Annotated in this window: 92 protein-coding genes and 15 pseudogenes (1 of these 107 cut by a window edge); 44 read left to right on the top strand and 63 right to left on the bottom strand. The window is 65.2% G+C overall.

Features of this window, described 5'->3' with window-relative positions:
* The 9 genes from M2437_RS01975 to M2437_RS01935 all read right to left on the bottom strand — a co-directional run.
* Positions 1-755, bottom strand: partial view of a transporter gene (locus M2437_RS01975; RefSeq protein WP_015950169.1) — the 5' portion only. 163 nt of this gene lie to the left of the window's left edge; 755 of the gene's 918 nt are visible here — the first part of the coding sequence; the start codon lies at positions 753-755; its stop codon lies off the left edge, out of view.
* Positions 756-1,129: 374 nt separating this feature from the next.
* The gene (locus tag M2437_RS01970; protein ID WP_012752298.1) at positions 1,130-1,987 is read right to left on the bottom strand and encodes a beta-keto acid cleavage family enzyme; all 858 of its coding nucleotides are present in this window, start codon (positions 1,985-1,987) and stop codon (positions 1,130-1,132) included.
* On the bottom strand, positions 1,987-3,342 hold the full coding sequence (locus M2437_RS01965; RefSeq protein WP_003600433.1) for a sigma-54-dependent transcriptional regulator: 1,356 nt from the start codon (positions 3,340-3,342) through the stop codon (positions 1,987-1,989). The genes M2437_RS01970 and M2437_RS01965 overlap by 1 nt, the downstream gene beginning before the upstream one ends.
* Positions 3,332-5,212 (bottom strand): sensor histidine kinase, encoded by a 1,881-nt coding sequence (locus M2437_RS01960; protein ID WP_012752299.1) that lies wholly within the window; start codon positions 5,210-5,212, stop codon positions 3,332-3,334. Before M2437_RS01960 ends, M2437_RS01965 begins: the two co-directional genes overlap by 11 nt.
* A gap of 384 nt (positions 5,213-5,596) precedes the next feature.
* Complete coding sequence (locus M2437_RS01955) at positions 5,597-6,478, bottom strand: ABC transporter ATP-binding protein (RefSeq protein ID WP_003602621.1); 882 nt, start codon at positions 6,476-6,478, stop codon at positions 5,597-5,599.
* 8 nt (positions 6,479-6,486) lie between these two features.
* The gene (locus M2437_RS01950) at positions 6,487-7,308 is read right to left on the bottom strand and encodes an ABC transporter permease (protein WP_003602620.1); all 822 of its coding nucleotides are present in this window, start codon (positions 7,306-7,308) and stop codon (positions 6,487-6,489) included.
* Between the two features lie 12 nt (positions 7,309-7,320).
* Complete coding sequence (locus M2437_RS01945; RefSeq protein ID WP_012752301.1) at positions 7,321-8,301, bottom strand: ABC transporter substrate-binding protein; 981 nt, start codon at positions 8,299-8,301, stop codon at positions 7,321-7,323.
* A gap of 263 nt (positions 8,302-8,564) precedes the next feature.
* Positions 8,565-9,293, bottom strand: a complete 729-nt coding sequence (gene minC, locus M2437_RS01940) for a septum site-determining protein MinC (RefSeq protein WP_003602615.1) — start codon at positions 9,291-9,293, stop codon at positions 8,565-8,567.
* 126 nt (positions 9,294-9,419) lie between these two features.
* Positions 9,420-10,688, bottom strand: a complete 1,269-nt coding sequence (locus M2437_RS01935) for a DUF2254 domain-containing protein (RefSeq protein ID WP_003602606.1) — start codon at positions 10,686-10,688, stop codon at positions 9,420-9,422.
* Positions 10,689-11,024: 336 nt separating this feature from the next.
* Here M2437_RS01935 and typA point away from each other — a divergent pair, with 336 nt between their 5' ends.
* Positions 11,025-12,851 carry a translational GTPase TypA gene (typA, locus tag M2437_RS01930; protein WP_003602604.1) on the top strand — a complete coding sequence of 609 codons (1,827 nt, stop codon included), beginning with the start codon at positions 11,025-11,027 and terminating at the stop codon, positions 12,849-12,851.
* A 142-nt stretch (positions 12,852-12,993) separates the two neighbouring features.
* Here the strand turns inward: typA and M2437_RS01925 are convergent, their stop codons facing one another.
* Positions 12,994-14,682 carry a methyl-accepting chemotaxis protein gene (locus tag M2437_RS01925; protein WP_012752302.1) on the bottom strand — a complete coding sequence of 563 codons (1,689 nt, stop codon included), beginning with the start codon at positions 14,680-14,682 and terminating at the stop codon, positions 12,994-12,996.
* Positions 14,683-15,101: 419 nt separating this feature from the next.
* On the opposite strand from M2437_RS01925, the gene minC (M2437_RS01920) reads away from it, so the two are divergent.
* Genes minC (M2437_RS01920) through minE form a run of 3 tightly spaced genes read left to right on the top strand, consistent with a single transcriptional unit; the run spans position 15,102 to position 16,852 of the window.
* Positions 15,102-15,740, top strand: a complete 639-nt coding sequence (gene minC, locus M2437_RS01920) for a septum site-determining protein MinC (protein ID WP_003602601.1) — start codon at positions 15,102-15,104, stop codon at positions 15,738-15,740.
* A 12-nt stretch (positions 15,741-15,752) separates the two neighbouring features.
* A complete protein-coding gene (gene minD / locus M2437_RS01915; protein WP_003602600.1) occupies positions 15,753-16,568 on the top strand; it encodes a septum site-determining protein MinD in 816 nt (271 codons plus the stop codon).
* The gene (gene minE / locus M2437_RS01910; RefSeq protein WP_003602598.1) at positions 16,565-16,852 is read left to right on the top strand and encodes a cell division topological specificity factor MinE; all 288 of its coding nucleotides are present in this window, start codon (positions 16,565-16,567) and stop codon (positions 16,850-16,852) included. Before minD ends, minE begins: the two co-directional genes overlap by 4 nt.
* Positions 16,853-17,124: 272 nt before the next feature.
* On the opposite strand, the gene M2437_RS01905 is transcribed toward minE, so the two are convergent.
* Positions 17,125-18,504: a cytochrome P450 gene (locus tag M2437_RS01905; RefSeq protein WP_003602597.1), complete on the bottom strand. Its 1,380-nt coding sequence runs from the start codon at positions 18,502-18,504 to the stop codon at positions 17,125-17,127.
* A gap of 256 nt (positions 18,505-18,760) precedes the next feature.
* On the opposite strand from M2437_RS01905, the gene M2437_RS01900 reads away from it, so the two are divergent.
* From M2437_RS01900 to M2437_RS01890, 3 genes are all read left to right on the top strand, one after another.
* Positions 18,761-19,654, top strand: coding sequence for an SMP-30/gluconolactonase/LRE family protein (locus tag M2437_RS01900; protein WP_012752304.1), 894 nt, complete (start codon positions 18,761-18,763; stop codon positions 19,652-19,654).
* Between the two features lie 157 nt (positions 19,655-19,811).
* Positions 19,812-21,662, top strand: coding sequence for a glycoside hydrolase family 15 protein (locus M2437_RS01895; RefSeq protein WP_012752305.1), 1,851 nt, complete (start codon positions 19,812-19,814; stop codon positions 21,660-21,662).
* Positions 21,663-21,670: 8 nt separating this feature from the next.
* Entirely contained in the window at positions 21,671-22,633 is a 963-nt protein-coding gene (locus tag M2437_RS01890; RefSeq protein WP_012752306.1) for a TIGR03885 family FMN-dependent LLM class oxidoreductase, read from the top strand.
* A gap of 163 nt (positions 22,634-22,796) precedes the next feature.
* Here M2437_RS01890 and M2437_RS01885 read toward each other — a convergent pair.
* Positions 22,797-23,223 (bottom strand): annotated as a pseudogene (locus M2437_RS01885) (IS3 family transposase); the annotation flags it as partial.
* Between the two features lie 465 nt (positions 23,224-23,688).
* Here M2437_RS01885 and M2437_RS01880 point away from each other — a divergent pair.
* Entirely contained in the window at positions 23,689-25,104 is a 1,416-nt protein-coding gene (locus M2437_RS01880) for a carbohydrate porin (RefSeq protein WP_003606044.1), read from the top strand.
* 86 nt (positions 25,105-25,190) lie between these two features.
* Here the strand turns inward: M2437_RS01880 and M2437_RS01875 are convergent, their stop codons facing one another.
* The 12 genes and pseudogenes from M2437_RS01875 to M2437_RS01820 form a co-directional block, all read right to left on the bottom strand.
* Positions 25,191-28,526: a helicase-related protein gene (locus M2437_RS01875; protein WP_253389218.1), complete on the bottom strand. Its 3,336-nt coding sequence runs from the start codon at positions 28,524-28,526 to the stop codon at positions 25,191-25,193.
* A gap of 278 nt (positions 28,527-28,804) precedes the next feature.
* Positions 28,805-30,043, bottom strand: coding sequence for an ammonium transporter (locus M2437_RS01870; protein ID WP_056501932.1), 1,239 nt, complete (start codon positions 30,041-30,043; stop codon positions 28,805-28,807).
* A gap of 93 nt (positions 30,044-30,136) precedes the next feature.
* Complete coding sequence (gene yut, locus M2437_RS01865; protein WP_012752308.1) at positions 30,137-31,165, bottom strand: urea transporter; 1,029 nt, start codon at positions 31,163-31,165, stop codon at positions 30,137-30,139.
* A gap of 15 nt (positions 31,166-31,180) precedes the next feature.
* Positions 31,181-32,116 carry an urease accessory protein UreD gene (locus tag M2437_RS01860; protein ID WP_012752309.1) on the bottom strand — a complete coding sequence of 312 codons (936 nt, stop codon included), beginning with the start codon at positions 32,114-32,116 and terminating at the stop codon, positions 31,181-31,183.
* Positions 32,117-32,120: 4 nt separating this feature from the next.
* Complete coding sequence (gene ureG, locus M2437_RS01855) at positions 32,121-32,768, bottom strand: urease accessory protein UreG (RefSeq protein ID WP_012252936.1); 648 nt, start codon at positions 32,766-32,768, stop codon at positions 32,121-32,123.
* Between the two features lie 20 nt (positions 32,769-32,788).
* Positions 32,789-33,469 carry an urease accessory protein UreF gene (locus M2437_RS01850; protein WP_012752310.1) on the bottom strand — a complete coding sequence of 227 codons (681 nt, stop codon included), beginning with the start codon at positions 33,467-33,469 and terminating at the stop codon, positions 32,789-32,791.
* Positions 33,470-33,510: 41 nt separating this feature from the next.
* On the bottom strand, positions 33,511-34,164 hold the full coding sequence (locus tag M2437_RS01845) for an urease accessory protein UreE (RefSeq protein WP_012752311.1): 654 nt from the start codon (positions 34,162-34,164) through the stop codon (positions 33,511-33,513).
* Positions 34,165-34,187: 23 nt separating this feature from the next.
* A complete protein-coding gene (crcB, locus tag M2437_RS01840; protein WP_012752312.1) occupies positions 34,188-34,571 on the bottom strand; it encodes a fluoride efflux transporter CrcB in 384 nt (127 codons plus the stop codon).
* 9 nt (positions 34,572-34,580) lie between these two features.
* Positions 34,581-34,965 (bottom strand): annotated as a pseudogene (locus tag M2437_RS01835) (fluoride efflux transporter FluC).
* Positions 34,966-35,026: 61 nt separating this feature from the next.
* On the bottom strand, positions 35,027-36,745 hold the full coding sequence (locus tag M2437_RS01830; protein WP_012752314.1) for an urease subunit alpha: 1,719 nt from the start codon (positions 36,743-36,745) through the stop codon (positions 35,027-35,029).
* Between the two features lie 36 nt (positions 36,746-36,781).
* Positions 36,782-37,192, bottom strand: coding sequence for an urease subunit beta (locus M2437_RS01825; protein WP_082222786.1), 411 nt, complete (start codon positions 37,190-37,192; stop codon positions 36,782-36,784).
* A gap of 24 nt (positions 37,193-37,216) precedes the next feature.
* Positions 37,217-37,519 carry an urease subunit gamma gene (locus tag M2437_RS01820; RefSeq protein ID WP_012752316.1) on the bottom strand — a complete coding sequence of 101 codons (303 nt, stop codon included), beginning with the start codon at positions 37,517-37,519 and terminating at the stop codon, positions 37,217-37,219.
* A 639-nt stretch (positions 37,520-38,158) separates the two neighbouring features.
* Between M2437_RS01820 and M2437_RS01815 the strand changes: the two genes are divergently transcribed.
* The 5 genes and pseudogenes from M2437_RS01815 to M2437_RS01795 all read left to right on the top strand — a co-directional run bounded on the left by M2437_RS01815 (position 38,159) and on the right by M2437_RS01795 (position 44,104).
* On the top strand, positions 38,159-40,273 hold the full coding sequence (locus M2437_RS01815; RefSeq protein WP_012752317.1) for a TonB-dependent receptor: 2,115 nt from the start codon (positions 38,159-38,161) through the stop codon (positions 40,271-40,273).
* Complete coding sequence (locus tag M2437_RS01810) at positions 40,270-41,001, top strand: DUF4198 domain-containing protein (RefSeq protein ID WP_012752318.1); 732 nt, start codon at positions 40,270-40,272, stop codon at positions 40,999-41,001. The genes M2437_RS01815 and M2437_RS01810 overlap by 4 nt, the downstream gene beginning before the upstream one ends.
* Before the next feature lie 829 nt (positions 41,002-41,830).
* Positions 41,831-42,184: a hypothetical protein gene (locus tag M2437_RS01805; protein ID WP_012752319.1), complete on the top strand. Its 354-nt coding sequence runs from the start codon at positions 41,831-41,833 to the stop codon at positions 42,182-42,184.
* Positions 42,185-42,228: 44 nt separating this feature from the next.
* Entirely contained in the window at positions 42,229-43,134 is a 906-nt protein-coding gene (locus M2437_RS01800) for an extracellular catalytic domain type 1 short-chain-length polyhydroxyalkanoate depolymerase (RefSeq protein WP_012752320.1), read from the top strand.
* A gap of 54 nt (positions 43,135-43,188) precedes the next feature.
* Positions 43,189-44,104 (top strand): annotated as a pseudogene (locus M2437_RS01795) (transglutaminase family protein).
* Positions 44,105-44,125: 21 nt separating this feature from the next.
* On the opposite strand, the gene M2437_RS01790 reads toward M2437_RS01795, so the two are convergent.
* Entirely contained in the window at positions 44,126-45,289 is a 1,164-nt protein-coding gene (locus M2437_RS01790) for a sensor histidine kinase (RefSeq protein WP_253389217.1), read from the bottom strand.
* A gap of 154 nt (positions 45,290-45,443) precedes the next feature.
* On the opposite strand from M2437_RS01790, the pseudogene M2437_RS01785 reads away from it, so the two are divergent.
* Positions 45,444-45,563 (top strand): annotated as a pseudogene (locus tag M2437_RS01785) (IS3 family transposase); the annotation flags it as partial.
* A 503-nt stretch (positions 45,564-46,066) separates the two neighbouring features.
* Here the strand turns inward: M2437_RS01785 and M2437_RS01780 are convergent.
* Positions 46,067-46,918, bottom strand: a pseudogene (locus M2437_RS01780) (IS3 family transposase); the annotation flags it as partial.
* Between the two features lie 468 nt (positions 46,919-47,386).
* Between M2437_RS01780 and M2437_RS01775 the strand changes: the two are divergent.
* Both M2437_RS01775 and M2437_RS01770 read left to right on the top strand, forming a co-directional pair.
* Positions 47,387-49,932, top strand: a pseudogene (locus tag M2437_RS01775) (HWE histidine kinase domain-containing protein).
* 385 nt (positions 49,933-50,317) lie between these two features.
* A complete protein-coding gene (locus M2437_RS01770; RefSeq protein ID WP_209688679.1) occupies positions 50,318-51,361 on the top strand; it encodes an IS110 family RNA-guided transposase in 1,044 nt (347 codons plus the stop codon).
* A 265-nt stretch (positions 51,362-51,626) separates the two neighbouring features.
* Here the strand turns inward: M2437_RS01770 and M2437_RS01765 are convergent.
* From M2437_RS01765 to M2437_RS01755, 3 genes and pseudogenes are all read right to left on the bottom strand, one after another.
* Positions 51,627-51,905: pseudogene (locus M2437_RS01765) on the bottom strand (transposase); the annotation flags it as partial.
* A 41-nt stretch (positions 51,906-51,946) separates the two neighbouring features.
* Positions 51,947-53,130, bottom strand: a protein-coding gene (locus M2437_RS01760; RefSeq protein WP_209688052.1) for an IS3-like element ISMex5 family transposase whose coding sequence is annotated in 2 segments (ribosomal slippage) — positions 51,947-52,866 and positions 52,866-53,130 — 1,185 coding nt in all. Because the reading frame shifts where the segments join, the coding sequence is not laid out codon by codon here.
* Between the two features lie 48 nt (positions 53,131-53,178).
* Positions 53,179-53,985 (bottom strand): Crp/Fnr family transcriptional regulator, encoded by an 807-nt coding sequence (locus M2437_RS01755; protein WP_253389216.1) that lies wholly within the window; start codon positions 53,983-53,985, stop codon positions 53,179-53,181.
* 113 nt (positions 53,986-54,098) lie between these two features.
* On the opposite strand from M2437_RS01755, the gene M2437_RS01750 reads away from it, so the two are divergent.
* On the top strand, positions 54,099-54,863 hold the full coding sequence (locus M2437_RS01750; RefSeq protein ID WP_209688676.1) for a Crp/Fnr family transcriptional regulator: 765 nt from the start codon (positions 54,099-54,101) through the stop codon (positions 54,861-54,863).
* 320 nt (positions 54,864-55,183) lie between these two features.
* Here the strand turns inward: M2437_RS01750 and M2437_RS01745 are convergent, their stop codons facing one another.
* Positions 55,184-56,365: a PAS domain-containing protein gene (locus M2437_RS01745; protein WP_253389215.1), complete on the bottom strand. Its 1,182-nt coding sequence runs from the start codon at positions 56,363-56,365 to the stop codon at positions 55,184-55,186.
* A 1,675-nt stretch (positions 56,366-58,040) separates the two neighbouring features.
* Between M2437_RS01745 and M2437_RS01740 the strand changes: the two genes are divergently transcribed.
* Positions 58,041-58,328 (top strand): hypothetical protein, encoded by a 288-nt coding sequence (locus M2437_RS01740; RefSeq protein ID WP_253389214.1) that lies wholly within the window; start codon positions 58,041-58,043, stop codon positions 58,326-58,328.
* A 955-nt stretch (positions 58,329-59,283) separates the two neighbouring features.
* On the top strand, positions 59,284-59,862 hold the full coding sequence (locus M2437_RS01735; protein WP_253389213.1) for an AAA family ATPase: 579 nt from the start codon (positions 59,284-59,286) through the stop codon (positions 59,860-59,862).
* Positions 59,863-60,125: 263 nt separating this feature from the next.
* Here the strand turns inward: M2437_RS01735 and M2437_RS01730 are convergent, their stop codons facing one another.
* Positions 60,126-61,139, bottom strand: coding sequence for an IS110-like element ISMdi14B family transposase (locus M2437_RS01730; RefSeq protein ID WP_101475451.1), 1,014 nt, complete (start codon positions 61,137-61,139; stop codon positions 60,126-60,128).
* A gap of 100 nt (positions 61,140-61,239) precedes the next feature.
* Between M2437_RS01730 and M2437_RS01725 the strand changes: the two genes are divergently transcribed.
* The 5 genes from M2437_RS01725 (at position 61,240) to M2437_RS01705 (ending at position 63,297) form a co-directional block, all read left to right on the top strand.
* A complete protein-coding gene (locus M2437_RS01725; RefSeq protein WP_209688732.1) occupies positions 61,240-61,467 on the top strand; it encodes a hypothetical protein in 228 nt (75 codons plus the stop codon).
* A 2-nt stretch (positions 61,468-61,469) separates the two neighbouring features.
* The gene (locus M2437_RS01720) at positions 61,470-61,679 is read left to right on the top strand and encodes a hypothetical protein (protein ID WP_209688673.1); all 210 of its coding nucleotides are present in this window, start codon (positions 61,470-61,472) and stop codon (positions 61,677-61,679) included.
* 4 nt (positions 61,680-61,683) lie between these two features.
* A complete protein-coding gene (locus M2437_RS01715; protein ID WP_082289888.1) occupies positions 61,684-61,875 on the top strand; it encodes a hypothetical protein in 192 nt (63 codons plus the stop codon).
* A gap of 106 nt (positions 61,876-61,981) precedes the next feature.
* Positions 61,982-62,389: a helix-turn-helix domain-containing protein gene (locus tag M2437_RS01710; protein ID WP_082289889.1), complete on the top strand. Its 408-nt coding sequence runs from the start codon at positions 61,982-61,984 to the stop codon at positions 62,387-62,389.
* A gap of 683 nt (positions 62,390-63,072) precedes the next feature.
* A complete protein-coding gene (locus tag M2437_RS01705; protein ID WP_128089884.1) occupies positions 63,073-63,297 on the top strand; it encodes a hypothetical protein in 225 nt (74 codons plus the stop codon).
* A gap of 19 nt (positions 63,298-63,316) precedes the next feature.
* Here the strand turns inward: M2437_RS01705 and M2437_RS01700 are convergent, their stop codons facing one another.
* The 8 genes and pseudogenes from M2437_RS01700 to M2437_RS01665 form a co-directional block, all read right to left on the bottom strand.
* Positions 63,317-63,574: a hypothetical protein gene (locus M2437_RS01700; RefSeq protein ID WP_253389211.1), complete on the bottom strand. Its 258-nt coding sequence runs from the start codon at positions 63,572-63,574 to the stop codon at positions 63,317-63,319.
* Entirely contained in the window at positions 63,574-64,038 is a 465-nt protein-coding gene (locus M2437_RS01695) for a Ros/MucR family transcriptional regulator (RefSeq protein ID WP_261926200.1), read from the bottom strand. Before M2437_RS01695 ends, M2437_RS01700 begins: the two co-directional genes overlap by 1 nt.
* Positions 64,039-64,148: 110 nt before the next feature.
* Positions 64,149-64,295 carry a hypothetical protein gene (locus tag M2437_RS01690; RefSeq protein ID WP_209688671.1) on the bottom strand — a complete coding sequence of 49 codons (147 nt, stop codon included), beginning with the start codon at positions 64,293-64,295 and terminating at the stop codon, positions 64,149-64,151.
* A gap of 1,216 nt (positions 64,296-65,511) precedes the next feature.
* The gene (locus M2437_RS01685; protein WP_253389210.1) at positions 65,512-65,886 is read right to left on the bottom strand and encodes a hypothetical protein; all 375 of its coding nucleotides are present in this window, start codon (positions 65,884-65,886) and stop codon (positions 65,512-65,514) included.
* Entirely contained in the window at positions 65,886-66,326 is a 441-nt protein-coding gene (locus M2437_RS01680) for a hypothetical protein (protein WP_499006401.1), read from the bottom strand. Before M2437_RS01680 ends, M2437_RS01685 begins: the two co-directional genes overlap by 1 nt.
* Before the next feature lie 96 nt (positions 66,327-66,422).
* The gene (locus tag M2437_RS01675; RefSeq protein WP_253389208.1) at positions 66,423-67,148 is read right to left on the bottom strand and encodes a hypothetical protein; all 726 of its coding nucleotides are present in this window, start codon (positions 67,146-67,148) and stop codon (positions 66,423-66,425) included.
* Positions 67,149-68,236: 1,088 nt separating this feature from the next.
* Complete coding sequence (locus tag M2437_RS01670; protein ID WP_253389680.1) at positions 68,237-70,372, bottom strand: ATP-binding protein; 2,136 nt, start codon at positions 70,370-70,372, stop codon at positions 68,237-68,239.
* A gap of 268 nt (positions 70,373-70,640) precedes the next feature.
* Positions 70,641-70,864, bottom strand: a pseudogene (locus M2437_RS01665) (ATP-binding protein); the annotation flags it as partial.
* A 185-nt stretch (positions 70,865-71,049) separates the two neighbouring features.
* On the opposite strand from M2437_RS01665, the gene M2437_RS01660 reads away from it, so the two are divergent.
* The 3 genes and pseudogenes from M2437_RS01660 to M2437_RS01650 form a co-directional block, all read left to right on the top strand.
* Positions 71,050-71,646, top strand: coding sequence for a TetR/AcrR family transcriptional regulator (locus M2437_RS01660; RefSeq protein ID WP_209688670.1), 597 nt, complete (start codon positions 71,050-71,052; stop codon positions 71,644-71,646).
* Positions 71,647-71,649: 3 nt separating this feature from the next.
* Positions 71,650-72,447 (top strand): annotated as a pseudogene (locus M2437_RS01655) (ABC transporter transmembrane domain-containing protein).
* A 119-nt stretch (positions 72,448-72,566) separates the two neighbouring features.
* Positions 72,567-72,755: pseudogene (locus M2437_RS01650) on the top strand (integrase core domain-containing protein); the annotation flags it as partial.
* Positions 72,756-72,874: 119 nt separating this feature from the next.
* On the opposite strand, the gene M2437_RS01645 reads toward M2437_RS01650, so the two are convergent.
* The 3 genes and pseudogenes from M2437_RS01645 to M2437_RS01635 all read right to left on the bottom strand — a co-directional run bounded on the left by M2437_RS01645 (position 72,875) and on the right by M2437_RS01635 (position 75,261).
* The gene (locus tag M2437_RS01645; RefSeq protein WP_209688669.1) at positions 72,875-73,987 is read right to left on the bottom strand and encodes a helix-turn-helix transcriptional regulator; all 1,113 of its coding nucleotides are present in this window, start codon (positions 73,985-73,987) and stop codon (positions 72,875-72,877) included.
* A 301-nt stretch (positions 73,988-74,288) separates the two neighbouring features.
* On the bottom strand, positions 74,289-74,537 hold the full coding sequence (locus M2437_RS01640) for a hypothetical protein (protein ID WP_082289903.1): 249 nt from the start codon (positions 74,535-74,537) through the stop codon (positions 74,289-74,291).
* Positions 74,538-74,831: 294 nt separating this feature from the next.
* Positions 74,832-75,261 (bottom strand): annotated as a pseudogene (locus tag M2437_RS01635) (hypothetical protein).
* Between the two features lie 445 nt (positions 75,262-75,706).
* Here M2437_RS01635 and M2437_RS01630 point away from each other — a divergent pair.
* Entirely contained in the window at positions 75,707-75,841 is a 135-nt protein-coding gene (locus tag M2437_RS01630) for a hypothetical protein (protein ID WP_277570185.1), read from the top strand.
* A gap of 415 nt (positions 75,842-76,256) precedes the next feature.
* Here the strand turns inward: M2437_RS01630 and M2437_RS01625 are convergent, their stop codons facing one another.
* Entirely contained in the window at positions 76,257-77,003 is a 747-nt protein-coding gene (locus tag M2437_RS01625; protein WP_253389207.1) for a Crp/Fnr family transcriptional regulator, read from the bottom strand.
* Positions 77,004-77,256: 253 nt separating this feature from the next.
* Between M2437_RS01625 and M2437_RS01620 the strand changes: the two genes are divergently transcribed.
* Positions 77,257-78,819, top strand: coding sequence for an ISL3-like element ISMex24 family transposase (locus tag M2437_RS01620; RefSeq protein WP_253389206.1), 1,563 nt, complete (start codon positions 77,257-77,259; stop codon positions 78,817-78,819).
* 376 nt (positions 78,820-79,195) lie between these two features.
* Here M2437_RS01620 and M2437_RS01615 read toward each other — a convergent pair whose 3' ends face one another.
* Positions 79,196-79,879, bottom strand: coding sequence for a thermonuclease family protein (locus M2437_RS01615; protein ID WP_209688666.1), 684 nt, complete (start codon positions 79,877-79,879; stop codon positions 79,196-79,198).
* A 331-nt stretch (positions 79,880-80,210) separates the two neighbouring features.
* On the opposite strand from M2437_RS01615, the gene M2437_RS01610 reads away from it, so the two are divergent.
* Complete coding sequence (locus M2437_RS01610; protein ID WP_209688665.1) at positions 80,211-80,486, top strand: DUF2312 domain-containing protein; 276 nt, start codon at positions 80,211-80,213, stop codon at positions 80,484-80,486.
* Positions 80,487-80,634: 148 nt separating this feature from the next.
* Positions 80,635-81,135, top strand: a complete 501-nt coding sequence (locus tag M2437_RS01605; RefSeq protein ID WP_082291596.1) for a Ros/MucR family transcriptional regulator — start codon at positions 80,635-80,637, stop codon at positions 81,133-81,135.
* Positions 81,136-81,650: 515 nt separating this feature from the next.
* Here M2437_RS01605 and M2437_RS01600 read toward each other — a convergent pair.
* Complete coding sequence (locus tag M2437_RS01600; protein WP_253389205.1) at positions 81,651-82,697, bottom strand: patatin-like phospholipase family protein; 1,047 nt, start codon at positions 82,695-82,697, stop codon at positions 81,651-81,653.
* A 688-nt stretch (positions 82,698-83,385) separates the two neighbouring features.
* On the opposite strand from M2437_RS01600, the pseudogene M2437_RS01595 reads away from it, so the two are divergent.
* Both M2437_RS01595 and M2437_RS01590 read left to right on the top strand, forming a co-directional pair.
* Positions 83,386-83,575, top strand: a pseudogene (locus M2437_RS01595) (integrase core domain-containing protein); the annotation flags it as partial.
* Between the two features lie 185 nt (positions 83,576-83,760).
* Positions 83,761-84,201, top strand: a pseudogene (locus M2437_RS01590) (IS110 family transposase); the annotation flags it as partial.
* On the opposite strand, the gene M2437_RS01585 reads toward M2437_RS01590, so the two are convergent.
* The gene (locus M2437_RS01585; RefSeq protein ID WP_253389204.1) at positions 84,156-85,640 is read right to left on the bottom strand and encodes a hypothetical protein; all 1,485 of its coding nucleotides are present in this window, start codon (positions 85,638-85,640) and stop codon (positions 84,156-84,158) included. The pseudogene M2437_RS01590 and the gene M2437_RS01585 overlap by 46 nt on opposite strands.
* Positions 85,641-85,727: 87 nt before the next feature.
* Between M2437_RS01585 and M2437_RS01580 the strand changes: the two genes are divergently transcribed.
* Positions 85,728-86,003: a hypothetical protein gene (locus M2437_RS01580; RefSeq protein WP_245265661.1), complete on the top strand. Its 276-nt coding sequence runs from the start codon at positions 85,728-85,730 to the stop codon at positions 86,001-86,003.
* A 264-nt stretch (positions 86,004-86,267) separates the two neighbouring features.
* Here M2437_RS01580 and M2437_RS01575 read toward each other — a convergent pair.
* Positions 86,268-86,453 (bottom strand): annotated as a pseudogene (locus tag M2437_RS01575) (integrase core domain-containing protein); the annotation flags it as partial.
* A 247-nt stretch (positions 86,454-86,700) separates the two neighbouring features.
* On the opposite strand from M2437_RS01575, the gene M2437_RS01570 reads away from it, so the two are divergent.
* Entirely contained in the window at positions 86,701-86,847 is a 147-nt protein-coding gene (locus tag M2437_RS01570; RefSeq protein WP_165618071.1) for a hypothetical protein, read from the top strand.
* 170 nt (positions 86,848-87,017) lie between these two features.
* Positions 87,018-87,233, top strand: a complete 216-nt coding sequence (locus M2437_RS01565; RefSeq protein WP_003605606.1) for a hypothetical protein — start codon at positions 87,018-87,020, stop codon at positions 87,231-87,233.
* A 48-nt stretch (positions 87,234-87,281) separates the two neighbouring features.
* Here the strand turns inward: M2437_RS01565 and M2437_RS01560 are convergent, their stop codons facing one another.
* Positions 87,282-87,794: a DUF3280 domain-containing protein gene (locus M2437_RS01560; RefSeq protein ID WP_003605604.1), complete on the bottom strand. Its 513-nt coding sequence runs from the start codon at positions 87,792-87,794 to the stop codon at positions 87,282-87,284.
* Positions 87,795-87,907: 113 nt separating this feature from the next.
* Positions 87,908-88,216, bottom strand: coding sequence for a hypothetical protein (locus tag M2437_RS01555; RefSeq protein WP_043708039.1), 309 nt, complete (start codon positions 88,214-88,216; stop codon positions 87,908-87,910).
* A gap of 645 nt (positions 88,217-88,861) precedes the next feature.
* Between M2437_RS01555 and M2437_RS01550 the strand changes: the two genes are divergently transcribed.
* A complete protein-coding gene (locus tag M2437_RS01550; protein ID WP_003605601.1) occupies positions 88,862-89,314 on the top strand; it encodes a cupredoxin domain-containing protein in 453 nt (150 codons plus the stop codon).
* Between the two features lie 283 nt (positions 89,315-89,597).
* On the opposite strand, the gene M2437_RS01545 is transcribed toward M2437_RS01550, so the two are convergent.
* Positions 89,598-89,804 (bottom strand): hypothetical protein, encoded by a 207-nt coding sequence (locus M2437_RS01545; RefSeq protein ID WP_245265676.1) that lies wholly within the window; start codon positions 89,802-89,804, stop codon positions 89,598-89,600.
* A gap of 146 nt (positions 89,805-89,950) precedes the next feature.
* Positions 89,951-90,199, bottom strand: a complete 249-nt coding sequence (locus M2437_RS01540; RefSeq protein WP_080577109.1) for a WGxxGxxG family protein — start codon at positions 90,197-90,199, stop codon at positions 89,951-89,953.
* 161 nt (positions 90,200-90,360) lie between these two features.
* On the opposite strand from M2437_RS01540, the gene M2437_RS01535 reads away from it, so the two are divergent.
* Together M2437_RS01535 and M2437_RS01530 are read left to right on the top strand one after the other, a co-directional pair.
* On the top strand, positions 90,361-90,597 hold the full coding sequence (locus tag M2437_RS01535) for a hypothetical protein (protein ID WP_003605599.1): 237 nt from the start codon (positions 90,361-90,363) through the stop codon (positions 90,595-90,597).
* A 290-nt stretch (positions 90,598-90,887) separates the two neighbouring features.
* The gene (locus M2437_RS01530; RefSeq protein WP_003605598.1) at positions 90,888-91,340 is read left to right on the top strand and encodes a helix-turn-helix domain-containing protein; all 453 of its coding nucleotides are present in this window, start codon (positions 90,888-90,890) and stop codon (positions 91,338-91,340) included.
* 384 nt (positions 91,341-91,724) lie between these two features.
* Here M2437_RS01530 and M2437_RS01525 read toward each other — a convergent pair whose 3' ends face one another.
* Positions 91,725-92,096: an ATP-binding protein gene (locus M2437_RS01525; RefSeq protein ID WP_003605597.1), complete on the bottom strand. Its 372-nt coding sequence runs from the start codon at positions 92,094-92,096 to the stop codon at positions 91,725-91,727.
* A 156-nt stretch (positions 92,097-92,252) separates the two neighbouring features.
* On the opposite strand from M2437_RS01525, the gene M2437_RS01520 reads away from it, so the two are divergent.
* Positions 92,253-93,290, top strand: coding sequence for a phospholipase D family protein (locus M2437_RS01520; RefSeq protein WP_499006393.1), 1,038 nt, complete (start codon positions 92,253-92,255; stop codon positions 93,288-93,290).
* Complete coding sequence (locus tag M2437_RS01515) at positions 93,287-93,628, top strand: hypothetical protein (protein WP_003605594.1); 342 nt, start codon at positions 93,287-93,289, stop codon at positions 93,626-93,628. The genes M2437_RS01520 and M2437_RS01515 overlap by 4 nt, the downstream gene beginning before the upstream one ends.
* A 424-nt stretch (positions 93,629-94,052) precedes the next feature.
* Here the strand turns inward: M2437_RS01515 and M2437_RS01510 are convergent.
* From M2437_RS01510 to M2437_RS01475, 8 genes and pseudogenes are all read right to left on the bottom strand, one after another.
* A protein-coding gene (locus tag M2437_RS01510) for an IS630-like element ISMex21 family transposase (protein ID WP_085985463.1) occupies positions 94,053-95,014 on the bottom strand; the annotation gives its coding sequence in 2 pieces (ribosomal slippage) (positions 94,053-94,666 and positions 94,666-95,014; 963 coding nt in all).
* A 190-nt stretch (positions 95,015-95,204) separates the two neighbouring features.
* Positions 95,205-95,337: pseudogene (locus M2437_RS01505) on the bottom strand (IS481 family transposase); the annotation flags it as partial.
* A 45-nt stretch (positions 95,338-95,382) separates the two neighbouring features.
* Positions 95,383-96,759 carry a polysaccharide biosynthesis/export family protein gene (locus M2437_RS01500; protein ID WP_209688028.1) on the bottom strand — a complete coding sequence of 459 codons (1,377 nt, stop codon included), beginning with the start codon at positions 96,757-96,759 and terminating at the stop codon, positions 95,383-95,385.
* 24 nt (positions 96,760-96,783) lie between these two features.
* Positions 96,784-97,791 carry a glycosyltransferase family 2 protein gene (locus tag M2437_RS01495; RefSeq protein WP_253389203.1) on the bottom strand — a complete coding sequence of 336 codons (1,008 nt, stop codon included), beginning with the start codon at positions 97,789-97,791 and terminating at the stop codon, positions 96,784-96,786.
* Positions 97,792-97,957: 166 nt separating this feature from the next.
* Positions 97,958-98,947, bottom strand: a complete 990-nt coding sequence (locus M2437_RS01490) for a polysaccharide pyruvyl transferase family protein (protein ID WP_209688029.1) — start codon at positions 98,945-98,947, stop codon at positions 97,958-97,960.
* A gap of 1 nt (position 98,948) precedes the next feature.
* A complete protein-coding gene (locus tag M2437_RS01485) occupies positions 98,949-100,919 on the bottom strand; it encodes a glycosyltransferase (RefSeq protein ID WP_253389202.1) in 1,971 nt (656 codons plus the stop codon).
* 33 nt (positions 100,920-100,952) lie between these two features.
* On the bottom strand, positions 100,953-103,241 hold the full coding sequence (locus M2437_RS01480) for an AAA family ATPase (protein ID WP_209688031.1): 2,289 nt from the start codon (positions 103,239-103,241) through the stop codon (positions 100,953-100,955).
* Between the two features lie 97 nt (positions 103,242-103,338).
* Positions 103,339-104,121, bottom strand: coding sequence for a ParB N-terminal domain-containing protein (locus M2437_RS01475; protein ID WP_209688032.1), 783 nt, complete (start codon positions 104,119-104,121; stop codon positions 103,339-103,341).
* 1,657 nt (positions 104,122-105,778) lie between these two features.
* Here M2437_RS01475 and M2437_RS01470 point away from each other — a divergent pair.
* Positions 105,779-106,495, top strand: a complete 717-nt coding sequence (locus M2437_RS01470; protein WP_209688033.1) for a sugar transferase — start codon at positions 105,779-105,781, stop codon at positions 106,493-106,495.
* Between the two features lie 96 nt (positions 106,496-106,591).
* On the opposite strand, the gene M2437_RS01465 is transcribed toward M2437_RS01470, so the two are convergent.
* Together M2437_RS01465 and M2437_RS01460 are read right to left on the bottom strand one after the other, a co-directional pair.
* Entirely contained in the window at positions 106,592-107,719 is a 1,128-nt protein-coding gene (locus M2437_RS01465) for a glycosyltransferase family 4 protein (protein ID WP_209688034.1), read from the bottom strand.
* Between the two features lie 115 nt (positions 107,720-107,834).
* Entirely contained in the window at positions 107,835-109,097 is a 1,263-nt protein-coding gene (locus M2437_RS01460) for an O-antigen ligase family protein (protein ID WP_209688035.1), read from the bottom strand.
* 1,090 nt (positions 109,098-110,187) lie between these two features.
* On the opposite strand from M2437_RS01460, the gene M2437_RS01455 reads away from it, so the two are divergent.
* Positions 110,188-110,379, top strand: a complete 192-nt coding sequence (locus M2437_RS01455) for a hypothetical protein (RefSeq protein ID WP_209688036.1) — start codon at positions 110,188-110,190, stop codon at positions 110,377-110,379.
* Positions 110,380-110,486: 107 nt separating this feature from the next.
* On the opposite strand, the gene M2437_RS01450 is transcribed toward M2437_RS01455, so the two are convergent.
* On the bottom strand, positions 110,487-113,405 hold the full coding sequence (locus M2437_RS01450; RefSeq protein ID WP_209688037.1) for a family 16 glycosylhydrolase: 2,919 nt from the start codon (positions 113,403-113,405) through the stop codon (positions 110,487-110,489).
* A gap of 425 nt (positions 113,406-113,830) precedes the next feature.
* Between M2437_RS01450 and M2437_RS01445 the strand changes: the two genes are divergently transcribed.
* Positions 113,831-115,243, top strand: coding sequence for an oligosaccharide flippase family protein (locus tag M2437_RS01445; RefSeq protein ID WP_253389201.1), 1,413 nt, complete (start codon positions 113,831-113,833; stop codon positions 115,241-115,243).
* Positions 115,244-115,343: the final 100 nt, after the last annotated feature.

The raw sequence follows: 115,343 nt of genomic DNA, 5'->3' as shown, positions 1-115,343 counted from the left end.
AAGGATTGGACCGTGAACTTGTCGAACGCGTAGGCGACGAGCGGGCCCATGGCGACCTGCCCGCCGGGCCGGTAGCCCCGCCGGTTCGTCGGCAGGTCGGTCGAGCCGAAGGCGACGGCGCCGAACGACCATTTGCCGAACCGCTTGGTCGCGGTCAGGTCGAGGTTGAGGTAGTCGGAATAGTGCACGTTGGTCGGCGAATTCTCTGCCAGCATCGTGCCGTAATGGAGGTTGGCCGTCACGTTCCAGCCATCGCCGACATAGCTGATCGCGAAGCGCTGCGCGATCGAGGCCGACCGGAGTGCCAGGAGCGTGTCGCTGGGCCAGAAGCCACCGAGGAAGTAGCTGACGCCGAGGTTGTCGTTGATCTTCCAGGCGATCTGGGCGGTCGTCAGCGGTTGATAGAGGCCTGCCTGCCACGGACCGCCTTGCGGGCTGGCCGCGTTGAACGGAAACGACTGAAGAAACCGCAACTGTCCGCCCAGCACCTTCCAGGGCGTCGCCCAGAGGAAGACGACGAGGTTGTTGTTGCCCTGGTTGTCCCGCGGCTGCGTGCTGCGCTCGGCGAAGCTCGTCGTGAGGGCCATCTGGACGCCCTCCGGAACCTGCCAGCCCGTCGGAAGGCCGACGGTGATGCCGGGCAAGGCGGCGGAGCGGGCCAGGGCCGAGGAAGACGCCCCAGCCAGGCATGCGCCCGCTACGCAAACAGACGTGACGACCTGTGCGGCGCGGCGCACTTTCTGTCCGAATTTCAAGTCGATTCCCCCGGAACTCGCGCCTGAACCGCCGTCCTCGACTCGGCACGCTTTGCTCGTTGAGCCACCTTCATGGAGGGCCGACCCAGGGGGGAGAAGCCGAGCTTCAGCTGATCAATTGATAAACATCGAGACTTGTTACAAGTTTAATTCAAAAACAACAGACTAAAAATATCTGCATGCCATCAAAAAAAGAGGGATTAAAAATCGTCTCCGCACAAATCCACATTTGAAGCCGGTTGGGAGCGCCACCGCCGAAGTAGATGCCGGCCCGGTATCAAGCACAGCCTCACGAACCGGGCCGCAAAATGTCGCCGATGCGAACCGGCCCGGCGTCAGCGCCGGATCGGGCCTCCGGAGAGGCCCGGTGCGGGTCAGGCCATCAGCGCCCGCGCGGTGTCGGCATCGGCCAGCGGGCGCCCGAGCAGGCGGGTACCCTCCGCAGCGCGGCGGATCTGGGCGGCATTGCTCTCGGCCGGGTGGCCGTCGGGCGCGAGCAGGCTGTTCTCGAAGCCGACGCGCACATGCCCGCCGAGGCCCGCCGCGACGAGGGCGCAGGCATTCTCTCGCGGGCCGAAGGCGCAGATCGACCAGAGCGGCACCCCCTTCCCCGAAGCGGCGAGGAAGGGCAGCAGGTCGGCAGGTCGCGAGACCTGTCCGGGCGTGTAGCGGCCCAGCACGAAGAGCGGGAAATCCCCGCCCTCGCCGAGCACGCCGCGGCTTTTGAGATCGGCGTAGCGGGCGACCTCGGCCGGTTCGTAGAGAATGATCTGGAGGAGGACGCGCTCGCGCCGCGCCCAGGTGAAGAACGCGGCCGCCGCCGTCTCGGCCCCGGCATCGGGCACGATCTCGCGCAAAGCCAGCGACACCGCCTCGGGGCGGGTCGCGCGCACCACCGCCATCTGCTCCGGGGCTTCGTAGCGCCCGGCAGCCTCCGAGGTGATCTGGACGACGAGGCGATCCCCGACCTCGGCGCGGATCGCGGCGGTGACCGCGCGATAGGCCTGCGCGTCGAGGAGGTGGCGGCCTTGCGCGTCGCGGACATGGACGTGGATCAGGGCGGCACCCGCTTCCGCGATCTCGGCAGCGGTGCGGGCGATCTCGCTTTCCGTGATCGGCAGGGCCGGATGGTCGGCCTTGCTGCGGGTGGCGCCGTTGGGGGCGTTGGCGAGGATGAGCGGCGGCCAGCCGGTGTCGTGCGTCATGGGCTCGTTCTCGTATTCGAAGGACATCAGTCGCCCGCGCTCAAGCCGAGACGCCGCATGCGGTCGGAGAGCGTCTTGCGCGGCAGGCCGAGCGTCCGCGCGGCCTCGGCGATGCGCTGGCCGGAGGCCTTGAGCGCGTCCTCGATCACGAGTCGCTCCACCCGATCGAGCAGGGCGTCGAGGCTCGGCGCCGCGCCGGGGCCGCCGGCGAGGTCCGGGCTGAGGAAGCCGAGGACGTAGCGCTCGGCGGCGTTCTTGAGTTCGCGCACGTTGCCCGGCCAGTCGGCGAGCATCAGCGAGCGGCGCAAGGACGGCGGCACCTCGATCACCGGGCGCTGGTACTTCACCGCCGCCTGGACGAGAAAGCGCTCGAACAGGAGCGGGATGTCCTCGCGACGCTCGCGCAAGGGGGGCAGGGTCAGCGTCACCACGTTGAGGCGGAAGAACAGGTCGCGGCGGAAGCGGCCCGCCTCTGAGAGCGCGTCGAGATCCTCCTTCGTGGCCGCCACCACCCGCAGATCCACCGGCACGCTGGTATTGGAGCCGAGCCGTTCCACGCGCCGCTCCTGCAGCACGCGCAGCAGCTTCACTTGGAGCGCCAGCGGCATGCTCTCGACCTCGTCGAGGAACAGCGTGCCGCCGCTCGCGTGCTCGACCTTGCCGATGCGGCGCTTGCCCGCCCCGGTGAAGGCGCCGGCCTCGTGGCCGAACATCTCGCTCTCGAACATGCTCTCGGGGATGGCGCCGCAATTGATCGCCACGAAGGGTTTCGCCGCGCGCGCGCCGCCCTCGTGCAGGGCGCGAGCGACCTGCTCCTTGCCCGCCCCGGTCTCGCCGAGCACCAGCACGTCGGCGGCGGCCGAACTGAGCGAGGCGATGTCGTCGCGCAGCCGCCGCAGGGCCGGCGACTGGCCGACGAGGCAACGCTCCACCGCACTGCCCGGCGCGTCGCCGCGATCGAGGGCATCGCGCAGGCGGCGATTCTCCATCACCAGCGCCCGCTTCTCCAGGGCGCGGCGGACCACCTCGACGAAGGCATCGTTGACGAACGGCTTCTCGATGAAGTGGTAGGCGCCCTCACGCATGGCGGCGACCGCCATGGCGATGTCGCCGTGGCCGGTGACGAGCACCACCGGCAATTCGGGGTCGCGGCGGCGGATGTCGGCGAGGAGTTCGAGCCCGTCGCGGCCCGGAAGACGCACGTCGCTCACGACGATGCCGGAAAAGCCGCGCCCGATGGCCGGCAGCGCCGCCTCGGCGCTGGAAAAAGCCTCGACCGCGATGCCGGCGAGCTGCAGCGCCTGCTCCATGGCGAGCCGAACCATCTCCTCGTCGTCGATCAGCACGACCCGCGCCGCGGCTGGCTCGGCCTCAGGAAACATGGCGCATCCTCTCCGGCGGGGGCATGTCCGCGGCCTCCTTGATTGCGTCCTGCTTGATCGCTTCCTTGGCCACCTCCATCACGAGGTCGAAGGCGAGACCGCCGCCGGGCATCGGCCGGGGCTGGAGGTTCGCCCCGAATTCGCGGGCGATGGCGAGCGAGATCGGCAGGCCGAGGCCGAGCCCCTCCCCTGCCGGCTTGGTGGTGAAGAACGGCTCGAAGAGGCGCGCCAGCGCCGCCGCGTCGAGGCCCGGCCCGTTATCCTCGACGCTCAGCACGACCTGCCCCTCCCCGGCCCAGGCGCGCACCGCGACCTCCGCACCGGGGCGCCCCTTCACGGCATCGAGGGCGTTGCCGACGAGGTTGACCAGCACCTGCGACAGGCGGATCGGCTCGAACACCACCCATCGCGCCGCTGGGTCGAGATCGGTCGTCACCCGTGCCCCCGCGTCGCGGATGCGGGAGGACAGGATGGCGAGGCTTTCCGAGACCGCCACGCCGACATCGACCGCGACCCGCTCCGTCCCCGAGCGTCGGGAGAAGCTGCGCAACTGTCCGGTGATCTTGCCGAGCCGGTCCACCAGGGAGACGATCCGGGTCAGGTTGGCGGCGGCCTCCGCCTCCCGGCCCTGGCGCAGGAAGGCGGAGGCGTTGTCGGCCAAGCCCCGCATGGCGGCGAGCGGCTGGTTGAGTTCGTGGGTGATGCCTGCCGCCATCTGGCCGAGGGTCGCCATCTTCGCCGCCTGGACCAGCTCCCCTTGCGCCTCGCGCAGGTCGCCCTCGGCGCGGGTCCGCTCCTCGATCTCACCCGCGAGCTTGAGGTTGGCCGCGCTGAGATCGGCGGTCCGGGCCGCGACCGCAGCCTCCAGCGCCCGCTGCGCCGCGCGGTTCTCGCGCACCCGCCGCAGGTGCTGGCGCCCGTAGAGGCCGATCAGGCCGAGCACGACCAGCGCCAGGATCGCGCCGACCCGGGCGCTGCGCCCGGCGATGGCCACCGGCGCGGCGTCGGCGAAGAGCAGCAGCGTCCAGCCATAGGCCGGCAGGCTGGCCTCCTCGAACAGCGCGGGGGTCTGCGGCGCGGCCTCCGACCGGCTGACCAGGGGCACGCCGCCGACGGTCTCCGTCCGGCCGAGATCGATCGGGGCATAATCGTCGCGCCCGTACTGGCGCGTCCGCTCCATGCCGGCGCGGGCGGCGGCGTCGAGCGGCTTCGTCGCCCGGAACTTGAGAGCCGGATCGGAGGCGAGGAAGACGATGCCGTTCTCGTCGGCCACCAGCACGCGGTCAGTGCCTTCGCGCCAGATCGTCTCCAGCGGGTCGAGGCTGACCTTGGTCGCGACCACGCCGCGCACCGTGCCGTCGATGACGACGGGGGCGCTGATGAAATAGCCGGGCACGCCGGTCAGCGTCCCGATCGCGTAGAAACGTCCGGTGCGCCCGCCGCGCGCTTCCGTGAAGTAGGGACGATAGGAGAAGTCCTGGCCGACATAGGTCTGGGGCGTATCCCAGTTCGAGGCGGCGATGGTCAGGCCGGACGGGATCAGCAGGTAGACGACACCCGCCCCCGCCTCGCGGCTCAGCCGTTGGAGATAGGCGTTGACGGTGGCGACCTGCGCCGGATCGTCGGGGGCGGCGAGCAACGATTGCACCCGCGGATCGAGGGCGGCGGCGGCCGGCAGAAACCCGAACCGCTCGATGGCGCCCTCCAGGCTCTGGGCGTAGATCTCCGCCCGCTGGCGCGCGTCACCCGCGAGGCTTTCCGCCACGCGGGCCTCCGTCACCTCCCCCGCCTTGAGCACGGCGAAGACGGCCGCGACCGCGAGGGCGGCGAGGATGAGGACACGCGCGGCAGTGGCGCGGGGGATGGGCATCACTCTCATGGTCCGGAGGAGGCTTTCGTCACCGCCATCGTATCCGGTGAGCGATCAGATGCGATGTCCGGTTGATCGGACGGGCGCCGCAGCTCCCCCCTCTCCCTGCTGTGCGGGGAGAGGCCCGCAGGCACCCTGCCGTGCCTGCGGGAAGCGGAGGCGAGAGCCGGAGCGGTGGTGAGGGGGCTTGTACGGAAGGGGCTCATCCGTCGAAGCCCCCTCACCCTCGCCTACCGGCTCGCTCAGCCGACGACAGGGTCGGCCGAGCCCTCTCCCCGCGCGGCGGGGAGAGGGGATCCGCGATCTCCGAAGTGATGATCCGGAAACGATATGAGAACCTAGCATGGGAGCGCCGCGGGCCGAAGAAAGCCGTGGCGGCGATCCTCAATCCGTCGTCAGCCCCTTCAACTCCACCTGCTCGAACCGGTGCTGCTCGGCGGTGACGAGGGCGGAGAGGTCGCGCTTCAGGGCGTTGAAGGCGGCCGAGGCGCTGTCGCGCGGGCGCGGCAGCTCGACCCGCAGGTCGCGCTTGATCGTGCCGGGACGGTAGGTCAGCACGACGATGCGGTCGGCGAGATAGATCGATTCTTCGATCGAGTGCGTGACGAACACGATGGTCTTGCCCGTCGCCGCCCAGATCCGCAGCAGCTCGTCTTGCAGCGAGCGGCGGGTCAAGGCGTCGAGTGCGCCGAACGGCTCGTCCATGAGCATCACCGGGCTGTCCAGCGCCAGCACGCGGGCGATCGCCACGCGCTGGCGCATGCCGCCGGACAGGTCCTTGGGGAAGCGGTCGCGGAACTCGGCGAGCTTGAGCATGTCGAGGAGTTCGGCCACCCGCGCCTGGATCGCGCCGCGGGACATGCCCTTGATCTCCAGACCGAAGGCGATGTTCTGCGCCACCGTCATCCAGGGGAACAGGGCGTATTCCTGGAACACCATGCCCCGGTCGGGACCGGGCGCGGCGACCGTGCGGCCCTCGACGTCGATGCCGCCGCGGGTCGGGTGCGAGAAGCCGGCGATGGCGTTGAGCAGCGTCGACTTCCCGCAGCCGGACGGACCGAGCAGGCAGACGAACTCACCGCGGTTGATGGTGAAATCGATGTCCTTGAGGGCGACGACCTCGCCGCCGGGGACGGGGAAGATCTTGTCCACGCCCGAGACCACGATGTGCGGCGAGGCCTGGGATGGGGCGGCGGAGGTCACCGGAGGTGCGACCGGGACGGCGTCCTGAGTGACGGATTCGATAGGATGCAGTTGCGCGGACATGGGAGACCTCACGATTCCAGGCCGCGATGCCAGCGGAGCAGGTGATTGTTCAGGCGGCTCACCGCCATGTCGATGACGAGGCCGAGCGCGCCGATGGTCAGCATTCCGGCGATGATCTTGTCGGACCAGAAATATTCGCGCGCCTCCAAGATGCGGAAGCCGAGGCCGTTATTGACCGCGATCATCTCGGCCACGATCACCACGATGAAGGCGGTGCCGATGCCGATCCGCGCCCCCGACAGGATGTAAGGGGTGGCGGCCGGCAGGATGACCCGCCGGAAGATCGTCATCCGGCTGGCGCCGAGGCTGCGGGCGGCGCGGATATAGATCCCGTCCACATGCCGCACGCCCGCGATGGTGTTCATCAGCACGGGGAAGAAGGCGCCGATGGCGATCAGGAACACGGCGGGCGCGTTGCCGAGGCCGAACCACAGGATCGAGAGCGGAATGTAGGCGATCGGCGGGATTGGCCGCAGCACCTGCATCAACGGATTGATGTGGCGGTAGATCAGGTCGCTGGAGCCCATGAACAGGCCGAGCGGCAGGGCAAGCCCTGCGCCGACGGCGAAGCCGACGACGACGCGGTAGAGCGAGGCCATCGCGTCGTGCAGCATCTCGCCGGAGAAGAGCCACGCAAACCACGACCCGTGCTCGGGATCATAGGCTTCGAGCGGCGCGAGATAGGCCCACCAACGCACCGCCACCGCGGCGGGCGAGGGCAGCACCATCGGGTTGACGAGCCCGGCCGTGCAGGCGAGCTGCCAGATCACGAGGATGGCGACGGGAACCGCCATCCCCTCGGCCAGGGGTTTGAGACGTAAGGCGTTCACGGGAAGCCCTCCTCAGTTCGTGCCGGCGGAGGCTTTGGCGGCCTCCAGCAGGTCGAGCTTCACCCAGTCGACCGCCTTGGCGGGCTTCGACATCTTGCCGATGCCGTGCTCGGCCATGACGTCGGTGGTCCGCTGGATGTGGTCGGCGCTCATCTCCAGGGTGTAGGGCGAGTTGGCGAGCGCCTCCTGGAACTCCGCCGCGGTGACCTGACCCTTGAACACGTCCTGCGTGACGAAGGTCTCGGCGGCCTTCGGATCGTCCATGAAGGTCTTTTGCGCCTTCACGAAGCACTCCATGAACTTGGCTGCGACCGGCTTCTTCTCGCCGTAGAACTTCTCCGTCATCACCAGCGTGCGGATCGGCGAGCCGACCGGAGTGTCGTAGGGCTTGATCACCTCGACGCCGAAGCCGCGGGCGATGGCCTGGGCCGATTGCGGCTCGGTCTGCATGATCGCATCGACCTGCTTCTGCAGCAGCGCCTGGTTGAGATCCGGATAGCCGAGATAGATCAGGTTGACGTCACGCGCCTTGAGGCCGTGCTTGGCCATCTCGGCGCCGAGCAGCACCTCCTGGATCGAGCCGCGGGTGACGCCGACCTTCTTCCCCTTGAGATCGGCCGCCGACTTGATGCCGGATTCCGGCGTCGCCAGCAGGCGGGCGCCGCCCTTGGCGAAGCCGCCAACGATGAAGACTTGTGCGCCGTTGCCGCGGGCCGAGATCGCGGCTTCCGAGGCGGTGGCGCCGACATCGAGTTCGCCGGCGAGCATCGCCTGCATGATGTCGGGCCCCTTGGCGAAGATCTTGAGATCGACGGTCAGGCCGCAGGTCTTGGCGATCTCCTTGACGTAGGAGACGCCGGCGAAGTGGGCGAGCTTGAGGTTGCCGACGCGCACCACTTCCTGGGCGGAGAGCGGAAGCGGGGCGAGCGATGCGGCGGTCGCGGCGGCGAGCATGGCAAGGCCGCGACGCGTGAGACGGAGGCGTTCGAGCAAGGGGCTTCTCCCGGATGGCCCGGCTCTGCGGCCGGTGCGAATGGTCCGGTCCTCTTTGCAGAGTGCATGCCAGCCATGCAGAAAGCGCTAACCTTCGTGTAATCCCTTGTTCGAAAAAGGCTTCCTTGGGATCTCCCCGATCACGACCGAACGACGGGCGGCGGATTTCCGCCACCTAGGCCGTCGAGGCGGCGGATGCCCGCCATCCGCACGCCTTTGTGATGGACGGCCGCAGCCGGCGGGCGCGTGCCGAAAACGGGGCGTCAGTCGAGCGGCACGAGGACGATGGCGTCGCCTTCCAGCCGCGCCTGGACCGACTGGCCCCAGCGGGCGCCGCCGAGATCGTCGGCGGTCTTGTAAAGACCGTCGATGGCGACGAGTTCCGGCTCGAACTTACGGGTGAGGATGCGGGCGCCCGGATCACCCACCGCCCCCGCGATCGCCCGGCCGCGCAGGGCGCCGTAGATGTGGATCGAGCCCCCCGCGATCACCTCCGCCCCCGAGGCGACCGAACCCATCACGGTCACGTCGCCGTCGAGATGCTGGATCACCTGCCCCGAGCGCACCGGCGCGTCGAGCACGAAGGAGCGTGTCCGGGTCGGAGCCGCGGACGCCACCAAAGCCGGGGCGGACGGGTGGTCCGCCGTAGGCGCCTCGGCGGCGCCGGGTTCGGGGGGGGCGATGTCCTCGACCGGCTTGCCCCCCACCAGCGGCGGCGGGAAGCCGGGCCCGAGCGAGGTCGGCCCGATCCCCTCGATGCCGAGGATGGTGATGGAGCGCTGGTTCAATTCCTCGCAGAGATGGGCGAGGTCCGAGCGCTCGAAGCGCAGCCCGGTCACGTCGAGGATGATCGCCCGCACCGAGAAGAAGGCGGGCGCGCGCCGCTTGAGCGCGTCGAGTTCGGCGAGCCACTGATCGATCGGCGGCACGGGGGCCAGCACCATCGCCAGGAAGGAGCGGCCGCGGAAGCGGATCGGGGGACGGTCGGTCACGGGCAACGTCGCAGCGTGTGGATCATGCCCGACAGCTTATGGCAGATCGCGCGCCGCGCCGCGCGGGGGTGCGGCGTCCTCAACAGCAAACGCCTCGACGGCGCCAGGCCGGGGCGAGCGCCGCCCTCAGGCCGGGCTCGCATCGGCGGCCTCGACGGCGCCGGCCGCCATGCGCAGCCGGATCTTGTCGGCCTCGAGCGTGAGCGCGAGCTCGGCGCGTTCCAGGGCCATGCGCGACTGATGCAGCGCGGCAGCCCGGGATGCCTCCCCACCGATGCGGCTCAGGGCCAGCAGCGCCTTCTGGATGCGCAGTTGGACCTCGATCAGCCCCGCGCCGTCGCGGGCCATCAGCATGAAGGCGTCCTCGAACATGTCGGCGGTGTCGAGCGGCGGGACATGGATGCGCGGATGTTTCGGCTGGCCCTCGTCCGGAGCGGTCGTGCCGCGCACCCAGAGGCTGACGAGGCGGGTCGAGCGGCCGATCACGTCGATCGCGGTGCCGGGATCATTGGTCGCGGGCGACAGGGCGCGCGAACCGATCTCGCTCATCACCGCGAGGCCGAAACGCGGGTCCTGGTCGAAGGCACGCTCGTTCCCGACCAAGAACGCCTCGCCGACGGTCCGGCGCAGCGTGTCCCGGTCCTCCCCGGCCTTCGGCCGGCCGATCCAGGCCACCGGCGTCTCCGGGTGGACGAACCGTCCGGGCGTCGCCGCGACGAAGATCTCGATGTCGTGCGCCTCGCCGATCTTGGACAGGGCCGCCATGTCGATGTGCTGAACGTAGCCGATCGCATCCACCGTCACCGCCGCGGCGCCCGCCGGAATCCGACGGTCGGAATCGCGCAGCGGCCTGCCCCCGAGATAGGGGTCGCGCAGCCGCGCTTCGATCGCGGTGCGCGCCGCCGTCTCGACCCGGTCGGTCGTCTCCCCCACGCGGCCGAGGCGCGTCAGATGATCGATCCAGCGCAGCAGCGCGACGACGATCAGAACGATCACCGCGATGGTGACGACGAAGAGGATGGTGCGCCCGCTCTCGCCGTAGGCCCCAGTCTTCGAGACGACGAGGCCGACGATGCCGAAGAGGAAGGACCCCAGAAAGGTCGAGAGGACGGTCTGAGTCACCCGGTCCTCGATGAGGAGCTTGGTCGCACGGGGCGTGACGTTGCTCGTGGCCGAGCCGTAGGACGACACCATGACGTTCAGCGAGAAGGTGGTGACGGACAGCATGCTGGAGGCGATGACGGTCAGGATGCTGTCGAGCGCATCGGTGCTGATCGCGCCCGGCACCGTCCAGGGCAGATAGCGCTCGGCCACCGCCGCCAGCAGCGCCGCCAGCACCCCCGCCGCGCCGATCAGCGTGGCGCGCACCCAGAGGCGCCGCACGACCTGCGCCATCAACCATCGCCAACGCGGCATCTTCGATCACCGTCCCGCAAGGCCTACCGGGGTGGAAACGCCGGCACGCCGTCATCCAGGCCGACCACGCCCACAGAGGTCCGACATCAAGGCACGATCGAACACGCGTCATGCCTCGGTCGGCCTTGCCACGGAGTGAAGGCATGGCTCCCGCGACCGCCCGGCGCCGCGCGCACTTGCCGGATCGGGCGACACCTTATATTGCGACGCGATACCGCCCGAATCCGTACCCTGGCGTCACGACCGTCGAAACACGGCCCGCGACACGGCGCTTTATGGCCGGGCTCCAAGTTTCCGAACGGCTCGAGATCTCCGATGAAGCTGCGCAACATCGCCATCATCGCCCACGTCGACCATGGCAAGACGACGCTGGTCGACAAGCTGCTTCAGCAGTCTGGCACCTTCCGCGAAAACCAGCGGGTCGAGGAGCGGGCGATGGACTCCAACGACCTCGAGAAGGAGCGTGGCATCACGATCCTGGCCAAGGCGACCTCGGTCGTCTGGCAGGATACCCGCGTCAACATCGTCGACACCCCCGGCCACGCCGATTTCGGCGGTGAGGTCGAGCGTATCCTCTCGATGGTCGACGGCGTGATCGTGCTGGTCGACGCCGCCGAGGGCCCGATGCCGCAGACCAAGTTCGTGGTCGGCAAGGCGCTCAAGATCGGCCTTCGCCCGATCGTGGCCATCAACAAGGTCGATCGTCCGGATGCGCGCATCAACGAGGTCGTGAACGAGGTGTTCGACCTGTTCGCGGCGCTCGACGCCACCGACGAGCAGCTCGACTTCCCGATCCTCTACGGTTCGGGCCGCAACGGCTGGATGGCCGATTCGCCGGACGCCTCGCCGGATGTCGGCCTCGCGCCGCTGTTCGATCTCGTGCTCAAGCACGTGCCGCAGGCCCGCGTCGAGGACGGTCCGTTCCGGATGCTCGGCACCCTGCTCGAAGCCAACCCCTTCCTCGGCCGCATCATCACCGGGCGCATCGCCTCGGGCACGGTGAAGCCGAACCAGTCGATCAAGGTGCTCTCGCGCGACGGCAAGGTCGTGGAGACCGGTCGCGTCTCGAAGATCCTGGCCTTCCGCGGCCTGGAGCGCGCGCCGATCGATATCGGCGAGGCGGGCGACATCGTCTCCATCGCCGGTCTGCTCAAGGGCACCGTGGCGGATACCTTCTGCGATCCGGCCGTCAACGAGCCGATCCAGGCCCAGCCGATCGACCCGCCGACCGTCACCATGTCCTTCATCGTCAACGATTCGCCGCTGGCCGGCACCGAGGGCGACAAGGTCACGAGCCGCATGATCCGCGACCGCCTGTTCAAGGAGGCCGAGGGCAACGTCACGCTCAAGATCGAGGAAGCCGCCGACAAGGACTCGTTCTACGTCTCCGGCCGCGGCGAGCTGCAACTCTCGATCCTGATCGAGACCATGCGCCGCGAGGGCTTTGAGATTGCCGTGTCGCGTCCGCGCGTCGTGTTGGAGAAGGACGAGGCCGGCGAGATCCTGGAGCCGGTCGAAGAGGTCGTGATCGACGTCGACGAGGAGTATTCGGGCGTCGTCGTGCAGAAGATGTCCGAGCGCAAGGCCGAGATGATCGAGATGCGGCCCTCGGGCGGCAACCGTCTCCGGCTCGTCTTTCACGCTCCGACCCGCGGCCTCATCGGCTACCAGGGCGAGCTGATGACCGACACCCGCGGCACCGCGATCATGAACCGCCTGTTCAAGGCCTACGAGGCCTACAAGGGCGAGATCGCCGGCCGCCGCAACGGCGTGCTGATCTCGAACGACAAGGGTGAGGCCGTGGCCTACGCCATGTGGAACCTCGAAGACCGCGGCCCGATGATGATCGAGCCCGGCGCCAAGGTCTATCAGGGCATGATCGTCGGCGAGCACAACCGCGAGAACGACCTCGAGGTGAACGTGCTCAAGGGCAAGAAGCTCACCAACATCCGCACCACCTCGAAGGACGAGGCCGTGCGCCTGACGCCGCCGATCCGGATGACGCTGGAGAAGTCGCTGGCCTGGATTCAGGACGACGAGCTGATGGAAGTCACGCCGAAGTCGATCCGCCTGCGCAAGATCCACCTCGACCCGAACGAGCGCAAGCGCTTCGAGCGCTCGAAGGAAGCGCTGACGGGCTAACAGCCCCGCTTCATCCTCCAAAACGAAAAGGCCCCGATGCGGCGAACGCATCGGGGCCTTTTTCATGCGGCGTCCCTCACGAACGGGGACCTTGGCACCCCATCACTCCGGTCAGCCGGGGCGATGGGGTTCCCGGCTCGCCTCAGGCGGCCCGCACCGTCTCGAGGAAGTGGCGGACCTGGCCGTCAAGCCGCTCGGATTGCTGCGACAGCTCGGAGGCGGACGTCAGGACTTTGTTCGCGGCCGCCCCGGTCTCCTCGGCCGCCACCGCGACGCTCGCGACGTTGCCCGTCACCGCACCGGTGCCGGCGGACGCCTCGGAGACGTTGCGCACGATCTCCTGGGTCGCCGCGCCCTGCTCCTCCACCGCCGCGGCGATTGAGCCGGCCAGCCCGTCGATCTCGCGGATGCGGGCCGCGATATCGCTGATGGCCGTGACCGCCTGCCCTGTGATGGACTGGACCTGCCCGATCTGCCCCGAAATCTCGTCGGTGGCGCGCGCAGTCTGGTTGGCGAGTTCCTTGACCTCGGCGGCAACCACGGCGAAGCCACGGCCCGCTTCGCCCGCGCGCGCCGCCTCGATGGTGGCGTTGAGCGCGAGCAGGTTGGTCTGGCCGGCGATGGTGGAGATCAGGCCCACCACGTCGCCGATCCGCGCGGCGGCGACGCTGAGATCCTGCACGAGCTGCGCGGTGCCCTCGGCCTCGACAACGGCCTTCTGCGCCAGCGTGGTCGAGCCGGTAACCTGCCGGGCGATCTCCTGCACCGAGGCGCCAAGCTCCTCGGCCGCCGCGGCGACCGTGCCGACATTGGTGGCGGCCTCTTCCGCGGCGGCAGCGGCGGCGTTCGATTGGTCGGCCGTCTGCGAGGCGGTGCCGGCCATGCTCCGCGCGGTCGCCTGCAACTCGATGGCGGCCGCGGAGACGGTGCCGACGATGCCGCTCACCGCGCGCTCGAAGTTGTCGGCCATGTCGCGCATCGCCGCCTTGCGCTGCGCCTCGGCACCGGCCCGCGCCAGGGCGGTTTCCTCCTCCAGGGCGCGGGTGCGGATCAGGTTGTCCTTGAACACCTGAACCGCGTTCGCCATCGCGCCAACCTCCTCACGGCGCTCACGGAAGGGAATCTCGACGCTCGCATCACCCTCCGCGAGGCGGCTCATCAGCCCGGTCATGCGGCGAATGGGGCGGGCGACGAAGCCGTTGAGCAGCAGGATGCCGAGGCCGGCGACGATCAGCAGCGCCGCGAGGCCCGCGCCGACGGCGAAGCGAGACGCCGTCGCGGCCTCCTCCGCGATCCGGGTGCGCGTTTCCAGCAGGGCCCGCTCGGTGTCGGCGATCGTGCCGGCGACCTTGCGCACCGTGTCCATGGCGCTCTTGCCGGCACCGGATGCCTCGATCCGGCGCGCCTGCTCCCGGGTCGCCTCGTCGCGCATCAGCGCGATCTCGCGCTCGGCGACATCGCGGCTCCACTGGCCCGCGGCCGTATCGAGGGCGTCGAGCCGGCGAAGCTGCTCGGCGTTGTCGGAGACGAGCCTGCGCAGACGCCCCAGCGCCTCGGCATAGTGCTGGGTTCCGGCGTGGAACGGTTCGAGGAAGGCGGGGTCGGCCGAGACGAGGTAGCCGCGCAGGCCCGTCTCCCGATCCACCATGCTGGCCGTCAGCCGGTCGAGATCCAGGAGGACTTGGTAGGTGTGGTCGCGCCAGCGGTTGGTTTCCTCGATCGTGCCGAGGCTACGCCAACTGACAAAGGTGGAGCCGCAAACGGCGAGGATGACGAGCGCGAAGACGACGACGAGCTTGGCGATAATGGAGAGGTTGGCGATGGCACGCATTGCGCTGATCCGCGGGGTCAAATGCGCTGCACGGGGGCGGCGCTTAAACAAATGATGGTCACGGCGCGCCTAAGGCCCCGTTAATCCGGGGTTGCACCAAAAATCGCGTGCCATCGTAGCGAAGCTGGGACCGTCGGCTTGATTCGCGCCGATCACAGGATCCGGCGATCCCACGGGCACAGGCCGGCTTAAGGATTGTTTCCACCCGGTATATTTCGGCCAAACCACTGGCCCGACGATGCTATTCCGGGCGGCGGGGGAGGACCGGAAAAATCCTGCCCGGCAATTCTTGCCCGGTGCGGGTAAAAATTAACTCCCCGGTAACCATCCCGGCGGTCAATGGGCGTGTCGGTAAGGAAACGTCAACGCCCGTGACCAGCCCCGCTCCCACCCGCCCCTCTCTGCCCCTGCGAGGCCGCGTGTTCCGCGCCGTCTCATTGGCGCCGGAAGCCCCCCTCGCCGAATGGCTCGTCCTCCTGGACGCAGCCCTGAAGCGATCGGCCAAGCTGTTCGACGACAGGGCCGTGATCCTCGACGTCGCCGGCCTCAAAGCCGCGCCGTCCGAGTTGGAGTCCCTGATCGCCGAGCTGTCGGCCCGGAAGCTCCGTATCCTCGGCATCGAGGGTGCGGAGGCCCCGCTGCCCTCGCTCTTGCCGCCGCGGCTCGTCGGCGGCCGCCCCGCCGGCGACGTCTTCGAGGCGCCGGCGTTCGAGGAAGAGAAGCCGGGCGTGTCGTCCCTCACCATCGAGGGCTCGGTGCGTTCGGGCCAAAGCATCGTCCACCGCGAGGGGGACGTGACCGTGATGGGCTCGGTGTCCTCGGGCGCCGAGATCCTCGCGGGCGGCTCCATCCACGTCTACGGCGCCCTGCGCGGGCGGGCCATCGCGGGCGCCGCCCGCAACCCTCGCGCACGCATCTACTGCCGCAAGTTCGAGCCCGAGCTTCTCGGCATCGACCGCCTCGTCCGCACGGCCGAGGACATGGGCACTCACCTGCGCGGTCAAGCGGTCCAGATCTGGTCCGACGGCGGCGCGATCAAAATTGCAGCCTTGGGTTAAGGGGAAACGAGAATGGCCAAGGTTCTTTGTGTCACGTCCGGTAAGGGCGGCGTCGGCAAGACGACCACGACGGCAGCGCTCGGTGCGGCGCTGGCGCAGGCCGGCGAGAAGGTCTGCGTGGTCGATTTCGACGTCGGCCTGCGCAACCTCGACCTGATCATGGGCGCCGAGCGCCGCGTGGTCTACGACCTGATCAACGTCACCAACGGCGACGCCAAGCTGCCGCAGGCGCTGATCCGCGACAAGCGCCTCGAGAACCTCTCCCTGCTGCCGGCCTCGCAGACCCGCGACAAGGACGCGCTCACCGACGAAGGCGTCGAGCGGGTGATGGGCGAGCTTCGCGAGAAGTTCGACTGGATCGTCTGCGACAGCCCCGCCGGCATCGAGCGCGGCGCCCAGCTCGCCATGCGCCACGCCGATGTGGCCGTGGTGGTGACGAACCCCGAGGTCTCCTCGGTGCGCGACTCGGACCGGATCATCGGCCTGCTCGACTCCAAGACCGTCCGCGCCGAGCGCGGCGACACGATCGAGAAGCACCTGATCCTGACCCGCTTCGACCCGGCCCGCGCCGACCGTGGCGACATGCTCAAGGTCGACGACGTGCTCGAGATCCTCTCGATCCCGCTGCTGGCCATCATCCCGGAGAGCCTCGAAGTGCTGCGCGCCTCGAATGTCGGCTGCCCGGTGACGCTCAACAACCCGCTCTGCGCGCCCTCGCGCGCCTACATCGATGCCGTGCGTCGCCTGAAGGGCGAGACCGTGCCGATGGCGATCCCTTCCGACCGTAAATCCCTGATCAACAAGCTGTTCACACGGAGGGCCGCATGAGTGTCCTGACCTTCCTCAAGCCGCGCGGCTCCGGTTCGGTCGCCCGCGAACGCCTTCAGCTCATCCTCGCGCACGAGCGCGTGGAGAACGGGCGGCCCGACCTGATCATCACGTTGCGCGAAGAGATCCTGAACGTGATCGCCAAGCACGTCACGGTCGAGCGCGACAAGGTGCAGATCAAGCTGGAGCGGGGCGAAGGCGTCTCGACGCTCGGCGTCGATATCGAATTCCCCGTCGATGCGGTCATCAAGCCGAAGGCGAAGGCCAAGCGCGCCATCGCCTGACCCGCCGGTCCTCCGGACGAACCACGACCTGCGGCCCCGAACGGGTGCCGCAGGTCTTTTTGTTGGCGGACGGACAGGCGCCCATTCGCGCAAGGACGCCTTGGACGAAGCGCTCGGCCTTGCCGTGCTACCCTGTTCCGGGACAGGCCGCTGACGCTGCGGGCGAACGTCGTCAACGTGACGGGCGACGACCGGGCGCGGCATCCTCGCTCAGGGGACGCCGCGGACGGTGCTGCTCTCCGCCTCGTTGGATTTTTAGAACGCGGGGGCGCTCACACCCGCCGCGTCAGCCGGAAGGCGGGGGCGTGGTCGGGCTGGGTCGTCACCACGGCCGCCGGCAGCACCGGGCGGGCATCGGCTCGCTCGATCCGGAAATGCCCGACGATCCGGCTCAACGCGAGCGTCGCCTCGGTGAGCGCGAAGGCCGCGCCGATGCAGACCCGCGGCCCCGCCCCGAAGGGCAGGTAAGCGAAGCGCGGCACCGGCGGCGCGCCGGGCAGGAAGCGGCTCGGATCGAAGGCGTCGGGGTCGTGCCACAGCTTGCGGTGCCGGTGCAGCAGCCAGGGCGAGATCGTCACGCTGTCGCCGGGCCGGACCGCCTCGCCGGCCAGTTCGTCCGGACCGAGCGCGCGGCGGGCCAGCACGAAGGCGGGGGGGTAGAGCCGCATTGTCTCCTCGATCACCGCGCGGGTGAACGGTTTGTCCGCGCTCGCCGATTCCGCCGCCACGGCTCCTTGCGTTTCCGGCGCGAGCGCGAGGAGGGTGCAGGCCCAGAGCAGGGTCACCGCCGTGGTCTCGTGCCCGGCCAGGATCATGGTGGCGACCTGATCGCGCAGCTCCTCGTGCGAGAAGCCCCGGCCGGTCTCGGGATCGCGGGCGGCCCGCAGCAGGTCGAGCAGGTCGCGCGCCTCGCCCCCGCCATGGCCTCCGACTTGGCGCCCACTTTGCCCCTCGTCGCGGTCGGCGATGACCTCATCGAGGAAGGTGACCCAATCGCGGCGGAAGCGGGCGCGGGCCCGGTCGAGCGGCGTGGCGAAGCGCAAGGGCACGACCAGATCGGTCAGGTGCGGGCGCCCGAGCCGCGCGGCGTAGGCTTCGAGGAAGCCGCGCAGGCGGTCGCCGTGGCGGGCCATGCCGACGGAGAACATGGTGCGCCCGGCGATCTCCAGGGCGAGCCGCTGGAGCGCGGCGAACAGATCGACCGGTCCCCGGGCCGCCGGGCCTTCGAGGGCCGCGACCGCCTCGTCGCTCGCCGACAGGATGTGGGGCACCAACGTCTCGACCGCCCGCGGGGTAAAGGCGGGCGCCAGCGCGCGCCGCTGGTGACGCCACGCCGTCCCCTCGCTGATGAGCAGCCCGTCGCCGAGCATCGGCCGCAGCATGCGGATGGTGATCGGGGTGCGGGCATAATTGGCGGCGTTGTCCACCAGCACGTGCCGCACCAGGTCCGGATCGCTGACGGTGAAGCGCGTGCGCCCGAGCAGCCGTCGGCGGCGCAGGGGCGCCTCGTAGGCGGAGGCCGGCCAGCACGCGATGCCGTTGACCCGCATCGCCGCGATGAAGCGCAGGGTCGGCAACTCCTTTTCCGGCGGCACCGGCACAGGCGGCACCAAGCGCGGCGCCGCGTGGCCGGGCGGAGCCTGCATGTCCATTGCGTCAGTCCTCTCGCGCCCGTGAGCGGGCGCTCGCGAAGCGTTCTAGGCGCTGAAACCCGCCGGGGCGAGTGCGACGGCGGAACGGCCCGGCGATGGGCTGCAAAGCCCCAGCGGAACGACGTGGGCGGATGAAAATTCCGCCCCAGACGTAGCACAGGCAAGCTCAGATCATGGGCTAAGTCTTCGCAAAACCCGCGGAACTTCTCTTTTCGACAGACGTCAACGGTCGTTGATTTCAGAGGAATGTCCTGATTTGGCCGCATCTCCGTCGATCCGCGTCCTCGATCCGTCCCGCTGCCATCTCGGCGAGGGGCCCAGCTACGATCCGGCGACCGACACGGCGTGGTGGGTCGATATCCTGGAGAACCGCCTGTTCGAATTGCCCCTGAGCGAGGGCGCCGGCCCGGCGAAGATGCACGCCCTGCCGTTCATGGCGAGCGACGTCGCCGCCATCGACGCCGACCGGCAACTCCTCTCGGCGGAGGACGGGCTCTACATCCGTACGATCCGCGACGGGCAACTGAGCCTGTTCTGCCCGCTGGAAGCGGAGGATGCCGGCACCCGCTCCAATGACGGCCGGGTCCATCCGAGCGGCGCGCTCTGGATCAGCACCATGGGCCGAGACGCCGAGACCGGACGCGGCGCGATCTACCACGTTGCCGGCACGCGGGTGACGCGGCTGTTCTCCGGCCTGTCGATCCCAAACGGGATCGCCTTCTCGCCGGACGGCGCGACCGGCTACTTCGTCGATACCGACGAGGGCATCCTGCGCCGCGTCGCGCTCGACCCCGCCACCGGCCTGCCCGCGAGCGCGCCTGAGACCCATTACGATCACAGCGACGGACAGGGCGGAATCGACGGCGCGGCGGTGGACGCCGAGGGGCTGATCTGGACCGCGCGCTTCGGCGGCGCCTGCCTCGATGCCTACAGCCCGGCGGGCGAGCGGGTGCGCACCGTGTCCGTCCCGGCGCGCCAGCCCACCTGCCCGACCTTCGCCGGCCGCGACCTCGACCGGCTCCTCCTGACCACGGCCTACGAGGGCATGGACGAGGCCGCCCGGGCGGAGGACCCCGAGCACGGGCGCACCCTGCTCGTGGATATCGGCGTTCGCGGCCTGCTGGAGCCGGCCTTCCGCCTCGGCGCCTGACCTCATCCTAGGGCCGTCTCCGACCTGATGACATCAGGCCGGTGCCTCTCGCTCTTTGTTTTGACGCGCATTCTTCCGACGAACCGGCCACCACGTCGTCGGAATGCGCTCGAGCCCCGAAACCGGGCGGCCGGCCTGCGGCGCCCCAGGAACGACCATGTCCGAGACGATGTCCGATCCGCAGACCCGCCCCTATCAGCCGATCGAGGCCTATGCGCTCCTCAGCAATTGCGAGGGCTGCGCGCTGGTGGCGCGCGACGGGGGCATCGACTGGGCCTGCCTCGAGCGCTTCGACGCCGACCCCTCCTTCTCGCGCCTGCTCGATAAGACGCGCGGCGGTCATTTCACGATCCGGCCGACCGAGCGCTTCGAGACCGTGCGGCAATACTTGAGCCGCAGCAACATCCTCGAGACCACCTTCACCACGCAGACCGGCTTCGTGACGCTCCACGACTTCATGGTCGGGCCGGAGGGCGGCGCGGGCCGGCCGCTTCTGGTGCGCCTCGTTACCGGCGTGTCGGGCTGCGTCTCGATGATCGCCGAGTACCGCCCGCTCGCAGGCTTCGCCGAGGACTTCGCGCCGCTCGCCGTCGAGGGCCACCGCGTCACAGCGCCGGGCTGCCCCGGCCTCGTCGCGGATGCTGACTTCGCCGCGGAGGGCGAGCTGGCCGCCGCGCGCTTCACCCTGGAGGGCGGGCAGGCCTGCGGCTTCGCGCTCTACCTCGACACGCCCCCCGAGACTTGCCCGGACGCCCGCATCCTGATGGAGGAGACGCGCCGCGCCTGGGTGCTGTGGACGGAGGACGCGGCCTATGTTGGGCCGCTGGCGGACGAACTGATGCGCTCGGCGCTGGTGCTGAAGGCCCTGACCTACGAGCCCACCGGCGCGATCATCGCCGCGGCCACCACCTCCCTGCCGGAGGAGATCGGCGGTATCCGCAACTGGGACTATCGCTTCTGCTGGATCCGCGACGCCTGCCTGTCCTTCTACGTGCTGAAGAAATTCGGGATGAGCCGCGAGGCCGAGTCCTTCTTCGGCTTCGTCACCGAGCTGTGCGAGCGGGAAGAGAGCCGCCTGAAGCCGCTCTACAGCATCTCGGGCGAGGCGGAGCTCGAGGAAATCAAGATCGATCACTTCGAGGGCTGGCGCGGCAGCACCCCGGTGCGCCACGGCAACGAGGCGGCCGAGCAGCATCAGGCCGATGCCTACGGCCAAGTGCTCGACCTGCTCTACCTCTACGAGCGCTTGGGCGGGACGATGCCGGAGGCGATGCGCAAGCACGGGGCGCGGCTCGCCGACGTCTCGGCAGCACATTGGCACGAGCCCGATGCCGGATTGTGGGAGCCGCGCAAGCCCGAGGAGCGCTACCTGCACGCGGCGATCATGAACTGGGTCGCCCTCGACCGGGCGATCCACTTGTTCGGCGAGCGTGAGGAATGGTGCCGCGAGCGCGACCGGATCGTCGCCTGCGTCAACGGCGAGGCGATCCACCGCGATGGATACTATCCGCAATATATCGGCGGCGACGACGTCGATGCCGCGCTTCTGATCGCGCCGATGGTCGGCTTCCCCGTAGACGAAGCGGCCTTCGCCCGCACCGTCGATGTGGTGATCGAGCGCCTCGGCCACGGCCCCCTCGTCTACCGCTACAAGAACGACGACGGGCTGCCCGGCCACGAGGGCACCTTCCTGCTCTGCGCCTTCTGGCTCGTGGACGCCCTGCTCTGGCTCGGACGGGACGAGGAGGCGCGCACCCGCTTCCAGGCTTTGCGCGCGCTGCAGAACGATGTCGGCCTCTACGCCGAGGAAATCGCGGAGGACGACACCTTCCTCGGGAACTTTCCGCAGGCTTTCAGCCATCTCGGCTTCATCCACAGCGCGCTGATGCTCGACCTCTACGAGCATGGCGGGCGCGAAGCGGTGCAGGGCACCTACGCCGACCGCTCCCTGCGTGAGACGGATTCGCGCCGGGCGCCCCGTATCGACGGGGCCGAGGCGGCAGAGTGAGAACCGGAATGACGCGTATCGGCTACCACGCCTCACACGAGCAGCACGCCCCCTCCGCCCTCCTGCGCCACGTGCGGGCAGCGGACGAAGCGGGGTTCGCCTGCGCCATGTCGTCGGAGCACTTCAAGCCGTGGAGCCGCGCGCAGGGGCATTCCGGCCATGCGTGGTCCTGGCTCGGGGCGGCCCTCGCGACGACGCGGCTTCCGTTCGGCATCATCACCGCGCCGGGCTACCGCCACCATCCGGCCGTGCTCGCGCAATCGGCCGCGACCCTGTCCGAAATGTTTCCCGAGCGCCTGTGGCTGGCGCTCGGCAGCGGCCAGCGCCTCAACGAGGACATCACCGGCCTGCCCTGGCCGGAGAAGGCCGAGCGCAACGCACGGCTCGCCGAATGCGCCGCGGTCATCCGGGCGCTGCTGGCCGGGCAGACCGTGACGCATCGCGGCCGCGTCACGGTGATCGACGCGCAGCTCTACTCGCGGCCCAAGACCCCGCCGCTCCTGATCGGCGGGGCCGCCACCGCGGCGACCGCCCGCGCCCTCGGCGCCTGGGCCGACGGCCTCGTCACCGTGGGGATCGAGCCGGACAAGCTGCGCCCGGTGGTCGAGGCCTTCCGCGAGGGCGGCGGTGTGGGCAAGCCGGTCTTCCTCCAGACCAAGGTCTGCTGGGACCCCGACCCGGCCCGTGCGCTCGCCGAGGCGCATGCGCAATGGTCGAGCAACGCCATCGAGGGCGAGGTGAACTGGGAGATGCGCCGCCCGGAAGATTTCGAGACCGCCGCCCGCTTCGTCCGCCCCGAGGACATGCATGCCTGCGTGCGGATCTCGGACGATCTCGGGCAGCATGCCGCCTGGCTCGGGGAACTGGCCGAGATGGGATTTGCCGAGATCATCGTCCATCAGGTCGGCACCCGTCAGGACGCCTTCATCGATGCCTTCGGCCGCCGCGTGCTGCCCCAGTTCGGCGCCTGACGCCGCCCGGGATCAGAACCGCGCGCGGGAAAAGCGCCCGCGGCCGCCGGCTCCGAACACGCTCTCGATCACAGCCCAGTTGGAGGGGCTGAGGCCGTGCTCGCTCCTTGAGCCGGCGCGGGTCCGCCCGTTCGAGCCGGTCCCTCTCGTCGGCACATTTCCGAAGCGCGAGTCTTGGCGTGCCGGTCATCGGCACGGAGCGCGGCCCCTCGTGACGCCAGATGCGCTGAACCCGGTCCTTGCCCCCGGCCAGCCGGCCGCGTCCAGCAACGCGTTGACACGGCGGTCGCCATCGCGCCCGTACTCGGACGCCAGGGCGACGATGGCTCGGGTTAGCCCATCCGCATCGGCCGGCCCGGTGGGCACGTAGCGCTGCGGACCCCGGTGCTGCCGCCGATCCGGCAGGCGTAATGGTCGTAAGAGGCCGTACTTCCCTCGGACACCATCGACCGCCTGCCTGCGTCGCTCGGGGGCTACCAGTGTCCCGAGGCGACGTCCGCCAGCACCTGCTTCTTCAGAGATAGAGCGGCTACTCGCCGACGAAGCCGAGCGTTCTGGCGTTCCAGACCTTTCATCGTCTGAGCTTGATCATCCCAGTCCAGAGCCAGCCGGTCAGGTCACCCCTGCGCCGCGTCCGTGGCCTCATTGCAAGCCCGATGCCGCAAAATCCAAAAAGACCAAATTGGGAGTTGACCGTGTGCGTTCGCGAGTGTCAGCCTAGTAGAGCAAGAGGGTTATGATCAAAAAATACGCAAAAGCGTGAGGTTTGATCATACTGCAACGGAATCAGACGAGTCGGGAGCCAATACCAATGGCAACCGATCATCCGATCAAATCCATAAACCGGTCATCGGCTGTGGAACGGCTTTTGCGGAGCGTTCGGCAGCCATGCGGATCCTGGGGCGGTACGGTTGTGCATTGCACAGCACGACAACTCCAAAGATCAGTGAAGTCTTGGTCACAAGAAGTCTTGGCCGCAACCGGCAATGCAAGGGGAATGTAAGATGCGACGCGGCGGACACGGAACGGAACGGGGATCGGCTCGGCCCGGACGAATGGCATGGGCGGCCGGCACGCTCCTCGGCGCCCTGGCCTTCGGCCTGCCCGTGAGCGTCTCCGCGCAGCAGCCCTCGCCGGTGGGCCAGTTCAACGATCAAACCCAGCCGCGCACCGATCCGCGCATCGCCGAGAAACCCAGCGATCCCGTCCGCGTCGGCCCGCTGGCGCCCTGGGCCACCCACATGGCCGAGCGCGGGCTCACCTTCGACATCAACATCTACAACTTCTACCAGGCCAACCCTTCGGCCGGCCTGCGCACCGGAGAGCAGTCGAACTCGACCTACTTCGTCCTCTCCATGACCGCCGACATGCAGCGCATCGCCAACATCAGTGGCGGTACCATCAAGTTCACGCAGACTTTCTTCGGTAACGTCCGCAACCTCAACATGGCCGCCGATATCGGCGACACCACGGTCGGCTATCAGCCGCCGTTCAACCCCAACAACAACCGCCTCTCGCTGCTCACCTACCAGCAGAAGCTCCTCGACGACCGCCTCGTCATCGAGGTCGGCCGCACCCACCCCGATCGCTACTACGGCCTGCCGCCGTGCAACTCGATCAATTCCTGCTTCCAGGACCTGTTCTACATCAACGCCGGCTTCACCTCGCCGCTCTACGCGGTCTGGGGCGCGAACGCCGCCTACCAGCTCTCGCCCACCAGCTACGTCCAGGCCGGCGCCTTCTCGGTGAACCCCGGCACCAACGCACTGTCGGGCTACGATTTCGGCTACGAGCGGCTCTCGGGCGCGCTGGTGATGACCGAGATCGGCACCAAGACCGACTACACCATGACCGCCTATCCCGGCCGCGCCTCGCTCACCGGCTTCTTCAACACGGCGGATCACGACGACAACTTCAAGACGGTGTTCGGCACCTCGAAGGGCCTGAACCCCGGCGCCCCGGTGCTGCAGAAGTCGGGCACGTCCGGCATCGTGCTCACCGGCACGCAGACGGTCTGGCGCGCCGACGGTGGCCTCGTCGCCAACCCGCACCCGACGGCGATCTCGCTCTACACCGGCACGGGCTACTCGTTCGACCCGACGGTGCCGATCCGCTTCAACTCGTTCGTCGGCGTACGCCTCGACGCGCCCGACCAGAGCCGGCCCAACGACAGCTACGGCCTGAAGATGAACTGGCAGCGCTTGTCGGAGAACTACACGCAGTTCCTCTCTGACGCGAACTTCATCTCGGGCGGCTCGGGCGCCCCGTATTCGCGCGACAAGTTCGTGTTCGAGGCCAATGCGCATTTCGACGTCGGCGCGGGCGTGATCATCGAGCCGGTGGTCCAGTACGTGGTCAACCCGAACTCGTTCTGGAACCCCTTCACCGCGCGGCGCGCCAAGGACGGCTTCTACGCCGGCGCCACCCTCGTCGTCCCGCTCGGCACCCTGCTCGGCCTCGCTCCGGGCTAGCCCTCGTCCCGAACACACGGCCTTCCCCCGCCCTGTGCCCTCCCGGTTTCGGCAACCGGGAGGGCTTCCATTCCTGCGATTACCGATCAGCCACGCCGGTCTCGGGCGTCCTGCAGACGGCGCAGGAAAACGGCGGCGCGTGCGCCGCGCTCGACCGCGTCGTCGCAGCCCCCGCGGATGACGATGCGCCGATCCCGAACCGTGATCTCGTCGGAGACCGGGATCACCGGTGCCTGCCGGTCCGGATGGAAATCGGCCGCGATCCCCTGCGGGCCGCCGCTGAGGCGGATGATGCCGAGAGCGAGGCAGCCGATCCGCAGGCGCGCCAGGGTGAACAGCGCGTCCACCGATTCCGGCAGGGGGCCGAAGCGGTCCTCGATCTCGTCGCGCAGCGCGTCGATCTCGGCCTCCGCGCGCAGGCGCAGGAGACGCGTGTAGAGGCTCAGGCGGATTTCGGGTTCGGGGATGTAGTCGGCGGGCACACGGCCGTTCAGGCCGATCCGCACTTCCGGGCTCCAATCCTCGGCCGCCTCGCCCTTGGCCGCGCGCAGCGCCAGTTGCAGCAGATGCTGGTAGAGACCGAGCCCCACGAGCTTGACGTGGCCGGACTGGTCGTCGCCGACGAGGTCGCCTGCCCCGCGCAGGTCGAGGTCACGGGCGGAGATGGCAAAGCCCGCCCCGAGCCGGTCGAGCGCCTCCAGCGTGCGCAGGCGCTTCTCTGTCGAGGGGCTGAGCGGCTTGTCGGGATGCCCGAACAGGTACACCACCCCGCGCCGCTGTCCGCGCCCGACGCGGCCGCGCAACTGGTGCAGTTGCGCGAGGCCGAACCGCTCCGCGTCCCAGACCAGCATGGTGTTGGCCCGCGGCACGTCGAGCCCGCTCTCGATGATGCTGGTGGCGAGCAGCACATCGCCGTTGCCGTCGGCGAAGCACACCATCGCGTCGTCCATCTCGGCGGGCTTCATCTCGCCATGCGCCGTCACCACGTCGAGCCCCGGCACGAGCGCGCGCAGGCGCTTGGCCATCGGGGCGATGTCCTCGATGCGCGGGCAGACCACGAAGCTCTGTCCGCCGCGGCGGTGCTCGCGCCGCAAAGCCGCGGCCAGCGTCGTCTCCTCGAAGGGGGCGATCACCGTGCGGATCGGCTGGCGCACCGCCGGGGGCGTGGCGATCACGCTGAGGCTCTGCAGGCCGACCATCGCCGCCTGGAGCGTGCGCGGGATCGGTGTCGCGCTTAGCGTGAGGATGTGGGCGTCGCCCGCCGCCTTGCGCAGGCTCGCCTTGGTCTTGGCCCCGAAGCGCTGCTCCTCGTCGATGATGGCAAGGCCGAGATCGTGGAACGACACGCCGCGCCCGGCGAGCGCCTGGGTGCCGACGACGAGGCGGACGCTGCCATCGGCCAAGCCTTGCTTCACCCGCTTTGCCTCGGCGGGGGAGACGAGGCGCGAGAGATGCGCCACCTCGATGCCGAACCGGGCAAACCGGCGCCGGAACGTCTCGACATGCTGGCGCACCAGCACCGTGGTCGGCGCCATGACGGCGACCTGCCGCCCGGCAAAGATCGCCGCCGCCGCGGCGCGCAGGGCCACCTCGGTCTTGCCGAAGCCGACATCGCCGCAGACGAGCCGGTCCATCGGCATCTCGCGGGCGAGGTCGGCCAGCGTCTCCTCTACCGCCCCGGCCTGATCGCCGGTCAGCGGATAGCCAAAACCGGCCGCGAAGCGCTCCATCTCGCGCTCGGGCGGCACGATCTGCGGGGCGTGGGCCTCCCGACGCTCCTGCGCGGCCTTCAGCATCGCCCGCGCCGCCTTGGCGAGCGTCGCCTCCGCCTCCAGGCGCCGCCGAGCCCAGGTGCCGCCGTCGAGCCGGTCGAGGGTCACGGCTTCGGCCTCCGAGCCGTAGCGCCAGATCCGGTCCGCTTGGCTCACGGGCACCATGAGGATGGCATCATCGGCAAAACGCAGGCGCAGGGCGTCTTCCTCGTCCTCTTCGCTAGCGCGGATCGCCTCCAGCCCCTCGAAGAGGCACAGGCCGTGATCGCGGTCGATCGCCACATCGCCGACCCGCAGCTCGACCTCGCCGATCGGCAGCACGGCGGCCCGTCGCCCCGCACCCGCCGCCAGAGGGCCGAACAGATCGGCCGCAGCGATCACCGTCGCCCCGGCCTGCGGCACGTGAAACCCCGCTTCGACCGGCATCTCGATCGCCAGCATCGCGCCGGGCTCCGCCGCCTCGACCTCGGCCCAGCCATCGATCAGGCGCACGGTTCGCTCGTCGGCCGCGGCGGCCGCCCGCACGAGGCGGCGCAGCGGCGCCTTGGGGCCGGCAAGCACGACGCGCTCGCCCGCTTTCAGCGCGGCGCGCAGGGCTTTGGCAAAGGCGGCCTCGGGGCGGCGCTCGCGGACGAAAACCGGTCCTGCGATCCGCTCCGCCTCGGCGCTCGTCGCCGCCGCAAGGCTGCGTGCCTCGGCCAATTTCGCCCATTCCTTGGGCGCGAGATAGAGATCCGGCGCGGGCGTCTGTTGGGATCGGTCGTCCTGCCGGCTGCCGGAAGCTGACATCGCCCCTTCCGCCTCGCGGCCCTCGGCGATCTGCTCGAAGAACGCGGCGGCCCGCTCCTCCACCCCGGCCTCGACGACGAGGCGCGCCTCGGGCACGTAATCGAGCATGGTCACGAGCGCGGGATAGAATCGGGCGAGCCGGTGCTCCTGCCCGGTGAAGGGCTCCAGGGCGAGACTCGAATTCGGGTCCAGGATGATTTCGGTGGCCGGGTCGATCACCAGCCGCTCGGTCTCGACGCGCGAGCGCTGCGACACCGGATCGTAGGAGCGGATCGCGGTGATGCGCGCCCCGTCATGCTCGACCCGACAGGGAAGCGGTGCGGCGGCCGGGAACACGTCGATGGTCCGTCCCCGGACCGCCACCTCGCCGGGCTCATCGACGCGATCGTCGAGGATGTAGCCGAGCCGTGCCAGTTGCGCCGTCAGTTGCTCCGCATCGAGCGGCTCGCCGACGCGCAGCTCGATATGGGCCGATTCCCACGTTTCCGGCGGGGGCACGCGCTGCAGCAGCGCCGGGGCGGTGGTCAGGACGATGTCCGGATGTGCGCGGTCGTCGGTCAGCCAGCGCAGCACGCCCGTGCGCGCGCCCATGACCCCGCGCGAGGGCGAAGCGCGGTCGAAGGGCAGGCAATCCCATTCGGGATAAACAGCCACCGTCCGCTCCGGCGCCAGCGCCCGCAGGACCGCGGCGATTTCATCGAGGCGGCGCCCGTCGCGGGCCACGTGGATCAACGGCCGCGCGGCTTGCGCGAAACCGAGCAGAGCCACCGCCAGGGCTCCCGTCGGAACGAGCGGGGCAACGCCCCCATCCGGGCTCGCATCCTGATCGTCTCGGGGCTTGGCGGTCCTGGATTGTGCCATTTTTATTCCGTCGAACGACTTCCGGGGTCGGCTCCCAGGAACGCCGCACGGCCTGCCCGCGGTTCCTGTTCTGCGTCACCATCCCCGGTTCCCACCGCACTTCCCTGGGGACCGCTGGGCCAGCCGGTGCGGGAGGGCCCGGCCGCAGGTTCGGCCGTCCCGTGGCTCGACACCGCTGCGCAGCTGGGCGACTCACAGGCCACGGCCAGCACCCGTCGCTCAGACACAGACGCCCCCGATGTTCGGTCCCGCGTTGGGGAGCGCTCGTCGCAGCGAGGCTACTTCGGGAGGGTGCGATCCATGTTCCACAGGTTGAAGGCGCGCTCGCCGAGCATCGTGTCGAGGCCTTCTTCCTGGATCTCTTCCGGCACCCGCAGCGTGCCGAAGCGATCCAGGCCCGTCAGGATCATGAAGGTGACGAAGGAAGCATAAGCACCGACGACGAGGACGGCGAGAAGCTGAACCCCGAACTGCTGCAGGCTCGCCGAGACTTGGTTGATATGCGAACTGGCCATGATGCCGATGAGCAGGGCACCGGTCAGGCCGCCGACGCCGTGGGCGCGCCAGACTTCCAGCGTGTCGTCGATCTTCAGCCATTTCTGGACGTACTTCGCAAAGTAGCAGGCCGTCGCGCCGATGGCGCCGATCGCCAGGGCGGCGATGGGCTCGACATAGCCGGAGGCCGGCGTGATCGTCGCGAGCCCCGCCACCGCGCCGACGAGCACGCCGGAGAAGGACGGGTGCTTGGTCTCGCGCCATTCCCAGAACATCCACACCAGCATGGCGATGGAACCGGCGAGCATGGTGTTGGTGAAGGCGTAGGCCGCCAGCGCATCCGCCGCATAGGCGCCGCCGGCATTGAAGCCGAACCAGCCGAACCACAGCAGACCGGCGCCGAGAGCGACCAGGGGCAGGCTGGCCGGCGCGGATTCGGATTCGCCCGCCGCCACCCTGCGTTTGCCGAGAAACTTCGCCGTCGCCAGCGCGGAAAATCCCGCGGAGGTGTGAATGACGATCCCGCCGGCGAAATCGACGACGCCCAGCTTGGCCAGGAAGCCGCCGCCCCAGACCCAGTGCGCGGCCGGCACATAGACGAGGATGGTCCAGGCCGTGATGAAGAACAGGTAGGCGCCGAACTGGAAGCGCCCGACGAAGGCGCCGGTCATCAGGGCCGGCGTGATGATGGCGAACATCATCTGGTAGGCAAAGACCATGATGAAGGGGATGTTCGGAGCGTAGACCGGATTTGGCTCGATGCCGACCTCGTACATGCCGAAGTAATACGCGAAATTACCGATCGTGCCGCCGATATCAGGCCCGAAGGCGAGGCTGAAACCTCCGAACACCCAGATCACGCCGACCACACCGATGCAGACGAAATTCTGGATCATGACGGACAGGACATCGCGCTGTCTGACGAGGCCGCCGTAGAAGAGGGCCAGAGCCGGCGTCATCATGAGGACCAGAGCGGTGCAGATGAGGATGAAGGCCGTGTCGCCGGCATTGATGCCTTGCATCGCGTGCTCCTAGATCTGTGCTTCTCGGAAGAGGGGCGTGTCGGCGCTTGCGATGCGCGGTATCGTCGTTCCGGATCAGGACGCTCCGGGGCGTCACCGTGCGGTTCCGGCTGCGTGGACCGGAACCTTGCCCGGCGCATTGCCTTGATCGTCGATCATGGGATCGGCGACGGGCCCGTGCGGATGGGGCGCCATCAGCTTCTTCGGCGCGATGAACAGGTACATCGTCAGCACGTAGGGGGCGGTGAAGGACGGGATGCCCGCCGGCGCGACCATGACGTCGAGGGCACCCTGGACGAAGACGGTCATCACGGTCGCGAGACCGGCATAGACGGCCACCCGCGGCGAGGGCGTCAGGAAGACGACGCCGACGGCCATCGCCGTCAGAACCGGGCTGAAGCCGTAGAGGCCCTGGCTCACGGCCTTGGGATCGGCACCCATCGCGATCGCGACGATCATGCTGATCAGCGATCCGGCGGCGGCGGCGATTCCGGCCGGGACCGAGGCGATCAGGATGCCGGCCAGGATGATGACGCCGCTGACGGCGCTACCCAGCAGGTAGACCTGCGCGATGTTGCGGAAAAAGATCGCGACGAGGTCCATCGGCGCCGGAATGCCGGTGAGGTTAGGCACGACATCGCCCGCGAGCTTGGGGGCATCGCCCGTCACGTGCAGGCCGCCGAAGGAATAGGCTGCGGCGACCATCAGCCAGCCCGTCAGCACGAAGGGGCCGGTCGAGCCGGGAATGCCCCATTTGCCGGTGAGCGTCGCGCTGAAGGCGGCGGTGAAGACCGTGCTCGCAGCCGCGCCGATCACGATCGAGGCCCAGAGTTGGGGCGAAGCTGCAATGAAGGTCGGAAGCGCGGCGCCGACGAGAACGCCGTTGAATCCGTAGAGACCGGAGGAGACGGAGGGGTCGTCGCATTCCAGAAGTCGTGCGGTCAGCGTTGCGACGAGGACGCCGATCGCCGCCCCGATCGTGGTGGCCCAATTGCCCGTCACCGACGAAGCGTAGGCCATCGCGGCGAAGAACAGCACGCCCGTCAGGGCATTCTCAATGAAGAAGACTTGGCTCGTCCCGCGCAGCGACTGGACGAGGAGGTTGCTGTTCGCTCGCGGCATGGATCCGGTCCTCGCTCAGCGCCAGTAGGGTTCGGCGGGAAGAGACCGGTCGCGCGCCTCCTCGCGCACGATGCGCCAGAACCGGCGAACCTCGTGACGCACGTCGTAGGTCTCCACGCCGACGGCGCGCAGCATCAGCCCGGCGGCGTTGGGCAGGCGGCTCACGCCGGACAGCGCCCGCGGCGCCTCGATCGGGAAATGGGGCTCGAACCGTTCCTTGATGCGCGCGGCCGTCTCGGGAGGGGTGACGCAGAGGATGTTGGCGAAGGCGTCGAAGCCGCGCATCGCCGCCGCGAAGGCGATCGTCGGATCGCCCTTCTCGATCAGGATCTTTTCCGCGAACAGCTTATGCCCGCCGGGTCGGCGCAGGTTCACATCCATCGACAGCAGGTCGAAGCCGAACCGCTCCTCGACATGATGATGCTTGCGGCCGGCGAGCACCATCTCGCCGTAGAGCAGGGTGGCGTCCGCTGCGACGACGAGGTCCGTGCGCGAGAGGAAGCGCGAGCCGCGATAGGGTATGGTGAAGTCCGGCAAGTACTCGAGGTAGCCGCCGGCCGCGACGGTCACGGTCTGGTGCTGCGAGGCGTAGTTCGCGTCCATGCAGTGAATGCGGTTGGCGCCTTGGGTCGAGACGTGCGCGCAGGCGCCCTCCCCTACCGCGATGTCGATCGTGTAGCGGTCGCCCTGCAGGATGCCGCCGCCGACCGAGATAATCGGGCAAACCGGCAGTTCCGGCATCGCCTCGTCCCAGTAGAGCGCCTGCTGCACCAGCAGCGGGGCGACCCGGTAGAGGTCGTGGAGCACGGAGCGCCCGTCGCGCAGCGAGAACCCGAGGCGCAAGCGGCCGACCTTGCCGGGCGCGCCCGCCCGCATCTGCGCCGGCTCGGTCTGGAAACCGCGCAGTTCGCGCGCCGCGTCGATGAGGCCGAGGGGCTCGTGCAGGGTCATGGTCTCACGCGCTCGCCGCGAGCGGAGGACGCGTCCTCACATCGAACAGCGCCATGTCGAGAATGAGCTGGAGGAGGTCGTCGACACCCTCGCCGGTCTTGCAGTTGGTGAAGAGGAACGGCTTCTTGCCGCGCATGAGCTTGGAGTCGCGCGCCATGACTTCGAGGCTCGCGCCGACATAGGGGGCGAGGTCCTTCTTGTTGATGACGAGGATGTCCGACTGGCAGACACCGGCGCCGTTCTTGCGCGGGATCTTGTCGCCGGCGGCGACATCGATCACGTAGATGTAGAAGTCCGCCAGCGCCGGGCTGAAGGTGAGCGTGAGGTTATCACCGCCGGATTCGATCAAGATCACGTCGCTGTCGGGATACTTGTCTTCGAGCTCCTCGACCGCGGCGATGTTCATCGACGGATCTTCGCGGACCGCCGTGTGCGGGCAGGCCCCGGTCTCGACGCCGACGATCTTCTCCTCGATCAGCACGCCGTGGAGGGTCCGGCGCACCTGCTTGGCATCCTCCGTCGTCACGACGTCATTGGTGATGATCAGCGGCTTGATCCCCAGCGCGATCAGGCGCGGCGTGATGGTCTCGATGACGGCCGTCTTGCCCGAGCCGACCGGGCCGCCGATGCCGATACGGGTGATCTTCTTCATCTCGATTTCCTTTGCCGCACTCAATTCATGAACAGGCGGACATGGACCGTGGTGTGATGAGCAACGAGCACGTCGAAGACCGGCGCGAAGGCGGCCATCTCGTTGAGGGCGAGATCGCGCACGGCGAGGTAGTCGTCCTCGGCGCGGCCCTGGGCGGCGAACAGGATGCGCTGGGTCTCGAAATGGTCGATCCGCATCAGCCGGAGCGCGGCGCTCAGGATCATTGAGGCCATGCCGTATTGGTGGACGACGAAGGCTTCCGTCTCGTCCGCGCCGAGATGTGCGAGGGTGATCGCCTGACCGATCGGCAGGCAGCCGGGGGTGGCGTCCGACCGGATATCCGCGAGCCAGCGCTCCAGCACCGGCGAGGGGCTGATCTTGAGCGCCAGCTCCGCGAGCTTCTTGCCCATCCGCGTCAGCATCAGCTGCTGCTCTTCCCCGACGCGGCGGCAGAGCAATTCCCGGTCGGCCGTGACGATGCCGGGATAATCCTCCGCCAGGGTGGCGCGATGGGCGTGCAGCAGCGCGACGCCATCCACCCGGGCGTTCTGGTGCAGGACGAGTTCGACGAAATGCAGCAGGCTGCTCGCGTCGGTGACGATCCCCGTCTGCAGCGCGGATTCGAGGCCGTTCGAGAAGGCGAAGGAGCCGATCGGCAGCGTCGAATCCGAGAATTGCAGCAGGCGCGTGAGATGAGCCATGCCGCGCGGTGCGAGACGGGCCCTCGGCTCACCGTGCCGCATCACGCCACCGGATCGTGGTGATGATGCGCGTGCGGATGGCCATGATCGTGCGCGTGATCATGCTGGACATGCTGGTCATGAGCCTGTGCAGCGTCGTGACCGTCATGATGGTGGTGTGGGGTGGCGTCGGCGCCGGCGAAGAGCAGCCGCACCTCCTTCGCGTCGAGCTTGGCCGCCACCTCCTCGCCCGGGGCGAAGCGGGTCTTCACATGGGCGAAGGCGTGCGTGCGCATGACCGAGGCCATCACCTTCTGATCGACCGAAAGCGGCACGTAGACCGTCGATCCCTTGATCACGGCGGGCCAGTGCTGGTTGCCGAGGCCGTGCCCGAGTTCGAAACTGGCGCGCAGAATCTCGTGCGGCGCGAGGCTCTCCAGCCCCTCCAACTCGATGACCAGCACCTCTTTGAGGGCGATCCGGGCGACGACGATGAGCCCCTGCGCCGCGTCGTAGTAGAGCACGTCGCCGTCGTACAGGTGCTCGGAGCGCGGCAGCGAGATCGCCAGCTCGATCCCGTTTTCGCTGGCCTTGCGCAGGCGGCTCTTGGGCGCCTCCCATTGCTCCAGCACCAGCGGATCGATGCGCGCCTGCCCCGCGCGCTCCTGCCAGACCGGATCGCCGAGATGACCGAGTTTGTGTTCGACGAGGATCATTCGTCTCTCCCAACGGAGCGCGCTCACGCGCGGCGCAGGCGTTTCCCGGATGCGATTCCGAGCCAGATCGCGGCGTAGCCGGCGATCAGGCTGGACAAACAGTAGAGGACGGCAAGACCGGCTTGGCCCGGTGACGCGGCTTCGGAAGTGATGCCGTAGACGAAGCTCGAAAACGTCGACAATCCGCCGGCGAAGCCCGTGCCGATCAGGAGCTGGTACTCGTCCGAGACTTGGTTCAGGCGGTGAAGTTCGAAGGCGGCGCCGAGGCAGAACGAGGCGACGACGTTGGCGGTAAAGATGTCGAGCGGAAAGGCGCCGCTGTGCTGAGGGATCAGCAGCATGAGAAATTCGCGGGTGAGAGCGCCGAACCCGCCACCGATGAAGACGAAGACGGCCCGCGCGCCCATGACGGCCCCCTATGCTCGCGCCAGGGCGACGCCCGCCGCCGCGGCGCAGAGGCCCCACGCCGACGGACGCGACGAGGTACAGGGCGGCGAGCCCCCGGCGATGCTCCATCGCCATCTGCGCCGTATCGAGCTGCATCGAGCTGAATGTCGTGTAGCCGCCGAGAAAGCCCGTCAGCACCAGGGATGAGACCACGTCACCGTGGCGTTGCTGCCAGCCGAGCGCGAGCGCCGCGGAGAGATAGGCGATCGCGAAGGCGCCGGTGACGTTGACGAGGAAGGTGCCGAACTTGAAGCGCGCGGGGATCGCGCGGTCGATGAAGCCGCCGAGCTGCCAGCGCAGCAGAGAACCGGCTCCGCCGCCCAGACACACCCACATGACGTCGATCGGTCTCATCAATGCCTGCACCGGGCTGTGAACCGGCGGCGGGAGGCGTCTCCCGCCGCGCGACGGGACGTCAGCTGAAGAAATGGAGCTGCGCGAGCGGAAGATGCGTGGCGGGCTCGATCGTGGCGTGCTTGCCGTCGACCATCACCGCAAAGGTTTCCGGGTTGACCTTGATGACCGGAAGCCGGTCGTTTCGAACCATCGACGCCTTGGTGATGGTGCGCGTGCCGTAGACGGGCACGACCTTGGACGTCAGCTCGTAACGATCCACGATCCCGTCCTCGTAGGCGGCATGAGACGTGAAGGTCACGCGTGTCTTGGCCACGGCCGGGCCGAGAGCGCCGAACATCGGACGATAGACGACCGGCTGCGGTGTCGGCAGCGAGGCGTTGGGGTCTCCCATGATCGCCCAGGAGATCATGCCGCCCTTGATGACCATCTTCGGCTTCGCGCCGAAGAAGGCCGGCTCCCAGAGGACGAGGTCCGCCATCTTGCCGACCTCGACCGATCCGATCACGTGCGAGACCCCCGCCACGATGGCGGGATTGATCGTCACCTTGGCGACGAAGCGCAGCACGCGCTGATTGTCGTTGCCGGAGGCATCCCCCGGATAGGCACCGAGCCGCGCCTTCATCAGATGGGCCGTCTGAATGGTGCGCGCCCAGTTCTCGCCGACGCGGCCCATGGCCTGGCTATCGCTCGACAGGATCGAGATCGCACCGAGATCGTGCAGGACGTTTTCCGCCGCGATGGTCTCGGCGCGGACGCGGCTTTCCGCGAAGGCGACGTCCGTCGGGATCTTCGGGCTGAGGTTGTGACAGACCATCACCATGTCGAACAATTCCGCCTGCGAATTGATGCCGTAGGGCATGGTCGGATTGGTCGAACTGGGGATGACGTTGGAGATGCCCGCCACCCGGATGATGTCCGGTGCGTGGCCGCCGCCCGCGCCCTCCGTGTGGTAGGTGTGGATCGTGCGCCCCTCGAACGCGGCGATGGTGCTCTCGACGAAACCCGCCTCGTTCAAGGTGTCCGTGTGGATGCAGACTTGGACGTCGTGATCGTCCGCGGCGGTCAGGGCCATGCGGATCGCCGCCGGGGTGCTGCCCCAATCTTCGTGAACCTTCAAACCCATCGCGCCGGCCCGGATCTGCTCCTCGATCGGGAGAAGCGCCGAGCAATTGCCCTTGCCATGCACGCCCGCATTGACCGGCCAGGCATCGAAGGAGCGGAGCATCATCTCGATGTTCCACGTGCCCGGCGTGATGGTCGTGCCGTTGGTGCCGTCGGACGGGCCGATGCCGCCGCCGAACAGCGTCGTCACACCGTTGCTGAGCGCGGCCTGGGCCTGCTGCGGCGAGATGAAGTGGACGTGGGCGTCGATGCCGCCCGCGGTCAGGATGAGGTGCTCGCCGGAAATGGCGTCCGTGCCCGGTCCGAGCGCGAGCCCCCGTGTCACCCCCGACATCGTCGAGGGATTGCCGGCCTTCCCGATTCCGACGATCAGGCCGTTCTTGATGCCGAGATCGGCCTTGATGACGCCCTGGACCGCGTCGAGGATCGTGACATTGGTGATGACGAGATCCGGTGCGCCCGCCGCACTGGTCAACTCGTTGTCGTAACCCATGCCATCCCGAAGCGTCTTGCCGCCGCCATAGACGGCCTCTTCGCCGTAAACCCGAAGGTCCTTCTCGATCTCGATGTAGAGGTCCGTATCGGCGAGCCTGATCTTGTCGCCTGTCGTCGGCCCGTAGAGATCCGAGTATTGCCGCCGCGAGATTTTGCTCATCCCAGCGCTCCAGATTCGGCTATCGAAGGGGGCAGGTTACGGCTTGTTCTTGAACCCGTAGCGGTTCACGCGATCCAGCGCGTCCGACAGCCGTGGGCGGTAATCGTCGTAGGTTTCGTCGCCGACCCAGCCGTCGACGAGGCTGTTGAAGCCGAGCACCCGCTGCTTGCCCTGATAGGGAACGAGCGAGACCTCCTTCTCGTCGCCGGGCTCGAAGCGCAGAGCGGTCGTGGCCGGGATGTTGAGACGCTTGCCGAAGGCTTGCTCGCGATCGAACTCGAGCGAGGCGTTCACCTCGAAGAAATGGTAGTGCGATCCGACTTGGATTGGGCGGTCACCCGTGTTTCGGACCTTGATCGCTGTGGTCGGATATCCGGCATTGATATCGATATCCCCTGACCCGAAAATGATTCCGCCGACGGGCGCCTTCTTCTGGGGAGGACTCATCGCGTCACCTTCTGACATCTCGATTTACTTGATAGGAGCATGCACCGTGATGAGGCGCGAGCCATCCGTGAACACCGCTTCGACCTGAACGTAGGGAATCATTTCCGCGACCCCGTCCATGACGTCGTCGCGCGTGATGGTTTTGCCTGCGAGTTCCATCACTTCTTCCACCGTCTTGCCGGCGCGGGCGCCGTCCAGGGCGGCGACGGAGATGAGGGAGACGGTTTCCGGATGGTTGAGCTTGAGCCCCTGGTCCCTGCGGCGCTGCGCGACCTGTGCGAGCATATAGATCAGCAGCTTGTCAGTTTCGCGTTGAGTAAAGTGCATGGGCAGCTTCCCGAGCGAATACAGCCTGCCTTAGCAGCCGATTTATTGGCAACCAGAACATATCTTGTTTTCAACCTATAGCAGCAACTTAACGAACGTGGCTAGCCCAGTTTGAATACGGGGTATTACTTATCCAAATGATCAGTTTCGCGCATAAGTTGTTGCAATAAAGGGAGATTCGCGCTGGGCTTGGCGGCCCCTCACACTTACGGCCTCGGCGCCGAACGGTTTCCCCATTTCGGAGCGGGAGGGGCGCCGAGTTGCGACGCAAGAGTTGCAAGGATCGCTCCGCCCCGCATTGGAATGCTCGATTTTAGGGCTGCTGCTCCGGCTGCGATGGCCTCCGGCCATCGTACGATGTGAAGCTCAGAAGCCACTGGCCTCGAAGACGTTTCGCGCCTGATGGACCGAAGACTTGGTGGCCGGCAGGACATGCCACGCCGTATCAGCACCGATGCTCTAAGGGAGGCAATTTTACCGAGACGGTTATCGTCAAAAGATGCTGCGACCGAGATTGCGGGGGCTGCTAAAGGCTGCAACATCTCGATGAGACGTACGAATACGAAAAATTCCTATCTTGTGCCTGCCCATAATTTGCAGTTTAGTAGCGCCCGGATCACTGAGTGCCTAGGTTGCACGATGTCGCCGCTTCTGACGCGCCTGCTCGCATCGGCCAGCGCACTCGGCGTGAGTACGCTTCCGAGCCATGCGCTCGATCCGACCGCAGTTGAGCTGGAGGAACTACAGGTCACCGCGCAGGGCGGTTCCGCAAATTCCGTTGCGGCGGTTGCGGGACCGGCCGCGAACCTGAAGACCCAGATCTCACCATCGGTCCTGGCCCTGCCGGGCAACAGCACGGTGATCGATGCCGCGGAGATCGCGCGCCTGCCGGTGCAAAGCTACGGCGACCTCTTCCGTCCCGTGGCAGGCTTCGATGTCTCGAATTACGGGCAGGGCGGGGTCGGATACGGCATCGCCCTGCGCGGCTTCAGCGATGCCGAGCACGGTCGCGACGTCGCCGTTTTCATCGACGGGGTGCCGATCAACGAGGTCTCCTCGATCCACACCCCGAACTACGTCGATCTCAATCCGCTGATCCCGGAGACCATCCGCTCCATCAGCATCGTGCGCGGCCCGTTCTCGGTCGAAGCGGGCGACGCCAATCTCGGCGGCTCGATCTTCATCGAGACCAAGCGGGCCGAGCCCTTCTCGACCGTCGGCGCATCGGGCGGCTCGTTCGGTACGTGGCGGGGGCTTGCCACCTTCAGCCAGATCGGCCCGGGGATCCAGCCCTTCCTCGCCTACGAGGGCTACGGCACCGGGGGCTATCGCGAGAACGGCGATCTCGGGCGCTACAACGCCTTCAACAAGGTCACCATCCCCCTCGATCTCGGCTCCAGCCTGTCGCTGCGGGTGCAGATGTACGGCACGGGGTTCGGGCAGCCGGGCTACCTGGAGCGCGACCGCGTGCGCGCCGGTCTCGTCTCACCGCGGGCCGCGACCAACATCACCGATGGCGGCGGCAAGACCCTGCAGACCTTCGTGGCCAACTACGTCAACGGGCTTCCAGACGACGAGCTGTCGACGCTTCTCTACGCCAGCCACGACGTGTTCAGCCGCTTCTCGGATTTCGGCGCCGGCCAGCGCGGACAGGTCGAGGAACGGGAGACCGTGGGTGGCCGCATCCGCAAGGTCTGGACGACGAGCCTGTTCGACGTGCTGCCGACCCAAGTCCTCGTCGGCGGCGATTGGCGGAGCGACGCGCTCGACGTGAACACCGGCCCCTCGGTCGCGCGCACGTTCACCGCACGCACCCTCGATCTCGATCTCTCGCAGCACAACCTCGCGGCCTACGCGCAGGTGCAGGTCAAGCCGGCGCCCTGGCTGAAGCTGACCGGCGGCGCCCGCTTCGACCAGTTCTTCTACGACGTGCGCAACAATCTCGACCCGGCCCTGTCGCCCAAGGTCAGCCCCAACGTGGTCTCCCCCAAGGGCGGGGCGGCGCTCACGCCCTTCGACTGGCTGGAGCTGTTCGCCAATTACGGCCAGGGCTTCCGCAGCCCTTCCGCTTCGAGCGAATTGACGAACAATCCCCGCCTCACTCCGCTGACCATCGAGAGTACGGAGGGCGGCGGCCGCCTCGTATTCGACCGGTTCAGTCTCCTCGGCACGGTGTTCTTCACCGACATCGCCAACGAGGTCTTCCAGCCCGCACCCGGCCTGCCCGTGCAGAACCTGGGCAAGTCCCGCCGCGACGGCTTCGAAATCGAGGCGAAGGTGCTGGCCTATCGTGAAGGCCTCGACCGCGTGGCGTTGTTCGCCAACTATTCGGGCGTCTCGGCCCGACTGCTCAACGGCGCGCCATCCATCTTCATCCCCAACGTGCCGGCGTATCTTGCCACCGTCGGCGCCGAATTCGACGTCGCCGCGCCGGCCGCCCTGTTGCCCGGCGGGCGCCTGACCGGTGCGGCCTACCTGTCCTACATCGGTGCCAAGCCGTTGACCGAGGACGGCGTATTGCATTCCTCGCCCTATCCGCGCGTCAGCGGCCGGATCGCCTACGTCCACCAGAGCGGCTGGACGACCTACGGGCAGGCCACCTGGTATCCCGGCGACCGCACGAGCGAGAGCATCTTCAACTTCGGCTCGTCGGTCTCTGCCTCGGCCGCCGAGATCGTCACCAGCCCGCAGCCGCGCCTGACGCTGCTGGCCGGCATCACCTCCAGCTTTGCAACAGGAGCACCTCTTCGATGAGACGAACCGTCATCCTCACCGCGCTGCTCGCCTTCACCGCACCGGCCGCCGCCCACGACCTCTGGCTCGACCCGGCCGGCAACGGCGTGCAGATCCTCTACGGGCATCCCCACGAGCCGGAACTGCCGAGTGCTGGCAAGCTGATGAGCCTGACCGCCTACGAGCCGTCCGGCGCGGTGGCCCTGAATGCCAAGCTGCAGACCGGCGCAATGCCCGCGCTCAAAGCCGCGCATCAGGGCGACGCGCTGTTCGCCGCGGCCTACGACAACGGCTACTGGGTGCGCTTGTCCGACGGCGGCTACCGCAACGCCAGCAAGCGGATGCTGCCGCAGGCCGACAAGAGCCTCTGGTCGGTGAAGTTCGCCAAGGCCGTATCCGGCCCGACGGCCCCGTGGGACAAGATCGTCGGCCAACCGCTGGAGATCGTCCCGCTGGAGGAGCCGGCCGCGGCTTCGGGCCAGATCCGGGTGCGGGTGCTGTTCGAGGGCCGTCCGCTCGACGGCGCCAGCGTGGTCGCCACCGACGGCGTGAACTTCAAGAGCGAGGCGGATCAGGCCCGCGCCACGACGGATGCGGACGGCGTGGCGGTCGTCTCGCTGCGCAGTGCCGGTCCCCAGGTGCTCGGCGTGGCGCACCGCGTGAGCCCCTCGCAGACGCCGGCGCTGGCCGATGCGGACAGCTACGGCGCGACGCTCGCCTTCACCGTGACCGACCCGAAGTCCAACTGAGCGCGAGGCTCCCTTGAGATCAGGCGGCATCGGCTCTCAAAGCCTTCGCCGCCTCGATCAAGGTCCACGACGCCGAACGGCATCGCTTGCTCGCCCAGACAGAGCGAGGCCTTACGTCTTCAAGACTGGTGAGGGCTCACAGGCCGCAACGAGAGGCGAGGCGCTTTACGGCGTCCGCCAAGAGAGCGGATGAACTCATGGCGTCGCAGCGCGGTGAGCGTTCATCGCCCTGAGGCACGGGGATGTGGCGGGTGCGTTCGGAGAGCACCGCCACGCGAGCGGAGTTCGCCTGAATTCAGGCGAACTCCGTCGATCCGCTGCGCTCCCGGATTGATGCTGCCGTGCTCGCATCACGGGGCGGTTCCAGGCGAGGACTTTCGGATCGGCTGCAAAGGAAGAAGCGGATGCAGGCCGAAGACTCGGCATGCCGTGCCGAGGACGAGACCGCGGCGACGCAGGTGCGCCGGGTCGACCGCGACGAACAACACGCAGGCTGGTGGGCTTCTCGCACGTGCGGTCGTTCCGGGCGGTCTGAGGGCGGCCGCGATACGCTCTCACGGCCTCCCAACGCGGAAGCTCTCGCCCAGCGATGCAGCGCGAAGCGGATGCCCGGCGGAGTGGGTCACGACCCGCACTCGGCCGTCCGCAGATAGTATGGCCGAACTCAAAAACGCGGGCCTGACCCGCGTTCCATGTTGCGGCGCAACATAAGGAGTTAAGGCTCGTTGTATGGAAGCTACCCTCGCATCGTTCGGTGAGGGACGGCACCGGGTTATTCGCTCGCTGGGCGAAGCTGCGGTGTTGCCACCTCTCTGAAAGCTCCTTCCAGATGCGCTTCGCAGCCACTCTCACGACCGTAGCCCTAGCCCTCGCGCCGCTTCCGGCACTGGCTTCCTCCTGCGCTCAGCAGATCGGAACCATCGAGCGCCGCCTCGACAGCGCGGGTGCCGTCGAAATCTCTGGTCTGCAGGCGGGGCATGCTCTCCAGGCCGGTTCACCCCGGGCCGTGCTGGCTGCGCGTTCCGATGCCCCGAGCGACCCTGAGATGATCCCGACCGCAAGCCGCGTGGCAGGGGCTCGGATCCTGATCATCCGCGCGAGCGACGAGGACCATCGGGGCGATCAGCGCGCCTGCGAGAACACCATGACCGAGGCCAAGGGCATGATCGGCGCCCTGCCGTAGTCAATCCCGTCGCCGTCGGCCGATCCCTTCTCGAAAGCACCGCGATGACACTCCTCGCAGACGCGTCGACGACGAGGTCGGGGCTGGCCATCGACCGGCCCCGCGCGCTCGCACGCCGGTTCGGCAACGCTGCCGGGAGCCGAGCTTACGACTTGCTCGTTCCGTCCGGGTATAAGGGAGCTCCCCTGCCGCTAGTGGTGATGCTGCATGGCAGCTCTCAATCGTCGCGCGACTTCGCCATTGGCACGGGGATGGATCGGCTGGCGGAGGAGCAGAGCTTCCTCGTTGCCTACCCCGACCAACCGAGGTCGGCCAATCTCGGCAAGAGCTGGAACTGGTTCAGGAATGAGGACCAGAAGCGCGACGAGGGCGAGCCGTCCATTCTCGCCGGCCTGACGCGCGAGATCATGGCCGCGTTCAATGTCGATCCCGCGAGGGTCTACGTCGCTGGCCTGTCCTCAGGTGGGGCTGCCGCGGCGGTCATGGCGCTGGCCTACCCGGACATCTATGCTGCCGTGGGCATACACTCTGGGTTGGCGGGTGGTTCGGCAGGCTCGATGTCCGTGGCCTTCTCCACGATGCGCCGAGGCGCCTTGCTCCGTCCGCATCAAGCAACGCATCCGCTACCGACTATCGTCTTCCACGGAGACCGCGACACGACCGTCTCACCGGTCAACGGCGATCAGGCCATCGCCCAGGCGCAGCCCGATGGAGACCTGAACATCACCACCGTCGATGGGCGTTCCGATGGCGGAATGGCGTACACGCGAACGATCCTGACTGAACCGGATGGCAAGTGGTCGTCGGAACAGTGGGTCCTGCACGGCGGTGGTCATGCCTGGGCCGGCGGCCACCCGTCCGGCTCTCACACTGATCCGACCGGTCCTGATGCCAGCCGCGAGATGCTGCGGTTCTTCATGACACACGCGAAGGACGACGGAGCGTACTGACACTGACTGCCCGTCCGGATGAAACAGCCCGAAGCGGTTCCTGAGGAGCGTCCCTTGGTTGATCTACGCATCCACCATCGGACGACCTACCGTTACAGGCAGCCTGTCGAACTTGGACCGCATCGGCTGATGTTGCGCCCGCGAGAGGCCCGGGACCTCAGGCTGCGTTCGAGCGACATCACGGTAACGCCGGATGCAGCCGTGCGCTGGGCCGACGACATCGCCGGGAACGCGGTCGCGACCGCCATCTTTGCAGCACCGTCCAGCACACTCGTCATCGATAGCGCAGCTCAGGTCGAGCTTTCCGCGGTTGCCTATCCAGTCTTCGACATCGCCGCCTCGGCCATCTCGTTTCCCTTCCGGTACTCTGACGACGAGTGGACGGACCTCGGAGCACTGACGGTTCGGCAATACCCCGATGGGGATCGCCTGCAGAACTGGGCGCAGGGGTTCGTTGCGGGCTACCCCACCGATACTCTATCGCTCCTCAAGGGACATCAATGCCGGAGTGAGTGTCGCGATCACCTACCGGGCTCGGGAGGACGAGGGCACACAGTCGCCGAGCCAAACCTTGTCATCAGGTCTGGGCTCATGCCGGGATCTGGCCACGCTCTTCGTTGAGGCGGTTCGTAGCCTCGGCTTCGGTGCAAGGGCTGTCTCGGGCTATCTGTACGACCCCACACGTCGCCTGCTTGGGTCGGCCGATGCCGGCTCCACTCATGCCTGGAGCGAGGTGTACCTACCCGGCGCAGGGTGGGTCACCTTCGACCCGACGAACGGCAGCTTGGGCGGGGCGAACCTGATCCTGGTCGCTGTGGCACGTGACATTCGCCAGGCCATGCCAGTGACGGGCAGCTTCATCGGGCCTGCTGATGCCCTCCTGGATATGTCCGTGGCCGTCGAAGTTTCGATTAGCGTGCCGCTGAACCCGCAAAAGGCAGGTCGCAAGCTCTATCTTCAGCGGGTTTGAGGCAGGCAATCTCTTCGATGCCTAGCTCGTCGCCTCGCGCGGCGGCAAATCCGGGAAGGAGATTGTCACGGTCACCCCGGCATCGTTGCGGATGTCGATGTCGCCCGCGATCTGCTGCACCAGCGAGCGCACCAGCCCGTAGCCGAGGGACCCCTCTCGCACGCCCGCCATGCCGACTCCGTTGTCCTGGATCACCAGTTCGATCCGACCGGGCTGCGTTCGGCGCACCTGTGCGCGGATCGTGCCGGAACGCGGAGACGGGAAGGCGTACTTGACCGCGTTGGTCACCAGCTCGGTCAGGGCCAAGCCCAGCGGGATAGCCCGATCAGCACTGACAAAGATCCCGTCCTCCGCCTGGGCCTCCAGCCGGATGCGATCATCGCCTTCGGTCAATGCCTCCAAGGCAGCACAGAGGTCGGCTACGTAGCTGCCGGCATTAACCTGCTGCACATAATCCGATCTGCTCAGCAGGTCGTGTGCTCGTGCCATGGCGTTGAGCCGCTCCTGGGTCTCGGCGAACAGCGCTTTGACAGCCGGATCGGACTGGCGGCGCCCCTGCAGGCTTAAGAGCGCTCCAGCGATCGACAGGCTGTTCTTGGCCCGGTGGTTGACCTCAATCAGCAACATCTCGCGCTCGGCCCCAAGCGCCTTCAGCCGCGCATTCGCCGCCTCTAATTCGCGGGTGCGGTCAGCCACGCGTTGCTCCAGCTCGGCGGCCAGCGCCTGCAGCTCTGTCTCGGCCTTAACGCGACGGGTGATATCGAGGTACGACAGGAAGTGGTTGGTGACTGTGCCCTGGCCGTCATCCAGCGCGGCGGCGAACAGCATCGCCCGAATCACGCTACCGTCCTTGCTGTACTGCAGGATCTCCAACGTTGCGTTGCGGCTCTCGCGGATTGCCGCCTCGTACTCTTGGACCGTCGCCGGACTAGTCTCCGGGCCGTTCATGAAGTGCGGATCCTGCCCGAGCAGCTCCTCCAGGCTGTAGCCTGACAGCTCCATAAACGCCTGATTGGCAAAGATGATCGGGTTGCCCGGCAGGGTGGCATCGGTGACGATCATCGGCATCCGGGTAAGCCGCACCGCATCGACAAAGATGCCCCCGTGCTGGCGGATCGCCTCGATATGCCGCTCAGCCAAGGTGCGTGCTGGGGTCCCAGATAGGTCGGGCTGAAATTCGTTCATAGCGGACCCTAGGTGATCCTGCGCGCAGAGGATACTTTTCCGACCTGCCCATGCAGGCGGCGTGCAGCCGCATTCTAGCGGGGTACGTTGACCTGATCGGCTTGCTTTGGACCGGGCTGATCGAGAGGATCAGCCAGGACCGGAGGAGTTGGGGATGAAGCGAGGTCAGAAGACGAGCGCGGAGCAGGTTGTGCTAAAGCTGTGGCAGATCGAAGTGCAGACAGCGCAGAGCAAGAGTTTGGCTTTGGTCTGCAAGGAGGCGGAGATCTCCGAGTAGAGCTATTATTGGAGAGGCGGCGCTGAGTTAATTGAGCGGACCATCTACCGACCGCCGCCCGTCTACATCATACCCGCCCTCCCGCAGACTCTTCCAATCACAATACTTGACTTGCCCGGCCCGGTCAGCCGGCGCTGGAATTTTTTTGCACTGTGTAGGCTTCAGCTCGCCAGCCTGAGACGCTTGGGCTACGATTTGAGACGCACGGTTGATCAAATGACGGCACAACTCCGCGCCGACGGCATCACGGTCTAGGTCTGCTACCCCGACACGTAAGTGGCGGACTTCATGAGCCTAGATCAAAGAAATCAAGTGCGGGTGCTGCGACGCCGTCACGAAGCCTGAATTGAGAGACGCTCATTCCACACAGCCGAGGTGATCCGGCGATCGAAGCGCGTGGAGAGTCGAGCGCAGATTGACATGGCCTGCCCCATCCGGTGGCCCAGGTTCGAAGTTAATGCATCGTCGGTATGGAGTTGACCCAGTTTGTGGTCCACGGCCTATGCAAGTTTTCGGGCCGTGACAGCTTGGTTGGCGAAGGCTCGGGGCGTCAAGCCACCCAGGGCCGTGTGGGGTCGATCTTCGTTGTAGTGGCACCTCCATTCCTCAATGCGCTCACGGGCATCCGCTAGCGACAGGAACCACGAGGCGTTCAGGCACTCGGCCTGCAGGCGGCCGTTGAACGACTCGATATAGGCGTTGTCGGTCGGCTTACCCGGTCGAGAGAAGTCGATCTCGACCCCATTCAGTTAGGCCCATTGGTCGAGCATGCGCCCAGCGAGCTCCGGCCCGTTATCGACCCGCTGACTCTTGGGCCGCCCCCGCAGCCGGCCCAAGGCGTCCAGGGCCTCAGTCACTTGGTACGCGCGGAAGTTGGCTCTCTGTGTGAGCGAGAGCGCCTCTGGCGTATGGCAGCCCACCACCGTCAGAATCCGGAACGGGCGTCCGTCGAACAGACGGTCGGGCATGAAGTCCATCGCCCAAACCTCATTCGGCTCACCGATGGCCGGCCGTCCCTGCCGGTAGCGCCAGGCACGCTTGCGCCTGGGCAGCTTGGGGCGGATCGACAGGCCCTCGTCCCGGTAGATCCGGTAGGCGCGCTTGAAATTCACCTTCCAACCCTCCCGCCGCAACAGGATGTGCAGCCGCCGGTAGCCGTAGACCACCAAGTACATGCCGAGGCTGAACAGCACGATCTGCCAGGGGGCACCGATCAGCACTTTGCAGATTGGAATGACCCGGCTCCGGCCCGCGAGCAGCACCAGCACCGCCGCGCCGGCACAGGTCACGACGGAGACCGGCACGCCTAACGGTTCGGTGATGAAGTAGGCGAGCAGCGGCAAGCCGAGCAACCGGCGCAACCGGTCGGCCTCAACGTCGGCGACTGCCTTGCCTATGCCTGTGCCCGCTACCACCGGCTTCCGCTGCTTTACAAGGGGGACCACTTCCCGCGGACCGACATCGAAGCAGCATGACCCTGGCCAGGAGTCGAAACCGTCATCGATTCGAGCGCGTCTCAGGCCGATCCGGGGGCGTGCAGCCGTTCGACCCCTGATCGCATCGACGTTTGACGTCGATCAAAGAGCCACGCTCGCCTCGACCGCGCAGAGATCTCCCCTCTACCGAAAAAGTTCGGGCCGGCAGGAGCCACCATCAAGCTCATGCAGCCGCTGGACAGAGTCCGAGATCGCGGCGCCCCGCTGCGATCTCCGGGCGGGGAAGTTCAGACGTCGACCGCCACTGGTTTGCCTTGAAAGCGTTGAATGGGGGAACGCATGCCGAACCGAGCGTCGGTTCACGCGACCAAAGCTGCCCGTTACATGATCCGTCAGAACTCCGGCCAACTACCGACATCCATCGACCTGTCCTCGTGCGACCGCGAGCCCATCCACATCCTCGGGGCGGTCCAGCCCTTCGGCTTCCTCCTCGCCGTCTCGCCCGACTGGATCGTCGCCCGGGCCAGCGCGAACGCGTCGGACTGGCTCGGACGTCCGGTCGATGCGATTCTCGGGCTGCCTCTAAGCGACATCCTGGATGGCGAGGCGATCCACGTCCTGCGCGGCCATCTCCAGACCCTGCGCGGACCGGACGCCGTCGACCGGGTCTTTGGGGTTCGCCTGTTGCAGGATCAAGGCCCTTTCGACGTTGCCCTCCACCTGTCAGTCGGTGCCATAGTTATTGAGGCCGAGCCGAGCGTTCCCGAGCACCTCAGCGCCGGCAACCTCGTGCGCAGCATGGTCTCGCGCCTCCAGCAGACTGCGGGCTTCGAGCTGCTCTGCCGCGAAGCCGTGCGCCAGATGCGGGCGCTGACCGGCTTCGACCGCGTGATGGTCTACCGCTTCGCCCCCGACGGCTCGGGTGAGGTCATCGCCGAGGCGGTGCGCTCCGGCCTCGACCGCTACCTCGGCCTGCACTACCCGGCCTCAGACATCCCGAAGCAGGCCCGTGCCCTGTACGAGCGCAACTGGCTGCGCATCATCGCCGACGTCGATGCCCCGGGCGCAGCCGTGCTGCCGCCGCGCGATCCCGAGGGCGAACCGCTCGACCTCTCGCTTTCGACCCTGCGCACGGTATCGCCGATCCACATCGAGTACCTTCGCAATATGGGCGTGGCGGCCTCGCTCTCCGTCTCCATCCTGCGCAACGGGCGCCTCTGGGGGCTGTTCGCCTGCCACCACATGGAGGCCCGGCACATCTCACTCGAACGCCGAACCGGCTCCGAGCTGTTCGGGCAGATGTTCTCGTACATCCTAGAGAGCCGCGAACGTGAGGCCGAGGTCGCGCAGGAGAGTCGGTCGCGCGAGATCCACACCCGATTGATGAGCGCGCTCGCCTCGGGCGGCACCAGCCTCGAGGACCTCTCCGGCTTCCTCGACGAGCTTTCCGGCATCGTCGCGTGCGACGGGATCGGGCTTTGGGTGAACGGCGAGGTCACGCTCCAGGGCGCAACGCCGACGGCGGAGGAGTTCACTGGCCTCGTGCGCTTCCTCAACCGAACCGCCGCGAGCCGGCCCTACGCCAGCGACGAGATCGGGCGCGTGCACGAACCGGGGCGCGACTTTCACCGAACGGGCCGCTGGAATGCTCGCCATCCCGGTCTCGCGCACACCACGCGACTTCCTGGTGTTTTTCCGCTCCGAGGTCTCGCGCACGGTGACCTGGGCGGGCAACCCGAAGAAGCCGGCCACCCCAGGTCCGAATGGCGTCAGGCTCACCCCGCGTAAAAGCTTCGAGGCGTGGCAAGAGGTCGTGCACGGACGCTCGCTGCCGTGGTCCGAGGTCGAGTTGCGGGCCGCGGAGGCGCTGCGCGTGACCCTGCTGGAGGTGATCCTTCGACTGACCGATTCAGCCGTGAAGGAACGCAAGGGCGCCCAGGAGCGCCAGGAGCTCCTCATCGCCGAGCTCAACCACCGGGTCCGCAACATCCTAAACCTGATTCGCGGCGTGGTCACCCAGAGCCGCTCCGAGGAACTCAGCGGCAAGGAGTTCGCCGCGCTCGTCGGCAGCCGCATCCAGGCCCTGGCCCGAGCGCACGATCAGATCACCACCTCGAACTGGGGTCCCGGGATCCCTGCGCAACCTCATCCTGCTGGAGGCGGGTGCCTACCTTGGCGCGAAGGCTGACCGCCTCGTCCTGGATGGCATCGACGTGCTCCTGGAGCCGCAGGCGTTCTCGACGGTGGCGTTGGTCATCCACGAGATGATGACGAATTCGGCCAAGTATGGTGCGCTGTGCGACACCCGAGGGCGGGTCGAAATCCGCTGGGAGCGTGACGCCCTCGATTACCTCGTGCTGCACTGGAGTGAGAGCGGCGGCCCGGCCGTCCGGGCACCGACGCGCCGAGGGTTCGGCACCACCATCATCGAACGCTCCATCCCTTACGAGCTCCAGGGTGAGGCCGAGGTCCGCTACGAGCTCACCGGGGTGGAGGCGCGGTTCACCTTGCCGCCCGCCTTCGTCCAGGCTGCCCCGCCGGCAACCTCGGCGCCCGGCCTCCGCGAGGCGGCGGCAGTACCGCTGCGCCTCACCGGAACGGTGCTGCTGGTCGAGGACAACATGATCATTGCGCTGGAAGCCGAGGAGTTGCTCACCGCGTTGGGCGCCGATGCCGTCGACATGGCGGCCTCGACACGGGACGCGCTGCGCCTGATCGAGGCGTCACCACCGGACCGGGCGCTGCTCGACGTGAACCTCGGTTCCGAGACGAGCATCCCCGTCGCCCGTCGCCTGGCCGAACTCGGTATCCCTTACGCCTTCGCTACCGGCTACGGCGAGAGCTTCAGGATACCCACGGACCTCAGCACGGTCCCGGTGGTAAAAAAGCCTTACGATGTGGACGCCCTGCGCCGTGCGTTCGCGTCATGAGGCGTTCAACACCCTTCGAGTGGTTGGGGCCTCGAAGCTCCGGCGTCGGAGGCGGGTGGTTGGCTAGGCGGGAACGGCGATGGCCCGTCTCTGCGAACCGATCCTGAGGGTTCGATGTGACCTATCGGAAGGTGCGGCATTGAGCCGTGACGTTTTCCCGAACCGCACCGTCTATCCGCTCGTAATAGATAATTGGCGTACGCCCCCGCAAACGAAGCCCATGGCCGACGATCCGGCAGGCGTGACGTTCCGAGAGGCCGTACTTGGCTCGGATACCGTCGACCGCCTGCCTACGTCGCTCGGGGGCTAGATGGGGTATTCGGGGTGCCTCGCGCGGCGGAAGCGGCGGCATGATGGCGCTTCGATCCAATCCCGGAGCCCCACCATGAGCGAGCAGCACCACGTCGGCCTCGATGTCTCCGTGAAGGAGACTGCGATCTGCATCGTCGATCCCCATGGTAAGGTCGTGCACCGCGCCACCGTCGAGAGCCATCCCGAGGCGATCGGCCGGCACTTGATCGACCTGGGCCACAGCTATGCGCGTGTCAGCTTGGAGGCGGGGCCGCTCTCGCCATGGCTCTACGCCGGCTTGGTGGAGGCCGGACTGCCGGCCATCTGTGTCGAGACCCGCCACATGCATGCTGCCCTCTCGGCACGCATCAACAAGACCGACCGCAACGACGCGATGGGCATAGCCCAGATGATGCGGGTCAGGCTGTTCAAACCGGTTCACGTCAAAACGCCGGCCAGCCAGCAACGCCGCCTGCTCCTGACCTCCCGCAAGCTGCTTCAGCGCAAGGCTTACGACATCGAGAGCGACCTGCGCGGCCAGTTGCGCAACTTCGGCCTCAAGGTCGGTGTCGTGGGGGCTGCCGGGTTCGAGCAGCGCGTGCGCGACCTCGTGCTCGATCTGCCCTTCGTCGCGGCTGTGGTCCTGCCGCTGCTGGAGGCACGCTCCGCGCTGCGGACCCAACTGGCCAAGCTGCACAAGATGCTGCTGGACCAGGTCCGCACCGACCCGGTCTGCCGGCGATTGATGACCGCGCCCGGCGTTGGGCCGGTCGTGGCGCTGACCTACCGGACCTGCGTCGACAACCCTGCTCGATTCGGACGATCGCAGTGCGTCGGGGCGCATTATGGTCTGACGCCGCGGCTCTACCAGTCCGGCGAGACAATGCGGGTCGGTCGGGTCTCGAAGTGCGGCGACACGATGATGCGCGCTGCGCTGTATGAGGCTGCGCTCGTGCTGCTGACGGGCCCACGGGTTCGATGGTCCTCGCTGAAGGTCTGGGGGCTGGCTGTGGCCAAGCGTCGAGGCATGCAGAAGGCGCTTGTGGCCGTCGCCCGCAAGCTGGCGATCGTGCTGCATCGCATGTGGCGCGACGAGAAGGACTTCCGCTGGTCGACGGGAGCCGCGACGGCAGCCTAAGGCTTACGGACCAGCATCACGCAACACCGAGCTCCTCCGGCGTGGAGGAGGTCCCTGTGGGGACGACGGGAGCGGGTGAGACCGAGGAAACTCGAGCGTCGTCCTGCCGAGCGCGCGGCTTAGATGGCTCCGCCCACTCCCTCTGATCCCATCATGAGGCGGCACTGGCCGACCTCGGAGAGAAGCAAGAGCTCCACAGGACCGATCACCCGTCGAACCAGGATGCGCACGAAAGGGCGTTGACCGATGAGCCCCGAATAGAGAACAAGTTTCCCGAGGCGACGTCCGCCAGCACCTGCTTCTCCAAGGACAGATCGGCCACCAGGCGGCGCAACCGAGCGTTCTTGCGCTCAAGATCCTTCATCTTCCTGGCTTGGTCGACCTGAAGGCCGCCGTACTCCTTGCGCCCGCGGTCATAGCTCTGCTCGGAGATCTGCGCTTCCTTGCACGCCAGCGCCAAGCTCTTGCCCTGGACTGATTGCACCTCGATCTGGCGCAGCTTCAGCGCCACCTGCTCCGCGCTCGTCTTCTGACCTCGCCGAATGTCCGACTGATCGGCCCCCACGCGGTGGTCCAAGTTCTAAGTTAGTGCAGGGTCGGCCTTTGCTCCACGGGTCGCTTGGCCGGCGGAGCCGACCGAGTGAGCGCAGCCGGCCAAGCGGTGAAGGCCGGCACGAACACCTCCGGGGCCGGTGGTCGGTAGCCGAGCGAGGCGTGCGGGCGCACGCTGTTGTAGTGTAGACGCCAACTCTCGATCACGATCTGCGCCTCCTTGAGCGTGTAGAAGATCTCACCGTTCAAAAGCTCGTCCCGTAGTCGTGCGTTGAAGCTCTCGACGTAACCGTTCTCCCATGGCGAGCCGGGTGCGATGTAGGCTGTTCTGGCGCCGACACCGGTGATCCAGGCCTGCACGGACTTGGCGATGAACTCCGGACCGTTGTCCGAGCGGATATGGCTGGGCACGCCGCGCAGGATGAACAGGTCGGACAGCACGTCGATCACGTCCGCCGCCTTCAGCTTGCGTGCGACGCGGATCGCCAGGCACTCCCGCGTGAACTCATCGACCACGTTCAGCATCCGGAACTTGCGGCCCTCGTGCGTGCGGGCTTCGACAAAGTCGTAGGACCAGACGTGATCGCGACGCTCCGCCCGCAATCGCAGGCAGGAACCATCCCCGTCCCAGATGCGGCCGCGCTTGGGCTGCCGAGACGGGACCTTCAGCCCCTCGCGCCGCCAGATCCGTTCGACCCGCTTGTCGTTGACGAACCAGCCCGCCGCCTTCAGCAATGCACCGATCTTCCGGTAGCCGTAGCGCCCGTACTGGCGAGCCAGTTCCACGAGGTCGGCTGTCAGCGCGGCCTCATCCTCTCTTCCCCGCGGCACCTTGCGCTGCGTCGAGCGATGCTGCCCGAGCGCCCGACAGGCGCGGCGCTCGGAGACGTCTAGGACGTTCATGACATGCGCGATGCAGGCGCGTCGGCGCGCGGGGCTGGTCAGTTTCCCCGAGCGGCCTCCTGCAGGATCAGCTTGTCGAGGGTGAGATCCGCAATCGCCTTGCGCAGCCGCTGGTTCTCAACCTCCAGGTCCTTCATCCGTCGAACCTGATCGCTCTTCAGGCCGCCGTACTCCTTGCGCCAGCGGTAGTAGGTCACTTCCGTCACGCCGATGGCCCGGATCGCCTCCGCCACGCTCTGGCCCTGCGAGACCAGAACATCCACCTGCCGCAGCTTGGCGACCACGTCTTCCGGCTTGTGCCGCTTCGTTCCCATCTGTCCGTCCTCATCTGGCTCAAAAGCCATACCTCAGGGCGGACCACTTCAGTGGGGGCGGATCAGTGCGGGCTTGACCGTTCCTTCGATCAGCCGCTCATATTCGGCTTCCGGCACGCCGTAGGCTGCGCCAGCCTCCACCAAGAGCGCGTCACGGTCGCAGATGGTGATGGTGCCACGCCTGGTCGCAATGATGCCTGCACGCTCAAGAGCCGCCACTGCCGTCGTGAGGCCGGGTCGGTTCACCCCCAGCATCAGCGAGAGAAAGCGGTGGGTCGTCGGCAGTGTGTCGCCCTCGGTTCGATCGTGGCACATCAGGAGCCAGCGTGCGAGGCGTTGCCCGACCTTGTATCGGCCGTTCGCGAGCGCGGTACAGGCCACCTGCGTGTTGAGGACCTGAGCGTAGCGCAGGAGGTGTTCGTGCAGCACCGGGCTGCACCGCAGCACATCGCGAAAGGCCTCGACATGCATCGCGTAAGCCAGCCCAGCCGCCTGCACCCGAGCTTCGTTCGGGGTGCTCTCCGCACCCAGCAGAACCGGAATGCCAACCATTCCTTCGCAACCGACGAGACCCGTTTCGATCTGCTCACCGTCACGGGCTACCGCAACAAGCGAGACGATCCCGCGTTCGACGAAGTGCACGTAGGCGATGGGCGTGTCAGCCCTGATCAACACCTCACCCAAGGCGAGCGTCACGAGCTTGAGGTGCGGCTCAAGCGAAGCTAAGCCGGCGAGTGCAAATGCTTGCAGCAGGCGATTCGCGTAGGTTGAGGTAAAAGGCGGAGACATGATCCCGTCCAATGCAGGGCGGGAGTTCTCGAACCCTCGGTCGCCTGCGCCCAGATGCGTCAGCAAGCGATGCCTTCTCCTACGCGCAAGCGAGAAACATCGCAAGAACTCATCATTTGACGGGGTGAGTGTCGCATTCCTAACATACGAATTGGTATCTGTCGGATACGGTACCTTCGATGAAGCAAGCATTGATCCGCAAGCTCGAGGGCTACGAGGAGCTGTCCGATCAGGATCGATGGGCGCTGAGCGGGCTGGTTACCAAGGTCCGTCAGGTAGGGGCCCGCGTCGATCTGATCCACGAGGGGGACCCTCCAGAAAACGTCCACCTCATCCTCGACGGCTTCGCCTGCCGCTACAAGGTGCTGCCCAATGGCCAGCGCCAGATCATGGCCTTCCTGGTGCCGGGCGATTTCTGCGACTTGAACGTCTTCATCCTCGATCAGATGGACCATTCCATCGGAACGATCTCGACGTGTCAGGTAGTCGACATCCCGCGCCAAGCCATTGAGGACATCACCGCGAACCACCCGCGCATCACCCGCGCGCTCTGGTGGTGCAACTTGGTGGACGAGGCGGTGCTGCGCGAGTGGCTGGTCAACCTAGGCGGTCGGCAGGCCGACGAGCGCATCGCTCATCTTCTGTGCGAGTTGCTGGTGCGCTTGGGCGCCGTGGGCTGCGCCACGGACATCAGCTACGAGTTTCCTTTTACGCAGACCGACATCGCCGACACGATGGGCCTGTCCAGCGTACATGTGAACCGGACCTACCGCGAGCTGAGGGGCGCAGGTCTGATCACACTCAAGCATCGCACCTTGACCATCCACGATGTCGAGCAGCTGAAGAGCTATTGCGGTTTCAATCCGAACTACCTTCACCTTATGAACACGCGCTGGAGGGATCGCCGCAACTTAACGTGGCTAAACCAAGCTCGGAGCAGCTAGCCTTGGATGATCAGCGCAACGTCGAGACGTTGGTCGTTCTGCAACCTATCGCTGTCGACACCAGCAGCGCCGACCGGGATGGGCGATTGGTACTAGCCAACGGGATGCTCGTTGGAGTTTTGGTCCACCTTGACAGCCCTGAGCATGAGAGTAATGGCGGCTGGTTCCTAGAAGTTGGCCTCGGCCGCCTGTACGGTCTAAGGCCGCCGCCCTTCAACACCTTGGAGGATGCAACACGTTGGATGCGTCAGCGCCTAAAGCCTAGAGCCTAACCTGCACTATCAGGATCAGATTTGTCGTAAATAGACGAAAAATAGTTATTAGCCTTCAGCGGTTGCTTCAGTCTGCATCAACACATCCCTTGGCATCGAAATGAGCACGCGCAGCCCTTTCGGCATCCAGCGATAGGTAATCCTGCCGCCGAGCTGGCCTTCGACGTTGCGTTGCACCAAGATTGAACCAAAGCCAGCATGCTCTGGAGTTTGCCTGATCAAGGGCCCACCGTTCTCGCACCAAATCAAGCTAATACTTTTGTCGTAGCGGCGGCAGCTTAAGCTCACGGAGCCATTTTTACTTGACAGCGCACCATACTTGATTGCGTTAGTCGCCAGCTCGTGGGTGACTAGTGCGAGACCTGTCACTGCCGTGTCGCGGATTCGAATATCCGCGCCGTCAAAGAGTTTGAAGCGCCGCTGTGCGCTTTCTTTGCCCTCGTAGGGCACCAGCAGTGTGCGTAGCAGAGCCTGCAAGGTCTGGATGGGAGGTGGCGCCACACTGCTCAGCCGTGATGGATGCAGATATTCCAACGCTCGTGCCAGACTGGTGAAACGATCGCGCAAGGTGCTTGCGTACGGCTGCACCAACGGCTGGCTACGCGCCGAGAGGGTAACGAGGCCGTTGACTAGAGCGAAGAGGTTTTTCTGCCTATGGATCAGCTCCCTGTTGTACAGTTCGTGCTCCGTCTTCGCCTGAACCAGAGCGGTGATATCGCGCGAAGAGGCTAGCAAGCCGATCAACTCGCCATCATCGTCCAGCATGCGCGAGATCGCCACGTCCCAGCAGCGCATCTCCCCTGAGGTACCTGGACGCCACTGACTGAAGCGTGTTGCACCCGTCTCCCGTGCGGCCTGGAGCCCGGCCATGACAGTCTCTTGAGCCTCGTCAGACCAAGAGAGCAACCAAGGTTCACCCTCGTTCTCGGAAGTGCTGCCGCTACGCAGCTGGCGGAGAGCGGTCGGATTGGCGAGCTGGAGGTTACCCTGCGGGTCGAGCACCTCAATGCAATCCGGGCTCGCCTCGACGATGCAGCGGCTCAACTTATCTACAGACCACAGGCTTTGTCTGGCCGCCTCGGTTGTTCCATGAGCGAACAATGAATGCGTTTGAAGCGGGCGATGAGGAGGTAAAGCATACCCTTGCAGCGAAGGGGATGCCGCCAAAGCAAGGCGGCTCCATAACGGTTCTGCGACCATAGCTAGTGCCTGTATTTTGCTGAATTGCACGATGGGAGTGTCGAGGCAGGAGCACCCTAAAAAGGAACAGGAGCATTTCTACAACATTAGATGCCTTTTTGGAAACAATATTCATAAATTAACCTGTGTTTGCATACTCGCCTTCTAAAGGATACGTCGCCATCAAAACTGTATAGTGATAGGTATAAGCCGGCTCGAAAGTTCAAACTATTTCGACTCGCAGATCAAAGAGCTGCGGTCGGGATGAGGCTCGGCTCGCGCCCGCCTCCGCTACACTCACGACGCGAGTGACTGACTTCCCGCGCTGTTTCGGCCAACAAGGCTTAGACCCGTGAGGCTTGCTGGGGCACATCGACACCACTTAAATAGGCCTGCGGTTCCTGCTTCTTCAACGACATGACGCCCTGATCGCCGAGCCGATTTCAGACACTCCAACAACGGGTTCTGAACATGGCGCACCGCCCTGCGCTCCAGCTTGCGGGGGAAGTCTGCATTTTCCCTACCTGGACCATCGTCGTGAGCTTTCGCCGACGCGGCGGCGTTGTCGTTTCAGACGGCGGAGGCCTAGCAGGGCACGTGAGACAGACCCAGATGCGGCAGGTCGTGGCTGGCCCCAGCGAGGGCGTGATCCTGATCGAGCTGGGTCGGACCATCTCTCTACGCCAACGAGGCCGCGCTCACAGTGCACGGTACGGGCGCTGTCGACGACACAGTCGCTGAGCACCGGCGCAATTTCGTGCTGGACTACCGTAGCCACAAGGCAGCCGCGAGGCCGCAAAGCCGGGGCAGAAACATCAAGTTGTGTGTGGGTCAGGCCCACGAGTCGCCTGAGGAGGTCGCGCGTGGAGCGCGGAGCACGGCTGCAGGACTGAGCGGCGCAGTCACCCGTCTACCTTATGCCCGCCCTCCAGCGGGCTCTTCCATCTCGATACTTGACTTGCCCCACCCGGCTCAGCCGAAGCCGGGTTTTTCGTGCGCCGACCTAAACGAGCTATCGCGCGCGATCCGAGATCACCATCGGGCCGGTCACAACGTTTACCGGAGAGACGCCGAAGGAAGTGGTACGCGCAGGTGCGTGGAGCGCGGGCCCCTAAGGTGTTGAGCTGATCCGCCCACCGCTGGTCTGTGCCGTTCACCGAGCCTGCTGCTCCGTGATTGACCCTCCCCATTCCGACGGTTCACCGTCGTGAAAATGCGACCACACGAGATAGACGGTAAGCAGGACGACAGCAGCGCAGAAGAAGACCGAGCAGCGGGGCATTAACTGCGCTCCCGTCGCGACCCGAGCACCATGAAGGCCAGTGAGCCGCCGGCAATCAGCCCGAGGACGAACCCGGCACCAAAGTGGCTATCCTGTTGGTGGGTGCCCAGCCAGAGGCTTCCTACGACCAACGACACGATCAGCGTGAGAACAGCGGGGTCAACGAGACGGCGGTAACGGGACATAATAGGACGGTAGCCCGGGCGAGGCCATCCTCGAAGCGGTCCGATTAAGACGTTCGTGCGAGAGCCGCGGAGGAGGTGGAGCGGAGGGCATGTATCGAGAGAATCGCCGCCCGGAGTGTAGGGCCAAGGGAAAGAAATTGTCGGTCAGCTCGACGCCGGCGCATTTGGCTTCAACTTCGTCCGCTGTCGCCTTCGTCGCATGCCTGGATACGACATCACCTCTGCGGGTTGTTTGCGCACGTAACTTTTAGGATCAAATATGAAAACCGTTCTCACCGCCGCCTGCGGACTAGCGCTGGCGGTCGCAGGCTTTGCCTCTCTCCCCATCTCCGCGGGCGCGCAGACGCGATCCGGATCGGGAGCCATCGTTACGGACGATGGTAGCGTAACCGGCGGACGCGACCGAGGCGTCACGATTTCTCGGGGCGCCACGGGCGCGGACACCATCACCAACAACTCCGCGGCCGGCGGCAACGCCAATCAACCCGAACGAGCCGTGCCCCAGGGCAGTGGCGGCGGCGGCAGTGGGAGCGGCCCCGGCAACTAAGCTCTATCCCACCGAACATTTTCAGCCCCGCCCGGCTCAGCCGCGGTAGGGTTTTTCCGCTACTGCGCAGACCGGCCAGTTATATGGGATTGGCAGCGGGCGGGGGCGCTTCCGTTTGGAGGGGCGGACTATCTACCGACCGCCGCCCGTCTACCTCATGCCCGCCCTCCAGCGGGCTTCGATACCGGACTTGCCCCACCTCGGCGCGCCGCGGTGGGGTTTTTCATGCGCCTACCCATGCAGGGGCGCTACGCAGAATGTGAAGGGCCAAGCCTCCAAGAACGGTGCCAGCGCCGATGAGTACGAGGATATCGCCGAGTGACATAGGTTGTTTCATGGCCACTTTTTGCGGCTCAACGGACCTACAATCCATCGGAGAAAGGGGCTCTAACGCGGTTTTGATTTGGCGCAGGAGAATCGCCACTAAAGGGATGGCTCCGCCCGGTTCGGCCACGGCGGAGTTTTCCGTGCGCGACCCAGCCGGACGTTGACCCAGAGACCGAGCGCACGCGGCCTTACATCGGCGATTGGTGGCGGACGGGGTCGCTTCCGTTTGGAGGGGCTGCGCCGGGATGAGGCAACCCATCCTAACAATTAGTTGCACCAGGGCGGTGTTGCCAACTCAAGCTAGCGGCCGATTTGCGGCACATCCTCTTACGCGGGAATTGCATCGTTGGCCCAAGCATCTGACCCCGGTGGGGCCGGAAACGAAACGGACCCCCTCGTCGCCATCTTCAGGCTCTGCACTGAAGCCGCGCAAATCATTGATCCGGCCGAGACGCCTCACATCCACGAGGCGATGCAGGAGCTTTTGAAGGAGATCGGAATGGAGATGGGGCGGCGCTTGAACGCTCGCCTTCACTGATCGCAGCCCATCATCTGCCGCCTACGTCAGGCCCGTTCTCAAGCAGGTGTCTCCCGAGCCTCGCCTGGTTCAGCCGCGGTGGGGTCATTCGTGTTCGAGGCCGGGCAAGGCCTCGGAGGGGGAGGTGCGGGCGATGTCGTGAAGCGGGTAGGCACCGCCAACGGGAGGTTCTGGATTCTGGCGGTGGGGGACCCGCGCCAGTGCTCCTCCGTGGCGACCGGCCCGGTCATCGAGCTGCTTTGGGAGGCGCTGGGTAAGGAAGCGATCCCCGAGATCCTGACGACTGCTCGTCAGAGAGAGCAGGGCGAGCGTGAGACGACCGGCATGTTCCGGCAGGGGCGGGCGGTAGAAGCGCTGTTGCGCAAGCGACGCGACGGAACTGCGCGGCTCGTGCCCGGCTCGCCCGCAACGGTTGCGGAGGTGGTCGCCGACTTTTGGACCGAGCGACATGCCGAGCACGCCAACGATCCGACCTACAGCCTATCGGTGAGCGCTCCGCCCAACGCCGATGCGCTGATGCTGGCGAGTGCGATCCGCGGCCGGAAGAGGAAGGCGGGCGAACTCATCGGCCCGGATCATCTCGTCCAGGCGACTGACAACGTCGGACGCAAGTTCGGGGTCACCCTGGCTGTGGGCGACAGGGTTCGGCTGTTCGCACAGCTCGAGTGATGGGCTTCTTTCGACCGATTTTGTTCTCTAATGAGTCAATGGGCGGCAGCTCAATCCAGAGCGTTCGACGCTTTCGGGTGCCTGCGTTCTCTACGTGCTCGTGCGGCACTTGATGGGGTCAGCTGGGTGCAAAGCGGCTCGGTTGAAAGCGCAGTCGGCGCAAGGCCGCATGCTACAGAATCGGCGCCATCTTCTGCTCCCTCCCTCGGGCGTCGCTCCCGCTCGGGAGCTCGGTTCGGCCTCCTGTCCGGTGATGTCAGCCGCTACGCAGGTCGGAACTCGGTGCCCTGCCGCAGCATCGCGTGCATGATGATCGCTAGCCGGCGCGCGAGAGCGATGCGGGCCTTGCGCATCGTAGAGCGCTTCGCGATGGCCAGAGCCCAAGCCTTCAGCTTCAGGGGCTGCCTGCAGCGCGTCAGCATCACGTTGGCGGCTTCGTACAGCAGCGTTCTGACCCGCCGGTCGCCGCACTTCGAGATGCTACCGGTGTAGTCGACCTCGCCCGATTGGTAGCGTCGCGGAACAAGGCCAAGATACGGACCGACGTCGCGGGAGCGCCTGAAGCGCTCAGGATCATCGACGGCTGCCGTGAAAGCGAGCGCGGTGAGTTGACCGACGCCCGGGATCGTCATCAACCGCCGGCAGGCATCTGAGGCTCGGACCATCCGCTTGATATCTGCATCGATGGCGGCGACAGCTGCCAGCACGGCAGCTCGTGCTCCGATCAGGCCGCGCATGGCGGCGGACAGTCCAGCGATCCCCTCGCTCGAACGCAGAGCCTGCTCGATGAACGCAGGGCTGAGCGCCCGCGGTAGCCGCACCCCGAACACGACGGCAAGACCGCGGATCTGGTTCTCCAGCGTGACCCGCTGGCCGACCAGCTTCTTGCGCGCGATGATCAACGACCTCACGGCGTGTGCCGGCAGCGACTTCACGTGCACCGGCTTGAAGAAGCCTGTTCGTGCCAGATGAGCCAGACCGCGCGCATCGTTCCGGTCGGTCTTGTGCGTCGTAAGCGACTTCAAGGCTTGGTAAGCCTGCCGGCTCTCGACGCAGACGACCGGCACACCATGGTCGGCCAAGCCGTGGAACAGCATTGGAGCCATCCGGCCTGTCTCGAACACAACCCGACGGCAGGCAGGCGCCTTCGCGAGTTCCTGCGCGATGTCGGCAGGCGTAGAGGCCACCTTCGCCTGATGGGTAACTACTCCGTCGCGGTCGACCACGCAGACGTGCGTCTCCTCCATCGAGACATCTAGGCCAGCGAAATACTCCATAATCAGCCTCCTCTTCCGGCAGCGGAGCCGATCCTATCGACTTCCGCAGAAGAGCTGCCGCCCATTACCCGATGTTGAAAAACTCGGCTGTTGCAGCGGCATTTACGAGGTGATTCACTGCCGTTGTGAGGCGGGTGGCGATCGGCGGGTTTCGACGACGAGCAGCGCAGCGCTGAAGCGGGCCGAGGCGATGGCCGCGCGCATGCCGGGAACGGCCGCCTTGCAGATCGTGGCCGACGACGAGACCGGCGAACTCAAGAGCGCGACGATCCTTGGGCAGTTCGGCGAGGTGCCGGACGATTTCGCCGAGAGTTTGCAGGCGGCCTGACCATGCGCACCATCATCGAGATCGACAACGGCAACGCCGCAGCCATCAGCGGCGGCGGGAAGGATCTGGCCGACCTGCTGGTCCGCGCTGATGACCGGAAGCAATGCGTCTTGGATAAGCTGCGACCCTTCGGGATCCAGCGCATCGTAGAGCGTCACCCGACCGAACCGGCGAAGGTTGTCGTTGGCGAGCGCGAGATCGCGGTCCGGTAGGCCGATGAGCGAGACCACCGATCAATCCGCCGCGGAGCTGCGCGGCTTGCTCCGGTTCGCGCAGGGCCTCGGCCTGGACGAGGAGACCGTACGGGAGATCTACGAGGCCGTCGGACGTGAGGCCATGGCGACAGGCGCTAGCGATGACGACCGCATGGCCGAAGTTCGGAAGCAGATGCTCACGGCGGTCATCTGAGGGGCGCGATCAGACGCCGCAACGGAAAAGCTCTCGTATGAGTTGCTGACGGCGATCGGGTCGCAATCAAGTTGCCCCGCCGCGTCGCAACGCAGAGCATGAACCCATGGACGACCCAAGTGTATCGCCGAAGCGGGTAACCAAGGAGGACGTTATTGTCGGCCTGCGCATCCAGACCATGCGCAAGTCCAGGGGCCTCTCGCAAACTGCGCTCGGCGTCGCCATCGGCGTGACGTTCCAGCAGATCCAGAAATATGAGAACGGCACGAACCGCGTCGGCGCCGGCCGGCTGAGTGTCATCGCTCGGGTACTTGGGGTGCCGGTCTCCGTCTTTTTTGAGGAAGGGGATAACGCCGCCGCACAGGAGAAGACAGAAGCGTTCGGCTTTCTGCGTGTCCCGGGCGCCATCGATCTGCTGAACGCCTTCATCACGATTGAGGATGACCAGCTACGCCGCGAGGTTCTGGCCCTCGTTCGCAGCGCCTCTCGCATGGAGCAGGATCAGGGCGCCTGATCCAGTAGGGCTACGAGTTCACGGCCCCGGCGAACGTCGAGAGGACGGAGATCCCCTCAGCTCGGGTCACGAAGCCATGCGAGGTGAACCGATACGACCGCATGGCCGAGGTGCGGAAGCGGATGCTCACGGCGGCGAAGGGTGCCTGAAACTAAAAACACTGCTGCGGCTGAGCCGGGCGAGGAGGCGCCTGATTGAGAACGGGCTCGACGTAGGCGGTAGATGATGGGCTGCGATCAGTGAAGGCGAGCGTTCAAGCGCCGCCCCATCTCCATTCCGATCTCCTTCAAAAGCTCCTGCATCGCCTCGTGGATGTGAGGCGTCTCGGCCGGATCAATGATTTGCGCGGCTTCAGTGCAGAGCCTGAAGATGGCGACGAGGGGGTCCGTTTCGTTTCCGGCCCCACCGGGGTCAGATGCTTGGGCCAACGATGCAATTCCCGCGTAAGAGGATGTGCCGCAAATCGGCCGCTAGCTTGAGTTGGCAACACCGCCCTGGTGCAACTAATTGTTAGGATGGGTTGCCTCATCCCGGCGCAGCCCCTCCAAACGGAAGCGACCCCGTCCGCCACCAATCGCCGATGTAGGGCCGGGTGCGCTCGATCGCCGGGCCAATGTCTGGCCGGGTGGCGATGATGACGCCCAGGACGCGATTAAACCCCCGCGCGCCCTAGATGCGACGGGATGACCAAACAACTCGTCAAACGTCGTGTCATCATGGCTCTGCTGAGCGGCGTGTGCTGTGGGCTCATCGCCCTCGGCACTCTTTGGCTGCTGTGGCCGCAGCAGATTGCGCCAATCCCTCCCGTTGCCGTCGCGCTGGCAGGCGTTCTTGGATCGGCGGGCGGCGCGTTCGGCGCACTAATAGCGCTGAGCCAGACCAGATCGGAGCAAAGCCGGCAGGAGTGAAGTGCACTGGTGAGACACGTTACGGCGAGTCCTGCTCCACGCACGGCGACCGCATCACCTCCTCCGGCGTCTCTCGAGCGAACGTCGTCAGCAGTCCGATGGTGATCTCTGAGCGGGCGTGCGGCCGGTTACCCGGATCGGTAACTACCGGGCTGATGCGCGTGCTCGGCCAGATGAACAGGCAGGCATGTGCATCCTTCAGCCAGAGTTCGACGTCGGCGCAGGGCGACGGGACGGTGGAGCGCCGTGGGCCAAGTCCATCCGGCAATGCGAGCATCAGGCTCCGGATGTGGTTCCCACATCAGCCTTCGCCGGCCATTTCCGGCGCCGATGCGGCAGGCCGGAGGAACAGGCGATTCTCGACCGGCGCTCCGAATAGCTCGGCGCCACCATGGGATAGTCTGCCGGCAAGCCATAGCGGGCGCGGTAGCTGTCTGGATCTAGCCCATGCCGACGAAGGTGCCGCTTCAGCATCATGTACGGCGCGCCGTCGATAAACGAGATCAATCCCTTGGGCGAAATCGATCGCCGGATTTGTCTAGCCGTTGGCCCCTGAACCTTCGGCGCCGCATGAGATTCCGGTTTCGCCTTCAATCCAGCAAGCGCCGAGTATATTCCCTGAATAAGGCCAGGCAAATCTGCCGCATCTAACGTATGGTTTCGTACATAGGTCGAAGCAATCATGATCGTTAGATTGACAGGCTCAGCCGAAGCGATGGACGAATATGAGTTTCTAATCAAAGCTGCACTCCAGCTTTATTGTAATCGCTAAATATAACCTTAAATAAATAGGTCATACATTATCTATCCCCCAAACGGGGTAGGGTGTCCTCCGTCGAAAGGAAGCAGGCTCACTTCTCGAACAGCCAGATCGGCACGCAATCCGGCGGAGTGCCTGCGGGCCGGCGATCAACGACGATGGAGCCGCCGATGCGGTCGAGGTGGATTTCGCGCTCGCACAGGGCGATGCAGCGGCGCGGGTACCGGCGGCGGCTCATGAGGGGCCAAACCGTCAAGCGTGACGCTCTTCGGCGCCAGCCGGCCTTACGGCTTCCGCTCGATCTGGAAGTTCACCACGTTCTGCGCCCGCGTGATCGGCCAGTAGTGCCGTTGGAGCGGGTTGCAGGCGTATTTCGGGGCGGTAGACCGTAACGAAAAACCCCGCCGCGGCTGAGCCGGGCGGGGCAAGTCATTTTCTTCAAGCCCGCTGGTGATCAGCCATCAGGTTGGCCGATGCCCGCAGTCGGGTAGTTCTGCAGATATGACTCCGTATCGAGTCGTGCCTAAGCGTGTTTTCACTATCGGCAGCTGGGTATGAGTTGATAGAGGACTCCTATGTCTAGCTGAGCCAAGAGGCGCATTGCCATGAAAGCGATACCCCTTTCCGTAATTTTTCTGCTGGTTCCTGGATCGGTATTTGCTCAGGAAATTGTCGAGAAAGACATAACGTGGAATAAACCAGAAATATACCTTGGGCATAGAGAGTCTTGCTTGAAGTATGCAGCGAGCAAGAATGCAGCGATGATCTCCGCTGAGCTAATTGAAGACTTGGGCGCATCGGTCAAAGTAAGATGCCGGCTGACGCGGTGAGATCGCGGCGCTGTGAAATCGGGCTTGGCTGATGTGAGGCGTCACGATCATGGCGCAGCTAATGCGGCCCACGCTCCACGCACGGCGCCCGAACTACTTCCTCCGGCGTCTCCCGAGCGAACGTCGTCAGCGGCCCGATGGTGATCTCACGACGCGCATGCTGACGCCGGTCCGGCTCGATCACGACACGGAGTTCCGCCGTCGCAGCTGTCGTAATGCGGCAATCGGGAACAGCGGATGGGCGCCGGTGAATACGTCGAGTATCGCAGCAGCACATGAGTGCCACCATGGACCGCTTCCGCCTCATCGCCTTACTCGCGGTAATTCTGTTCGCTGTGACCGCGGTTGGGGCCCTAGTGATCCACATGACCATTGACACCAGCAGCACCAGCAGGGATACGGCCGGCATACCTGCCTCACCTCCCTGTGATCCCCCTGAAGGCCGCAAAAGCCCACCTCCGCCCGAGTGTCCTCAGGTAGCCCCGCCTACTGCGCGCACACCTTGAAATCGGCCCACGGCTCATCGGGGCCAGCAGCACCCGATGAAAAAGCAGGCGCAGGTGTCCTTGGCCGGCTTTCCGCTCGCGAGCATGCCGGTCAGGGTGATCGCGATGAAGCAGGGGCTCACGACCGATCCCGCTCGTGATGGGCCCGGTTCTCGATCGCCTGTTCGCGCTCGATCAGCCCCAGGATCTCGGTCTGCCGCTTCGTCTCCTCTCGGATGATGCGGAGGCATTCCGCCATCCGGCCGGTATCCTCGGTTTGGCGGCGGGCGAGGTCGCGCAGCTCGCGCATCAGGTCGACCGCCTCGCGCGGCCCCTGAAGGAAGGGCGCCGGCACATCGGCGATGCCGACAGGAGCCGGTGGCGGCAGGTGGTCGCGGTCACCTCGTGCTCGGGTGACCATCCAGCCGATCAGCATCATGGTGCAGCCGCCGACGAAGATCTGGAGAAACTGCTGGGTCGCGATCACGTCTTTGAGAAAGGTGAGCCAATCCATCAGCCCCGAACCTCCTCAAGTGCCGCCAGTGCCTTGCCGATCCGGCTCTTGCGCGACACGCTGTCCAGTACGGCGATGTAGACGGAAATGGCCTCGAACCCGGCCAGCGTGCCGAACACCGGGATGACGAAGCTCGGTGCGTGTGCCACATTGAAGGCATCATAGATTAAGGCCATGGCGAACTGGCCCATGATGAGGCAGCCGACACCCGCGCCGGCGGCCCGCGCATAGGCGCCTTTCGGCCCGACGCGGACGTTGTTGATGTAGCCATTCAGGAAGAGCGCCATCACCCGCACGCTCCCGGCGCAACCGAAAAGCAGCGCCATGTTGGCCTCGCTGAACCCCATCTCTGCGATCGGCTTCAGCGCGTTTCGCTCCATCGTGTCGCCCGGCATGGCGAGGGTGAAGGCGATCAGCACCATCATCGTCGCCAGCACCATTCGAACAGGCGATAGGTGCTGTACGGGCCGGCGGAGTGCATGGGCAGGAGCGGCCGGCGCGCTCCCCCGTTTGAGCCGGGCATGCGCCCCTCCTGCCTATCGCCGGGTCATCTCGTCCATGCGTCGCAGCTCGTCGGCGTCCGCCGTGCCGTCGGCCACCTGCTCCTGCGCCGGGACGAGCACAGCCGCCTCGCTGGCGTGGTCGTCCAGGTCGAGCTTGCGGAAGATCCGGGCCGCGATGCCGTCCGCGCCGCCGGCCGCCTTGATGACCGCAGGCGGGGCCGTGTCGATGACGTACTGCGTGCCCTTGGCGATCACCGGCACTGCCACGTTGACCGAGAGCGTCTTGCCCTTGGCCGCTCCGTTCACGGCGTCGAGGCCGAAGTCGACGGCCGCCTCGAGCATCATCTCGACCCGCCGCTGCGACAGGAACAGGGCCGCCCACGGGTAGACCTTGCGGATGGCCTGGATGATGTAGGCCGCGATGATCGGCAGGAGGATGGTGAGGATCGGCTCGCGCAGAGACACCGCCAGCGCGACGAGCCAATCGCCCCAGGGCAGGATCACGGCCTTGTCGCCGATGGTCCCGAGTTCGGCGGCGATTGACGCGCCGGTCATGGCGACGAAGACGCCGAACGCCGACACGGCCAAACCGAGCCGCGCCCGACGCATGGAGATAGCGGCATCGAACAGGGAGACGGTGCCGCCGACCAGAGAGATCGTTCCACCACTTCGGGATGGGCCTGGCACCAGTTCGAAGGCCAGGGCGGGAGACGCGACACAGGCGAGCGCCAGCGCCGCGAGCAGAAGCACACGGGTCATGGTGATGGTTCTGATGTGGAGATGCGCGGCGGGCCCGGCCGGCTCGGGCAATACTATCGAAGTACCTCTAAGGAGCAGCTTGAGCGCTCCAGGGGCAATCGGCACGAATGACCGCGCCTGCAGATGCTCGCCGCGTCATTGCAGGCGCAGACAGTGGGCTGGTGTTGAAGGGGCGCTCTGATGGGGCAACACCGGCCCACTGATCTTGGGCCTTGCTCAGGCGTGACCACCTTGGTGCCTGATCGAGGTAAGCCGCACGCTCGGCTTGAACGCCTGCTGGTCGCGTTCCATTAATTTCTGTCGTTGCGCCGTGGTCTCCTCCGACACCCGCGGTACACGGCCGGCGGGTCGGTGCCGCCCCCCCCTCTTCAGTACCGGCCCGCTGTTCTACGCCTCGCTAAGCCGAATCAGGGGCGTGACAGCCAGGCAAGGGCACGACCAGCGCGGGGGGATATTGCTCAACCAGATATTGCGGATTGCGCTTATGTGCCGAGTTGTCCGAGCGCATAAGTTGTTCCTGCTGCGCTGACCCTGTCTGGCCAGCAGTTGGCGGGCTGTCATTCCCCCGATCGGTGGTCCGCCATACTCACGCTTCGCTCACACCTGAGCGCGCCCCGGCGATCGTGCTGTTCGCCGTGCGCGAAATCCGCGACGGCGCGCTCACCGGCTGCCCAGGATACGATGGCGTCATGCACAAGCGGGAGGTTGAATCGCTATGTACAGAGCCCTGACGTAACCGGCACCATTCTAAGAACTTGAGAACATGTGCTCTGCTCGCTGAACGGGGTCGAACATGCTCCAGTGGCCCCGCAAGGGCTTCGAAGCTCATTGGAAGCAGAAGCGGGGGGAGTGAACTTTTGACCCCTTGCAGACCCTCAAGCCTGCCGGCCGAGACGTCCGCTTGGTAGGAAGAAGCGGACCTTTGAGCGGCGGTCACGACATCAGCATGTTGTGGCCCATTAATGCGGTCGATGCCGAGTGCCCGGGTGCGTTAAACAGAGCGATCTGCGACACTGAAATCAGTAGAGCTTCGATGCCTCCATGCGAGCGGAGGAAACCCGTAATTTCGCGTATGAAGCAGGAATCTCTCAGGCGCCGCTAACGAGTGTTGCCGGAGGGACCTTCAGCTTACGCCTTGTTGCCCACGAAAGCGCCTTGCTAATTTCTTCGGCTGAGTAGGGCTTCCGCACGAGCTCGAAGCCGTGGCCATCGTCCTGGGCTAGGACGTGGCTGTAGCCAGTGGTGAGGATCACCGGCAGCTCCGGATGGAGCTCCCGCAGCCGCTTGGCCAATTCGATTCCGCCCATACCGGGCATGACAACGTCCGAGAACACCGCATCAAATCGGAAGGGCACCGCCTCGATCTCAGCGAGTGCCGCCTCGCCCGATTGCGCGAGCACCGTGCCGTAGCCTAGGTCATGCAGGATCTGCGCGCAGAAACGACCGACTTCGACGTTATCCTCCACTACCAGGACGCACTTGTCGGCCATCTCAATGGCCGGCCCTTCCGGTTCCGGATCGCCCATCGTTCCGTTCCCCTCAGCGTCGGCCTGGGGGAGGTAGAGCGTGAACGTGGTGCCTCGCCCAACCACGCTCGTCACGTCGACGTCGCCCCCGGACTGCTTGGTGAAGCCGATGACCTGGCTTAGGCCGATCCCGGTGCCCTTGCCGACCTCCTTCGTGGTGAAAAAGGGTTCGAAGACTTGCGTGAGGTGCTCCCGCGCAATGCCAGAGCCGGTATCTGTAACCTCAACCGAGACGAAGGGCGTCGCCGAGCCTGCATGCCCGCGGATCGCCGGCATGGCTCGGCCGCAGGCTAGGCGGATCGTCAGTGCGCCCTCACCCTCCATTGCGTCACGTGCATTTACCGCGAGGTTGACCAGGGCCGTCTCAAACTGGCTCGCGTCCGCCCGTACGTAACAAGGGTCGCTAGGCAGGTGCGTAACGATGCGGACGCGCGCGCCGGTGAGGGAATCGAGCATCTCGGCAATCGCGCGGATACGTGCCCCAGCGTCGAATACCTCTGGCCTGAGCGCCTGTCGCCGCGCGAAGGCCAGCAGTTGCCCGGTCAGCTTCGCGGCCCGCGTCACCGTGTCTGAAACCGCATCCATGTAGCGGCGCCTGCGCTCCTCCGGCAGGTCGGGGCGGCGCAGGAACTCGACAGAAGAGCGGATAATGGTCAACAAATTATTGAAGTCATGCGCGCCCCCCCCGGTCAACTGGCCGATGGCCTCCATCTTCTGCGACTGCACCAGCGCGTCTTGGGCAGCCGTGAGTTCGCGCGTCCGCTCCGCAACGCGCCGTTCCAGGGCTTCGTTCATGTCCTGGAGGGTGTCACGCAGCTTCCGTTCAGTTGCCGCACGCCGGTCGATGCTGTGCGCCAGACGTATGGTCAGGCCGGCGAGCCAGAGCACCAGGAGGATGACTAGGACGGCCATCCCGGTCTCGGCCTCGATGTAGCCGGCGCGGAACCCCTGGAGCACCAGCCACCCAAGGATAAGGGGTGCGAGCACTACGGATGGGAGGAGGTGTCGCGTCAGGGTCGCGGCATCGCCACCCCCAAGCACCGCTGCTACCCATGGTCGGCTGGGTCGGCTGAGAATGATGCCGGCGGAGAGAATGCCCAGGGTGATGGCGGTAACGAGCGCCATTCGGGAGAAGGGGCCGCTCTGGTGGAGCACGCCTAGACCGTAGCCATAGCCGAGGAGGCCGACGGCGGCGACGACAAAGCCGAACACGGCTGCGAGCCCCCCGAGGCGTCGCAGCCATCTGTTTTCAAGGTCTTGGAGGAGGAGCCCCATGGCGGAGCCCAGGATACCGGCTGCCGAGGCGAGGGCCATGCCGCTGCTCGGCTTGAGCGGACCAAATAGCAGGCGCTGGGCCTGGTCATCCAGACGATAAGTGCCAGGCAGGAGGTGCTGAAATAGGCCTCCAATCCCGACGGCGGCGGCAAGGCCGGCAAGGCACTGTCCGAAGCTGCGCCAGCTACGCGACAAGGCGGTAAGAGTCGCCACAAGCAGCGACAGTCCAAGCAGGAGTACGCCAATGGCCGTGAGCACCACCATCGGGGGCTGGCCGGGAAGAATTCGGCGCAGGGCCGGCACGTCGAACCACCAGCCGGCGAGGACGGTCAGTGAGGCGCCGGTCCCGGCAAGGCCGGCCGCACGACCGATCCATCTGGCCCTGAAAACCGCCCTGGTCGATTTCGAGGAGGGTGCTCGAATGGGAAGAGAAACTTCGAGGTCGTCGTTCTGCGGCAAGCGAGCTTCCTCCCGCCATTCTGGTCCCGCAGATTCAGACCCGTTCCCATCGTTATCCATCGTCATCGAGTTTGTTGGCCTCCGGCCTCGTCGCGGCCATGCAGTCGATCCACGAAGGATCACTCTTCGGTGGTGGGTGAACGCGTCGTTTAGTCCGACGTTCGAACATGACCATCGCAGAGAACAAAGAAGCGCTCCGCATCTGCAAGCGCGGAACACAACGCCTCCTGGCTTATCGTCCGAGGATGCGTTTACGGCGCTGCCATCGGGCGACCTTGCGCAGCAGGCGCCAAAGTTGTTCGACAGAGTACGGCTTGTTCAGCAGCTCGAAGCCGTAGGTGCCATTCTGCGCGAGCACATGGCTGTAGCCCGAGGCGAGCCACACTGGCAGTCAGGATGGTTCTTGCGGATGCGGTCCGCCAGATCGATGCCGTTCATGCCCGACATGACGACGTCCAAGATGGCGGACCATCGACGAGCATGTCGTGGCTCATTAGCGACCGCTATACCAGGGTGATGCCTCGCCGTCGGCGAGCTTGCTGGACGCTGCGATGCCTAGCAGACGATGACCGCACTTGAAAGATACCGTCAGGTCGGCATCATAATGGCGAAGAGCGCCGCGGCGTCAGCGGGCAACGGCTATGGCGACCGCCTACCATCGCAAGAAGCAACCCGAGCTCGTCCGGCGCACCCTCCTCGATCGCGCCGCCAAGCTCGCCCTGGAGCAGGGTCTCGCCGCAGTCACCGTGCAGGCGGTCAGCCACGCCGCCGGCGTGACAAAGGGCGCGCTGTTCCACCATTTCGCGAGCAAGCAAGCCCTGGTCGAGGGCGTCGTCGCCGACCTCATCGCGCAGCTCGATGCGGATATCGACGCCGCCATGGCGAAGGATTCCGAGCCGTACGGGCGCTACACCCAGGCCTACGTCGACATAACCCTGCACGACCCGATGATGACCGAGGGCAGCCAGTGGGCCGCCCTGCATATCTCGATCCTCGCCGAGCCGGCCTTGCGGCGGATGGTGTCGGACTGGTTCGCCGAGCGCCTGCACCGCCATCGGGACACCGACGGGGACGCCGACCTGGAGTTCGTCCGGCTGGCCGCCGACGGCGCATGGATCGCCTACCTCGTGCGCGAGAAGCCGACCGATCCGGTCCCGGAGCTCGGCGCGCTCCGCGCGCGGCTCATCGCCATGACCCTTGCCGGACGACCCGGGCCTGCGGGCGACGACCGGGCCTGAACCATGGCACAGTCCCCTTCGACCGAACTCGCCGCGGTTCAAGCCCCGGACGAGCGCGACGCCGCCTATGACGAAATGGCGGCCAGGCACGTGTCCGCGGTCCGCGTCCTCGGCCTGTTTCGCCCCTACGCGGGCCGGATTACCCTCGTCTTCCTGCTCATCGCCCTGGCGTCGGCCGCCGGCTTGGCTGCCCCGCTCCTACTCCGGGAGATCATCGACGTCGCGCTCCCGCGAGGCGACATGCCGTTGCAGGCTGCCCTCGCGGCCAGCCTGATCGGCCTTACCGCCATCGGGGCGGCCATCGGCGTGCTGCAGGCCCTCTTCACTGCGAAGGTCGGGCAGGCGGTGATGCACGACCTGCGCGTAGCCGTGTACGCACACCTGCAGGCGCTCCCGCTCGGGTTCTTCGCCGCGACCCGGGCCGGGGACATCCAGTCCCGCATCGCGAGCGACATCGGCGCCCTCTAGGCGCTCGTCACGCATACGGCGGGCGAAGCAACGCGCAACACCAGCACAGTCGTGATGACGGCCGCCGCCATGCTGCTGCTGGAATGGCGGCTGGCGCTGTTCTCGTTCCTGGTCCTACCGCTCGCGACCTGGATCAGCGTCCGCGTCGGGCGGATGCGCGAGGAGACCACCTACGCGTTGCAGGGACGGATCGCCAAGATGGCCTCCGCCGTGCAGGAATCGCTCTCGGTCTCCGGGATCATCCTCGCCCACACGACGGGCCGTGACCTGACCGGCTGGCTTTGGATCGGGCTGATTGAGAGGATCAGCCTGGATCAGAGGAGTTGGGAATGAAGCGAGGACGGAGGCCGAGCGCGGAGCAGGTCGTGCTGATGCTGCGCCAGATCGAGGTACAGACGGCGCAAGGCAAGAGCATCGCCGTCGCGTGCAAGGAGGCGGAGGTCTCCGAGCAAAAGCTTCGTGACGAGTGCCTACGCCAGGAGATCTTCTACTCGCCGAGAGAAGCACAGGTCGTGATTGGCCTATGGCAGAACACCTACAACCGTGTCCGGCCGCATTCGTCGTTGGGCTACCGGCCGCCCGCGCCTGTCAGCTTCCCCGATCTGGCCTACCGGCTACCCATGGCCACTACCATGCAGTAGCCTCCCATCTGGCCCGGTCAAAAATACCGGTCAGGTCACGGGCGGCTGCTATGATCGAACGGTGCCCCGCCGCCTCAGGGCAGGTTCTAACAAGCGCATTCCATCGATTGTGAAGCGGTTCACGACATTTCATCGGAGTCGCTTGGCCTCAATGGGCTTATTCCGTTGAGCAGGGCAGCGAGTTCAGCCTGCCGTGACGTGCCAGTTTTTGCAAAGACTGCTTTTAACTGGCTGCGAATAGTGCCCTGGGTTACGCCAGCTTGAACTGCTGCCTCGGGTACCCCCAGCCCTCGAGCGATGTCGCGGGCAACCCGCGCCTCGGCTGGCGTCAGGTCGAACAGTCCCTGGACAAGCTCGGAACTTGGCAGGCATCCTGGCTCGGCCGTTGTGACAACGACGAGGCATGCCGTACGCGCGAAAATGTCCCGTGCTGCGCCGTTCACCGGCACTAGATGGAGGATTGCTGGCCCGCGCTCTAGCGCAGCAGGGATCGGGATTGAGGCGCCTGGGATGATATCTGCTGCCAAACGGGTGCGCGCCAAATAGGTCTGTACCTGCGCTTGTGCCGGCTGGTGAGACACAATGAGCCCACTTGGTCCATCCTGAACCAACGCTGGCATAAGCGCCTGAAAGCGAGCATTGCAGGCAATCAGGCTGCCCCTAAGCGATACAGCAGCAGCGGCGAGGCCGAGAGCTTCGAGGTCGCCGACGGCCGTTTCGTAGCGGTTCTGGGTATAGCGCGCGGCCAGCAAGGCTGCGCGGGCGAGGTGAGGCCGGTAGAGATCAAGCTGCTCGGCCTGCTCTCGCAGAAAGGCACCTTGCGTGTGGCGTCGCTCGATGTTGACGACGAGAGTATCGCCGTTTGGGACTGTGATGGCTGTACCGAGATGCCACCCGCCACCGATCCGGCGCATGTAGTCGTACATCGGCTCGGCATCGAGTTCGCAATGAGTGAACAGGTCGAGGTCGGTTAGAAAGCCAGCGTGGTTGCGACGGACACCGCGCTCGACGAGTGGGTTTTTCGCCATCCAGCCGGCACCCAGGAACTGCGCGAAGAAGTCTGTGGTCTGTGGGGACGCGACCCAGCGCGTCGCTTCAGGTGTGGCAGTGAACAGCATCCCGCCCCACGCATCCGTTAATTCGGATAGTCGGTCCAACAACACCGGCCACAGTTCAGGGATATGAGCCGCCTCGTAGATGGTATCGATGAGGGAGTCGTCGGGGCCGGGCATGTATAACAGCTTGATCGAGGCAGACGTACAGCATTGCCTCCGAAAAGCATGCTGCGACAAGGCGTAAGGACAACGTATCTCTTCATCCTATTAACCAGATGGACGCACGTAACAGGGGCTTGCGCGATCCGAAGGCACAGGCCGCCCATTGATTGTTAATTATGCCGCCCCCATTTGAGGGATATGCCGATCGCGATCCTGTCGCTTGATCGGACACGGCCACGATGCCGGGATTGGGGTGACGCCGGATGTACGCGCACCTTCGTTCCGGCTCCCGTGGCCGTTCACTTTTCCTGCTACCTCAGAAGGCGGCGGCCTGCTTCACCCGATCGTCGGTGGCCGGGACCTTCCACTGGACTGCGCCGGGAAGGGCATAGCCTCCCTGGCGGTGGACCAATCTAGTGTCAGTGGCGAGACCCCTGGTCTCCAGAGCGAGCGCACCGACCGTCTTGGTGTTGTCGATGCTGACCGGTTCGCCCGCGAAGGCGGTGGTGGCGACCAGGGTAAGCGCCAGGGTGGCGGCAGCGCCCGAGATGATCTGCTTGGACATGGTGATCAGCCTATTCATCGTTCTTGCGGCGGCCCCCCGTCGCTTCATGAAAAAGAATGTGCGGGCACCAGCGTCATGAATCAAATGGGATGATTTCATAATTGACATCGATGGTGTGCATTTTGATCGGCTCGATCTCAACCTGATCGTGGTGCCAGACGTGACGCAGCCGACTGGACGGTTCAGGCGTTGATGGAGGCTATCCCCGATCGCGGGGGTTGAGCGTCAGGGTTCCCGTCTGCGAGCGCGCCAGCTGCCACGTTCACCCCGTTCGTGCGCGGCCGGCGCGTCCCTCTACCCGTAGGGACCGCGGAAGAGATCTCCGAGCGCCTTCCGCCGGAACAGTGTCCGCCACTCCGCCGCCGATGCTCTAGCCCGTCGTGCAAGATATGGCAGCGCTGGCACCACGCCACGAGGTTGGCCGGGCTGTTGTCGACCGTGTCATGGTTCCGATGGCCGGTTGCGAGCACTAACCCGCGTCGTCCGAGCCGTTCCGAGCACATCGTCGGCACCGACCGCAAGGCAGACAGGTCGCCCAACTCCATCGCGCCAAGAAGCCGCCTCCTCGTCCCACCATCGGCCGTCCGCCGAGATGGATCACCGTTCGCCCGTGAGGCCGCCCGCAGCACTCAAACCGGCCCTTTGCACGGCCGAAGCGGATCACCGCCGAGAGCTGCGGCCAGTCGATCGGGTAGAAGAAACGGTGCTCGCGCCGGATCGGCATGGCAGCATGCCGCCTTCTGCCGGAGGGCTTATGCCGCGGCCCAGGCCAGAACGAGCACGCCGCTGAGGGACATGGCATAAGTGGCGAGCAGCGCGGAGATCTCGCGCTGCTTAGAAACGACGGCGCGGGACACAGACGGCATGGCGGCAATCAATCACGAGGTGACCGGATCGGCCTGATAGCTAAACCTTGACGGTTTTGGTGAGGTCGGCGCCCCACTTCACAAGAATTGATGAGGTCTTGCGGTCTGGCGACTCTTCTGAAGGGCAGCACCTAACGGGCGCCAAAGGCCTCCGTGAGTTCGAATCCCTCACCGTCAATCGACGCACGGATTGGCCGACGATGAGGCTTTGAAGTCGAGAAATCCGGGTATCAGCGACGTCTCGGGCAACCCCGGCGCTGAGGTAATGATAAGCAGTGCACAGAGTGCTCAGCCCAGTCGGTCATGCTTGCAAGCGGGAAACTGGCCAAGGACGCCCGCGCCTTCCTGTTCATCGGGCCGAGCACGCGCATCAGCCCGGTGGTGACCGCGCCGGGAGAGCGGCCGCACGACCGATCCGAGATCACGTCGGGCCGCTGACAACGTTCGCCCGAGAGACGCCGGAGGAGGTGGTGCGGGCTCCTTGAGCGTAAGCCCGAGCAGTCATCAGAACTTGGCGCAGCTCCACACGGAGCCCACAGGCGCTAATTGAGCAGAGGGGTGTAGAGGAGTCGAGCGAACGGTTGAGTTCGCACCGATTGCTATAATGGCGGCTACGACGTGCCTGCAAGTCGCTGCGCGATCCAGTCCTGCGCAGCGTCTAGATCGGCAAAGGTGGGCGGGTCGGGGTGATCAACGCGCCCAAATCCCGCCTCCAGAAACCACATTCCGGATCGATCATCGTGATCGTCCGAAAGCCGCACTAGAACGGCCACCAGGAGGCCTTCCGAGTAGACAAGCTGGCTCTCCATGTCGGAACTGCCCGTACCAACTTGGACGGGCTGAAGGCGAAGGGTCATCCAGCTGCTCGTTGTTCCAGCTGCAGGTAGGTAGGATCAAACTCTGAGACCCGGAGAAGTTCATCCCACGCTTCAATCACCAGCGTGTGATCGTGCAATGTGATTAGGGACCGGTCACGCATCTCCTTCACCACACGACTGATGTGCACGTTGGTGAGACCAAGGGCATCAGCGAGATCGATCTGGGTGATCGGTAGCGGGCAGCGGTAGTGCTCGGCCAGCCCCACCGCTTGCAGCTTTAGGTAAAGTTCGCAGAAAAGGTGCGCGACCTGCTCGAAGGCCAAGCGTCGACCCATGCCGACCATCCACTCGCGGAAGATCGCCGCATCGATCAGGGTGCTGCGCCAGAAGAGAGCGCCAACACTGGGATGCCGGAGCGTCAGATCCAGCAGGTTCTCGTGCGGGATGAAGGCCACGCTGGCCTTCGTCATGGTAGCAAGGCTGTGATCCATGGTGTGGACATGCAAGCTCTGCAAATCCGGGATGTCGCCTGGGACATGGAACGAAAAGATCTGCCGCCTGCCATCGTCGAGCAACTTGTAGCGGCAGGCCCAGCCATCGAGGATGAGGCAGCAGTGCGAGGGCTTGTCGCCGTCGCGCACGATGTCCTGCCGGGAGCTGAGGTTGTGAATTCTCATCGGCAGGCTCTCGATGGCCTGACGCTGCTCGTCCGTAAGAGTGTCGATGCTCTCCAGCTTGCGGATGAGCATGGTTATGGCGTGTGAATTTGGGGCTAAAGCCATAGCGCTTCGCCTCGCATTGCAGGCGGAAGCGCTCGCCTCTCCCAGCCATCAGCACCTGTGTCAGACTCGCTGATGATGTCCGCCACTGTAGGCCGATGTTACCGACTTTCACGAACTTAGGACGGGTTTGGGCGGCGATTGTGTCAAACAGCGTTGAACATTGACCCTGGATCGGCGTCGAACTTTGGCTCTGACTCACTCTCGCTGGTACCAGCGGCGTTGAGTTTGCGGACATCCACGATGGAGCCGCAGCATGCGCCCCCGCTTCCGGTCGTCGAGCCTCGTACCCGCTGGTTTCGTCGTCGATCATCTCGATAGCGACGCCGACCGGGTCGGTCTGGTCGTGAGATCGGGAGCCGCGGTGGCGGCCTGCCCGGATTGTGGGACGCCTTCGCGTCGCCTCCAAAGCCGCTACCGGCGCCGTGCCGCCGACCTGCCGCTCGGCGGTCGGCGCGTCGAGCTCCGGGTCGTCGTACGACGCTTTTGGTGTGGCGCAGCTGCCTGCAAGCGGAAGATCTTCGCCGAGCGCTTTCCCGATGACGTCCTGCCCGCCTTCGCGCGACGCACCTCGCGGCTGGAGCAGATCGTCCATCACCTCGGGCTCGCACTCGGTGGTCGGCCCGGTGCGAGCCTCGCCCAGCGCCTCAGGCTGCCCGTCAGTCGCGACACGCTCCTGCGCGTCATCCGCCGTCGGGCGACCACACGATCCGATCCGCTCGGCGTCATCGGCATCGACGACTTCGCCTGGCGACGCAATCACCGCTACGGCACCCTGGTCTGCGATCTCGAACGCCGCCGCATCGTCGCGCTCCTGCCAGACCGCGAGCAGGCCACCGCACAGACTTGGCTGAAGGAGAACGCCTCGATCCAGATCGTCGCCCGCTATCGGGGTGGCGGATACGGTGAGGCGATCGCCCGCGCTCTGCCGCAGGCTATCCAGGTCGCCGACCGCTGGCACCTCATGGAGAACGCCAGCCGCGGCTTCGTCGATGCCGTGCGCAGGTCGATGCGTCAGGTTCGCGAGATCATCAGCGCGGCCGTCCTTGATCCGGCGCTCCTCACCGCGGCCGAGCGCATCCAGTACGAGGGTTACCAGCGGCGGGAGGAAGCGGACGCGGCCATCCGCGCACTCGCCGAAGCAGGCGTTCCGATCCGCCGGATTGGCCAGCGCCTGGGCCACAGCCGCAAGGTGGTGCGTGCGGTCCTACGCGGCGAGCGCACGGACGTCTTCCGGGTCCGCCAGAGCTCGCTCGAAGCCTATCTGCCCTGGCTCGACGCCCAGTGGGACGCAGGCAGCCGCAATGCGACCGAGATCTGGCGACAGGCGAAGCTGCAGGGCTTCCGTGGATCACTTCGCGTCGTCGGGGAATGGGCGACGCGACGTCGGCGCGCAGAGCAGGCCAACATCGAGCGGCTTCAGCGCGTGCCGTCGGCGCGAACCTTGGCACGATGGCTGACGACCGGTCGCGATCGGTTGACCAAGGCCGAGACGCTGACCGTGGCCACCGTCGAGGACGGGATGCCGGCGCTGGTCGAGGCGCGTGAGGTGGTGGGCGCCTTCCAGACGATGGTAAGAGCGATGGAGCCTGGCCGGCTCGAAGGATGGCTCAGGCGAGCCGAGGCGAGTCTCGTCGCCTCCTTCGCGCGCGGCATTGGTCGGGACCGATCCGCAGTTCAGGCCGCGATCACGCTGCCATGGTCGAACGGCCAGACGGAGGGGCAGATCACGAAGCTCAAGCTCGTGAAGCGCCAGATGTACGGCCGCGGCAAGATCGACCTGCTGCAAGCTCGCCTGATCGGCCTCACGCCTCGATGATCAGCGAGAGTGCGTCTGAGCCAAAGTTGCACGCTGAAACACAGCGATTGTTTGCTTGAGGCGCTATCGTACGCTTCTGAGCGATCGGAGCGCGGGAGTGCTCAGAGCCTGATCATCGACCCTCCTCCCCCTCATTCGTAGCGCACTTAGCCGTACATCGGCGATTGGTGGCGGACGGGTGCGCTTCCGTTCGGAGGGGCGGCGAACTGAAGCGGACTATACGCCCGCCGCTATCCGTCTACCTCATGCCCGCCCTCCAGCGGGCGTTCCGCATATCGACCTAGACTTGCCCCGCCCGGCTCAGCCGCGGCGGGGTTTTTAGTTTCTGCCGTCCGCCGTCGCGAGCATCCGCTTCCGCACCTCGGCCATGCGGTCGTCAGCCTCGCGTCGCCCGCCAGCCGGCCGCCTTTGCCTCGTCCTCCGAGCAGAACAGGCGCTCGCCAGCGCGGTCGTTGATGCGGGTGCGCTCGTAATCGCGCGAGCCGGGCAGGTGATAGATCCGCTCTCCACCGGCTGAGATGTTGCCCTTGATGTTGCAGCCACTCGCCTTGCTCGGTGGCGTGACAGTCTCAGGCCTCGAGCGTTCACCGCCGGCACGCTTAGAGCGCCGCCACTCGGATGGATCCTGGAACGTGCCCGCCCAAATGCCGTGGCGGAGCGCCTTCGCTGTAAGTTCAGTGTTGACGTAGTCCTCGGTGTAGCGCCGGTACGCTACGGCGTGCCCTTGCCCGACCATCCAGGCGTTCAGGTCCTCCGCGTCGGCACGGCAGACGGCAACGACGCGGCCGTAGCGGTCAATCTCGCGCGGATCACATGTCACGAGGCGTTTGCCGATGTGATCGGCGAGAGCCAGGGCAGCCGCCTGTCCGCAGCGATAGTCCTTGCCAGCGGCGTCCTTGCAGAGCTGCGCGCTTTCCGGTGCGTCGATACCGTGAAGTCGGATGCGGGTTCCACGAACGTCGAGCGTGTCGCCGTCGATAACCGAGGCCCGGCCAACGAACGGCTCAGCGTCGGCTGGCGTGACGAGAAGCAGAACAGGAAGCCAGAACCAGGAACGCATTCCGTCACTCTATCACGCCGTTGCACGTCACCCCAATCATCTTGATCTGCCAGACACGCCTGCAGGTGTCTGCATAGGAGAGCGCACTTCTACGAACGGCTTGAAGTCCAAAGCGTCGGTTCTGCGATGGGCCTGAGCAGGCCGCTAAGCGCCGCCGCGGCCTGCCGCACGACCGGATTCGTCGGGTGGCGCCCTATGAGATCAACCCGCACGCTGCTTGCTCAGCAAAGCGCGCGGCCTTGATGCTGGACCGTCTGCAGGAATTTCAGCCTTAACGCCCCGCTTACCATCAGCCGCGAGACTGCACGCGGCCAGTGAGCACGAGGAAGGCATGACCGACACCACGGACACGGTAGGCGTCGCAGGCGAGCGAATCCGCTCCATCATCGAACGCGTCGAGCGCATCGAAGAGGAGATCAAGGATTTGATGGAGGCCAAGAAGGAGATTTTCGCCGAGGCCAAGGGCGAAGGCCTCGATGTGAAGGTGCTCAAGGAGATCTTGAAGCTTCGCAAGCAGGACAAGGACGAGCGCGACGAGCAGGAGAGCCTGATGGAGGTTTACCTGCGCGCCATGGATGCTCCTGCGCCGGTGGCCCGAGCAGCCTGACGCTTCCAGGTGGGTGGCAGCCCTTCCGCTGCAGCCCGCCGAAATTCTAGCCAGCAGAAGCGACCGCCTCATACAACTATGTTCGCGTCGTAGTGTTGCGCTACGGCGGGTGCCGTGAAAGTGCTGCCTTTGTAAGGAGCAAATCACTATGGAAGACAGCACATCGCCCGATCTGCTGACGATGACGGCAGATATCGTCGCCGCCTTCGTCAGCAACAACTCCGTTCCAGCAAGCGAACTGCCGAACCTGCTCGTTCAGGTGCATGGTGCGTTTGCGAGCCTGTTGGCGACATCCTCTGCCGAAGCCGGTAGTGAGATCGAGAAGCCGACGCCGGCGCAGATCAAGAAATCGATCACGCCGGACGCGCTGATCTCGTTCGTCGATGGCAAGCCGTATCGCACCCTAAAGCGGCATCTCACCGTGCATGGTCTCTCGGTTGACGAGTACCGCACCCGCTATGGATTGCCGAGTGACTATCCCTCAGTGTCCGCGAACTACTCAGCGACTCGCTCGGCATTGGCTAAACAGCTTGGCCTGGGCAATCAGCGCAAGAAAGTCGAGCCGGCGCCTGCGCCCGAGCCTGAGCCAACGCCGGCCTCTAAGTCGAAGCGTGCTGGTCGGCCTCGCAAAGTCGCCGAACCAGCCTAAGACCTAACGTGAGACAGGGCTCGGCGGCTGATGGAATGCCGAGCCCGAGCAGAACGTCAGGGCGGTTGCTGCTCAGTGTCCTTTACCGCCGGGTCGTCCTCTTCCGGCACGTCAGCTTGCGGCTGCGGGGGGGGCGGAGCGGGAGCACGCCGAACTGCCGAGGCGGTGAGATCGCGAATGGGACGAGGAGACGCCCGCGACAGGTGCCCGGTAGAATCGGCTTCCCAAGCTGCGACCCTGACGACGCGCTGAAGGTCGCGCTTCCCCCTCAGCTTCGCGTCAGACGGACCCAGCCCGATCAGGGGCGAGGGGGAAAGCATGTTCGGGGCAAAAGTTTTTGTGGTCCTCGCAGACGTCGTCGGTGCCATCGCATTCATGCTGTCGGGGCGACCAGCTTCGGACCGCTTCCTGCCATGGTGAGGCTGCGGCACGACCCGGAGAATCAACATTAACGGATCGCTAGCCACATCCGAACAGGGCGCTGAAGTTGGTACTCTGATAGGCGTTAGGCTGGTCTAGAGGCTCTCGTAAATGAAGCGTTGGCCATTGGCGGTGTGGGATGCCAGCCAGTCTGCCCCATGCATCATGTCGCAACTGCCGGCCGCCCAACGGTCGCAGATCGAGGAGGGCGAGAAGTCAAAGCTCTTGGCCGAAAGTTGGTCGGCGCCCGCTTGGTAGATGAGGTGCAGCAGCGTGACTGCTGGTCCATCCGGATCGAGTTGTTGGCGCAGAGCGTACTCTCGCCGGAGGCCCGCAATGGCACGCCGGCCTGCGCTGGCAAAAATAAGATCGTTCGCCCGCTCCAGCACTGCATCCAGCGAAGCCGGACGGGGTGCGCGTGGGCTGAACAGGTCCGATGCGATGCAGAGGAGATCGCGCTCTGGCTCGGTCACAAACAGTGGATCGAGGGGCAAGTTGTTCGTGAAGCCCGCGTCGCACAGGAGGCGACCCTCCACCTCGACTGGGGCGAACGCAGGAAGAATGGCAGTGCTCGCCAGGATGTGCTCGGGCCGGATGGTCTCACGGGTGGTGTCGAAATAGATTTCCTCGCCGGTCTCAACATCGATGCAGCCCACTGTCAGGCGTGTGTCACCCCGGTTCAGCCGGTCGAAGTCGACGAGCCGCTTCAGGGTGCCTAGCAGGGGGGGGTGGTCGAACAGAGCGACATCGTTCGGCATCCACGGTAGGGTGGACCACATTCCGGGAAAGCGGTGCTGGAAGATATTCGGCCGCCCCTGAGTCAGCGTTAGGAGAGCGTGCAGGGCGTTGTAGTACTGACGCGGCTTCAGCAAGCCTGTGACGCTGGGACCGGTGTGCTGCGTCGCCTCATCCCAGAACTGCCGGAGCTTCGCGACCCGTTCCTCGGCAGCGTTGCCGACTATGATGGCCGCCGTCACGGCACCGATTGAGGCACCAACGACCCAGTCTGGGCGGATGCCCCGTTCGTGCAGAACCTCGTAGGCTCCCGCATGGTAGGCGCCGAGCGCGTTGCCTCCAGCGAGGACGAGCGCGGTATCGCGTGCCCGAAATGGGCCCAGTGCAGACCAAGGGAGTTTGTTCAAGGAAGATGTCAATTGAGGATGTGACCCGATCGGTAGGGTGCGAGTATCTCTGTAACGTCGAAGTCCCGAGCGTTCGAGGGCAACCCATTGGATTGCGTAAGCTTCTATTTCTGCGCAGCGGGATTGGTAAGAGCATCAAGCTTGGCACCTGCGACACACTCAATCATGAATGTAGGCCGCAGATCCGCTCCGAGATTGTCATAGTTCGCTTTGTCTACGCATTGCTTTTGCCAACGAGCCTCACCGGCGGGTGCGTTAGCGGTGGCAGACTTTTCCTGAGCAACCGCCGTTGATGGTGTGCACGCAGCCAGGGCAACGAGAAAAAGAGCACATTTGATATTCATCGTGTCCTACCAGAGAAGATAGCTTTCTCTTTAGGAAGCCTAAGAATGCGCCTCTAGTTCAATTTTGAAGGATTTTATTTGAATCTAATGATTTTAGCAATTGAAAATTAGGCTCAGAGCTTGACCGGAGCCGCGGCAAATATCGGCATTGCCAATCCGATCAGCGGCCAGATGGTCACGATTCGCGTGCCTGCCCCACAGCCGCGCTGATCCAGTCATATTGTCCCCGCCCGAGCCACGGCGATGATCGTTTTCCCCTTTCTATCGCCTGCTGATTGCGGTCGGGCTCGTGCTGTCGAGCGCGGCGGCCACCTGGCGTGCAAGGAGGCAGAGATCTCCGAGCAGAGCTGCGCGATGAGTGCCTACGGCAGGAAATTCTTCTACTCATTGAGGGAAGCGCAGATCGTGATCGGGCTGTGGCAAAACACCTGCAACCGCGTCCGGCCGCATTCGTCGCTGGGCTATCGGCCGCCGGCGCCCGTCACCTTCCCAGATCTGGCCTTCCGGCTACCCATGGCTGCTGCCTTGCAGTAGCCTCTTGTAACTTGATCCCAACCTCGCCGGGTATGCTCCTCGGCGCGGTGGCGGGTGGGAGACCGTTAGCCTCTGGGGCCACCAAGCCCGCAAGTGAGCCAGGGTCCTCGCCCGCCGTTCCATCGAACCCGAAATGTCGCTTGGGCCGCTCAACGCGAAGCCCGCTTGCGCAAGGATGGGATCAGATGGACGCTCCTGTTGTCGGGATCGACGTGGCCCGTGACCGCCTCGATATTCACGTTCATCCCTCTAGAGCGAACTTCGCCGTTGACCGTACGACCGAGGGCGTGGAGCAGCTGTGCGAACGCCTCCGGCCCCTGAAGCCGAAGCTCGTCGTCCTGGAGGCAACCGGCGGTTTGGAAGCCATGGTGGCACGTGCTCTCACCACCTGGAGGCTGCCAGCCGTGATCGTGAACCCAGCACAGGTCCGTGCTTTCGCTCACGCCTTGGGCCAACGCGCCAAGACCGACCGCATCGACGCCACCGTGATCGCCCCGTTCGCGGCGGCCACCAACCCACCCGTTCGCGCTCGGGCCGATGCCGAAACTCAGGCCTTGGCTGATCTCGTCACAAGACACCGTCAGATCGTAGGACTGATCGCGTCCGAGCGGCAGCGAGCGAGCCAAGTGTCCGCGTCGAAGCCGTTCGGCAGAGCGAGGCCGCGCTGCGAGCGCACGAGGTCGGCGAAGGCCCAGACCGCCTTGCGCTCTGCCTGCTCGACCCATGCAACGCCGTCCCAGACCGGGATGATACGGGTGGCATCGACCCAGATCTCGGAAAAGGCGGTGACGGTCAGGCCTTTGCCCGCCCGCACCCGCATGACGATCTCGGTGGTGTTCGGCCGTATCCGGACGTCGTCTTCGATCGCCGCCATCTCGTCCCACGAGGCGGTGTTCTTCTGCTCGAACCCGACCGCCTCGGGATACATGTTCTGCGGCCGCACCTTAAAGGCGCCGCTCTTCGGCAGGCGGAAGTAGGCCGAGCGGCGCAGCGGCGTGGTGGTCAGCGCGGTCGCGCCCTCGCTGGAGCGCCACAGGTCGAAGATTGGCCCGACCGGCTCGCCCGTGGTCGGGTTGATCTCCTGCCCCTGGAACACGACGCCGGCCACGGTCGGCGCCTGCCGTCCCTGCGAGGTCATCCGGTAGATCGCCGGATAGGTCCACGACATCTGTGCCGCATCGGCGGTGACGCCCTGCGGGGTCAGCCGGAACCACGGCGTCCGCTCGTGATTGCCGCCCGGGCGCGGCATCTCCTGCCCGCCGACCGACGGCGAGGAGATGACGTCGCCCGGCGCGATGGCCGAGGGCTGGCCGTACAGGAATTCGACCTGCGTCCCGAACGTGCCATCCGTCGAGTTGAACGGCGCCTGGATGCCGCCACCCTCAAGCCAGAACGCCGCCTCGCCGACATGCACGGCGTGGATCTGGAACCGGCCGATCCCAAGCGTCATGCGGTTGGTCAGCGCCATCGTGTCGCCGTCGTATGTGATGAAATCCTTTTGGCTGAGCGGTGGGGTGGTCCAGCACCGGCCGTAGAGCAGCGGCTTGCGCGCGCCGGGCTTCGGGATATTGCCGCCGCCGGTGACGCTAAAGAAGCTGCGCTCGGTCTTCTTCTTGGCCGCAGCCGAGGCCTGAGCGGCGTCGCAGAGGGCGACACCGCCGATGACGAGGCCCGCCTGCACGGCGCCCGCCGACACCGCGATGCCGGCTCCACCCATCGCAGGTGCGAGTGCGGGCGCGGCGTAGGGTGCCACGGCAATCAGCGCGATCGACGCGATGGCAAGACCGATGGAGGCGATCCCGCCGCGGCCCGGCACGATGGTGACGAGCACCACGCCGTCCGGCCCGACCAGCGTGCGCCGCCGGTCCGCGCGCAGCCGCACCGCCCCGTCCGTCGGTCGCAGGAAGGTCTCGCCCTTCCGGTGCACCGAAATGATGAACCGGCGGCCGGGCGGCGGCTTATGGCGGGCGACGATCGTGGAGAGCCGACGACGGCGCCGATCAGGCAACTGCACGGGCTCGCCGCGGGTCTGCCCGGCGATGTTCGCGGTGACGACGAGGGTCATTAAGACTCGATGACGAAATTTATGCGGGGCGAGGACACTTGTGCTCGTCACGCGGCCCGTTCACCATCTGAGTAAGAAAACTTACTGATGGAAAAGCCGATGCCGCAGATGACTTTGGATGCGCTGACTTTGGATCTGCTGCGGGACAGCGCCGCGGTTGTGCTCTTTAAAACGAGCGACGATTACGTTGCGGGCAAGTTGCGGCACACCGAAATAAGAATACAGGTGCCAATTGGAGCGCCGGGCGATCAAACCGAAGCTGACCTGAGGCAGGTTGGGATCGGCGCTGCGAAGGCCGCACTTCGCGAGGCACTTGAGACACTCGAAAGCATGACCCCAGAGCAGCAGCAAGGGCAGGATTGATCTGCAAGGCGCCCAACTTGCGGACATGCTGTGAGAAGGATGCGGGCCGGGGAGCCTTGTGCGGCTCACCCGGCCCGTTCACCATCGGAGGTACCAACCAACCCGATGGGAACTCTGATTGTATCCATTCATACAAAACGAGTGGTTACTGCATCTATCGATGCAGAAATCTCGAATTATGCGCATTAAATTAGAGTTAGGAGCGCTATATTTAATTGGGCAAACCTGACCTGACCGGTATTTTTGACCGGGCCAGATGGGAGGCTACTGCATGGTAGTGGCCATGGGTAGCCGGTAGGCCAGATCGGGGAAGCTGACAGGCGCGGGCGGCCGGTAGCCCAACGACGAATGCGGCCGGACACGGTTGTAGGTGTTCTGCCATAGGCCAATCACGACCTGTGCTTCTCTCAGCGAGTAGAAGATCTCCTGGCGTAGGCGCTCGTCACGGTAGCTTTGCTCGGAGACCTCCGCCTCCTTGCACGCGACGGCGATGCTCTTGCCTTGCGCCGTCTGTACCTCGATCTGGCGCAGCATCAGCACGACCTGCTCCGCGCTCGGCCTCCGTCCTCGCTTCATTCCCAACTCCTCTGATCCAGGCTGATCCTCTCAATCAGCCCAGTCCAAAGCCAGCCGGTCAGGTCATCGGTCCAGTTGCTCGGGAATGCGGCCAGAGGAGCCGTGATAGACGGAGCAGCACATGACGAAGATCATCACGGCAGCACTGGCGCTTGCCGTCATGACCGGTTCTGCGATGGCTCAGCAGAACGGTGGAAACGCCGGCAATCCGAACAACGCCGGCGGCGGCAACACAAGCTCTGCTGGCAGTGGCGGATCGGGCCGCTAACCGGCCGGATCGAAAAAGCCCCGCAGCGGGCCGCCCGCTCGGGGCGGGGCGTCGCCGACCCCCGCGGTGAAGTAATGGCGGCGGTCGGCATCAAACCGACGACCTCTGAGCATGAAACTGCCCGACCGCCTTGGCCGACCAACGGGGGCGCTAGTGGCTGGATGACCTGCATGGCATACGGGGGGCATGACCAATTAAGTGCCTCACCCCCCTATTCTATCACTATCGAACCGCTGAAGAAGCCCGACGGCCAGTTCGGATGGGCCCTCAGGAAGCACGGTAAGCCGACCGAGAGGTCCGACCGTTCGTTCCCCACCGAGGCCAAGGCGTTCGAGAACGCGTTGAGAGCCGTTGAGAAAGATCAGGCTGGGTTCGGGAGCCGATAGGCTTCTGAGAGCTGTATAGCGGCACAGACCGCAAGCCCGCAGCCAGCCTCACTTCTGCGGTGAAACTGCCTCAGTCGCGGGGGGCATGTTGTTCTTCACGAGGTACTTCACACCGCGATCGAACGAGGTGTCGTTGTTGCCGCGAATGTCTACACTATAAGCTTGCTCGGGCGTGTCAGCCTTCAGATCCTTCACGTAGACGTTGATATTGAGGATCAAGTTGGAGACCTTCTGGATCTCGCCAGTGATCGCGACGTCCGCCTTGAGTTTGCGCGCAAAATCTTCGGCGCATCCGCCGCACTTGCGCAGGTCGGAACTCTTCTCGACCTCAGCCCTCACGGGATCCGTGGACACGATCTGATAGCGACCGCTCTCCTGTAGCTGCTGACGTAGCAGATCGGTGAGGGGGCCGAGGCGGGCTTGGTCCTCATCAGTTGGAGTTTGGGCGCCGAGGTTCGCAAGCTGGAAGTCGAAAACGGCAGCTTTGGGTGGCTCGGCATGTGCAGCCGTGGACACGATCAGTACTGCCGAGACTGCCACCAAAAATTGATGTGGGTTCATGTATATTCCTCCTGAGATTTCTTGTCTCATGAAGGAACGCGTGAACAGGAGATAGGTCGCAGCGAGGGTGCCGAGGCGTGGCGCGAGCGTGGTGAGGCGGGGCATGCCGATGCTCAGTCCCCACCCCCTCCGCCGCCACCGCTATCCCCGCCGGAGCAGGATGACCCGCTGTCCGAGTAGGACGAGGAGCCGGAGCAGTGCGACGAGGTCGAGTGATCCGACGCGCCATAGCTTGGCGAGATCGGGCTGAGCGGGCTCAGGATCATGCCGGATGGCGAGGCGGGGTTCATCTGGCTGTCGTTCGCTGCCGACCGGGGCGCGCCAGGCGCGTCGAGAAGACGGGCGCGGCGCAGGCGGTTCTCCCGCTCCTCTCTGCGACGGCGCTCTTCCTCGCGGCGCTTGCGGCCGAAGATGTCGAACAACGGCTGGTCTCCGTAAAACCGATCAGCGCCCTATATCCCCTAGCTCTGCGCCTTCTCATGAACGCGCAGAATAGGAGTACTCCGTTGCGCAAAGCCATTTTCGTCATTGCTGGCCTGTTGCTGGCACCTGCAGCCTCAGCAGCACCGTTTGCCGTCCCATCAGCACCTGAAGCCGTCTCTCCTGTCGAGAACGTCCAATACGGATATGGCGGTGGTTATGGCCGTCCTCACGGCTACCGCGGTGGAGGCTATGGTCGTGGGTTCGGAGGATACGGTCCGCGTCCGAGGTTCTACGGTCGGGGCGGATATGGGGGTCGGCACTTCGGCGGTCCTGGCCGCGGCTTCCGCGGCGGGTATGGACGTCAATTCCGCTGAGGCGGTCGCAGACTGCGTCTTAATACCGGCACGACGAGTCGGGGGCTACGGTCCCCGACCAGCCGTATAGGTTTGGGGGCGCCAGGCCCCCCGGGGTTCGAGGTAGGGCCGGCCCTCTTCACCCGAGGCATGAACCGCAGTGTAGCGGCTCCCAGACCACTTGGAGCTCGACGCCCCATCAAAGAGGGGACTGTTCGCCTGCTAGAGGGAACTTGGCAGCCCAGGATCACCTTGCTCCGACACCTACCAACCTCACCAAGGAGATCGCAGATGCTGCGGCATGCCCCGCTTGGGCTCGGTTTGATGACGATCCTGTTCGCCCAGGCAGCGGCTGCTCAGGGCAAGCCCGATACCCCGCCCAAGAGCGCGTCGATGCCGTCTGTGGAATTGAAGATCACCAAGCAGGACGGGAAGGCCGTCTGCTCTCCCACCGAACTCCGCCTTGCAGCGAACTCGAACGTGACGATCAACATCATCAGTCAGTCCGACTCGCCGGTGATGCTCACGTCACTGAACCAGTTCAAGAACGATCAGATCCTGCACCATGATGGCGATCTGGCCCATGCCGCCAGCGGCGACGGATACACGGTCAAGCAGAACGGCAAGGGCGTACTGAAACTGAGGACGCTTGCGGCAGGCGAGCAGGAGTACGGGTGCGCCAGCATCAACAATCAGAAGGAAGTCTTCCGTGGCAAGTTGATCCTGAGCCCGCCGTCCGAGTGAGGTTGATTTCGGTGGCTGCGGTCCGATGATTGAGGGCCGCGGCCCCTTCTCCTGCTCAATGAATAACTCCGCAACGGGGGTCATCCGCTCGGGGCACATCTTTCCAATCGTAAGAAGCGGCAGGGCCTATGGCGGCCTCACATCCGTTCTCGCGCTAGACCCGTCCATATTGTTCTGCAGTCAGCGCGAGTTGAATAAAGGTTTTTGAATGTCAGGTGTCAAGCCATCGCACCGGTGCGTCCACGATAAACTTGCTAAATCAGCCAGGATCGCTCGATGATGGTCAGGTCGCGCTGTCGTCACCCGTCGCAACAGTAACGCCATCACGATCCATCACGGTGAACATGACGGTCGAGGGAGGTCGTCCCAACTTGGCGATATGATCAGCAGCGGCTTCCTTGGCGTCTGCACACGTGTCGAAACTCTCGGGCAGCGCATAGATCGGCAGACCATCCTCGGACGATGGTGGATCGGCCAGCGTGATTTCCACTGTGTAAGGCATCGCTCACCATGGCAGGCGCAGTTGCTGGCCCCAAGGCTGGGCCAGCCTGCGAAGACTTCAACATGACCCGCTGCCTCTTGGTAAAGTGGGTGAGGCACACATGCGAATAAGGGGAGCCGAAGCTCCCCCGATCTTTAGCGGTGGATAGTCGAACCGGGCGTCGTAGACGTCGTGTTGACGTGATCATGCCTGCGACGGCCGAGCAAACCAGCAAGGCCCAGAAGTCCAATCAGCCCGAGCCAGCCCATATCGAAGTCGTTATCGCGATCAGCCGCTCGCGGGGTATTCTGCTGCGTGGCTGTAGGATTGGTGTTATTCTGCTGAGCAAGCGCCGGGGTAGCTACGAGAGCAACCGCAAGCAGGGACGCGGAAAGTATTTTCATTGGTGAACTTCCTAAGCCGGGAGAGGTGACGAGGAACGCCACTGGGTGGAAAAGGGTTCACAGCTCCGTGAATGATCGGAGCTCCCCAAGTGGGTCAGTTAGAAATTTGTCGGGGTTGACCCAACCTTGGTCCCGGCTCGCGGGCCATGTAGGCTAAGGACATGATCGAGCCCAACCAGACCGCCTTTATCGTCAAGGTGACGTGGCCTGATGCCGACACGCCGAACGGCCGGCTGACGATGCTCTATGCTGTCCTAGCAGATGACCCGGAGACGGGCGTTCAGATCGTGAAGAACGCCGTGAAGGCCGACGCCGAGGTTGAGTTGAGCGAGGCCCGCCTCTCTCAGGATACGGCGCAGGCGATCGGCCTGCTGCCCGGTTATGCGAGGGCTCTATGACCACCCCCAAGCGCCCCCGCGATCCCAATCGGCTCGCTAAGTTCATTGTAGCTGCGGCGACGGGGGAAGGAGAGTCGTCGCAGGCCGCCGCGCCAATGCCGTCATAGGCGGGAAGCTGCCACGGTCGGCGCAGGTGATGGCGTCCGCATGGCCGAGGTGTGGAAGCGGATGCTCGCGACGGTCATCTGACAGGTGCTGCTATTCGCGGGAACAGTAATGCTCGCGTTAAAGTTGCTCCTGGCCGATCGGCTGCAATAGCGCTTTAGCTCTCGGACTCAGGGCATGTTCCTATGGACACTCCAAACGCACTACCAAAGCGTGTGACCGAGCAGGACCGTCTTGTTGGACAGCGCATCAAGATGCTGCGCAAGTCCAAGGGAATTTCGCAGTCTGCGCTCGGCAGGGCCCTCAGCGTGACGTTCCAGCAGATCCAGAAGTACGAGAATGGCGTGAACCGTGTCGGCGCCAGCCGCCTGAGCGAGGTTGCGCGGGTACTTGAGGTACCGGTCTCGACCTTCTTCGAGGAAGGGGCCGGCTTGGTCGAGCAGGGCCAGAAAGAAGCGTTCGAGTTCCTACGCGTCCCGGGGGCCGTCGATCTGCTGAACGCCTTCATCACGATCGAGGATGACCGGCTACGCCGTGAGGTGCTGGCCCTCGTTCGCAGCGCGGCTCGCACCGTTGCGTCCGCCGCTCAGTTGGGCTACTCACGAGCCACGGTCAGCACCCGTAGCTCAGCTGGATAGAGCGTTGCCCTCCGAAGGCGGAGGACCCAGCTCTCTGATGAGCATGCTACCTCCAGTCCTTACAACAGGTTAGCAGATCCGTTCGTAGCGTGGGCGATGCGGTCGCGTTTTGCCGGCGCAAAAGGGCCACATCGCCGTGGGTATGCAGACTCAACGGTGTCGATCAGCAGGAGGCCGCCGCGGCAGCAAGTTCGCCCCGGCAGGCGCCGGCCCCCTGATAGCTTGGCCCTGCTGCTTTGCCGGCATCACCTGGCGCGCGAAGCTCCCCCGGCCGTGGATCAAAACCCCGATCAAGAGAAAAGCCCATTCCAGCGCCGGTAAAAGGATTGCAACAACAGTGGGGTGGCTTTTCCCACCGGATCCCGATCAAAACCCGATCAAGAACTAGGCCCAGTGCGGGACATAGCCGGCCCGGGGCGCCTCCGGATCCGCAGGACGGATCAGGCCGGCGGCCAAGGCATCCTTGATAATCCGGGATGCTTGCGCGGCATTCTGCTTAGCAATTCCGAGGCGTTCGCACAGGGAGCTGTTCGTCATTCTTGAGTTTGCCAGCACCTTGAGGACCGCATGCTGGTAGGCCGCTCGGACGCGCTCGACCTGTGTCATTTCTCCGAACTGCCGGGGTGCCAGCAGCACGGCTTTCATGTTGTCACCCTCGGTTCGAAAATCTGGAGGGGGAAGCTGGAAAATCTCAGCCGCGTTGACGGCCTTGTCGATGCCGGTGCCCTGCTCCTCGCAGATTTTCATTCGCCGCATCAGGGTGTGTTCAGGCTCGGCCTACATATCAGCCGCGGACGGGGCGGCGAACTGTCGGGCTGCCGGCGTTTTCCTAGCAAATCGCGCATCCAGCACCGGATTGGAACTCGGTAACTTTCCGGAGGCTTCTGTCCTGACCGTAGGGCATCCGAGCGCATGACAGACAGCCCAATTTTGCTGGATGGCGATGACGCTGCAAAGCGGCTCAGGAGCCTCCTGGCTCGCAGGGATGATGCGAGCCTCGGTATCGCATTTTGGGGAGCTGGCGCGCTCAAGGGACTTGGCCTCGATCGGCGACCAGCTGGCGTGGGGACGCGCATCCTCTGCGACCTGTTCAGCGGTGTCTGCAATCCAGGAGAGATCAAGAAGCTGCTCGATGCTGGCTGCGAGATCCGGACCCTAGATGACTTCCACTCCAAGCTGTCGGTTGTTGGCGACGTTGCGATCGTCGGATCGAGCAACGCATCCAGCAATGGGCTCGGCTTTGAGGGTGCGAGAGCAGCCGGCAACGTCGAGGCAAACGCGCTGCTCAACGGAGCCGACGTTCGTTGCAGAGGCGCTTCAACGCTTCAACCTGAGCTGGGAGCGTGCCCCCCCGTCACCGCGACTTTGGCCGATGAGGTAAAACCGCTCTGGCAGCAGAACCACGGTCGAGCCCAGCGCCAGTACGTCCGCACGTTGCTGCAGGTGGCGCGGGCAGAGCCGAGACGCATTTCGAAGATGGTGTACGTGCTCGGCTTTGTCGTCGCGGACGTGGATCAAGATGCGATCGATGCGTTCCAGGCAGGGCCAGCCGCGACTTATGCAATCTCAAGGTTGACCGCGCTTGAGGGAGAGTATCCCTTCTACGTGAACGACTCAGACTGGAGGCCGGAGGCAGGAACGATCTTCGTCGAACTCACCGCGTCGAAAAAGCGATCGAAGCTGAGATACGGTGGCATTTGGCGTGTGCGGGAGGACGGGAGCGTCCCGATCAAGCCGGGCGCGGACGGCAAGCCTCGTAATCTCATCCTTTGTGACGAGCTTCTGGATATCGACGGCTGGCGCTTGCCCAAGCAGGAGCAGAGCGAGCTTTCCAGGCTGGCAGGAGCCTACCTGACGAAGCACGGTTTGTGGGACGCGACGAAGGTAGAGGACGACGGCAGCCTCATCGAGATGCCTCTCGTCGAGTTCCTCATAAAGGCCGCGGTGTGATCGCCCGGCTTGTGTGCTCCGGCTACGGTCGAGATACGTGTGTCGCCGTCGGCGTGGACCCGGATCGAGCCCTGAACCAGCAGGGCATCGGCTGCGCCGAGGCTGCGGTGCGGATTGTCTGCGCCGCCCGACAGCAGCGCATCCCGATCGGCGGCGACCCGGCCAACGGCACCTGCCAAGTCGGCGGCTTCGTGCAACTCGCCCAGATCAACCGGGGCGCTGCTTCGAGCGTCATTGCCCATCGGTGGCCCGACGCCGTTGGGGTTCGCCTCGACCCCGCGAATGGGCCGGTGTGCCCGGCACCCACCTCCGAGCAGCGCACCAAAGGTTACATTTAGCATCGTTAAATCGGCCTGATCCTAAGTCTTTGTGTGCAACGACGATGCTACGTCGGCTCCAGAAACAACAAAATCGACGGCTGCACGCACACGACATGGTGAATGGACCGTTAATTTAACGCGACATCAACCATATCTGCGGTTGCTTGTGTCGAACACGAAAACCATAAGCACAGAAGATGTCCAGCATCTCGCTGACAGCAGCCACACGAAGCAATCTGCTCGCGCTCCAGAACGTCGCTGATCATCAAGCGCTTACGCAGAATGTCCTGGCGACCGGCAAACGCGTTACGTCTGCGCTCGACAATCCAGTCAACTTCTTCACAGCCGCGGGACTTTCAGACCGCCGAGCCGATTTGAGCGGCCTGCTCGATGGGCTGTCGAACGGCATACAAACATTGCAAGCAGCTAGAGCCGTTCCCGCTTACGTAGCGACGGCCAAATCGTTGTCGTAGCCGGCGGCGGCGAGGCAGTTGCAGCATTCGTCTGGGGTGAAGCGGGTGAAGGCGTTCCGGATGGCGTCCCAGAGGTCAGCCACGGTGCGGGCGGCTGCGGTCCGCAACAGCGCTTTCAGCTTGGCGAAGATCTGTTCGATCGGGTTGAACTCGGGGCTGTAGGGCGGAAGGTAGAGCAGCCGCGCGCCGGCCGCTTCGACCCGCTCGCGGATGCCGCTGACCTTGTGAGCTTGCAGGTTGTCGAGGATCACGGTGTCGCCGGGCCGCAGCACCGGGACGAGGCGGTTGGCGACGTAGTCGCGAAAGCGCTGGCCGTTTGTGGCGCCATCCGCGAGGTCGAGGGCGCACAGGCCGGTGGTGCGCAGAGCGGCGGTGACAGTAGTCGTTTTAGAATGGCCCTGCGGTACGAGGAGCCGGCAGCGCTCGCCGCGCGGGGCGCGGCCGTAGCGGCGGGCCATGTTGGTGGCAGCCGCCGTCTCGTCGAGGAAGACGAGCTTGTCGGGGTCGAGGTCGGGCTGAGCCTCGAACCACGCCTCACGCGCCGCCTTCACGTCGGCCCGCTCCTGCTCAGCCGCGTACTGCGCCCCTTTTTGCGGGTGATGCCGTGGCGAGCGAAGAAGCGTGACAGCCCGCTCGTGCTGGTCTGCACGCCCTGCTCGGCCAGGGCGTCGCGCAATTCGCGCAGGAAGAGTTCGGGCTGCGCCTCATCGAGGGAGAGGATCAGATCCGCATGCGCCTCGATCGCCGGCAGGCTGTCGTCGGCGTGAGTCGGTTTGGGCGCGACGTGACCCTGCTGCGCAAACCGCTGCGACCAGCGGCTGGCGCTCGACACGCTCACCCCGAACCGCGCCGCCGCCCAATGGAAGGAAGCGCCCCCGGCCACGGCCGCTACGACGCGTTCGCGCAGATCGACAGACAACGGTGAAGGCATCGCTGGCTCCTTCACCGGTCAACGCCCCAACCACCGTCCCGTCGCAACATCGCCGGGAACAGCTCTAAGTCATTGAGGAGTTTGGCGCGCCAATCAGAACAGAGCAATGAACACGTATATTATTGAAATACCGAGGCATATTCGGCCACAGATTCGAGGCCGGAGGCGGGTTTTGGCATCTCCGTCAGACCTCGAGCCGACGAGCGTGGTTGTCGGCGTCCGCGAACGTCTGCGAGATCAGCTCTGAGCGGCTCGTGGCAGCCATCATGATGGCGTTTGACGGTCGCGTCCTCGATCGTGCGGTTCATCCGCTCGACCTGACCGATATTCGGCCTAATGCCCTTCGGTACCGTCATGTTCCGACGGGATCAGTTCGCTGACGGGGTGAGGCTGTGTTCGACCTTCAGGGCGATCTCCAGGGTGTCGCCCGGCTGCAGCGCCTCGTTCTCATCGACTTGGCTGACTTTGGCTTGAGCGCCGTCTTTCCGATGAAGAACGATGGTCGGCTTGCCGCCGCTGCCACGAACGAGTTGCGAGCGCACGACACCCGTATAGAGCAGCTTCTCCCCGGTCGCCGAAAGTTTGGTGCGTGTCTGCGCCAGCTTGACTGACGCTTCCTGTAGCTCGCGCGTCAGGTCCGCGCGTTGCTGGTCGCCGAGCCTGACGATGCTGCGCTCCGCATCCAGCAGGTCCCGCTTCGACTTCTCGACTTCGACACCGATCTGCAGGGCGCGGGTGGCGGTGGTGAGGGAAAGGCGGCGCGTCTCCACGGCGCGGGTCAAGGGCACGACGCCGCGCTTGTTGAGATCGTTGATGCGCTCGATCTCGTCGAAATCGAACTTCGCCGCCTCGCTTTCGCGGCGATACTGATCCTGGATCGCCGTGAGGCGCTCCCCGGCCAGCCTTTCCGTCTTTTGCAAGTGCGCGAGTTCCTTCTTGTAATTTTCGCCTCGAACCTTGAACAGATCCTGTTCGTTCTGCCAGATCTGGTGCTCGACGCTTGCGGGAATCGGCGTGTTCTCGATCTTGCGCTGGTCGAGGGCGGCGGCTCCGGTGAGTTCCGCACGCAGCCGCGCGAGCGTGGCGAGGCCCTGGGCCAGCTCGACCCAAAGACTTTCATACTCGCTGCGCAGATCCGCGCTCTCGAGGATCGGGTTTTCCATGCGGAAGCGTTGGAGATCGTAGCCGCCCGCGAGGGAGACCGCTTGGCGCACGCTCAAGCCCGGCGCGTAGCGCACCTCCCCCGGCTTGCTCACATCCCCGAGGATGTAGACGGGCCGGTAATCCGCGATCACCAGGGTGATCTCGTTGGGCCCGATCACCGTCTGCTGTTCGCCCCCGTTCGCGGTGCGCATGTTGAGTGAGGTCTTGGGCAGAGTCTCCCGGATCGCGGCGCGGATATCGGCCAGCGTCTCGCCGCGCGCCGGGATGTCACCGACGAGCGGGATCGAGACCGTACCGTCGATGGTGACGGGCAGGCGCTGCCGGAGGTCTGGGATGCCCGAGACGGAGAATTCGAGGACATCGCCGGACTGAAGCCTGTATTCTTCGGCCGCACGCAGCGGCGCAGCCGATACGCCTATCAGAACGAGGATCGCCCAGGCCGACGCGCGAGGCACGAACCGGCCGCCGCGCCGACGCGTGGACGCCGCATTCCCGCTCCCGAACCTTCCAGAACGGACCATCATCGACATCTTGGCCTCTTCGAGTTCAACGCCCGGTTCTGGCAAGACGCGGTCAGACATCGTGCCGGATTGCCACGTCCGCCGTTACGATGCCGTGACCGAGGAGGCCTGCATCTGACGAGTACGGATGGCCTCGGCCATCATCGTGAGAAAGCCGGCCGACCAGCTGATATGCATGACGGCCGCCGCGAGCCCCATCGCGAGTATGGCGGGGTCCCGCATCCGCACGGCCGCGGCGACCGACCAACCGGCATACAAGGCGACGTAGGCTGCGAGCACCAGGAGGGCCAACGGTTCGATCGCGCCGATGGCGAGGCTTGTCACGGCCGAGGCCGTCATGAGCAGCGGTGCCAACTGCCGGAGCTTCGGCCGGGTCCGATGCCGGACGAGGTTCCGGGCCCGGCCCCGGCCGTAGTGATAGTATTGCCGCGCGAGGCTACCGATCTCGGCCCGGGGGTAATAGGTGATCGTCGCTTCCGCGCACAGCCAGATCCGCCCGTTGGCCGCGGCCGCCCGGGCATCGAATTCCGCGTCCTCGTTATGCGTGAAGGTTTCGTCGTAGCCGTTCACCCCGAGGAAGAAGGCACGCCGGAAGGCCGCATGGTGCCCGTGATCGACGAAGCGCGAGGCGGTGTTTCGACGATGGGCCGAACCGCCATTCCCCAGGATACTGTTCTGCGCGGCGGCCACCGCACGTTGGAAGGGCCGCAATCCGACCGTCCGCATCGAGACGACGACGGAATCGGCCGCGTTCGCGCGCAGCGCCTCGACGCAGCGAGAGACGAAGTGAGGCGGATAATCCGCATGGGCATCCGCCCGCACCAGGATGGTGCCGGGCAGATCGGAGGCCGCCGCGAGATTGACGGCGGCGGATTGGATGCGTCGCGGATTCATCAGGAGGCGGACATTGGGATGGGCGGCGCCAATCCGGGCCGCGATCGCCTGGGTCGCGTCCGTGCTGCCCCCATCGACGATCACGATCGTCATCGGGCCGCGGTAATCCTGCCCGAGCAGGCCTGCGATGCAGGCCTCCAGATGCTTCTCCTCGTTCAGGACGGGTACGACGAGCAGGACACTCTCTTCGTCTATCACCGCGAAATCCCCCAGGTGAGATCGATGTGAGATCGATTTCGTGCCTCATCGAGCGGCCCCGGCCCCACCGAGCGGAGCGAACGGCGTTCGGCGTTGCCGGTCTCGCGTCCGCATTCCATTCGGGAGCCGATCGTCCGAGTTCCGGCCGGCGACTTGAGAAGGTCGCTCATCGGCCGCCGCGCCCCACCTGATCGAGGCGCTCCATCATCCGCGTCTGCAACTGCGTGATCGTGCCGGGGGTGCTGGGCTGGCCAACCACACGAGCGAGCCCCGTCAGCGCCTCCGCAGTCCGTGCCGGCGACATATCGTAGAAGCGGTTCAGCAGCCCGCTGCGCTTCGCCCAGGCCTTCACGCGGGCCTTCATGCGGGCCTTGGCTGTCATGGCTGGGCGAGCGGCCTGCTCCGTCCGCCCTCGCATGTCGCGCATGGCGATCGCGTCGGTGACGCTGACGGACGTCCCGATTGCCGCCATCGGCCGTCCATACCGCAGGAAGCCCGTCGCGCTCGGCGGCGGCACGATCGTGAATTCGAAGCCGCGCCCCAGGGAGCGCGTCCAGTCGAGCCACTTCGATGCCTGGAAATTGCCCGAGGTCGCGAAGGCGGCCCAGGGGACGCCGTAGGTATCGGCCAGGATCGCCCCGTGAAGCGATTCCGTGAGAACCATGCGGGCGCGGGCGATGCGCCCGATGACGGCCTCCGGACTGCCCCGAGGGTCGAGCAGCACATATCCGGCCAGCCGAGCCGCCTCCTCCCAGCCCGGATCATCGAGGGTTTGCCAGTGCGGGATCAGCAGGATCTCGCCGGAATCGTGGTGCGCGGCCGGGAACCGCGACGGGACCAAGGGTGCGAGGATCGCGCCGTCGCACAGAGCCCGGTCCGCTTCGAGGCCCAGGAGCGCGGCGGTGATCGGCCCGCGCACGCACCAGAACGTCACGTCGCGGTCTGCCCAGCGGCCCAGCGGATCGTTGCCGGCCCCACTGGAGAACACGTTCAACTGCCGGTACGGCGCGCACGGAAATCCGATGATGGTCCCGATTCCCACGAAGGCGACGGTCTCGCTCTCATCGAACAGGTCCGGCCGGAGAGCGGGCCAGAGCACACCGTTGAGATCGTCGCCGAAGTTGGGAACTCGGCCATGATAGTAGGTCAGCCGCACGTCAGAGCCTTTTCTCGACCGGCACGCCGGGCATGTTCGTGTGCGGTCTGGCCTGCGCGCCGGCCGCATTGGCTGGCGGTCGGACCGAGGCGAGAAGCTCCGCCAGTGGATCCTCCCCCCCTCCGGACGCCGCGGACCTCAGACGGGCAAGGCCGGCACCGGCGAGTTCGGCCCGGCGGACAGGCGCGGCGAGAAGTTCGGTGATCCGCTCCGCCATGGCTGCCGCCGTGTCGGCGACGCGGACGGTGGGCTGCAGGATTTCGGCAAGGCCGCCCCGTGCGGCGGAGGTCGCGACCACCGCCTTGCCGCATCGCAACGCCTCGAGAATCGCCGAGGAATCGTCGGAGAAAATCTGGCGCGGAAACACCACGACGCCCGCCCCGGCAAGCACGTCCGCTCTCGGCTCGGCCCGGACGACGCCGGGGGGAAGAGGCGCCGTCACCCCTGCTAGTCCGCCGCCGAGCCGAAGCACCGCGTTCGGGTGGGTCTCTCGCACGCGCGGCCAGACCGCGGCGAGGAACCAGTTCAACCCGGCAATCTCGGCCGCATTGCGCGCGCCGGCGATCGACACATGCCCGTCCTCTCCCGGATCTGGCGCGGCCGCGACCGGGCCACCTCTAAAAGCGGCGGGCATCGCGAGAGATCGGGTTTCGACCGCCACCGCGCCGCGGCGATGAACGCGGACGCCGTCTGCGCTCGGTTCGAGCGTGAGGCTGTCGGCGCCGAGCCTGTAGGGGAGGGAGGCCGCCACGAGCGATGGCTCGGCCAAGAGGACGTTGCCCGCGACGCGGCCGTGGCGGGCCAATTCGAGGCAGACTTCGCGCCCGATCCACCGGGGATCCGGCTCGGTCGAGCCGAGGATCCGCGTCCGGACGCTGTAGCCGCCGTCCGCGAACAGGCGCACGAGATCCCGACGTCGCGTCGCCGCTCCCGAGCCGCTTGGTCTACTGCCCGAGCGCTGCAACACGAGGAGGGAAGGCGTGCCCTGTCGCCGGACGGCAAGCCGCTGGAGCCGCCGCTCGATCCAGGCCCGTAGCGGCATCCGGAGCAGAGGCAGCGCCCCAGGCGCGGCACAGACGGCATGGACGATCTGAGCCGGCGAGCGCTTCTTGAGACCGTCGATCAGGCTCGCGAAGGCCGCCGCCCGCTCGAGCGAAGCCAGCACGGCCTCGTGAGCGGATACGATCTCCGGGCCGAGCGCCGCATGGGCCCGCAGCAGCTCTCGCTCAGCGTGGATCAGGCGCTGCGAATCGGCTTGGCTGAAGCGGTACGAGATCGAGCCGCTGTGCTTGCGATAACAATACAGCAACCACGGATAGAGACGGAAGCGGCGGCCGGCGGCCAGCAGCCGTACCAGCAGATTCGCGTCCTCGCCGATCCGGAGGGTCTCGTCGTAGCGGAACGCGCCCAGGGCCTGACGCCGGAAGAGCGGCTTGCAATAGCCGAGGGCGCGACTCGGACCGTAGATCGCGTTCGAGCGGATGAAATCCGGCAACGCAACCCAATACGGCTCCGTTGTTGTCTCCGGCAACATGGTGTCGATCCGGATGCTGTCCTCGTAGAAGGTCAGCAGGTCGTCCGCGACGATGTCCGCACCGTCCCGATCCGCCGCATCGAGCAGGATGCCGAGCCGCTCCGGATGGATGAGATCGTCGTTGTCGACGATCGCCAGCCACGCACCGCGCGCGGCCTCGATGCCGCGGTTGCGCGCGCCGGCCGGGCCAAGATTCGCGTCGAGCCTGATCAGCCGGACACGGTCGTCGCGCTGGCGATAGGACTCGACGATGGCCGGGCCGTCGTCGCCCGAGCAGTCGTCGACGACGATCAGTTCGAGGTCGCGGACGCTCTGAGCGAGCACGGACTCGATCGCGGCTGCGAGATAGCGGCCGCCCCGATAGTTCGACATGACGACGGAGACACGGGGACCGGGCGTCCCCTCCGCAGGACGCTCCATCAGGAGACCCGCAGCCACGCGAACCCAGGGTGAGACGCCGTCATCCGCCGCCTACAGGGACTGAGGCGTATGGACGTTGTAGCGCGCCCCGGCCCCCTGGTTCCAGGGAAAGTAGCGGCCGAAGTTCGATCGCTTGGCAAAGTTACGGTTCGCATCGGCCCGATTCAGGATAGCGCCGAGGACGCGGGTGGCATCGAAGCGGTCGCGGGAGATGCACTCGGCAAGCTGCCGGCTGTTGGAGCGGTTGGATCCCACGACCATGAAGTAATGATCGACGAGTTCGTCGGTCGCCCGCACGTCCAGGAAGTCGAGCATCGGCGGATAGTCAATGACGATAACGTCGGCATTCATCTTCATGGAGTCGAGCAGGGCCTTGTTGTTCGGCGACCGCAAGATCTCCGTACTGTGCTCCGCCCGCTCACCGATCACCGAAGGCAGCAGGAACAGCGACGCCCCACGCGCCTTCAAGGTGACGAGGGCCGGCGCGCTCCCGTTCCGGACGGACTCGATCAGCCCAACCTCGGCATCCGGCGCCAGGGTGCGGGAGAGCGAGGGGTAGCGAAGGTCGTAATCGAGCAGGATGACGCGCTTGCCGGACATGGCGAGGTAGTGAGCGAGGTTCGAGGCGACGGTGGTCTTCCCCTCGCCCGAGATCGCCGACACCATGCCGATCACGCGGCAGCCGCCATTCCGGTTCGGTGCCCGCTCCAGCAGCAGTTTGATCTCCTGCATCGCCTCGGCCGTCTCGGACAGCGGATGGACCACCGCTTCCAGGAGCAGGTCGCGGGAAGTCTCGCGGGGCCTCAGCCCGAACTCGTCGAGGAGACGCGGCAGCACTGTGCGGCCGGACCGGAAGGTTCTGACGGAGGGGATCGTGGCAACACAGGGAATGCCCGTCGCCTTCTCGATATCCGCCGCCGTCCGCACACTGTTGCGAAGCAGGTCGCGCAGGAAGGCGATCACGATGCCGCCGCCGATCCCGAGCAGGAGGGCCAGACCCAGGATTACCAGCCCCTTCGGCCACGCCTTGCGGAGCGGCGGATAGGCGGGCTCCACGATTCGGGCTTCGGAAATCGGGAACGACTGGTCTTGGACCGCCTGGGTGTATCGCTGGAGGAAGTTCTCGTAGAGCGCTCGATACGTCTGCGAGGAACTCTCGAGCGAGCGCAGCTCAACCCGCGAGCGGTTGTTGAGTCCTGCATCCGCCACAAGCTCGTCGAGGCGCTTCTTGATCGCCTGCTCACCCGTCAGGGCGACCTCGTACTCGCTCGCATAGCCCTCGGCGACTTGTCTCAGTTCACTCTGTAGCGAACGCTGGATCTCGGCCATCTCCGCGCGGGCGTTCGCGGCGGCGACGTGGTTCGAGCCGTATTTAGCCGAAATGTCCGCCTCGCGCTTCTTCGTGTCGAAGTATTGCTGGCGAAGTCGCACGATGACCTGATTCTGGGTCGACTCGATGACGGAGCCATCGACGATGTTCTTGTCGATGATCTCCTTGATCCGTTCGTAGCGGGCCTTCGCTTCGGCCGTCTTCGCCTGAGCCACACCGACGGCGGTGTTGAGGTCACCGACCTGCCGCTCGCTCATGAGACCCTTGTCGGTGTCCACGATGTTGGTCTTGACCTTGTAGTCCTGAACCGCGCGGTCCGCGGCCGTCGCCTGATCCCGCAGCTCCGCCAGCCGCGTCTCGAGCCAAGAGCGGCCGCGACGGGTCGTCTCGTATTTCGCTTCCAGAAGCCCGGTCAGGAAGCTGTCGGCGATCGCGTTCGCGTAGCGCGCCGATCGCACGGCCGAAGGCGTACGGGCCGAGATCTGAATGATGTTGGTGATGCCGACGCGCTTGATCTGTACTTGGCTGAGCAGCTTCTCGGCGGCGGCGAGTTTCACCTCCTCCTGCGTCTGCGCGGGTGCGCCGCTGCTCCGGAACTGATCGACGATCGGGCCAAGCAGCGACTGGATGAAGCCCTTCTCACTCAGTTCGCGGTAGACGGAAGGTCCCAGACGTTCGATCGCTGCGAGCGCCGTCGTGCTCGATCTAAGGATTTCGACTTGGCTTTCGACGATCGAATTGAGCACCTGCGAGTCCGTCGCGGTGTTCTGCTGGCGAAACAGCTCAGCTTGGCGCAGGTCGATCAGGATCTCGGCCGCCGCATCGAACTTCGGCGTCGCGATGATGAGGTAGAAGACGGCGAGCCCGAGGCAGGCTGCGACCGTTGCGGCAACGATGACCCGGGAACGCCGGAGGAAAGCCAGGGCCCCGGGCAGCCAAGCGAACGGCTCCGGCTGCTCGACGAGGTCGCCCCTCGCGGACGCTGTCGAGCTATTACTGAACTGAAGCATAGCTCGTTCCAATCACATCGAGCACAGTGACGCACGAAAGAACACGCGCGGAACAGCGGAATAAAAAGATCAACCGATGTAAGACAGGGGCCGAGATCTAGCTAGCGATTGTAAACAGCGCAACATCGCTCGAAATATTCTGCACGAACTTTTCTTTGAGCGCCTCCGTGAGCAGATCGGTCGGGCCTTTGCTGCCGTTCAGCCGCTGCTCGTTGATGGAGGCAAGAGCAGCCTCGATATCGACGTGATGCGCAGCTTCGATGATCCGATTCTCGATGTCATGCATATGCGAAAGTGAAGACACCGTTTCGGAGAGTGCTTTGATGACGCGCGCCGAAAGCATGCCGGCCCTATTGTTCTGCGTCTGGGTCACGCAACGCAGGGCGATCACGAGCGTGTCGGCACCGTACCGGCGCAGGCAGGCGCGCAGGGCCCCGACCGCCATGGTTTGCCCCGGCGGCTGACGGTCCGTGGCGATCGGATAGCGCAACAGGATCACGTCTGCCCGCTGGCACACCTCGGTGATCTCGATCGCCCAGGCTTCGCGGGCGGCGAGGGCGGCGGCATAGAGGGCCATGGGTGTGATGGGGGTGGTGACGCCGTTGATCGCCTTGAAGGCGGCCGCCTGCTCGCCCTGCGCCGCGATGACCACTTGGCAGGGAACGCTCTCGAAGCCGCAGAGTGCCGCGGCCGTGGTTCGGTGCTGTCCATCGATGATGGCGAACATGCCGCCCTCGACCGGGGACACGACGACGGGCGCAAAGAACGTCCATCTGAAGTCGCGTGCGATGCGAGTCACGTTGATGCGGCCCCGACCGACAATGGGGCGCTGATAAGACATATCGACCACAAGATCGGAGATCTTGATCCATTGAAGCATGGGGGCTGGCCCTATCAGAGGAGCCTTCGGTGCTTCGAAACCCTCGGTCGAAATCGAGCGCAAGTCTAACAATCTCCACCAATCTCTAGCCCTTAGTGGGTAGCCCGATAGTAGGGTGTCAAGTGGTCAAAAAATTCCGATCGCGTGTTTTAGTGAAAAGCTGCTCCGGCTACCAATCCCCAAGGAGCTAAATCTTGCCTCTGCTTGGAAAAGATAGATACTTTGAGGCCACTGCTCCCGGGTGAGATTTGGGTCGAATTTTTTCGAATGAACAAGAAGAGGCGGGGCCGCTGTTCCGAAATTCTAGAGAATATCCACGTATTAGAAAGCTCTGTTGCGCTACGCAGCCTTAAACAAAACGGAGTTATGGGGTGGAGTAAAGCTACAGTCGTTCCTGCTTCATGGTTCAGCCATCGCAGAAGCGCGCCCGAAATTGCTCGCAACATTTTGTCGTTCATAAGCATGATGGTAAGTAAGGTGGTGGCAAGCGCAATGCTGCGCCGATATTTAGTGGGATTTTATCTCATTTACGACGAAATTGTGTTTTCTTATAGCAATTATACCTCAAATTTGGTTCGGCGCGACTTTCGGCTACTCGATAAATATGCGATTGACCGCCTTTTATAAAATACTAAAATATAGACATATAGGATGACGGGCTTTCGATACCTTACTCGCGCTCATGCCATAAAGGGCCAAGTATAGTTTTTGTTTAATTTATGTAATTCAATGGCCTTCCTAGGCTATTGGATGAATGACTCGGAGAACTCAACTCTTCACAAAATTGTGCACAGAAAAACGCCTAAACTGCGCCGATTGGAGAGCCAGGGATGGCTGATTTGTCTGATTTATATATCAAAAATAACCGACCTTTATCGCAAATGCGAATTATAGTGCAATTTCGGGCCGTCCTAGGCAGATCATCTCAAACCGACGCCGATGTGATTCGACGCGATCGCGAGACGGCTCCCTACCCAACATTGCCTTCTAGAGCTGCATCCGACCGGATTGCAGCGGACGGGCGTCTCCCGGTCTTTCCTTTGACGCGCCGTCCTTCGACGAACCGGGGACCGCTTTGTCGGAATGCGCTCTAACAAATCGACTGCGTCACCCCAGTTCGTGAATGGGCGGTGCAATAGGTTGGTGCTGTCCCCGTTTGTATGAAGCCGGGAAATCGGCGTTCGATGAAGATCGTCGTCGGCCTTGGAGCCCTTTCGGCGCGCCAACCGCCCGTCGAACGCCCAATCAGCACCGCGCGGCGTCGCCTGCGCTGCCGCAACAGGCGGGTGATGCGACGCCGCGGACAGGCGGCACGGGGGAGTGCAGGACGTGAGGGCGCCGTCAAATCTAGTTCTGCCGGACGGCTAGACGAGTTGCCTGGCGTCGAACGGCTGATTGGCCGGATCGGTGGTCAACTCCCCCCGCCGAAGCCGCGTCTAAAGTTTCTATAGCGCTCCAGAATCTTCAGCAAATACAAACTTCGCCATGCCGACCTACTGAAATAAAATGTAATATAAATCTCCGCTGAGGCCATTGCTGAGTAATACTGCGCAGTTGGCCTAGTTGATGCTTGCGCTGCAGTGCGGCAATTGGTAGTACCCACTTATTAACAGCCCGTTACAGGAAAATTGGATTTTCCAACTCGGAGAGTAGCGGCATGATATCTGATGCTGATCCCACTTCCATATCTGTCACAATTGCAGAACCGAGGGATTCGAAGGCTCGGGCAATCCAAAACAATATTCTGACGAAGCTGCGGCCGATCGAACCCGGCATCAAGCGTGGGCTCGACATCTCCATTGCCGCTCTGGCGTTGCTGTTCTTGCTCCCTTTGATGCTGGTGATTGCCTTTCTCATCTGGCGCAGCGATCGCGGGGCTCCGATTTTCCACCATGTTCGGATCGGGCGGGACGCGCGGCTGTTCGGCTGCCTGAAATTCCGTTCGATGGTGATGGACAGCGAGCGGCTGCTTGCCGAGCATCTTGCTACGAATCCGGAGGCTGCTGCAGAGTGGGCTGCGACGCACAAGCTCAGGAAGGATCCCCGCATCACGCGCCTGGGTCATTTCTTGCGCAAGTCGAGCCTCGACGAACTGCCGCAGCTCTTCAACGTGCTTCGGGGTGAGATGAGCCTCGTCGGGCCGCGCCCGATCGTTCCTGGCGAAATCACCCGCTATGGTACCGCCTTCGAGACCTGCTTCTCGGTCACCCCGGGCGTGACGGGCCTCTGGCAGGTTTCCGGCCGTAGCAACTGCACTTATGCGGAACGCGTCGCCCTGGATCTCGAATACGCCCGCAACTGGCACCTCGGCCGCGATCTTTCGATCTTGCTTCGCACGGTGCCAGCCGTGTTGGCGCAGCGCGGTAGTCGCTAGCCGAGACATCTCGCGCCCGGGGTCGCGCACCGATGCCGCCGGGCCAGATTCGCGCCGTATCCTCCGCCGTTCAGGGAAACCTGAACGGCGGACGCGTTATGGCCCGTTCGAAATAGCCTGCTGGTAGAGATCGTCCCAGAAGGCTGATGAACTCGGAATGTCGAACCGGGTCTCGATCTCCGCATACGCGGCCCGTCGCATCCGGCGGTAGCCGTCGTCATCGGACAGCTGCCGCTCCACGGCCGTCAGCGCCTCCTCGGCCAAGCGCTCGATGTCATCACGGACGATCGCCTCATAGGTCGCCGTGTGGCGGCCGGGATGGCCGCCATGGACCCATTCCCCCCAGGGATTGGTCGGCAGATCGAGCATGATCCCGTTCACGCCGTCGTGGATGAACTCAGGCAGGGCGCCCTGACGGCTCGCGATGACGGGCGTTCCACAGGCCATGGATTCCAGGGCGCTGTACCCGAAGGTGTCGGAGAACGTCGTCAGCACGCTGAAATGCATCGTCCCGAGTAGATCGAGAACCTCCCGATTGGGCAGGGTCGGGTGCAGCGTCACATTCGGCCTGTCCAGCATGCGTCGATAGGGATCGAAGAAGGCGTCCCGGGTCGGATCGGTCCAAACCGCGGCCCCCATTTCGAGCCCGGACACGATATGCACCTCGACGGGAATGCCGCGCCGGGCTGCGAGTTCGGCGATGCGCACCGCCACGCAGCCCCCCTTGCGAGCAAAGTGATTGCCCACGAACGCGATGCGGATCGGGCTCGGGGGCGGCCCAACCTGAAAGGGCCGCGTGGCGATGCTCGGATTGCGGACGACCATCTTCGCCTTCAACGCCGGCCACCAGGGTCGGTGCTCGTGATCGCGCGTGATCAAGCCACTCGCGTATCGGGAGATCGGGATGATCGCCCGGCACCGCTGCGAGGCGAGGGAGCGCGCCATTCGCTTGTAGAGGGCCGACGTCTCGATTCCGAAGCCGCGCGGGATGTGCGACTCGCAGCCGATGACATAGGGCGTCCGGCCGAGCGGGATGCGGTTGAAGGCGTGGACGAGGTCGAAAGGCTTGAAGAGCACGGTTGGGAAGGCGGTGATTCCCTCGATCTTGGGGCTGATCTTGTTGGCGGGGATGAAGAAGGCGCGCGTGATGTCATGCCGCGACGCCCGCGGGCCCGTGAAGGTCCAGGGGTAGCGCTCGGGTGCGAGGATCTTGAGCCGTTTCATCTGGAATTCGTCTGTCTGCTTGCCCGCAACGGACGGAATGACGTCGTCACCTCGATCGCACAGGCCTCACAGAACCCCGCGCTGCATCGCACAAACTTTAGAAGTGCCGGCACGATCAGGACGCTCCGATGGTCGGATGGACCTGGACCGGCACGGGCATCCGGCCCGTGATGGCCGGGGCGGATGCCGCGTGCAGCCGGGCGACCGCGCTCTGCTTGGCGTAGAAGGCCGACACCGCGAAAACGAGGAAGGCCGGCGCGAAGGGCTGCATCAGGTCGACGCCCTGCATCTGAATGATCAACGTGTAGAGGGCGATGGACAGATACAGCGCCGCCATCGTGCTGAAGTTGTTCCTCAAGGTCGACAGGGCGTGTCGCAGCGCATCCGCGATGTAGAGGCCCAGGAGACCGAGGCCGACCAGCCCCGTTTCCACCAAAGTCTGATAGATCAGATTGTGGAAGTGGAAGCCGGTACGGCTCTTGATCATCATCAGGCGCCAGAGAGCCTCGGCAGGGCCATATCCTTGTACCCAGAAGCTCGCACCGCCCATTCCTAGGAGGGGGCGCTCGGGCCAGATCCGCTCGGCGTAGAACCAGAGCGTCGTCCTCCCGGTCAGGGTCGCATCCTTCCCGACGGCTGCAAGCAGCGCGTCACGGAAGAAGTAGGCGCCGAGGCCGAGACCCACCAACGACGCGGCTCCAATCAGAGCCGAGATCTCGACGACGGAAGCCCGTTGGCGAGCCGGATAAAGACCCGGCAAGCTGAGAGCGACGAAGGTCAGGATGCCCATCGTCAGGGCGGCGAGGGCGCCGACCGATCCGGATTTGAGGGCCGTAACGCAGCCGATCAGGAGACCTAGGGCCGCCAGGCAGCGCCATAGCGGTGTCGAGGTCGCGTTCGTGAGGATGGCGGCCGAGATGATCGCAAGCAGGGAGGCGCAATAGCCGAGACTGTTTTTGTGGGAGAGAACGCCAACGAGGTTCATTCGACCCGTCAGCCCGTCCATGCCCATCCGGCCGGAAGCCAGACTTGCGACACACACCGCCCCACAAACCGCGAGCATGATCACCGCGAATTGCTGCCGGTTGACCAATCGGGTGATTTGGGCCGCGAACAGCAGGGTCAGACCGCTCTGCAACGCGAAACGTAGAGTCGTGTCCGGGACGAGCGACCACATCGCGGAAAGCGCCAGAAATCCTGGGAAGAGCCAGGGCACGATCCCCGTCATCCGCACGGTTTCGACCAGTTTATGTGGATAGATGAGGAAGGCGCAGCTCAGGCCGACCATGCAAAAATACAACGGGACCGAGCCGACCGTCTCAGCAAACAGGGTCGCCGTAAAGATGAAGCCGGCTACGAGTATATCGACGATGCGCATTAAGCCTTCGCGCTTCCGGAAGTAACGACCACAGTCCCCCTGGACACGACGAAAGGCGCCCGCTGAGTTGCTGTAGGTCTAGAGTCCAAATGGAGCGATAGACGATATGGGCCGTGAGGACAATGTCGAGCGCGGCCGTAAAGAAAAATTTCAGCTGAAAGTCATCGCTCTACGGCGGTCCGTCTTCACGCCGAACAGGATGTGTCGCGCGAGCAAGGGTTTGCCGTTGTGCATCGAATGAAAACCAGGGATCGACTGCTGTTTCCTGCCGGCCCATGCTGTCCCGGCCTGCCCTGCGGCCGAGACCGGCGGGGCACTTCTAAAAAAGCCGGTGTTTTCGCAATGTGCTCGACCAGTGAAGGAGACCGCGGAGGCGGTAGGATCGGAATGGCCCCTCGCAACGAGGGTGCTGTTTATTTTTTGGCCCCACTCAAGCCTAATCGCGAAGCGGCGAGCCGTCTGAGATCGGAGCCGAGGCGATGATCTCGAGGAAAATTGCCAGACCTGCCAAATAAAAACTGGCCAAGATCAACATGATGGCGTCCACTAAAGTGCCGCGCCCATCTGCGGCTTGAGACATATAACGCAATATCGAGTCTCAGGTCTCTAGTGGCGCTGAAATTTGTTTCAAAGCACCCAAAACTTAATCACCCCAAAGCTGATCACGCGGCAGGTTCGTCGACGCCCACGTCGCTGACGTTCTCTGCCACCGGACCGGCGATGCGGTTTTCAGACCATCAGGCCGATGACGAGCTCGCCGAGCCGGCGCGATGCCAAGGCTAAACCGAAACTTGGCAGACCGGAGGAGCGACGGATCGGTGTGAGACACTGTTTCGGAGGTGCGGCCGATGCCCCGCCTGCAAGCACCGCCCCCACCGCGTCCCGCTTTCGGCATGCGGCCCGGCTTGCCCTTCTCATGAATTCTGTTTGGTTTTCCCGTGGGGGCAAAATTCTAACGAATCTAGCATTCCACGGTGCGGCAGAGCTCGATTATAATAAACGGCACCTTAACGCTCGCATGGACTCCAGCAGCGACTCATGGTCTAAGCAAGCAAAGACAACATCACTCTCTGTTTTATGAGATTGCGCCGTGATCCTCGATCCCGATCCGCTCTGGTATGACCGTGAAGATCCGGATGAGCCGATGGGGCTCTTGTGTCTTGTGCTGAGCATCGGGCTCGTTTCGCTGGCGCGTTTGTTTTTCTTGCCTGAAGAAATTTGGCCCGAGATCAAGCGCGCGACCGTCGCCGCCTTCCGGGATGTCGAGGGGACGCATTCGTGAAGCCGTACACGATGGATTTTCCCCATCGTATACGGCTCTGATCCTCGAGTGTTGCGTCAGAGTTTTCTTTTCCAGGAAGTCTTGAGTCCTGGTCGCTTGTGCTGCGCTCAGACGAACATGAAGTAGTCGTGCGTAAGCTGTACCGGGGAGACCTGCTTCAGCGTGATGCTGTCATGAGCATCGAAGGTGATGACCGTGTCGGCGCCGACCGCGGTGATCGAAAGTTGATTGAAGTCGCTGGCCAGATCCCGGTCGATATGGATGACGTCTCGGGTGGCCGGGTTCCCGAAATGGAAGCCCTGGATCACGTCTTTGCCGAAATCGCCGTGGAACGTGAAGGTGTCGGAGCCAAGACTCTTGAACGTGTCGGCGACCTTCTCCGTCGACACGAACATCTGGTCCAGCTGGTAGCCGGTTTGCAGATGTGATCCGTCCTTGAGCGTCTGGTCGATGAACTTGACCTTCCCACTGGTATCGAAGGCGGTGTGCTGCTGCGTGTAGGCCCGGCCCGTGACATTGTAGAGGAAGGTGTCGCTCGAAGCGTCGGCGTTCCGGAACGTCTCCTGTGTCAAGATGCCGTTCGTGAACGTCTTCAGGTCGGCGACGATCGGCGAGCCCGCGGCATAGGTCTTGTGCTCGGACTGGATGACATCGTTGACGTACTTCTGCTGCGTCAGAGTCCCGTCGTTGCTTGAGATCGAGCGGTTCGACAACGTGCCGTTGGGCGCGAAAATCTCCGTCGTCTTGCTTCCGCTGTCGGTGTCGAATTCGTACTTATAGGTCGAAGCGCCGTTGGCCGCCGACCGCTCAATCGACAACAGCGTGTTGTCGGCGGCATATTTCTCGTGGGCAGAGACGTAGGCCTGTCCCGTCACGTTGCTGAGGTAGATGTCCTTGGTCCCGTCGGCGTGCGTTTCGACCTCTCGCACCAGCTTGCCGTTGGTGTAGCTGAACGTCTCGGTCGACCTGTCCGCGTAGGTCACGACCTTGCTGGCGATCAATCCACTCGCGAAGGTTGATGATGCGCTCGAAACGAAGGCGCCGTTCGCGTCGTAATCTGCGTCGTAGGTCGAGGTCCCGGACTGACGGGTGATGGTGAAGCTGTAGCCTCCCTTGATGGCCGCCAGGGCCGCCTTGCTGCTGGCCAGGAGGCTGTTGATCGTCGCGACGCTGTCGACCGGAAGCTCACGGCTGTCGGTCAGATAGATGCCACCGAGATTGGTCTTGGCCGCGAGCGTTCCGAGTTGGCCGACAATCTGGCCGGCGGTCCCGACCGCGACCGTGACGGCATTGCTGACAGCGCCGTCCCCGGTCCGGATCGTCACCTCGTGGCTTCCCGCGTTGAGGTTGTTGAGCGTCAGGGCGAACTGGCCCGTGCTCGCATCCACCTTGCCCGAACCGATCTCATTCTGGTTCGAATAGACGGTCACCGTCGTGTTGGCGGCCGCGGTGCCCGTCAGCACGAGCTTGGCGCCCCCAGCCGCCGAACCGGCTCCGAGATCCGCGACCTTCAACGTCGCCGGTACGACCGGTGCGGCGGGCGCGACCGGAACGACGGGCTTCGGAGCCGGCGCCGGCACGGCATCCGGAGCCGGGGTGACGAGGGGTGCGTCCGCGCTGCCCGATTTGGCCGCGTAGGCGCGGATGTAATCGATGTTCATGCGGCCGACCGCGGGCGTGGTGGCGTCGGTCGCGCCACCCCAGCTACCGCCCATGGCGAGGTTGGCGATCATGTACATCGGCTTGTGCATGTCGGCCGGCGTCGCCGTCTGCGCGACCTGATTGCCGTCGATGTACCAAGTGATCTTGTCGGCCTGCCAATTCACGCCGTAGGTGTGGAAGCCCTTCGAGGTGTCCACGGAGGTGATGATGCTCTGGGCCTCGACACGTTTGCCGGTCTGAGCGCTGTGGGCGGTGGCGTAAATGGTGTTCGGGTCCTTGCCGAGCACCTCGAAAACGTCGAGTTCCGGCGGCCAGGAATTGTCGGTCGGCATCAGCCAGAAGGCCGGCCAGTAGCCTTGTCCGGCGGGCAGTTCGGCGCGGATCTCGAAGTAGCCGTACTGCTGGGCGAACGACATCTTCGTGGTCATGACACCGGAGACGTAGTTCTCGTTCCAGAGCATCGGCTTGTACTGCTCGGGCGTCTTCTTCGCCGTGATGGTCAGAACGCCGTTGTCGACCGAGAAGGGGTTGAGGCCGACCGCATCCCAGGCGGCGTCAAGATAGACCTGTTCGCCGCCGTTCATGGTCCGGCTGGTCTGGCTGCCGACACCGCCGAAGCCGAACTCCGTGCGCCAGACGCCGGTCGGCGTCGCGGTCGGCGTCAGGCTGTTGTACCAGTTGAAGGCATTGAACTCGTCGCCGAAGGTCTGCGCGAATTTAGACATGTCGACCGGAAGGCTGAAATTTTCGGCCTTGAGACTCGAGACGGAAACGTCGCGCAGGGTCAGCGTCTCGCTGCCGAGCTTGATCACCACATCGGCGCCGACCTGGCTCATCTGCGACTTGAGTTTGGCGAAGCTGTTCAGGTCCGCGTAATCGTTGAGCTGAACGATATCCTGCCGGACATCGAAGCTGTAGATCACGTCCGATCCGCTGCCTTTGGCCACGAGGATCGTGTCCTTGCCGGCGCCGGCGATGATCACATCGTTTCCGCCCCCCCCGTTGAGGGTCTGCCGGCCGGTGCCGGCGGCCTTGATGATGTTGTCCAACTTGTTGCCGGTTCCCGAATGTCCGAGGACCGTGAGGTTCTCGACGTTGTCCGGCAGGACGTAATGGTCCGCCGTGGAGACGACGGTATCGATCCCCTTGCTCGCCTTCTCGATGACGAAGTCCTTGTTCGTGTAGATGTAGTAGGTGTCATCGCCGTCCTCACCCGCGAGCGTGGTGGAACCACCGGTGCGCAGGCCGTCGTTCCCCGACGTGCCGACCGTTGTGCCCTTTGCCGTCCCAAGAAATCCCTTTGTCGTCGCGCCGCTGACAAACAGGCTCCGGCCGGCAGAGTTGATGTACGCTTGCTTCGCCATGGCTTTTCCTCGAACAAGATCTCTTGTAATGATCAGTAATTCGTGGAACCGAAGCTTCGGTGGACTCAATCTGTCAAATTGTACGCATTGCCAGCAGAACAAGCATTCGGGCTTATGCTCCAAGACTCAGTGAATCGGGAATTAATGCTTGAGTTGGTCTGAATTTATTTTTCCAATGAACTGTCGAAAGTAGGGGCTCTTCACAGGATCAATCCGAGATGCCATGGAAGCGTCCGATGCCTTCCTCCAAGCCTAGGCGCGGATCACGGTCGGCCGTCTCCTCCTAACCCCGGCCCGCGCCCGGATGCACGCTCCAGGCTCGTCTCTCACGGGGTTGGCGCGAACCCGCTCGACAGTCGCACCGATGCCGGACCATTCCGCTCTGCGATCCGGATGGGTCGGTTCCACGCCGAGGTTTGATAGATATGCTCGGTCCGCTGCTCTGGTCGCTGCTCAATGCGGCCGCCACCGTCTTCATCCCGTTCGGCCTCTTCGTCGTGTTTGCCCGGACGGCGGAGGCTTGGCAGGTGGGGGCTGTGGCCGTAGCCATCTCGCTGGCTGAAATCCTCAAGGCCCTCTGCCCACAGGGACTCTATGAGTTGCTGCTGCGTCGGGCCGATCCCGGTCAGGACCGCGCCGCCTTCGGCCTGCTGCTGGTCTCCGGCGCGGCGGCGGCGGCGGTCTATGCCGGGTTGCTGCTCCTCGTGAGCCATCACCGGCCGGATTTCGCCGAGATCCTGCCCGCCCTTCTGGTGCTGACCCCGAAGCTGTTCTTCGACCTCGCGACCGTTCTCCCGCAGGCCGTCGTGACCCGGCAGCGGGCGCTTCGTCGATTGGCGATGCGCACTCTAACGGCGAACGCGGTGGCGGCGGTCAGCGGCAGTGCCCTCGCGGTGGCCGGGCACGCCCTGGCCGGGCTCGTCCTCTACTATCTGCTGCAATCGCTCTGCGGCTTCCTGCTCCTCGTCCGGGCCGGAGGCGCCGAACTCGAGCGGCCAAGCTTTAGATTCGGACCGTTGGCGCACTTGGCGCCCGAAGCAACTTACGCCTCGATGGTGCGGCTCGTCGGCACCGCCAACAGCTACGCCGACACGCTGGTGGTCGCATCCTTCCTCTCTCCGGCCCTCGTCGGCGCCTACAACCTGGGCAAGCGGATCGAGACGATCCTCATCACGGCGTCGGCCTCGTTCAGCTCGATGCTCTATCAGCCGGCCTTCGCCCAGGGCGACTTGGCCGAGCGTACGCGCATGACCGAAACCTCGATCCGGCTCACGACGCTGATCTTCGGTCTTCCCGTCATGCTCTTCGTGGCCTTCGACGAGGTCTTGATCCGGTGGGCTTTCGGCCCGCGCTGGGTCGAGGCCGCGCCCGCTGCCGCCATCCTGGCGGTGTCGGGGCTTTGTCGGATCTATGGCTCGATCCACGGCTCACTGCTCGCCGTGCGAAACCGGAACCGGGCGCTCCTCGCCTACGCGCTCGCCTCGGTTTCGGTCGGCCTGGGAGCCGTGGCGGCGCTCTCCGGATACGGCCTCGTTTGGATCGCCGCCGGCGTCGCGATCAAGAACGCCGCCTTCTGCGGCATTGCCGTGACTTTGACCCGCCACGATAGCGCGACATCGGCCATGGTCTACTTGCGGCACGTCATCCTGCCGCTCGGGCTCGGGCTTGGAAGCGCCCTCGCCACGCAGCGCCTCTGCGCAAACCTGCTCGCCGGTCATTCTCAGACCGAAATGCTGCAGGTGCTGGCCTGCGGCGTGGTCGTCGGCGGTGGCGCGGCGCTTCTGTATGCCCGCGACATCACCCGCGTCCTTCGCCGGTTCAGGCGCCGCGGCGCCTGAACCGGGCCACAGCTCGACCCGCGTCGCCACGCGAGCATACCGAGGCGGGTCGCTTCCTTCGGGATGACGGCTTCGGGCTTCGCCCAGGCGCCGTGCGGCC

This window comes from Methylorubrum pseudosasae (assembly GCF_029504475.1).
GTDB classification, from domain to species: domain Bacteria; phylum Pseudomonadota; class Alphaproteobacteria; order Rhizobiales; family Beijerinckiaceae; genus Methylobacterium; species Methylobacterium extorquens.
The sequence above is the reverse complement of the archived record's forward strand: the minus strand, read 5'-3'. Positions and strand labels throughout refer to the sequence as shown.

Excerpts from the sequence above, each read along its gene's own strand:
- M2437_RS01970 (WP_012752298.1), bottom strand. The coding sequence starts at position 1,987 with ATGTCCTTCGAATACGAGAACGAGCCCATGACGCACGACACCGGCTGG.
- M2437_RS01965 (WP_003600433.1), bottom strand. The coding sequence starts at position 3,342 with ATGTTTCCTGAGGCCGAGCCAGCCGCGGCGCGGGTCGTGCTGATCGAC.
- M2437_RS01960 (WP_012752299.1), bottom strand. The coding sequence starts at position 5,212 with ATGCCCATCCCCCGCGCCACTGCCGCGCGTGTCCTCATCCTCGCCGCC.
- M2437_RS01955 (WP_003602621.1), bottom strand. The coding sequence starts at position 6,478 with ATGTCCGCGCAACTGCATCCTATCGAATCCGTCACTCAGGACGCCGTC.
- M2437_RS01935 (WP_003602606.1), bottom strand. The coding sequence starts at position 10,688 with ATGGCGCAGGTCGTGCGGCGCCTCTGGGTGCGCGCCACGCTGATCGGC.
- typA (WP_003602604.1), top strand. The coding sequence starts at position 11,025 with ATGAAGCTGCGCAACATCGCCATCATCGCCCACGTCGACCATGGCAAG.
- M2437_RS01925 (WP_012752302.1), bottom strand. The coding sequence starts at position 14,682 with ATGCGTGCCATCGCCAACCTCTCCATTATCGCCAAGCTCGTCGTCGTC.
- minD (WP_003602600.1), top strand. The coding sequence starts at position 15,753 with ATGGCCAAGGTTCTTTGTGTCACGTCCGGTAAGGGCGGCGTCGGCAAG.
- minE (WP_003602598.1), top strand. The coding sequence starts at position 16,565 with ATGAGTGTCCTGACCTTCCTCAAGCCGCGCGGCTCCGGTTCGGTCGCC.
- M2437_RS01905 (WP_003602597.1), bottom strand. The coding sequence starts at position 18,504 with ATGGACATGCAGGCTCCGCCCGGCCACGCGGCGCCGCGCTTGGTGCCG.
- M2437_RS01895 (WP_012752305.1), top strand. The coding sequence starts at position 19,812 with ATGTCCGAGACGATGTCCGATCCGCAGACCCGCCCCTATCAGCCGATC.
- M2437_RS01890 (WP_012752306.1), top strand. The coding sequence starts at position 21,671 with ATGACGCGTATCGGCTACCACGCCTCACACGAGCAGCACGCCCCCTCC.
- M2437_RS01880 (WP_003606044.1), top strand. The coding sequence starts at position 23,689 with ATGGCATGGGCGGCCGGCACGCTCCTCGGCGCCCTGGCCTTCGGCCTG.
- M2437_RS01875 (WP_253389218.1), bottom strand. The coding sequence starts at position 28,526 with ATGGCACAATCCAGGACCGCCAAGCCCCGAGACGATCAGGATGCGAGC.
- M2437_RS01870 (WP_056501932.1), bottom strand. The coding sequence starts at position 30,043 with ATGCAAGGCATCAATGCCGGCGACACGGCCTTCATCCTCATCTGCACC.
- yut (WP_012752308.1), bottom strand. The coding sequence starts at position 31,165 with ATGCCGCGAGCGAACAGCAACCTCCTCGTCCAGTCGCTGCGCGGGACG.
- M2437_RS01860 (WP_012752309.1), bottom strand. The coding sequence starts at position 32,116 with ATGACCCTGCACGAGCCCCTCGGCCTCATCGACGCGGCGCGCGAACTG.
- ureG (WP_012252936.1), bottom strand. The coding sequence starts at position 32,768 with ATGAAGAAGATCACCCGTATCGGCATCGGCGGCCCGGTCGGCTCGGGC.
- M2437_RS01850 (WP_012752310.1), bottom strand. The coding sequence starts at position 33,469 with ATGGCTCATCTCACGCGCCTGCTGCAATTCTCGGATTCGACGCTGCCG.
- M2437_RS01845 (WP_012752311.1), bottom strand. The coding sequence starts at position 34,164 with ATGATCCTCGTCGAACACAAACTCGGTCATCTCGGCGATCCGGTCTGG.
- crcB (WP_012752312.1), bottom strand. The coding sequence starts at position 34,571 with ATGGGCGCGCGGGCCGTCTTCGTCTTCATCGGTGGCGGGTTCGGCGCT.
- M2437_RS01830 (WP_012752314.1), bottom strand. The coding sequence starts at position 36,745 with ATGAGCAAAATCTCGCGGCGGCAATACTCGGATCTCTACGGGCCGACG.
- M2437_RS01825 (WP_082222786.1), bottom strand. The coding sequence starts at position 37,192 with ATGAGTCCTCCCCAGAAGAAGGCGCCCGTCGGCGGAATCATTTTCGGG.
- M2437_RS01820 (WP_012752316.1), bottom strand. The coding sequence starts at position 37,519 with ATGCACTTTACTCAACGCGAAACTGACAAGCTGCTGATCTATATGCTC.
- M2437_RS01815 (WP_012752317.1), top strand. The coding sequence starts at position 38,159 with ATGTCGCCGCTTCTGACGCGCCTGCTCGCATCGGCCAGCGCACTCGGC.
- M2437_RS01810 (WP_012752318.1), top strand. The coding sequence starts at position 40,270 with ATGAGACGAACCGTCATCCTCACCGCGCTGCTCGCCTTCACCGCACCG.
- M2437_RS01805 (WP_012752319.1), top strand. The coding sequence starts at position 41,831 with ATGCGCTTCGCAGCCACTCTCACGACCGTAGCCCTAGCCCTCGCGCCG.
- M2437_RS01800 (WP_012752320.1), top strand. The coding sequence starts at position 42,229 with ATGACACTCCTCGCAGACGCGTCGACGACGAGGTCGGGGCTGGCCATC.
- M2437_RS01790 (WP_253389217.1), bottom strand. The coding sequence starts at position 45,289 with ATGAACGAATTTCAGCCCGACCTATCTGGGACCCCAGCACGCACCTTG.
- M2437_RS01770 (WP_209688679.1), top strand. The coding sequence starts at position 50,318 with ATGAGCGAGCAGCACCACGTCGGCCTCGATGTCTCCGTGAAGGAGACT.
- M2437_RS01750 (WP_209688676.1), top strand. The coding sequence starts at position 54,099 with ATGAAGCAAGCATTGATCCGCAAGCTCGAGGGCTACGAGGAGCTGTCC.
- M2437_RS01740 (WP_253389214.1), top strand. The coding sequence starts at position 58,041 with ATGAAAACCGTTCTCACCGCCGCCTGCGGACTAGCGCTGGCGGTCGCA.
- M2437_RS01730 (WP_101475451.1), bottom strand. The coding sequence starts at position 61,139 with ATGGAGTATTTCGCTGGCCTAGATGTCTCGATGGAGGAGACGCACGTC.
- M2437_RS01720 (WP_209688673.1), top strand. The coding sequence starts at position 61,470 with ATGCGCACCATCATCGAGATCGACAACGGCAACGCCGCAGCCATCAGC.
- M2437_RS01715 (WP_082289888.1), top strand. The coding sequence starts at position 61,684 with ATGAGCGAGACCACCGATCAATCCGCCGCGGAGCTGCGCGGCTTGCTC.
- M2437_RS01710 (WP_082289889.1), top strand. The coding sequence starts at position 61,982 with ATGGACGACCCAAGTGTATCGCCGAAGCGGGTAACCAAGGAGGACGTT.
- M2437_RS01705 (WP_128089884.1), top strand. The coding sequence starts at position 63,073 with ATGACCAAACAACTCGTCAAACGTCGTGTCATCATGGCTCTGCTGAGC.
- M2437_RS01700 (WP_253389211.1), bottom strand. The coding sequence starts at position 63,574 with ATGCTCGCATTGCCGGATGGACTTGGCCCACGGCGCTCCACCGTCCCG.
- M2437_RS01690 (WP_209688671.1), bottom strand. The coding sequence starts at position 64,295 with ATGAGCCGCCGCCGGTACCCGCGCCGCTGCATCGCCCTGTGCGAGCGC.
- M2437_RS01685 (WP_253389210.1), bottom strand. The coding sequence starts at position 65,886 with ATGGATTGGCTCACCTTTCTCAAAGACGTGATCGCGACCCAGCAGTTT.
- M2437_RS01680 (WP_499006401.1), bottom strand. The coding sequence starts at position 66,326 with ATGGTGCTGGCGACGATGATGGTGCTGATCGCCTTCACCCTCGCCATG.
- M2437_RS01675 (WP_253389208.1), bottom strand. The coding sequence starts at position 67,148 with ATGACCCGTGTGCTTCTGCTCGCGGCGCTGGCGCTCGCCTGTGTCGCG.
- M2437_RS01660 (WP_209688670.1), top strand. The coding sequence starts at position 71,050 with ATGGCGACCGCCTACCATCGCAAGAAGCAACCCGAGCTCGTCCGGCGC.
- M2437_RS01645 (WP_209688669.1), bottom strand. The coding sequence starts at position 73,987 with ATGCCCGGCCCCGACGACTCCCTCATCGATACCATCTACGAGGCGGCT.
- M2437_RS01640 (WP_082289903.1), bottom strand. The coding sequence starts at position 74,537 with ATGTCCAAGCAGATCATCTCGGGCGCTGCCGCCACCCTGGCGCTTACC.
- M2437_RS01630 (WP_277570185.1), top strand. The coding sequence starts at position 75,707 with ATGCTTGCAAGCGGGAAACTGGCCAAGGACGCCCGCGCCTTCCTGTTC.
- M2437_RS01625 (WP_253389207.1), bottom strand. The coding sequence starts at position 77,003 with ATGGCTTTAGCCCCAAATTCACACGCCATAACCATGCTCATCCGCAAG.
- M2437_RS01620 (WP_253389206.1), top strand. The coding sequence starts at position 77,257 with ATGCGCCCCCGCTTCCGGTCGTCGAGCCTCGTACCCGCTGGTTTCGTC.
- M2437_RS01615 (WP_209688666.1), bottom strand. The coding sequence starts at position 79,879 with ATGCGTTCCTGGTTCTGGCTTCCTGTTCTGCTTCTCGTCACGCCAGCC.
- M2437_RS01610 (WP_209688665.1), top strand. The coding sequence starts at position 80,211 with ATGACCGACACCACGGACACGGTAGGCGTCGCAGGCGAGCGAATCCGC.
- M2437_RS01605 (WP_082291596.1), top strand. The coding sequence starts at position 80,635 with ATGGAAGACAGCACATCGCCCGATCTGCTGACGATGACGGCAGATATC.
- M2437_RS01585 (WP_253389204.1), bottom strand. The coding sequence starts at position 85,640 with ATGACCCTCGTCGTCACCGCGAACATCGCCGGGCAGACCCGCGGCGAG.
- M2437_RS01580 (WP_245265661.1), top strand. The coding sequence starts at position 85,728 with ATGGAAAAGCCGATGCCGCAGATGACTTTGGATGCGCTGACTTTGGAT.
- M2437_RS01570 (WP_165618071.1), top strand. The coding sequence starts at position 86,701 with ATGACGAAGATCATCACGGCAGCACTGGCGCTTGCCGTCATGACCGGT.
- M2437_RS01565 (WP_003605606.1), top strand. The coding sequence starts at position 87,018 with ATGGCATACGGGGGGCATGACCAATTAAGTGCCTCACCCCCCTATTCT.
- M2437_RS01560 (WP_003605604.1), bottom strand. The coding sequence starts at position 87,794 with ATGAACCCACATCAATTTTTGGTGGCAGTCTCGGCAGTACTGATCGTG.
- M2437_RS01550 (WP_003605601.1), top strand. The coding sequence starts at position 88,862 with ATGCTGCGGCATGCCCCGCTTGGGCTCGGTTTGATGACGATCCTGTTC.
- M2437_RS01540 (WP_080577109.1), bottom strand. The coding sequence starts at position 90,199 with ATGAAAATACTTTCCGCGTCCCTGCTTGCGGTTGCTCTCGTAGCTACC.
- M2437_RS01535 (WP_003605599.1), top strand. The coding sequence starts at position 90,361 with ATGATCGAGCCCAACCAGACCGCCTTTATCGTCAAGGTGACGTGGCCT.
- M2437_RS01530 (WP_003605598.1), top strand. The coding sequence starts at position 90,888 with ATGGACACTCCAAACGCACTACCAAAGCGTGTGACCGAGCAGGACCGT.
- M2437_RS01525 (WP_003605597.1), bottom strand. The coding sequence starts at position 92,096 with ATGCGGCGAATGAAAATCTGCGAGGAGCAGGGCACCGGCATCGACAAG.
- M2437_RS01520 (WP_499006393.1), top strand. The coding sequence starts at position 92,253 with ATGACAGACAGCCCAATTTTGCTGGATGGCGATGACGCTGCAAAGCGG.
- M2437_RS01500 (WP_209688028.1), bottom strand. The coding sequence starts at position 96,759 with ATGTCTGACCGCGTCTTGCCAGAACCGGGCGTTGAACTCGAAGAGGCC.
- M2437_RS01480 (WP_209688031.1), bottom strand. The coding sequence starts at position 103,241 with ATGCTTCAGTTCAGTAATAGCTCGACAGCGTCCGCGAGGGGCGACCTC.
- M2437_RS01475 (WP_209688032.1), bottom strand. The coding sequence starts at position 104,121 with ATGCTTCAATGGATCAAGATCTCCGATCTTGTGGTCGATATGTCTTAT.
- M2437_RS01470 (WP_209688033.1), top strand. The coding sequence starts at position 105,779 with ATGATATCTGATGCTGATCCCACTTCCATATCTGTCACAATTGCAGAA.
- M2437_RS01465 (WP_209688034.1), bottom strand. The coding sequence starts at position 107,719 with ATGAAACGGCTCAAGATCCTCGCACCCGAGCGCTACCCCTGGACCTTC.
- M2437_RS01460 (WP_209688035.1), bottom strand. The coding sequence starts at position 109,097 with ATGCGCATCGTCGATATACTCGTAGCCGGCTTCATCTTTACGGCGACC.
- M2437_RS01450 (WP_209688037.1), bottom strand. The coding sequence starts at position 113,405 with ATGGCGAAGCAAGCGTACATCAACTCTGCCGGCCGGAGCCTGTTTGTC.
- M2437_RS01445 (WP_253389201.1), top strand. The coding sequence starts at position 113,831 with ATGCTCGGTCCGCTGCTCTGGTCGCTGCTCAATGCGGCCGCCACCGTC.